Origin of the sequence: Pseudarthrobacter sp. ATCC 49987 (genome assembly GCF_009928425.1) — a bacterium.
GTDB lineage: Bacteria > Actinomycetota > Actinomycetes > Actinomycetales > Micrococcaceae > Arthrobacter.
The window spans coordinates 226901-339645 of record NZ_JAABNS010000001.1; the positions used below are offsets into that span (position 1 = coordinate 226901).

Annotated in this window: 110 protein-coding genes, 1 tRNA gene and 1 pseudogene (2 of these 112 running past the window's edge); 63 read left to right on the forward strand and 49 right to left on the reverse strand. The window is 68.4% G+C overall.

What is annotated here, in order from left to right; all coding sequences use genetic code 11:
- Positions 1–1596, forward strand: partial view of a hypothetical protein gene (locus GXK59_RS01050; protein WP_160663657.1) — the 3' portion only. The gene continues 267 nt to the left of window position 1, outside the view; the window shows 1596 of its 1863 coding nt (coding positions 268–1863); the start codon falls outside the window, past its left edge; its stop codon occupies positions 1594–1596.
- A 29-nt stretch (positions 1597–1625) separates the two neighbouring features.
- Here the strand turns inward: GXK59_RS01050 and GXK59_RS01055 are convergent, their stop codons facing one another.
- The 6 genes from GXK59_RS01055 to GXK59_RS01080 form a co-directional block, all read right to left on the reverse strand.
- Complete coding sequence (locus tag GXK59_RS01055; protein ID WP_160663659.1) at positions 1626–3077, reverse strand: lipopolysaccharide biosynthesis protein; 1452 nt, start codon at positions 3075–3077, stop codon at positions 1626–1628.
- Entirely contained in the window at positions 3074–4240 is a 1167-nt protein-coding gene (locus GXK59_RS01060; protein ID WP_160663660.1) for a glycosyltransferase, read from the reverse strand. Before GXK59_RS01060 ends, GXK59_RS01055 begins: the two co-directional genes overlap by 4 nt.
- An 85-nt stretch (positions 4241–4325) precedes the next feature.
- A complete protein-coding gene (locus GXK59_RS01065) occupies positions 4326–6200 on the reverse strand; it encodes a Na+/H+ antiporter (protein ID WP_160663662.1) in 1875 nt (624 codons plus the stop codon).
- A gap of 73 nt (positions 6201–6273) precedes the next feature.
- Complete coding sequence (locus tag GXK59_RS01070) at positions 6274–7722, reverse strand: S8 family peptidase (protein ID WP_160663664.1); 1449 nt, start codon at positions 7720–7722, stop codon at positions 6274–6276.
- 118 nt (positions 7723–7840) lie between these two features.
- The gene (locus GXK59_RS01075; protein ID WP_160663666.1) at positions 7841–8158 is read right to left on the reverse strand and encodes a DUF6221 family protein; all 318 of its coding nucleotides are present in this window, start codon (positions 8156–8158) and stop codon (positions 7841–7843) included.
- A 55-nt stretch (positions 8159–8213) separates the two neighbouring features.
- Positions 8214–8438 (reverse strand): hypothetical protein, encoded by a 225-nt coding sequence (locus tag GXK59_RS01080; protein WP_160663668.1) that lies wholly within the window; start codon positions 8436–8438, stop codon positions 8214–8216.
- Positions 8439–8641: 203 nt separating this feature from the next.
- Here GXK59_RS01080 and GXK59_RS01085 point away from each other — a divergent pair, with 203 nt between their 5' ends.
- The gene (locus GXK59_RS01085; protein ID WP_237393730.1) at positions 8642–9391 is read left to right on the forward strand and encodes a GAF and ANTAR domain-containing protein; all 750 of its coding nucleotides are present in this window, start codon (positions 8642–8644) and stop codon (positions 9389–9391) included.
- A gap of 35 nt (positions 9392–9426) precedes the next feature.
- Here GXK59_RS01085 and GXK59_RS01090 read toward each other — a convergent pair whose 3' ends face one another.
- Positions 9427–10161 (reverse strand): GAF and ANTAR domain-containing protein, encoded by a 735-nt coding sequence (locus GXK59_RS01090; protein ID WP_237393731.1) that lies wholly within the window; start codon positions 10159–10161, stop codon positions 9427–9429.
- Positions 10162–10372: 211 nt separating this feature from the next.
- On the opposite strand from GXK59_RS01090, the gene GXK59_RS01095 reads away from it, so the two are divergent.
- Complete coding sequence (locus GXK59_RS01095) at positions 10373–11500, forward strand: LLM class flavin-dependent oxidoreductase (RefSeq protein ID WP_160663672.1); 1128 nt, start codon at positions 10373–10375, stop codon at positions 11498–11500.
- On the opposite strand, the gene GXK59_RS01100 is transcribed toward GXK59_RS01095, so the two are convergent.
- From GXK59_RS01100 to GXK59_RS01120, 5 genes are all read right to left on the reverse strand, one after another.
- Positions 11420–12397 (reverse strand): CapA family protein, encoded by a 978-nt coding sequence (locus GXK59_RS01100; RefSeq protein ID WP_160663674.1) that lies wholly within the window; start codon positions 12395–12397, stop codon positions 11420–11422. The genes GXK59_RS01095 and GXK59_RS01100 overlap by 81 nt on opposite strands.
- Positions 12398–12429: 32 nt before the next feature.
- Positions 12430–13392: an IS481 family transposase gene (locus GXK59_RS01105; protein ID WP_160663676.1), complete on the reverse strand. Its 963-nt coding sequence runs from the start codon at positions 13390–13392 to the stop codon at positions 12430–12432.
- Positions 13393–13486: 94 nt separating this feature from the next.
- The gene (locus tag GXK59_RS01110) at positions 13487–13738 is read right to left on the reverse strand and encodes a DUF2630 family protein (RefSeq protein WP_024367866.1); all 252 of its coding nucleotides are present in this window, start codon (positions 13736–13738) and stop codon (positions 13487–13489) included.
- Positions 13739–13830: 92 nt separating this feature from the next.
- On the reverse strand, positions 13831–14349 hold the full coding sequence (locus tag GXK59_RS01115; protein ID WP_237393732.1) for a PilZ domain-containing protein: 519 nt from the start codon (positions 14347–14349) through the stop codon (positions 13831–13833).
- A gap of 8 nt (positions 14350–14357) precedes the next feature.
- Positions 14358–15692, reverse strand: a complete 1335-nt coding sequence (locus tag GXK59_RS01120; RefSeq protein WP_160663680.1) for a glycosyltransferase family 2 protein — start codon at positions 15690–15692, stop codon at positions 14358–14360.
- 430 nt (positions 15693–16122) lie between these two features.
- Here GXK59_RS01120 and GXK59_RS01125 point away from each other — a divergent pair, with 430 nt between their 5' ends.
- The 6 genes from GXK59_RS01125 to GXK59_RS01150 all read left to right on the forward strand — a co-directional run bounded on the left by GXK59_RS01125 (position 16123) and on the right by GXK59_RS01150 (position 19631).
- Positions 16123–16689: a type 1 glutamine amidotransferase domain-containing protein gene (locus tag GXK59_RS01125; protein ID WP_160663682.1), complete on the forward strand. Its 567-nt coding sequence runs from the start codon at positions 16123–16125 to the stop codon at positions 16687–16689.
- Between the two features lie 179 nt (positions 16690–16868).
- Positions 16869–17300, forward strand: coding sequence for a VOC family protein (locus GXK59_RS01130; RefSeq protein ID WP_160663684.1), 432 nt, complete (start codon positions 16869–16871; stop codon positions 17298–17300).
- A gap of 64 nt (positions 17301–17364) precedes the next feature.
- Positions 17365–17721, forward strand: a complete 357-nt coding sequence (locus tag GXK59_RS01135) for a cytoplasmic protein (protein ID WP_160663686.1) — start codon at positions 17365–17367, stop codon at positions 17719–17721.
- Between the two features lie 123 nt (positions 17722–17844).
- Positions 17845–18054: a hypothetical protein gene (locus GXK59_RS01140; protein ID WP_024367861.1), complete on the forward strand. Its 210-nt coding sequence runs from the start codon at positions 17845–17847 to the stop codon at positions 18052–18054.
- 81 nt (positions 18055–18135) lie between these two features.
- The gene (locus GXK59_RS01145) at positions 18136–18936 is read left to right on the forward strand and encodes an alpha/beta fold hydrolase (protein ID WP_160663688.1); all 801 of its coding nucleotides are present in this window, start codon (positions 18136–18138) and stop codon (positions 18934–18936) included.
- On the forward strand, positions 18933–19631 hold the full coding sequence (locus tag GXK59_RS01150; protein WP_160663690.1) for an esterase/lipase family protein: 699 nt from the start codon (positions 18933–18935) through the stop codon (positions 19629–19631). The genes GXK59_RS01145 and GXK59_RS01150 overlap by 4 nt, the downstream gene beginning before the upstream one ends.
- Here GXK59_RS01150 and GXK59_RS01155 read toward each other — a convergent pair.
- A complete protein-coding gene (locus GXK59_RS01155) occupies positions 19628–20377 on the reverse strand; it encodes a GAF and ANTAR domain-containing protein (protein WP_160663692.1) in 750 nt (249 codons plus the stop codon). The genes GXK59_RS01150 and GXK59_RS01155 overlap by 4 nt on opposite strands.
- A 253-nt stretch (positions 20378–20630) precedes the next feature.
- Between GXK59_RS01155 and mgtA the strand changes: the two genes are divergently transcribed.
- The 3 genes from mgtA (at position 20631) to GXK59_RS01170 (ending at position 25228) form a co-directional block, all read left to right on the forward strand.
- Complete coding sequence (gene mgtA, locus GXK59_RS01160; RefSeq protein ID WP_160663694.1) at positions 20631–23357, forward strand: magnesium-translocating P-type ATPase; 2727 nt, start codon at positions 20631–20633, stop codon at positions 23355–23357.
- A 100-nt stretch (positions 23358–23457) separates the two neighbouring features.
- Positions 23458–24810 carry a phosphoribosyltransferase gene (locus GXK59_RS01165; RefSeq protein ID WP_160663696.1) on the forward strand — a complete coding sequence of 451 codons (1353 nt, stop codon included), beginning with the start codon at positions 23458–23460 and terminating at the stop codon, positions 24808–24810.
- 4 nt (positions 24811–24814) lie between these two features.
- Complete coding sequence (locus GXK59_RS01170; RefSeq protein ID WP_160663698.1) at positions 24815–25228, forward strand: DUF302 domain-containing protein; 414 nt, start codon at positions 24815–24817, stop codon at positions 25226–25228.
- Positions 25229–25232: 4 nt separating this feature from the next.
- Here GXK59_RS01170 and GXK59_RS01175 read toward each other — a convergent pair whose 3' ends face one another.
- The 5 genes from GXK59_RS01175 to GXK59_RS01195 form a co-directional block, all read right to left on the reverse strand.
- Positions 25233–25964, reverse strand: a complete 732-nt coding sequence (locus tag GXK59_RS01175) for a hypothetical protein (RefSeq protein WP_160663700.1) — start codon at positions 25962–25964, stop codon at positions 25233–25235.
- 91 nt (positions 25965–26055) lie between these two features.
- On the reverse strand, positions 26056–26778 hold the full coding sequence (locus tag GXK59_RS01180) for a hypothetical protein (RefSeq protein ID WP_160663702.1): 723 nt from the start codon (positions 26776–26778) through the stop codon (positions 26056–26058).
- Positions 26775–27215 (reverse strand): hypothetical protein, encoded by a 441-nt coding sequence (locus GXK59_RS01185; RefSeq protein ID WP_202129038.1) that lies wholly within the window; start codon positions 27213–27215, stop codon positions 26775–26777. Before GXK59_RS01185 ends, GXK59_RS01180 begins: the two co-directional genes overlap by 4 nt.
- Positions 27216–27220: 5 nt before the next feature.
- Positions 27221–28099 carry a hypothetical protein gene (locus tag GXK59_RS01190; RefSeq protein WP_202129039.1) on the reverse strand — a complete coding sequence of 293 codons (879 nt, stop codon included), beginning with the start codon at positions 28097–28099 and terminating at the stop codon, positions 27221–27223.
- Positions 28096–28560 carry a universal stress protein gene (locus GXK59_RS01195; protein ID WP_160663704.1) on the reverse strand — a complete coding sequence of 155 codons (465 nt, stop codon included), beginning with the start codon at positions 28558–28560 and terminating at the stop codon, positions 28096–28098. The genes GXK59_RS01190 and GXK59_RS01195 overlap by 4 nt, the downstream gene beginning before the upstream one ends.
- A 125-nt stretch (positions 28561–28685) precedes the next feature.
- Between GXK59_RS01195 and GXK59_RS01200 the strand changes: the two genes are divergently transcribed.
- Positions 28686–29558, forward strand: a complete 873-nt coding sequence (locus GXK59_RS01200) for an NAD-dependent epimerase/dehydratase family protein (RefSeq protein ID WP_160663706.1) — start codon at positions 28686–28688, stop codon at positions 29556–29558.
- A 10-nt stretch (positions 29559–29568) separates the two neighbouring features.
- A complete protein-coding gene (locus GXK59_RS01205; protein ID WP_160663708.1) occupies positions 29569–30600 on the forward strand; it encodes an aldo/keto reductase in 1032 nt (343 codons plus the stop codon).
- 29 nt (positions 30601–30629) lie between these two features.
- Here GXK59_RS01205 and GXK59_RS01210 read toward each other — a convergent pair whose 3' ends face one another.
- Positions 30630–31424 (reverse strand): FadR/GntR family transcriptional regulator, encoded by a 795-nt coding sequence (locus GXK59_RS01210; RefSeq protein ID WP_237393733.1) that lies wholly within the window; start codon positions 31422–31424, stop codon positions 30630–30632.
- Positions 31425–31564: 140 nt separating this feature from the next.
- Here GXK59_RS01210 and GXK59_RS01215 point away from each other — a divergent pair, with 140 nt between their 5' ends.
- From GXK59_RS01215 to manD, 7 genes are all read left to right on the forward strand, one after another.
- Positions 31565–32860, forward strand: coding sequence for an ABC transporter substrate-binding protein (locus GXK59_RS01215; RefSeq protein WP_160663710.1), 1296 nt, complete (start codon positions 31565–31567; stop codon positions 32858–32860).
- Between the two features lie 111 nt (positions 32861–32971).
- A complete protein-coding gene (locus tag GXK59_RS01220) occupies positions 32972–33940 on the forward strand; it encodes a carbohydrate ABC transporter permease (protein ID WP_237393734.1) in 969 nt (322 codons plus the stop codon).
- Positions 33937–34842, forward strand: coding sequence for a carbohydrate ABC transporter permease (locus GXK59_RS01225; protein ID WP_160663712.1), 906 nt, complete (start codon positions 33937–33939; stop codon positions 34840–34842). The genes GXK59_RS01220 and GXK59_RS01225 overlap by 4 nt, the downstream gene beginning before the upstream one ends.
- Positions 34843–34849: 7 nt before the next feature.
- A complete protein-coding gene (dgoD, locus tag GXK59_RS01230; RefSeq protein ID WP_160663714.1) occupies positions 34850–35998 on the forward strand; it encodes a galactonate dehydratase in 1149 nt (382 codons plus the stop codon).
- Between the two features lie 5 nt (positions 35999–36003).
- Positions 36004–36690 carry a bifunctional 4-hydroxy-2-oxoglutarate aldolase/2-dehydro-3-deoxy-phosphogluconate aldolase gene (locus GXK59_RS01235; RefSeq protein WP_237393735.1) on the forward strand — a complete coding sequence of 229 codons (687 nt, stop codon included), beginning with the start codon at positions 36004–36006 and terminating at the stop codon, positions 36688–36690.
- Positions 36687–37685 (forward strand): sugar kinase, encoded by a 999-nt coding sequence (locus GXK59_RS01240; RefSeq protein WP_237393736.1) that lies wholly within the window; start codon positions 36687–36689, stop codon positions 37683–37685. Before GXK59_RS01235 ends, GXK59_RS01240 begins: the two co-directional genes overlap by 4 nt.
- A 70-nt stretch (positions 37686–37755) precedes the next feature.
- Positions 37756–38985 (forward strand): D-mannonate dehydratase ManD, encoded by a 1230-nt coding sequence (gene manD / locus GXK59_RS01245; protein WP_160663718.1) that lies wholly within the window; start codon positions 37756–37758, stop codon positions 38983–38985.
- Between the two features lie 174 nt (positions 38986–39159).
- Here manD and GXK59_RS01250 read toward each other — a convergent pair whose 3' ends face one another.
- Together GXK59_RS01250 and GXK59_RS01255 are read right to left on the reverse strand one after the other, a co-directional pair.
- Positions 39160–39369 (reverse strand): hypothetical protein, encoded by a 210-nt coding sequence (locus GXK59_RS01250; protein ID WP_160663720.1) that lies wholly within the window; start codon positions 39367–39369, stop codon positions 39160–39162.
- 191 nt (positions 39370–39560) lie between these two features.
- Positions 39561–40661, reverse strand: coding sequence for a DNA alkylation repair protein (locus GXK59_RS01255; protein ID WP_160663722.1), 1101 nt, complete (start codon positions 40659–40661; stop codon positions 39561–39563).
- 123 nt (positions 40662–40784) lie between these two features.
- Between GXK59_RS01255 and GXK59_RS01260 the strand changes: the two genes are divergently transcribed.
- Positions 40785–41567 (forward strand): phosphatase PAP2 family protein, encoded by a 783-nt coding sequence (locus tag GXK59_RS01260; RefSeq protein ID WP_160663724.1) that lies wholly within the window; start codon positions 40785–40787, stop codon positions 41565–41567.
- A 65-nt stretch (positions 41568–41632) separates the two neighbouring features.
- On the opposite strand, the gene GXK59_RS01265 is transcribed toward GXK59_RS01260, so the two are convergent.
- Complete coding sequence (locus tag GXK59_RS01265) at positions 41633–41926, reverse strand: MerR family transcriptional regulator (protein WP_160663726.1); 294 nt, start codon at positions 41924–41926, stop codon at positions 41633–41635.
- A gap of 165 nt (positions 41927–42091) precedes the next feature.
- Here GXK59_RS01265 and GXK59_RS01270 point away from each other — a divergent pair, with 165 nt between their 5' ends.
- The 4 genes from GXK59_RS01270 (at position 42092) to GXK59_RS01285 (ending at position 45060) form a co-directional block, all read left to right on the forward strand.
- On the forward strand, positions 42092–42517 hold the full coding sequence (locus GXK59_RS01270; RefSeq protein ID WP_160668918.1) for an Hsp20/alpha crystallin family protein: 426 nt from the start codon (positions 42092–42094) through the stop codon (positions 42515–42517).
- 105 nt (positions 42518–42622) lie between these two features.
- The gene (locus GXK59_RS01275) at positions 42623–42991 is read left to right on the forward strand and encodes a DnaJ domain-containing protein (RefSeq protein ID WP_160663728.1); all 369 of its coding nucleotides are present in this window, start codon (positions 42623–42625) and stop codon (positions 42989–42991) included.
- Between the two features lie 64 nt (positions 42992–43055).
- Positions 43056–43445, forward strand: coding sequence for a hypothetical protein (locus tag GXK59_RS01280; RefSeq protein WP_160663730.1), 390 nt, complete (start codon positions 43056–43058; stop codon positions 43443–43445).
- 115 nt (positions 43446–43560) lie between these two features.
- Positions 43561–45060, forward strand: a complete 1500-nt coding sequence (locus tag GXK59_RS01285) for a glycoside hydrolase family 1 protein (RefSeq protein WP_160663732.1) — start codon at positions 43561–43563, stop codon at positions 45058–45060.
- Here GXK59_RS01285 and GXK59_RS01290 read toward each other — a convergent pair.
- On the reverse strand, positions 45057–46127 hold the full coding sequence (locus GXK59_RS01290) for an App1 family protein (RefSeq protein ID WP_160663734.1): 1071 nt from the start codon (positions 46125–46127) through the stop codon (positions 45057–45059). The two genes, GXK59_RS01285 and GXK59_RS01290, sit on opposite strands and share 4 nt — an antisense overlap.
- 59 nt (positions 46128–46186) lie before the next feature.
- Positions 46187–46942, reverse strand: a complete 756-nt coding sequence (locus GXK59_RS01295) for a DUF72 domain-containing protein (protein ID WP_160663736.1) — start codon at positions 46940–46942, stop codon at positions 46187–46189.
- Between the two features lie 105 nt (positions 46943–47047).
- On the opposite strand from GXK59_RS01295, the gene GXK59_RS01300 reads away from it, so the two are divergent.
- The 5 genes from GXK59_RS01300 (at position 47048) to GXK59_RS01320 (ending at position 51218) form a co-directional block, all read left to right on the forward strand.
- Entirely contained in the window at positions 47048–48841 is a 1794-nt protein-coding gene (locus GXK59_RS01300; RefSeq protein ID WP_160663738.1) for a glycoside hydrolase family 15 protein, read from the forward strand.
- 121 nt (positions 48842–48962) lie between these two features.
- The gene (locus GXK59_RS01305) at positions 48963–49283 is read left to right on the forward strand and encodes a YegP family protein (RefSeq protein ID WP_160663740.1); all 321 of its coding nucleotides are present in this window, start codon (positions 48963–48965) and stop codon (positions 49281–49283) included.
- A gap of 43 nt (positions 49284–49326) precedes the next feature.
- Positions 49327–50037, forward strand: coding sequence for an HAD family hydrolase (locus tag GXK59_RS01310; protein WP_160663742.1), 711 nt, complete (start codon positions 49327–49329; stop codon positions 50035–50037).
- A 28-nt stretch (positions 50038–50065) separates the two neighbouring features.
- The gene (locus tag GXK59_RS01315; protein ID WP_160663744.1) at positions 50066–50392 is read left to right on the forward strand and encodes a hypothetical protein; all 327 of its coding nucleotides are present in this window, start codon (positions 50066–50068) and stop codon (positions 50390–50392) included.
- A 64-nt stretch (positions 50393–50456) separates the two neighbouring features.
- Positions 50457–51218: an SDR family oxidoreductase gene (locus tag GXK59_RS01320; protein ID WP_160663746.1), complete on the forward strand. Its 762-nt coding sequence runs from the start codon at positions 50457–50459 to the stop codon at positions 51216–51218.
- A 24-nt stretch (positions 51219–51242) separates the two neighbouring features.
- Here the strand turns inward: GXK59_RS01320 and GXK59_RS01325 are convergent, their stop codons facing one another.
- From GXK59_RS01325 to GXK59_RS01335, 3 genes are read right to left on the reverse strand one after another with little or no spacing between them, the layout of a single operon-like run.
- Positions 51243–51650 (reverse strand): sterol carrier family protein, encoded by a 408-nt coding sequence (locus tag GXK59_RS01325; RefSeq protein ID WP_160663748.1) that lies wholly within the window; start codon positions 51648–51650, stop codon positions 51243–51245.
- A 2-nt stretch (positions 51651–51652) separates the two neighbouring features.
- Complete coding sequence (locus GXK59_RS01330; protein WP_160663750.1) at positions 51653–52669, reverse strand: asparaginase; 1017 nt, start codon at positions 52667–52669, stop codon at positions 51653–51655.
- A gap of 36 nt (positions 52670–52705) precedes the next feature.
- Positions 52706–54358, reverse strand: coding sequence for a molybdopterin-dependent oxidoreductase (locus GXK59_RS01335; RefSeq protein WP_160663751.1), 1653 nt, complete (start codon positions 54356–54358; stop codon positions 52706–52708).
- Between the two features lie 310 nt (positions 54359–54668).
- Here GXK59_RS01335 and purD point away from each other — a divergent pair, with 310 nt between their 5' ends.
- A complete protein-coding gene (purD, locus tag GXK59_RS01340; protein WP_160663753.1) occupies positions 54669–55979 on the forward strand; it encodes a phosphoribosylamine--glycine ligase in 1311 nt (436 codons plus the stop codon).
- A 2-nt stretch (positions 55980–55981) separates the two neighbouring features.
- The gene (locus GXK59_RS01345) at positions 55982–56959 is read left to right on the forward strand and encodes a phosphoribosylaminoimidazolesuccinocarboxamide synthase (RefSeq protein ID WP_160663755.1); all 978 of its coding nucleotides are present in this window, start codon (positions 55982–55984) and stop codon (positions 56957–56959) included.
- Positions 56960–56971: 12 nt separating this feature from the next.
- On the opposite strand, the gene GXK59_RS01350 is transcribed toward GXK59_RS01345, so the two are convergent.
- Positions 56972–58234 carry a helix-turn-helix domain-containing protein gene (locus tag GXK59_RS01350; RefSeq protein WP_160663757.1) on the reverse strand — a complete coding sequence of 421 codons (1263 nt, stop codon included), beginning with the start codon at positions 58232–58234 and terminating at the stop codon, positions 56972–56974.
- Positions 58235–58378: 144 nt separating this feature from the next.
- On the opposite strand from GXK59_RS01350, the gene GXK59_RS01355 reads away from it, so the two are divergent.
- Entirely contained in the window at positions 58379–58621 is a 243-nt protein-coding gene (locus GXK59_RS01355) for a hypothetical protein (RefSeq protein WP_160663759.1), read from the forward strand.
- A gap of 228 nt (positions 58622–58849) precedes the next feature.
- On the opposite strand, the gene GXK59_RS01360 is transcribed toward GXK59_RS01355, so the two are convergent.
- The 5 genes from GXK59_RS01360 to GXK59_RS01380 all read right to left on the reverse strand — a co-directional run bounded on the left by GXK59_RS01360 (position 58850) and on the right by GXK59_RS01380 (position 66164).
- Positions 58850–58926, reverse strand: a tRNA-Pro gene (locus GXK59_RS01360).
- 76 nt (positions 58927–59002) lie between these two features.
- Positions 59003–60832, reverse strand: coding sequence for an ABC transporter ATP-binding protein (locus tag GXK59_RS01365; protein ID WP_160663761.1), 1830 nt, complete (start codon positions 60830–60832; stop codon positions 59003–59005).
- The gene (locus GXK59_RS01370) at positions 60829–62661 is read right to left on the reverse strand and encodes an ABC transporter ATP-binding protein (protein ID WP_160663763.1); all 1833 of its coding nucleotides are present in this window, start codon (positions 62659–62661) and stop codon (positions 60829–60831) included. The genes GXK59_RS01365 and GXK59_RS01370 overlap by 4 nt, the downstream gene beginning before the upstream one ends.
- A gap of 272 nt (positions 62662–62933) precedes the next feature.
- Complete coding sequence (locus GXK59_RS01375; RefSeq protein ID WP_160663765.1) at positions 62934–63881, reverse strand: metallophosphoesterase; 948 nt, start codon at positions 63879–63881, stop codon at positions 62934–62936.
- Positions 63882–63884: 3 nt separating this feature from the next.
- Positions 63885–66164 carry a transglycosylase domain-containing protein gene (locus tag GXK59_RS01380; protein ID WP_160663767.1) on the reverse strand — a complete coding sequence of 760 codons (2280 nt, stop codon included), beginning with the start codon at positions 66162–66164 and terminating at the stop codon, positions 63885–63887.
- Positions 66165–66201: 37 nt separating this feature from the next.
- Between GXK59_RS01380 and GXK59_RS01385 the strand changes: the two genes are divergently transcribed.
- From GXK59_RS01385 to GXK59_RS01395, 3 genes are read left to right on the forward strand one after another with little or no spacing between them, the layout of a single operon-like run.
- Complete coding sequence (locus GXK59_RS01385) at positions 66202–66357, forward strand: DUF4177 domain-containing protein (RefSeq protein WP_144671455.1); 156 nt, start codon at positions 66202–66204, stop codon at positions 66355–66357.
- Positions 66358–66359: 2 nt separating this feature from the next.
- Positions 66360–66929 (forward strand): RidA family protein, encoded by a 570-nt coding sequence (locus GXK59_RS01390; protein ID WP_160663768.1) that lies wholly within the window; start codon positions 66360–66362, stop codon positions 66927–66929.
- Positions 66930–66941: 12 nt separating this feature from the next.
- A complete protein-coding gene (locus tag GXK59_RS01395) occupies positions 66942–67853 on the forward strand; it encodes an NUDIX hydrolase (RefSeq protein ID WP_160663770.1) in 912 nt (303 codons plus the stop codon).
- Between the two features lie 403 nt (positions 67854–68256).
- On the opposite strand, the gene GXK59_RS01400 is transcribed toward GXK59_RS01395, so the two are convergent.
- Entirely contained in the window at positions 68257–68934 is a 678-nt protein-coding gene (locus GXK59_RS01400) for a Crp/Fnr family transcriptional regulator (protein WP_011693220.1), read from the reverse strand.
- A 204-nt stretch (positions 68935–69138) separates the two neighbouring features.
- Here GXK59_RS01400 and GXK59_RS01405 point away from each other — a divergent pair, with 204 nt between their 5' ends.
- The gene (locus GXK59_RS01405) at positions 69139–70323 is read left to right on the forward strand and encodes a MarP family serine protease (RefSeq protein WP_160663772.1); all 1185 of its coding nucleotides are present in this window, start codon (positions 69139–69141) and stop codon (positions 70321–70323) included.
- A gap of 3 nt (positions 70324–70326) precedes the next feature.
- Here GXK59_RS01405 and GXK59_RS01410 read toward each other — a convergent pair whose 3' ends face one another.
- Together GXK59_RS01410 and aroQ are read right to left on the reverse strand one after the other, a co-directional pair.
- Entirely contained in the window at positions 70327–71424 is a 1098-nt protein-coding gene (locus GXK59_RS01410; protein ID WP_160663774.1) for a DUF2332 domain-containing protein, read from the reverse strand.
- 2 nt (positions 71425–71426) lie between these two features.
- A complete protein-coding gene (gene aroQ, locus GXK59_RS01415; RefSeq protein ID WP_160663776.1) occupies positions 71427–71900 on the reverse strand; it encodes a type II 3-dehydroquinate dehydratase in 474 nt (157 codons plus the stop codon).
- Between the two features lie 200 nt (positions 71901–72100).
- On the opposite strand from aroQ, the gene GXK59_RS01420 reads away from it, so the two are divergent.
- Positions 72101–73078: an SMP-30/gluconolactonase/LRE family protein gene (locus tag GXK59_RS01420; RefSeq protein ID WP_160663778.1), complete on the forward strand. Its 978-nt coding sequence runs from the start codon at positions 72101–72103 to the stop codon at positions 73076–73078.
- A gap of 76 nt (positions 73079–73154) precedes the next feature.
- Here GXK59_RS01420 and acs read toward each other — a convergent pair whose 3' ends face one another.
- Entirely contained in the window at positions 73155–75173 is a 2019-nt protein-coding gene (gene acs / locus GXK59_RS01425; protein ID WP_160668919.1) for an acetate--CoA ligase, read from the reverse strand.
- Positions 75174–75615: 442 nt separating this feature from the next.
- On the opposite strand from acs, the gene GXK59_RS01430 reads away from it, so the two are divergent.
- The 3 genes from GXK59_RS01430 (at position 75616) to GXK59_RS01440 (ending at position 78599) form a co-directional block, all read left to right on the forward strand.
- The gene (locus tag GXK59_RS01430) at positions 75616–76995 is read left to right on the forward strand and encodes a hypothetical protein (RefSeq protein WP_160663780.1); all 1380 of its coding nucleotides are present in this window, start codon (positions 75616–75618) and stop codon (positions 76993–76995) included.
- 138 nt (positions 76996–77133) lie between these two features.
- A complete protein-coding gene (gene nth, locus GXK59_RS01435; protein WP_160668920.1) occupies positions 77134–77904 on the forward strand; it encodes an endonuclease III in 771 nt (256 codons plus the stop codon).
- Positions 77901–78599 (forward strand): NUDIX hydrolase, encoded by a 699-nt coding sequence (locus GXK59_RS01440; RefSeq protein WP_160663782.1) that lies wholly within the window; start codon positions 77901–77903, stop codon positions 78597–78599. The genes nth and GXK59_RS01440 overlap by 4 nt, the downstream gene beginning before the upstream one ends.
- A gap of 44 nt (positions 78600–78643) precedes the next feature.
- On the opposite strand, the gene GXK59_RS01445 is transcribed toward GXK59_RS01440, so the two are convergent.
- On the reverse strand, positions 78644–78889 hold the full coding sequence (locus tag GXK59_RS01445; protein WP_202129040.1) for a YegP family protein: 246 nt from the start codon (positions 78887–78889) through the stop codon (positions 78644–78646).
- A 139-nt stretch (positions 78890–79028) separates the two neighbouring features.
- Entirely contained in the window at positions 79029–80750 is a 1722-nt protein-coding gene (locus GXK59_RS01450; RefSeq protein ID WP_160668921.1) for a bifunctional 3'-5' exonuclease/DNA polymerase, read from the reverse strand.
- Between the two features lie 118 nt (positions 80751–80868).
- On the opposite strand from GXK59_RS01450, the gene ssd reads away from it, so the two are divergent.
- The 7 genes from ssd (at position 80869) to GXK59_RS01485 (ending at position 86110) form a co-directional block, all read left to right on the forward strand.
- On the forward strand, positions 80869–82014 hold the full coding sequence (ssd, locus tag GXK59_RS01455) for a septum site-determining protein Ssd (protein ID WP_160663786.1): 1146 nt from the start codon (positions 80869–80871) through the stop codon (positions 82012–82014).
- Positions 82011–83339, forward strand: a complete 1329-nt coding sequence (locus tag GXK59_RS01460; RefSeq protein ID WP_202129041.1) for a TadA family conjugal transfer-associated ATPase — start codon at positions 82011–82013, stop codon at positions 83337–83339. Before ssd ends, GXK59_RS01460 begins: the two co-directional genes overlap by 4 nt.
- Positions 83340–83512: 173 nt before the next feature.
- Entirely contained in the window at positions 83513–84157 is a 645-nt protein-coding gene (locus GXK59_RS01465) for a hypothetical protein (RefSeq protein ID WP_337248051.1), read from the forward strand.
- The gene (locus GXK59_RS01470) at positions 84154–84765 is read left to right on the forward strand and encodes a type II secretion system F family protein (RefSeq protein ID WP_237393737.1); all 612 of its coding nucleotides are present in this window, start codon (positions 84154–84156) and stop codon (positions 84763–84765) included. Before GXK59_RS01465 ends, GXK59_RS01470 begins: the two co-directional genes overlap by 4 nt.
- A 159-nt stretch (positions 84766–84924) precedes the next feature.
- A complete protein-coding gene (locus GXK59_RS01475) occupies positions 84925–85224 on the forward strand; it encodes a DUF4244 domain-containing protein (protein WP_160663790.1) in 300 nt (99 codons plus the stop codon).
- Positions 85225–85343: 119 nt separating this feature from the next.
- Positions 85344–85727, forward strand: coding sequence for a TadE family type IV pilus minor pilin (locus GXK59_RS01480; protein ID WP_237393738.1), 384 nt, complete (start codon positions 85344–85346; stop codon positions 85725–85727).
- Positions 85724–86110 carry an Rv3654c family TadE-like protein gene (locus GXK59_RS01485; protein ID WP_160663794.1) on the forward strand — a complete coding sequence of 129 codons (387 nt, stop codon included), beginning with the start codon at positions 85724–85726 and terminating at the stop codon, positions 86108–86110. Before GXK59_RS01480 ends, GXK59_RS01485 begins: the two co-directional genes overlap by 4 nt.
- A 19-nt stretch (positions 86111–86129) precedes the next feature.
- Here the strand turns inward: GXK59_RS01485 and GXK59_RS01490 are convergent, their stop codons facing one another.
- The gene (locus tag GXK59_RS01490; protein WP_160663796.1) at positions 86130–88517 is read right to left on the reverse strand and encodes a DEAD/DEAH box helicase; all 2388 of its coding nucleotides are present in this window, start codon (positions 88515–88517) and stop codon (positions 86130–86132) included.
- Positions 88518–88605: 88 nt separating this feature from the next.
- Positions 88606–89298 (reverse strand): GNAT family N-acetyltransferase, encoded by a 693-nt coding sequence (locus tag GXK59_RS01495; RefSeq protein WP_160663798.1) that lies wholly within the window; start codon positions 89296–89298, stop codon positions 88606–88608.
- 197 nt (positions 89299–89495) lie between these two features.
- Here GXK59_RS01495 and trhO point away from each other — a divergent pair, with 197 nt between their 5' ends.
- The gene (gene trhO / locus GXK59_RS01500; protein WP_160663800.1) at positions 89496–90389 is read left to right on the forward strand and encodes an oxygen-dependent tRNA uridine(34) hydroxylase TrhO; all 894 of its coding nucleotides are present in this window, start codon (positions 89496–89498) and stop codon (positions 90387–90389) included.
- A 48-nt stretch (positions 90390–90437) separates the two neighbouring features.
- Here trhO and GXK59_RS01505 read toward each other — a convergent pair whose 3' ends face one another.
- From GXK59_RS01505 to srmL, 3 genes are all read right to left on the reverse strand, one after another.
- A complete protein-coding gene (locus GXK59_RS01505; RefSeq protein WP_237393739.1) occupies positions 90438–90977 on the reverse strand; it encodes a DUF6023 family protein in 540 nt (179 codons plus the stop codon).
- A gap of 122 nt (positions 90978–91099) precedes the next feature.
- Positions 91100–91582, reverse strand: a complete 483-nt coding sequence (locus GXK59_RS01510) for a hypothetical protein (RefSeq protein WP_237393740.1) — start codon at positions 91580–91582, stop codon at positions 91100–91102.
- Positions 91583–91675: 93 nt separating this feature from the next.
- Positions 91676–92833: a PheS-related mystery ligase SrmL gene (gene srmL, locus GXK59_RS01515; RefSeq protein WP_160663802.1), complete on the reverse strand. Its 1158-nt coding sequence runs from the start codon at positions 92831–92833 to the stop codon at positions 91676–91678.
- A 285-nt stretch (positions 92834–93118) separates the two neighbouring features.
- On the opposite strand from srmL, the gene GXK59_RS01520 reads away from it, so the two are divergent.
- Together GXK59_RS01520 and GXK59_RS20545 are read left to right on the forward strand one after the other, a co-directional pair.
- Positions 93119–93889, forward strand: coding sequence for a MerR family transcriptional regulator (locus tag GXK59_RS01520; protein WP_160663804.1), 771 nt, complete (start codon positions 93119–93121; stop codon positions 93887–93889).
- A gap of 36 nt (positions 93890–93925) precedes the next feature.
- Entirely contained in the window at positions 93926–95599 is a 1674-nt protein-coding gene (locus tag GXK59_RS20545) for a DUF7059 domain-containing protein (RefSeq protein WP_160663806.1), read from the forward strand.
- Between the two features lie 69 nt (positions 95600–95668).
- On the opposite strand, the pseudogene GXK59_RS01530 reads toward GXK59_RS20545, so the two are convergent.
- Positions 95669–96904: pseudogene (locus tag GXK59_RS01530) on the reverse strand (MFS transporter); the annotation flags it as partial.
- Between the two features lie 78 nt (positions 96905–96982).
- Here GXK59_RS01530 and GXK59_RS01535 point away from each other — a divergent pair.
- From GXK59_RS01535 to GXK59_RS01565, 7 genes are all read left to right on the forward strand, one after another.
- Entirely contained in the window at positions 96983–97663 is a 681-nt protein-coding gene (locus GXK59_RS01535; protein WP_237393741.1) for an ArsR/SmtB family transcription factor, read from the forward strand.
- 181 nt (positions 97664–97844) lie between these two features.
- Positions 97845–100583: a type I DNA topoisomerase gene (topA, locus tag GXK59_RS01540; RefSeq protein ID WP_160663809.1), complete on the forward strand. Its 2739-nt coding sequence runs from the start codon at positions 97845–97847 to the stop codon at positions 100581–100583.
- Positions 100584–100642: 59 nt separating this feature from the next.
- Positions 100643–101092 (forward strand): SseB family protein, encoded by a 450-nt coding sequence (locus GXK59_RS01545; protein ID WP_160663811.1) that lies wholly within the window; start codon positions 100643–100645, stop codon positions 101090–101092.
- 63 nt (positions 101093–101155) lie between these two features.
- A complete protein-coding gene (locus GXK59_RS01550) occupies positions 101156–102199 on the forward strand; it encodes a Ppx/GppA phosphatase family protein (RefSeq protein ID WP_160663813.1) in 1044 nt (347 codons plus the stop codon).
- A 115-nt stretch (positions 102200–102314) separates the two neighbouring features.
- Positions 102315–102656 (forward strand): YciI family protein, encoded by a 342-nt coding sequence (locus tag GXK59_RS01555; RefSeq protein WP_160663815.1) that lies wholly within the window; start codon positions 102315–102317, stop codon positions 102654–102656.
- 232 nt (positions 102657–102888) lie between these two features.
- Entirely contained in the window at positions 102889–103722 is an 834-nt protein-coding gene (gene proC / locus GXK59_RS01560; RefSeq protein ID WP_160663817.1) for a pyrroline-5-carboxylate reductase, read from the forward strand.
- 50 nt (positions 103723–103772) lie between these two features.
- Positions 103773–104357 (forward strand): HhH-GPD-type base excision DNA repair protein, encoded by a 585-nt coding sequence (locus GXK59_RS01565; protein WP_202129042.1) that lies wholly within the window; start codon positions 103773–103775, stop codon positions 104355–104357.
- Positions 104358–104390: 33 nt separating this feature from the next.
- Here GXK59_RS01565 and GXK59_RS01570 read toward each other — a convergent pair whose 3' ends face one another.
- Both GXK59_RS01570 and GXK59_RS01575 read right to left on the reverse strand, forming a co-directional pair.
- Entirely contained in the window at positions 104391–105029 is a 639-nt protein-coding gene (locus GXK59_RS01570; protein WP_024365693.1) for a potassium channel family protein, read from the reverse strand.
- Between the two features lie 40 nt (positions 105030–105069).
- A complete protein-coding gene (locus GXK59_RS01575) occupies positions 105070–106500 on the reverse strand; it encodes a TrkH family potassium uptake protein (RefSeq protein ID WP_160663819.1) in 1431 nt (476 codons plus the stop codon).
- Positions 106501–106603: 103 nt separating this feature from the next.
- On the opposite strand from GXK59_RS01575, the gene GXK59_RS01580 reads away from it, so the two are divergent.
- On the forward strand, positions 106604–107827 hold the full coding sequence (locus GXK59_RS01580; RefSeq protein WP_160663821.1) for an acetoin utilization protein AcuC: 1224 nt from the start codon (positions 106604–106606) through the stop codon (positions 107825–107827).
- Positions 107828–107844: 17 nt separating this feature from the next.
- Here GXK59_RS01580 and GXK59_RS01585 read toward each other — a convergent pair whose 3' ends face one another.
- The gene (locus GXK59_RS01585) at positions 107845–108354 is read right to left on the reverse strand and encodes a hypothetical protein (protein WP_160663823.1); all 510 of its coding nucleotides are present in this window, start codon (positions 108352–108354) and stop codon (positions 107845–107847) included.
- Positions 108355–108515: 161 nt separating this feature from the next.
- Between GXK59_RS01585 and GXK59_RS01590 the strand changes: the two genes are divergently transcribed.
- Positions 108516–109088: an ArsR/SmtB family transcription factor gene (locus tag GXK59_RS01590; RefSeq protein WP_160663825.1), complete on the forward strand. Its 573-nt coding sequence runs from the start codon at positions 108516–108518 to the stop codon at positions 109086–109088.
- 141 nt (positions 109089–109229) lie between these two features.
- On the forward strand, positions 109230–110567 hold the full coding sequence (gdhA, locus tag GXK59_RS01595; RefSeq protein WP_160663827.1) for an NADP-specific glutamate dehydrogenase: 1338 nt from the start codon (positions 109230–109232) through the stop codon (positions 110565–110567).
- Positions 110568–110664: 97 nt separating this feature from the next.
- Here gdhA and GXK59_RS01600 read toward each other — a convergent pair whose 3' ends face one another.
- Complete coding sequence (locus tag GXK59_RS01600; protein WP_272927699.1) at positions 110665–111993, reverse strand: alpha-hydroxy acid oxidase; 1329 nt, start codon at positions 111991–111993, stop codon at positions 110665–110667.
- 137 nt (positions 111994–112130) lie between these two features.
- On the opposite strand from GXK59_RS01600, the gene GXK59_RS01605 reads away from it, so the two are divergent.
- Positions 112131–112745, forward strand: partial view of a FadR/GntR family transcriptional regulator gene (locus GXK59_RS01605; protein WP_160663829.1) — the 5' portion only. The gene runs 75 nt beyond the window's last position; the window shows 615 of its 690 coding nt (coding positions 1–615); it begins with the start codon at positions 112131–112133; its stop codon lies beyond the right edge, outside the window.

The following is a 112745-nucleotide window of genomic DNA, read 5'->3' on the forward strand; positions in this document are numbered from 1 at the left end:
CTGTGGCTGAAACTGGACATTGTCACGGAAATCTCCTTCGGGCCGTTCCAGCAGTGGCGGACGCCCTTGGCGCAGGGCTGCCTCGAACGGCGCGTCCGCACGGGTGAGCTGTGGATGCCCGCCCCGGCGGACCAGGCCTGGCTGCAGCTCCTCCATCTCACGCTGGACAAAGGGGAGATCCAGCCGCAACGCCAGGAGGCCGCCCGGGCCGCCGCAGCCGTCGCGTCGCCCGCGGACCGAATCGCCCGATACCTGGATCAGCGCAGCGGAGCGGGCACCGCGGCGGAACTGCTGGACTTGGTCCGCGCCGGCAGGTTTGACGAGGCCCCCGCCCTGGCCGCCGGCCTGCGGTCCGGCTGGACTTCCGCTGCACCGCTGCGGACACGCACACTGGCACTGACGAACCGTGCGCTGCGCCAGCTCAGCCCCAGGCTTCGGGGCCGGGGCCTGGTGGTGGGCGTGATGGCACCCGACGGTGCCGGCAAGACCACACTGCTCCACGGCCTGCGTGCCGATTTCCCCATCCCCACCGCCTATGTCTACATGGGATTGTGGGGCGCCGGGCCGTGGGATAGCTGGCTGCACCGGGTCCCCGGCGGGCGAACCGGGAAGAAGATGTACCGGGCCCTCAAAGGCGGGATGGCCGCCCGGTACCACCGCGTCCGCGGGCGCGTGGTGCTCATGGACAGGGTCGCCTACGATGCCCTGCTGCCAGGAGCTGCGGACAGCAAACCTAAAACCGGAGTATCAAACTCACTCGCCGTGCGGCTCGCCGCTGCTCCGGACCTCCTGCTGGTCCTCGATGTTCCCGGTGAGGTGATGTTCTCCAGGAAGGGCGAGCACACGGCGGAAATTCTGGAGACATGGCGGCAGTCCTACCTGCAGTTGGCCGATCGGTTGCCCGGTTCCAGCATTCTCGACGCCGCCCAGCCCCTGGACCTGGTCCAGCGGCTGGCAACGAAGACGGTGTGGGGCCGTATGTGCCCCGGCACGCCGGACGCCTCCGAGGCAGTTCCTGCGGGGGAGGCGGCCGCCCTCTCGCTGCACTTGTGGAGGCTGCTCGACTGGCGCTTCCTGGTACCGGTGTTGCAGCCCCGCAGTGTGGGGTACGGCGGCTCGGTGGGCCCGGATCTGATGGCGGCGCTGCATTTGCTGGACCCCGACGCCGCCCGCATCCCGTCCCGGCGCAATGGCACCACGGATGGTTCTTTTGAAGTTGTGCTGCTCCGGGAGCCTGACCTGCAGCTTTTCGAGCAGGCCGCGGCGGCGGTGCAGCCCGGCGGGTGGATGTGCGCCCAGGTGAAACGTTCGTTCCTTCGGCGCACGGGTCCGCGCACGCTGGCGGGTTGGAAACGGACGTTCAAGCGGCGTGGTTTCGATGACATCAGCGTCCACTGGCACGCGACCACCCTGGACAGCCCGGGCCGCCTGGTGCCAACGGCATCGGCCACTGCGGTCTTGGACACGCTGTCGCTGCACAAGGGGGTCCGCTTCGGATTGGCCAAGGCCGTCATGGCCCGGTTTGCCCTGGTGCTTCGCTTGTTCGATGTGGCAGTCCCGGAGGGAACCGTGACGGGCCGCCGCCCGGAGAGCTGAAAACCCGCAGGGCCCCGCCACTCCGGGGGTCAGCGGCGCCGGACCAGCTGCACCAGCTCATCATGCAGGGGCTTGAAACCGAAGCGCAGAATCGCATAGACCACGGCAACGGCCGTGGGGACAACCAGGACCAGGGTGGCTACTCCGCCCAGGACCGGCGCCGCGAGGATGCCGAGTCCCGCTACTGCCACGGCCGCGCCGCAGACCAGACCGGGCGCTACAGCACGGAGCAGTTCCCGGGCCCGCAGCTCGATCACCCGGGCGGCCACGAGCTGCATGCCGCAGGCGAACACCACCGCGACGACGAATTGTGCACAGGCGACGCCCACGATGCCCCACTGGGTGGCATACAGCAGGACCGGCAGCAGGATAACGAGCCGTACCAGCGAAACCCAGATCGAGAGGCCGGGACGGCCGATGGCCTTGTACACGTCGTTGGCGCCGGCGCCCAGGGAGCGGGCCGCGGCGTAGAGGGCAAGGAAAACGAGCGGCAGTACGGCGTCCAACCACTTCTCGCCGAAGACCAGCGGTACCAGAACCGGCGCCACGACTGCCAGCCCCACACCCGTGGTGACCCCGTACAGGGACTGGATCCGCACACTGGTCAGGTAGCCGGAGCGGAGCCGTTCCGGCTCGCCGCGTACCTGGGCGTACAAGGGGAACAGGACGGTCGACAGCACAAAGAAGACGTTGAGGATCAGCACCTCGGGCAGGCGGAAGGCCAGCGTGTAGTAGCCCAGCGCGTGCGCCCCGAGGAGGAGGCCAATGATGAGGTAGTCGATGTCGAAGATCAGCCGGGCCAGCATGCTGCTGCCGGCGACCGGTGCGCCGTATTTCAAGTTGGCTTGGAGGGCATCTTTGCGCACGCGCCAGATTTGCCAGGGTGCACTCCTGCCCACGAGGAACCAGCACGTCGCTGCGTAGGCCACGGACCCCGCCGCGGTTCCCACGGCCAGCGACCAGGCCCCGTGGCCGGTAAATGCCAGGCTCAGTGTCACTGTGCCCATCGTGGCGGCACGTATGACCGGAGCCGCCGTGAGCTTCTTGAATTGCAGGTCGCGCCGCAGCAGGGCCTCGGGAACGGCGCCGAGTGAGGTGGCCAGCACCGAGATCCCCAGGACCTGGACCAGGGGTTCGACATCGGGGAGGTTGAAGATCTCCGCAATCAGGGGCGCGGCCAGGAAGGCGCCCAGACCCAGGAGGGTGCCCAGCACTGCGGAGATCAGCAGCGCGGACCTCGCAATGACGCCGGTGCGTGGCAGGTAGACCAGCGCCTGGGCCACGCCGGCGTCGGCAATAGTCTCCGCGTAGCCCATGAGGACCAGAGCCAGGGCCACCAGGCCGTACTCTTCGGGAGACAGCAGCCGCGCCAGCACGATGGTGGTCACAAGGACGATGATTCTTCCGCTGGCGAAGGCCAGCCCCTGCCACATGGCGCCCCGGACACCGGTCCGGGCCAGTTCCCCGGGTGCGTACGTCATGCCGGCGAGCTTCCAAGCGCAAGGCCGGCGCTGCCGGGATGGATCGCGCTGCGCAGCTCGTCCAAGTACTCCTGCGTGACCGTCTGCCAGGTCCTGACGGGACCGGCGTCACGCTCCGCGTGCTCCGGCCGTGGCCCCGTCAGCCGGTTGACGACGTGTTCAGCAAAGTTGCCCGAGTCCGGCTCAATGGTCAGCAAAGGATGAGGGTCCTGCTCCCGGGCTGCGACCGGCGTGGCAACCACGGGAAGTCCCGCAGCCAGCGCTTCGCGGACCGAGTTCCGGATGCCGACCCCATGTTCGTCGGGGAACGCTGCCACATCGGCGGACTGGAAGACGTCGAGGACGGACGGCACATTCGCCAGGACCTCCACCCGGGGCCCGGCCAGCGCGAGGACTTCAGGCTCGGGGCGGCGGCCGGCGAGGACAAACCTTGCATCCGGGACCTTTTCCCATACCAGGGGGGCGATCTTGCCGATCAGGACCTTCACGCTATCGATATTAGGTCCGTAGTTCAGGCTGCCGACAAAGCAGACCACTGGGCCGGACTGTCGGGCGGCGGGACGGCGGGCCTGCTCGGCTCCGTTCGGGATGCTCCGCACCGGCCGTGCCAGGCGTTGAGACCATTCAATGGCGTCCTGTGAGCCCACCGTGAGAAGGCGCGCCCGTGCGGGCAGGCGCCGCTCGGCCCGCAGCGCCTGACGCTCCCGTGCCCGGTACGCCGGCCGCAGGCGCCCCGCGATGGCGGTGTCCATCCCGGCCCGGATCGACCAGGGGTCCACTGTCTGCAGGACAACCGGTCCCTGCACGTGGCGGGCGAGAAAAAGGGCGTGTGGACCGTGGATCAGGGTGGCATCGCTCCGGGCTGACAGCCTGACAGCGGTCGAAACGGCCTCCGCAGTGGAACGTTGGTGCTTTCCGACGCCGTTCAGGCCAGCAAATGACCGCATCAGCGCAGCAGCGCGGCTCCGGGGAGTCAGGACGTGCACTGCGGCGCAGCGGCTGCGTACCTCGTCCGGAAGGCCGACCGGGCCCGAAAACGTCAGCAGGGTCACGTCCACGTCGGCTGGAAGATTCCGCAGAATCTCATAAGGAATCATCGAGCTGCCGTCACCGAAGACGGGGTCCCGGTTGGGCACACTTTCTGTGATGTACAGAAGCCTCATTGCACGAGTGTACTGGACCCTGCGGGCGTGCGGCCGGGGGTCCGGCGGCCCTGTTTGGGACCGCGGATATTTCGTGCGACGGCTGTCAGCCCAGAAGATCGTCCTCGTAGCACCAACGCCAGTCCTCCCCAGGTTCGATACTCCGCATGACGGGATGGCCGGTGGCGTCGAAATGCCTGGAGGCATGGGTTCCGGGCGACGAATCACAGCACCCCACGGTGCCGCAGGCCAGGCACATTCTGAGGTGGACCGGCGTCGTGCCTTCCCGGGCGCAGTCCGCACAGTACGGGTGGGCGGGGACCCCGGGATCCGGTGCGGATTCCAGATGCGCGCACACTCCGCCCGGCTGGGCAACGCCCTCGCCGCCGCCGCCGCTGGGCATGTCGAGGTCCTCCACCGCCGCGTCCAGCATCGATTCCTCAACGTCCAGCCGGTCCAGGACCGAGCTGAGGACCTCATGCGGAAACCCGCCGCCGCGCCGCAGCTCCAGCACCTTCGTCCGCTCAGCATCCAGCATCGCCAGCCGCAGGTGGGCGTAGCGCTGGCTCGGCGTCGCCGCCTCCGCCGAGGGCCGACCAAGACGTTCCCAGGCCGCCAGCCCCCGTTCCTGGGTCCGCCGCTTGAGCATCGCCATGACTTCGGGCGGGTCGGCGTCGGTCCGGAGCTCCTGCAGCCGTTCCACCCCGGCCGCCGTGGCCAGCTGCATCAGGGACGCCTGATTCAGGGCATCTTCACGCTGGTCCGGCCCCTGGACCCGCAGCAGCCGGACCAGCGAGGGCAGGGTGAAGCCTTGCAATGTCAGGGTTCCGCCGACCACCACCATTGCCGCCAGCACCAACACGGAACGGTGCTCCAGGTCCGCGGGCAGCACCAGCACCGCCGCGAGGGTGACGACACCGCGCATGCCGGCCCACGAGACGATGGCGGCGTATTGCCACGGCGGGGCCGGGTCCTTCCGCCGTATCGCCGGAACCAGCCGGGGCAGGTAGGTCGCGGGGAACACCCAGACCGGCCGGAGCAGCAGCACCGCCAGCAGAATCACGGCGCAGCCGGCCCAGATCCGGGCGGCCCCCAGCGAGTCGCCCTGGACGCCTTCAATAATGGTCCGGACCTGCAGGCCGATCAGCAGGAAGACCGAATTCTCCAGCAGGAACTGCACCGTGTCCCAGTTGCTGCGCTGGCTCAGCCGGGCCGCGCCATTGGGCATGGACGGCGCCTTAGTGCCCATCACCAGCCCCGCTACGACGACGGCGAGGACACCGGAGGCATGGATCGCCTCCGCCGGGAGGTACGCGACGAAGGGTGCCATCAGGGACAGGGTGGTGTTGATCGCGACGTTCCGGATCCGCTTGCGCAGCTGGGTCAGCACGTAAGCCGCAGCCAGTCCCACCACCAGCCCGCCGCCGGCCGCGAGCAGGAATCCGCCAGCCAACCCGGCCGCCGAGACGGTTCCTGCGATGGCGGCGATGGCCGCCCGGAGACAGACCAGGGCCGTCGCGTCGTTGACCAGCGACTCGCCTTCGAGGATGGTGACGATCCTGCGGGGCATGCCCACCTTGCGGGCGATGGCAGTCGCCGCGACGGCGTCCGGCGGTGCGACGACGGCGCCAAGGGCAATCGCTGCGGCGAGCGGAATCTCGGGGAACAGCCACCAGACGACGAAGCCCACGGCGAACGTGCCAAAGATGACGTAGCCGACCGACAGCAGGCCGATGGCGCGCCGGTTGGAGCCGAAATCGAACAGTGAGGTCTGCAGCACCGCGGCGTAGAGCAGGGGCGGCAGCAACCCCACCAGGACGAGTTCGGGGTTCAACTCGATGTCGGGAACAAACGGCAGGAAGGATCCGACGACGCCTGCCAGCACCAGCAACAGGGGGACGGAAACATTGATCTTCCGGCCCAAAGCGCTGCCCGCGCAAACCACCGACGCGAGTGCAAGCAATCCAAGCGCAACTTCCATGGGGCTATTCTCTCAGGCGTGGTTCTGCTGGCCGCGACCGGCGGCCGTCAGCCGTCCCCGGGTCAGGCCCCCGTCAGTACCCCGCGATCTGGGCCAGATATCCGTAGTACTGCCCCTTGATCGGGCGGAGTGGGTCGCCTTCGAAACCGAAGCCGCGGTGCTCCTTGTTGTATGCGGCGGTCAGATCCAGGAACTGTGACATCAGGGCCTTGCCCGAGCCCTCACACTCCCCTTCACTGATGCACAGCGCCAGCGAGCCGGCGACGGCGGGGCTGGCGAAACTGGTTCCATGGGCCACCGCATAGCCTGCCGGCTCCGGGGACGTGGAGGAGACGCAGACCCCGGGGGCTGCGACAGTATGGGCTTTGTCCTTGGGTTCGCTGGCGTAGTTGGAGAAGAAGGCCGGCCGGTCATCCAACTGGCCGATCTTGGACCAGTCCTCGGCCCCGCAGACCGGGGACGCGAGTCCGTCCGGCTTGCCGTCGAAGTCCGCCATCGCCGTGGCGGTGAGCACCTCGTCGTAGGTGGCAGGAACAAAGTTGGCGATGTCTTCACCGGAGTTTCCGGCCGCCACGGCGTAGGCGACCCCGGCCTTGACCGAGCGGCAGATGGCGTAGTGCATCGGGTCCGTGCCCTTGCCGCAATTGGAGGTGTCGGCGCCCGGGCCGCCGATGCTGATGTTGGCCACCTCAATGTCGTTGTTTGGGTCCTTGTCCTTGCGCGTCGCCGTCACCCAGTCGATGGCGCAGATGAGCATTTCTTCCGTGATCACATCTGCGTCATTCACCACGCGTACGGACCACAGCGGGGTTCCCGGGGCAGCCCCGATCACGCCCTGTTTGTTTTCTTTGGCGCCGATCACACCGGCCACGAAGGTCCCGTGCCCAACTTTGTCCGTGGGGGTCACCGTGACCGGGGTGCCGGTGGAGCAGTCGATGCCGCCGCGCACATTGAGGTCCGGGTGGGTGCCGTCGATGCCGCTGTCGATCACGGCCACGTTGACGTCCACTGGGTCCCGGGGTCCGTGGTGTTTGCGTTCGCCAGGGGGAGTGCCGCCAATCCTCTTCCACCACTTCGGCGCGACCTGGGTGCTGGGAGACGGGTCCTTGGGCTTCTGGAATTCCCTGGCTACGGTGACGAAGTCAACGCCCGGGTCGGCAGCTAGGCGGGCCGCCTCAGAGGGCGTCATCGTGGCGGCGTACCCGTTCACGGCGTCGCGGTAGACCGTGGAAACGGTTAGGCCGTAGCTGCCCTGCTGGGCTGCGGCCGCGGCGCCGGGGTCAACGACGTCGTCCTTCAGCACCACAATGTAGCTTTGTTCCTGCTCGGCCGCGGTTGCGGGGACGGCTGCGACGAGGACTCCGGCCACGGCCAGGCTCAGCGCTGCGAGGCCGCCGACGAAGGACCGAACCCGTGTCCCGATTTTGGGCGGTGGAGCGGCGTTGCCGGGATCTTGGCGTGGCCCTGCGGCTGCAAGCGCTGGATGTCGTGATGATCCCGGATGGCGGACGTGGCTGAACATAGTGGCCTCCCTTAAGCGTCTTCGCTATTGAGCGCCCCCCGGTCCTAGCTTAGGCCCGGGATCGTGTATTGCACACGGACCTTAGGAATTACTTGGCACAGAACAGCTAACGGATTTCCTAGGCCCGGAGCCAGTCCTGCTCGAAGTCGGGGTGGTCGAAGTAGGGCAGAGCCAGGGCGTTGAGCGAGCGCTCCATCCATTCAAGGGACTGCGGGATCCAGCCGGAGTCGTGGCCAGGATCGCTGACCATCGCGGCAAGGGCAGCCTGCCGGGCGGATTCCACGATGCTGATCAGGCGCCGCTTCGCCTCGCACTCGAGCAAAAGGCGCTGCTCGTACCAGGCGCCGGATTTCGAGACAGTCCGGTCGCCGAGGAGGGTCCGGGCCACGGCCTCGTCCTCGCTGATTCGCTCGGACAGGAATTCGACAATGTCCACACCGCGAGCGTACGCGCCGTTCTTGGCCGTCAACCAGTCCCGGCTGCCGCTGCGCTCAATGCGCCGCGAGGTTCTCCGCGTCCTCGGGACCGATGAAGTGGCAGGATCCGTCGTGCCGCTCGGGCATGTCGCAGGTCCGGCCGGTGGGCAGATGGACATTGCCGCAGAGCCCGGTGATGGCGACGTCCTCGCGGACGTGCAGGCTGCTGAGGTCGGGCCGGGCCTCGCTGCCCTCGTGAATCCGGGGGCTGGCGGGGGCGTTGTGGTCTTGGCTGTTCATGTCTGCGTGGCTCCTTGGAGGGTGTGCGGTGCAGCAGGTTGCCCGTCTCGATTGAGTCCGAGGCCCCAGTTTCACACGACAACGTTAATGCGGGGTTACCACACCGTAAGTTCCTCGTCTCGGGCCGTGCCGGGAGGTGTTCACTGGGGGTATATTTCGAGGGAGAGCAGCATCGGGATTCAACGAGGCAAAAGAGGTGCGCCATGATGGTGCCAAGTTCAGCGGAAACCGGTGCCGGGGCGCCGCCTGTGCCCGGCGAGCCGATGAGCGCAGACGCCCTCGCCATCCGGCTGGGTGACATCGCCCGGGAGCTGCAGCACGAGGACGACGTCGACTCGATGCTGGCCGGGATCGTGCACGCTGCCCTTGAGCTCGTGCCGCACGTGGCCGAGGCCTCGGTCAGCCTGGTCACTGGCCGCCGGACGATTGACTCGCGTGCCGCTTCCAGTGATCTTCCGGGCCGGGTGGACGCCCTGCAAAGCGAAACCGGGCAGGGGCCGTGCATGGATGCGTCCTATGAAGAGCGGGTCGTCAGCGTTCCCGACCTCAGCACGGACCAACGCTGGCCGGAATTCTCGCGGGCGGCCGTCAAGCTGGGGGCGCGGAGCATGCTCTCCTTCCAGCTCTTTGTGGATGGTGACCACCTCGGAGCCTTGAACCTCTTCGGGGAGGACGTGGGCGCCTTCGATGCCGAATCCGAGCGTATCGGGGCACTGGTGGCCGCCCACGCCGCCGTCGCCGTCGCCGGGAGCAAGCAGGTCAGCCAGCTCACCCTGGCCCTGGACACGCGGGACCTGATCGGTCAGGCCAAAGGAATCCTGATGGAGCGCTACAAGATCACCGCCCAGCAGGCGTTCCTGCTGCTGTCGCGGGCCAGCTCAGAGCTGAACGTTAAGCTGCGCGACGTCGCGGAAAGGCTCACCGTCAGCGGGGAAATGGCCAAGAAGCCCTGACGCCGGCCGGGCCGGGGCCGCCAAGTTCCAGGTTCTCAGCTGCCGGCAGCCATCGATGAGCCATCGATGAGCCCCGAGCACACCCGGGACAGCGGCTCACCCTCTGTCCGGGCGCGGCGCAGCAACTCCTGGAGTGCCTGCTCTGCCGACAGCCCGTGGCGCTCCACCAGGACCCCGCACGCGCGGTTGGTGTTGTCCCGGCCGGCGAGTGCACCTTTCAGTGGCGCGCTCAGGTGCCGGGGCGTTGCCGGGCCCTGGATATGGGCCAGCAGGGTAGCAGCGGGAACGGCGAATTTCTCAAGGAGGTGCCCGGTCGCGGCGGTATAGGCAGCCGGCAGGACAGCATAGAGCTTCAGGGTTCCGATGGGGCCGCCCGCGGCGGCCAGCGGCGTGCTGAGGGCGGAGCGGACGGGCAAGCCAGCGACAGCCTCGCTCCAGAGCGGCCACCGGGTATCCGCGGCGGCGTCGTGGACCAGGACCGTTTTTCCGGCCGTCCAGGCGTCGATGCACGGGCCCTGGCCCAAGCCGTGCTGGGCCATGTCCGCCTGCCCCACGAGCCCTGAAGTCGCCGCGGTGCTGCTTCCGCGGCCTTGTGTATCAAACACCGAGATTCCCGCCCCGGCCGATCCCGGAATGGCGTCGCGGACGGCCTGGAGGAGCAACTGGAGGGCACGATCGACCTTGTCCTCGGTTAGGAGCAGGTCTTTGATGCGCGCGAAAACGGCGGTCAGTTCATCGAGGGGGAGGGGATTGAATGGTTTGTTCAGCACTTGCGGCCTCATGGCGTGCGGGCACGGTCACCCTGCGTATGCCCCCTGCTGAGCCGGGACGCCTCAATCGGCCGTCCGGTTAAAGCATAGCCCGCTGCGGCCGCGCAGCGGTAACAGCCCGGCGGCGGCGGGACGTCCCGCCGCCGTCGGCCGCTTTGGGGGCGCCAAGGCCGCCCGGAACAAAACCCAACGCTTGAATGTTCAATCAAATATGGATTTCGGTATCTTCACCTTCGGCGAACTTTCCCGCAACTTCAGCACCGGCAGGGCTTTGTCCCCGCAGCAGCGGCTGAAGGAGATCATTGAGCTTGCCAAACTGGCGGACCAGGCAGGCCTGGGATTCCTGGGCCTGGGCGAGCATCACCGGCGCGACTTCGCCCTGTCCGCCCCCGAAATCGTGCTGGCCGCCATCGCCCGGGAAACCACGACGCTGCGGCTCAGCACGGCCGTCACGGTGCTCTCCACGCAGGACCCCGTGCGGCTCTTTGAGCAGTTCGCCACCCTGGACCTGATCTCCGACGGGCGCGCGGAGATCATCGCCGGACGCGGCGCATTCATCGAGTCCTACCCGCTGTTCGGCCACGAACTGGAGGACTATGACGCCCTCTTCGACGAGAAGCTGCAGCTGCTGCTGGAGCTGCGGGACAACGCAGCCGTGACCTGGCAGGGGACGCTGACCCAGAGCATTCCCGGAATGGACATCGCGCCGCGCCCGGTCCAGGACAGGCTCCCCGTCTGGGTCGGCGTCGGCGGAACCCCGGCCAGTTTCGCGCGGGCCGGACGGCTGGGGCTGCCCCTGTTTGTTGCCCTATTGTCCGGACCCGCCCGGTTCCGCCGTCTGGTGGAGCTGTACCACCAGTCGGCCGCCGACGCCGGGCACGACCCCGGAACCCTGCAGGTGGGTGCCGGTGGCCACTTCTACGCGGCCCCCACCTCGCAGCAGGCACGCGACACTTTCTACCCTTACTACCGGGCCTATTTCGAGCAGAACATGCCGCGCCCGGTGGACCATTTTCCGCGATCCACCTTCGATGACTGGGCCGCACCCGGCGGCGGCCTCCTGGTGGGCAGCCCGCAGCAAGTCATCGAGAAGCTGCTGGAAATCCATGACACGCTCGGCACCAACCGCTACATGGCCCAGATCGGCCTCGGCGGCCTGCCGTTTGCCGAGACGGCCCGGTCCGTCGAGCTGCTGGCCACGGAGATCATGCCGGCCGTGAACCGGGAAATCGGGGCAGTTCAGCCGGTGCGGAGCACCTCAGTCGGCGGCGGCCAGCGGGATCTCCAGGAAACCGCCGGCGGCGTCCCAGCTGCTCGCGGTCCCGAGGTGCCGGCTTAGCCGCTGCATCCGTTCCGCGATGCGCAGCGAACCCGCACCCGCCAACCGGGCCTGGAAATCGGTGATCAGCGTCGGATACAGCCGCAGGCCCAGCGGCGTGCCACCGTCCGTGTCGAGCAGGAAGATGAACGACTGGTCGTTGCGCTCCAGCGGGTCCACCGCGTAGTCGTCCACGAAGTCCCCGGCGCTGTAGATGATCGGCCGGCCCCGGTAGAGCTCGACGCCGCGGAAGATGTGCGGCGAGTGCCCGTAGACGACGTCGGCCCCCGCCCCGATCAGTGCCCGGGCCAGCTCGCGGTGCTCGGACGGGGCGCCGGAGCCCCAGTTGGGCCCCCAATGCGTGGAGACGATCAGGAGTTGGACACGGGCCGTCGTCCGCCGGACCAGCGCCAGCAGGTCCGCCACCCGCCGGTCGCTGTCCACGACCGGAACGTAGAAGACGCCGGGCCCGCGGCCGGCTTCCCAATCAGGCTGGTTGTCGGTAAAGGCAATGAGGCCGACGGCGGTCCCTGACACGCGGCGCACCGCAGGCCGGCGCGCGGCCTCCCGGTCCAGCCCGGCGCCGGCATGCAGGATGCCGGCCGCGTCGAGCGCCGGCAGCATTTCCCGGAAGGCGCCTGCCCCGTAGTCCAGCACATGATTGTTGGCCAGCGAGACCATCCCGATCCCCGCGGAGCGGAGGCTTGCCACGTTCTTCGGGTCGGAGCGGAAATGGAACACTTTTCCGGCTTCCGGGTCCCCGCCGGCGGCCAGGACGCATTCGAGGTTGGCGATCGTGAGGTCCGCCTGGCGCAGCACGGAGCCGGTGTCTCCCCATGGGTAATCTGCGCTGACCCGTCGCAGCCGCTCGTTGACCAGCCGGCCCAGCATGACGTCGCCCAACAACCCGATCAACATGGCACACCCGCGAGTCCGGGAGCTAGGTGTACTCAGCCAGCAGGTTGGTTACATCTGCTGATGGGTGGTCGTCCTCCGAGGGCGCTGTGGTTGCGGCGGTGGTTGTAGAAGTCTAGCCAGCCCGTGAGGGCCTGTGTGCGGTCGTCGCTGGAGTCATAGGCGTTCTTATAGGCCCAGCCTTCCTGGAGAGTGCGGTTGAACCGCTCGGCCTTGCCGTTCTGCCACGGGCTGCGCGGTTTGGTGCGCCGGTGTTTGGCGCCGAGATCCGCGATGGCCGTAGCGAAGTCCGCGGACCGGATGTAGGCCAGGGCGTTGTCGGTCATGACTTCGCGCACCGGTGCCCCGTTCGCGGCCATGAACGCCGCGGCGTTGGTCAGGAACCGGGCGCAGGTCGGCCCTTTCTCGTCGGGCAGGACCTCAACGTAGGCCAGGCGGGAGTGGTCATCCACGGCGACGTGGACGTAGTCGTACCCGATGCCGCGGCCTCTGACGGCTTCGCTGCGGCCATGGACCCGCCAGCCGCCGCCGTTCGCTATGCCGCCGAGTTTCTTGACGTCGATATGCAGCAACTCTCCGGCGGTGTCGCGTTCGTAACGGTGGTCGGTGGCCCGGCCGGCCCGGATGCGTTCGCCGCTGATCGGGTCCAGTTCCCACAACCGGGGCAGCCCGGCCCTGGCGATGATCCTAGAGACCGTGCGGGCCGGGACCTTGCAGCGTTCGGCCAGCTCGACCGGGCCTTCGCGGTGCTTCTCCCGAGCCGCGAGCACGTCCTCGATCTTCGCCTCGGGGGTGGCGTGCGGGCACGAATGCGGGCGTGAGGACCGGTCCTCCATCCCGTCCCAGCCGTGTTCGACATAGCGCTTGAGCCACCGGTGGGCGCATGCGCGGGAAACACCCATTTCCTTCGCCACATGCGCCACGGGACGGCCGCCCAGAAGACGCTGGACAAGGATGCTTCTACCGGCAGGAGTCAGACGGGCATTACGGTGGACCATGAAGACCTCTTAGTCGTTAGGTGTGTGTGGTAACCACCAACCTAAGAGGTCTTCACCCTTTTCAACATGTAACCAACGTCCTGGCCGAGTACAGCTAGGACTCGTAGTTTTCCACTTGCTTGACCGGGCGGGGCTGCGCCTCATCCGGGTTTTCACCGTACTGCCGCTTGGCCCGGCGCTGCCGCAGGAGGTCCCAGCACTGGTCCAGGTCCTCTTCGATGCGCTGCAACCGGGCATGCTCCGGGCCGTGTTCATAATCCGGCACAGAGGAGGGGGCCTTCTCGCGGAGCGCCTGCTCTTCTTCCACCAGCGCTGAGATTTGCTGCAGGATGTGTTGTTCGTCCATGACGGCCTTCTTTCGGGTAGCGGTCCTCCCGCCAGAGTAGCGAGGCCGCGATGAGCTGGCCAGAGGACCGTCCACCGGAGGCGGCTGCGGGTTCAGCCGATGCGCAGGGAGGCGGCAGCCGGAACGCCGGGCGGGAATCCCGGGATGGCGTTACCGGGGGTGTGGAATATCCACAGTGACAGGGCGCGGTACGTGGCCCAGTCGCCATCCGCCGCCCGCAGTGACGATGTTTCCGAGCCGTCGGCGCCGTCCCACACCCGCACGACCTCCAGGGCGACGGGCTTCGCGCCGGGAAGAGCCAGGTGGACGCGCTGTCCTTCCTGCAGCACTCCCTGAGCGAAGCTCACCGCCGCCCCTCCCATGGAGATGTCCAGCAGTTGCCCCTGGACTCCGCCAATGGTTACGGGAGCTTTGATGGCTATCCGGTGGCCGTTCCGCCGCGAGGTCGCGAATTCGGATGCCCGGATCCGCCGGGTTCCCAGCACCAGTACGACGCCGGCCAGCAGCAGCCAGGCGCCGGCGGCCACGGTGGACCCCGGGCTGGTCGCCCACGGCACCCACCCGGCAACGCCGGCCGCGGCGTACAGGATGACTGCGGCCACAACGATCACCAGGACATTCAGCACCTGTGGGGTGCGGCCGCGGAGCCGTGCGTCGGTTGCGCCCTTGGGGTGACCTGGAACTCCAGCGATTGGCGGGACACCAGCCACCAGAGGCATGCGAGTCCCACCGGAACACGGAAGATCCGCAGCGCGAACGCCGTCGGCCAGTGGATCTGGTGCCGCATCAGCCGTTTTGAGCCCCACAGGCGGGTGCAGAACATGGCGACGAAGGCAATCAGGAATTCCACAGGCCCGGCCGTGGAGGTCTGTGCCCCTGAGACCAAGACGAGCATCGGGATCAGGAAAGCCACCAGAGTGGCGATGCCTTCGAGCCACCACAGTGTCCCGTTCAGGTATTCATGGAAGTTCCGCCAGGACATCCAGCTCTTGGCTGCCCAGAGCCGCTCGTAGGTCAGGATCTGCATGGCACCCATGCCCCAGCGCCGGCGCTGCAGCAGGTACTGGTCCGCCGTTGCCGGCGCCAGGCCCACCGCGAGCGTCTGGTGATGGTAGACGGTCTTCCAGCCGACCCGGATGAGTTTGAGCGTGGTGTGCATGTCCTCCGTGATGGTCTCCGTGGCCACACCCCCCACCTCGCGCAGGGCCTTCACACGCGGCAGGGAGGTGGAACCGCACCAGAACGGACCGGCCCCGGCAGAGTTGCGGGCCGGCATCAGCACATTGAAGAACATGCCCTGTTCCCCGGAAATACCGTCGTCGTCGAAGGCCCCGGAATTGTAGAACGCCTGCGGTCCCTGGACCAGGGCGATCTCCTCATCGGCGAACCAGCCCAGGGTGGCGGTCAGGAACCCCGGGAGCGGAACATGGTCGCAGTCCAGTACCGCGATGATGTCGATCCGCTCCTGGCCCGCTTCCTCCTCGGCAGCCATGAGGTCCAGGGCGTGATTCATGTTGCCGGCTTTGGCATGGTCGTGCTGCGGGCGGCTGACGTACCGGGCTCCGAAGGCGGCGCACATGTCCGCCACCCACTCCCGGTCGCCGTCGTCGAGCACCCACGTCTGGTGGGCGGGTTCGAGCGCACACGCCGCGGCGATGGTCGGGGCGAGGACTTCGACGGGCTCGTTGTAGGTCGGGATGAGCACGGCGACCTTCTGGCCCACGGGCGCCTCGTTCACGGGCGGCGGCGCGTGGCTGTCGATGTTCCACAGGGTGATCGCCTTCAGTATCAGGCCGCCCAGCGGGAGCGCCTCAAAGACCACCAGCACCAGGGCAACGGTCAGGTTCCACCCGCCTGCCGGGAGGGTAAACGCCAGGCGCCAGGTCAGGTAGATGACCAGCGAGCCGATCGCGGCGATGCCGCCGATGTGGGCCATCCGAGCTGCGCCGCCCACGATGCGATCCCCGCGCGCGAGAGCAATGTGGCCGCACGTCGAAGATCATGGCCTACCAACAGATCCGTCGGCCCGGAAGCCGGGCCGGAAGAATACTTCTGGAGCGTGGGCATGCCATCCAATCAGCGGGGCAGACTCTGGGGCCCGTCGCGAAACGATCTTCGCACCGTCAGGAGTGCTGGTGGCGCAGCCTGAGCGCATATTAACCCAAGGATTTGCCCGACAAGCCGCAGGGCGTTGCCCGGGCGGAGGGGGCCGGGGTATGCCGTCCGTCGACGCCGGTCGCGGGGACCCCGTCAGGCAATATAATCAGCTTGCTTATTAGTCTGTTGCTTCCTAGAGTGGATCCCGTAAGGCAGCAATCTCTCCGAGTGGAGGATCCGGCCGGTTCACCGGCTTCCGGACCTCCCCGGGCACCCGAGGAGGACCCATGTCAAAGCACGACATTTCCGGAAAGAAAGTCGCCTTCCTGCTGACGGACGGCGTGGAGCAGGTGGAACTGACCAGTCCCTGGAACGCTGTGAAGGAGGCCGGCGGCGAGCCGACGCTGGTGGCGCCCAAGGGAGGGAAGCTCCAGGGCTATGACGGCACCGAGAAGGGGGAGAAGTTCGACGTCGACCTCACCGTCGCCGAGGCGAATGCCGCCGATTTCCACGCCCTGGTGATCCCCGGCGGCGTCGTGAACGCGGACCATCTCAGGGTCGACAGGGACGCCCAGGCGTTCACGCGTGCCTTCTTCGAGCAGCACAAGCCGGTGGCCTCGATTTGCCACGGCCCCTGGCTGCTGATCGACGCCGGCGTTATCAGCGGCCGGAACGTCACCTCGTACCACACGCTCCAGACCGACCTGAAGAACGCCGGTGCCAACTGGAGCGACCAGGAAGTAGTGGTGGACCAGGGCCTCGTGACCAGCCGGAACCCGCACGACCTTCCGGCATTCAACGACAAGCTGCTGGAAGAGATCGAAGAGGGCGAGCACGCCGGACAAACGGCCTAGCAGGCAGCAGGGACCGGTTTCCCGGACCAGCAGGCATTCGGGAGGGTAACAACTGGGCAGGAGTGCGCGATACCTACCCGGAAGGGCCGATTTGGGGCAGGATATGCCCTGTAGAGCGCCCCGGCCGCGCCGCATCACGGAACCCCGGCCAGCGCCCCCGCTGCAAAGGAGTCCCGGACATGACCACGCTTAACCCCTACCTGAGTTTCCGCGACAACGCGAAAGACGCCATGACCTTCTACCAGTCGGTATTTGGCGGCGAACTGACCATGAGCACCTTCGGCGAATACCACGCCAGCGAAGACGTCAACGAGCAGGACAAGATCATGCACGGCATGCTGACCACGGACAAGGGCATGGTGCTGATGGGCGCGGACACGCCCAACGGCATGGACTACACGCCCGGCAGCAGCATCTCCGTGTCCCTGAGCGGCTCCGACGAGGCCGAGCTGCGCGGCTACTTCGACAAGCTCGCCGACGGAGGAAAAGTGACCGTGCCCATGGAGAAGGCCCCGTGGGGAGACGTCTTCGGCATGTGCACGGACAAGTTCGGGACCGACTGGCTGGTCAACGTCGGATCCGAGCCGGGCCAGGCGCCGGCTGCGGGCTGAGTTCCCGGCATTTCCCCGGGCCGCGCCTCTGGCTGCCGCCGGGGGAGGGGCGTATGCTCGCGCCATGGGCCAGGATCCGGTGGTGTCGAACCCCGCGTTGTACCGGGTAGTTTTCGAGAATGAGCGTGTGCGCGTGCTCGAATACCGCGACGGGCCTGGGGACAAGACCGTGGAGCATGGCCATCCGGACAGTGTCATGATCACCCTGAGCTCCTTCCGCCGCCGGCTGTCGGGCCATGGGGACGACATCGACGTCGATATCCCCGCCGGGACGGCCCGATGGCTCCCGGCCCAGGAGCATTCCGGCGAGAACATCGGCGACACCGAAACGCACACCTTATTCGTCGAACTCAAGGAACCCGCGCCCGGGACGACCGTCGGCGATGGGGCCCGGGTCCCCCTTGGCCCGGCGGTCAGCTAGCTCACGCCCCCGCCAACGCCGGCACGCCCGTCGGCTGTGTTCCCCTCACCCGTGGCCGCGGCTATCCTAAAGACGGCCGGGACACAGTAAACTTCGAGTCCACCCGGTCCAGAGAGGCATGCCATGACTGAGAAACTTCACCTCACGCCGGAGGATGAATTCCCGGAGGACCTCAGCAAGGTGGAGGACAAGGAGCTGCAGGTCCTCGACAGCCAGGTCCAGCGTCAGTTGGATTACGAGTACGTGGCTGACGGCGAGCCGAATCCGGAAACTGAATTCAGGCACTTCGACCTCGATGAGGAGTTCAGCGAGCGGGACAAGCGGCAAGACTGAACGATTTATTGTCAGTATGCTTACTAGACGCTGACAAGGTGGCGCAGAGCAAAACCTGCGCCGAAAAGAAAAGAGCCCACCATGAGCAGGCCCGACCGCTTTGAGATCGAGGCCGCCGGCCATCTGGGCCATGTGTTTGTCTCCAGGGGAGCGGCCGGCGCCGAGGCGCCGCGCCAGGCCGTCGTCCTGATCCACGGGATCGGCGTCTCGCACCGGTACTACACCAGACTGCACCGGCAGCTGGCGGAATCGGTGGACATCTATTCGATCGACCTGCCGGGATTCGGCGCCACACCGCGTCCGGAACACACACTCTCCGTCTCGGACCACGCCACCTACATCCTCGGCGCCCTGGAACAGCTCGGCGTCCTGGAATTCGTGCTCGTCGGACACTCGATGGGCACCCAGTTCGCGACCGAGGCCGCGCTTCAGCAGCCAGACCGGATTTCCCGCCTGGTACTGATGGGGCCGGTGGTCGATTCCAAACGCCGCACCGTGCTGCGGCAGGCCCTGGCGCTGGGCCGGGACAGCCTGTTCTTCGAAAGCCCGTCCTCGAACGCCCTTGTCCTCACGGACTACCTCCGGTGCGGGCCCACCTGGTACCTAAAAACCCTGCGGGTCATGATGGACTACCCCACAGACGAACGGATCGCCGGAGTCACGGCGCCGGTCCTGGTGGTGCGCGGCGCCAACGACCCCGTGGCCTCCGTGGACTGGTGCCGGCGGCTGGCCGGACGCACGGACCGGGGGCAACTGCTGGAAATCGAAGGCACCGGGCACGTGGTGCAGCACAACCGCTCCGGGGAAGTGGCAGGAGCCATCCTGGACTTCGCCGGAATCCGCCAAACGGCCGGGGGGATCCAGCAGGGACGCCCGGCATGAGCGGGATCCTGCAGGCCGGCCGCTGGTGGGTCCAGGACTACCTCTACGCCGCAGGGCGGCAGCTCCTCAGTGCCATTTCCCGGACGAGGCCGGACGAGTTCCTCAGCGGGACAGGCCGGCCCGTCGTCGTGATTCCGGGAGTCTACGAGGACTGGCGCTTTATGCTGCCGCTGGTTCGGCGGCTCCACGAGGCAGGCCATCCCGTGCATGTGCTGACCTTGCTGCACCGCAACCGGCTCGCCGTGCCCAGGGCCGCGGACCTGATCGCCGGTTACATCCGGGACCGTGACCTGTCGGACGCGATGATCGTCGCCCACAGCAAGGGCGGACAGATCGGCAAATTCGTGATGATGCAGCTGGATCCGGAGCGCCGTATCGCCGGCATGGTGGCAGTCTGCTCGCCGTTCTCCGGATCGCGCTACGCCTCGTTTATGCTGCTGCCGAGCCTGCGCGCCTTCTCGCCCCGGAATGCCGTGACCATGCAGCTCTCCCGGGAGGAACGCGTCAACGAGCGCATCACCTCGGTCTACGGGCTCTTTGACCCGCACATCCCCGAGGGCAGCGTGCTGCCCGGCGCCCGGAATATACGGCTGGACACCGCCGGCCACTTCCGGATCCTGGCCCACGAGGACACAATCCGCACCATCCTGGACATCGCGGCCGCGCCTAGCCCGGGCCGACCTGCGCCGGGCTAGACGTCGAAGTGCGTCCTGGCCGGCCCCTTGCCGAGCGATTCGACAACCCCGGCCGCCACCGCATGCAGCTTGATGTTGCGCGCGCTGGAAGCAGCCTTGAGGAGTTCGAAGGCCTCGGTCTGGCTGCAGCGGTTCTGCGCCATGATGATTCCGACCGCGACGTCGATGCCGGTCCGGGTCTCCAGGGTCGCCTTGAGATTCGCCGCCGTGTCGCTGTAGTGCGCAAAACGCACCGCCAGCCGCAGCGCCAGCGACGTCTGGCTTACAAAGTCCCGGGCCAGATCCATGGCCCTGCCATCGAACCGGCCGGACCGGTGCGAGTAGAGGTTGAGGGCAGCACGGGTGTCGCCGTCCAGCAGGAAGGGCAGTGCCAGGATCGAGCGGACGCCGTGGCCGCGGACGGTGGCGGCGTACTGGGGCCAGCGCCCGCACGTATCGAGGTCCCGGATATGAACGGTTTCCTGTTCCCGGGATGCCGTCACGCACGGTCCGTCTCCGAAGGCGTACTGGATTTCGTCCATGGCCTGGGCGGTGTCGCTGCTGCTGGCCACCGTCGCGGCCTTCCGGTGCCGGAAGAGCGTGATCCCGCAGAGGATCTCGTCGCCGGGCTCCGAGAGGCTGCGTGCGGAAACCCGCGCCAGTTCGCGCAGGAACTCCTCTACGTCGGAGCTGTTGAGCACCAGTTCGTGCAGGTGCTGGTTGGTTGAAGTTGCTTCTACTGAAGCTGCGGTTGAGTCGCTAACCACTGTCTCGTCGTGCCGTTTCACTCAGGTCAACACGACCCGGACGGTGGCGCCCACGTGCAGGAAAGCGGCAGTGGCGGACGACTTGCGGCCGGATCGAAGAACAATCCAACGGCTTGCTGCAAAACCGTACCGGGAAATTATATACAGCCGGTCCCCGCGTTCCTGACCCGACCGGCCACGGCCCGGAACCGCCGTGCGCGGCCAGCTTGCGGACGTACCCTAGGACATATCTCGACGTTCGAACGGAATCCCCATGCCTGAGCTCGACATCCGCGAACCGCGCTCCCTGCCCCTTGCGATCGCCGACGCCGCCCACCAGCCGGTGGAAGAGGTCGTCGAGCGGCTGGGCTCAAGCACCGACGGACTCGGCAGCAGCGAGGCGGCCCGGCGCCTTGCGGAGCTGGGACCGAACGCGGTACGCACCCACCAGGCCAGCGGGTGGGCCGTCCTGGGCCGGCAACTGCGCAGCCCCATCCTGATCCTGCTGCTCATCACGGCCGGGCTCTCGCTCTTCCTCGGCGACGCCACGAACTCGATCGTGATCGGCGTCATCCTGCTGGTCAGCGTCGGCCTCGGGTTCAGCAACGAGTTCCGCGCTGAACGTGCCGCGGAGGCGCTGCACTCCCGTGTCACCCACCGCGCAGTCGTGGTCCGCGACGCCACCCCGCAGGAGGTGGACGTCACCGCCCTGGTGCCCGGCGACGTCGTGCATCTGGCCATCGGCGCGATCATCCCCGCCGACATGCGGCTGCTGAGTGCGAAGGACCTGCTCTGCGATGAAAGCATCCTGACCGGGGAATCCATGCCGGTCAGCAAGGACCCCGCGCCCGTCCCCGGCGCGGCGGCGCTGGGGGACCTGACGTCGTGCCTGTTCATGGGCACGGTGATCCAGGCCGGCAACTGCACCGGTCTGGTGGTCGCCACCGGCGGCCGGGCCGAATTCGGCCGGATCGCCCTGGGACTCGGGGAGCGCCAGCCCCAGACCGAATTCCAGCTGGGCCTCCAGCGCTTCTCCTTCCTGCTGCTCCAGGTGGCGATCGGCCTCACCTCCCTGATCTTTATCGCCAACCTGCTGCTGCAGCGGCCCGTCATTGAGTCGCTGCTGTTCTCGCTCGCGATCGCCGTCGGGATCACACCGCAGCTGCTGCCCGCCATCGTCAGCACAAGCCTGGCCACGGGAACCCGGCAGCTGGCTAAGCGCAAGGTCCTGGTCAAACGGCTGGTCTGCATTGAGGACCTCGGCGACATGGATGTTCTGGTGACGGACAAGACCGGGACGCTGACGGAGGGCCGGATCAGCTTCACGTCAGCCCTGCCTGCCGGGCCCGGCATCTCCGCCGGCGAACTGCTGACCCTGGGGCTCCTTGCCACCGAAGCCGACTACGTGGAATCCCAGGCATCCCCGGTGGGCCTGAACCCTCTGGACGCCGCGCTGTGGGCATCCGCCGCCGCGGCCGCCTTCGCGCCCGCCCGGTATGAGCGCCTCGACGTCATCGACTTCGACCATCTGCGGCGGCGGACCAGCGTGCTGGTCAGCGAGGCGGGCGCCGCGGCCCGCATGGTCACCAAGGGGTCACCTGAAGATGTCCTGGCGCTCTGCGGAGCCACACCGGCCAGCGTCCAGGCGATGCTGGACGAACAATTCGACGCCGGATCCCGGGTGGTTGCCGTCGCGACCCGGGCGGCCGATGGCCTGACGGCGATCGGGCCCGCCGACGAAAAAGACCTGGTCCTCGCAGGGTTCCTGATCTTCCTGGACCGGCCCAAGGCCACCGCACGCGCCTCCCTGGACCGGCTCGAGGAGCTCGGCATCACGGTCAAGATTGCCACGGGGGACAACGCGAAAGTGGCCGAAAAGGTCTGTGACGAACTCGGGGTGCTCTCCGGCGGAACACTGACCGGCGCCACGGTCGAGGCCATGTCCGATGCGGAACTGGCCGCCGCGGCGCGTGAGGCCAGCATCTTCGCCCGCGTCTCGCCCGAACAGAAGGCCCGGATCATCAGGCTGCTGCGGCAGAGCGGCGGGTCCGTCGGGTTCATGGGCGACGGCGTCAACGACGCACTGGCGCTGCACGCCGCGGACATCGGCATCTCGGTCGACAGCGCCACCGACGTCGCCAAGGATGCCGCCGACGTCGTGCTGCTGGACAAGGACCTGGGCGTCCTGGCCGAAGGCGTGATGGAGGGCCGGCGGATCTTCGCCAACACCATCAAATACGTCCTGATGGGCACGTCCAGCAACTTCGGCAACATGTTCAGCGCCGCCACGGCCTCCGTGGTCCTGAGCTTCCTGCCGATGCTGCCGGGACAGATCCTGCTGAACAACCTGCTCTATGACGCCGGCCAGCTCGCCATCCCGGGGGACCGGGTGGACAAGGAACAGCTCCTGGCGCCATCTCACTGGGACATCGGTTTCATCCGGCGCTTTATGTTCCTTTTCGGCCCGATCAGCTCACTGTTCGATTTCGCCACGTTCGCCCTGATGCTGTTCGCCTTCGATGCTGTTCCGGGCGAATTCCGGGCCGGCTGGTTCATCGAGTCGATCGTCACGCAGACGCTGATCATCTTCGTCATCCGGACCCGGCGGGTGCCCTTCTTCCGCAGCCGGCCGTCGCTGGGCCTGGTCGGCGCGTCCCTGGGCGTAGTGGCCCTCGGCGTCTACCTGCCGCTCTCGCCGCTGGCCGGTGTGCTTGGCTTCGATCCGCTGCCGGTCCCGTTCTTCCTCGCCCTGCTGGGGATGGGCGCGGTGTACCTGGTGCTGGTTGAACTGGCCAAGCTCTGGTTCTACGCCCGCGCCGCGCAGCAGCCTGTCCCGCTGCGGCCCCGGGCGGTCCCGCGGCGCGGCACGACGCACCACATCGCGCGCCGTGCCGCGCGGTTCAGCACGGCGAAGGCCGGCCCGTTGCTCCACAACCGGGGACCGGGGCGGCGGCGCGGCCGAATCCGGGCACAAAGGCCCTCACATCCCGGGGGCTCCTGACCGATAGTGGGAGGGAGCGGCCAACTGGTCAATTTCCCAGCCTGCGGAGCGCACGCCTGGATGAGACCCCGGCCGACGTCCCGATTGGAAAGCCATACTGATGAGCATCTTCGAAGACAGGGTCGACGCCGGCCGGCAACTGGGAAGGCGGCTCGCGGACCTGCGGGGCCAGGACATCGTGGTCCTCGGTCTGCCCCGCGGCGGAGTCCCTGTCGCCTTCGAAGTCGCCGCCGCCCTCGACGCGCCGCTGGACGTGATCGTGGTGCGGAAGCTGGGTCTTCCGTACCAGCCGGAGCTCGCCATGGGCGCCATCGGCGAGGGTGGCGCCCGGGTGCTCGAAGAACACGTGCTGGCCCAGGCCCGGGTCAGTGACGCTGAGCTGCAGGCCGTCGAAGACCACGAACGCGCCGTGCTGGAGAACAGGGTGGCCCGTTTCCGGAAGGGCCGGACCCGGCAGGATCTCACCGGGCGCATCGCGGTGATCGTCGACGACGGGATCGCCACCGGATCCACCGCCAGGGTCGCCTGCCGGATCGCCCGGAAGCTCGGCGCCGCCAGGGTCATCCTGGCCGTTCCGGTCGCCCCTGCCGACACTCTCAGGAGCCTGACCGAGCCCGACGAAGTCGTCTGCCTCGCCACGCCGCACCAGTTCTCCGCGGTTGGCTACCACTACCGCGATTTCTCCCCCACCGAAGACGACGAGGTGGTCCAACTCCTCGACGCCGCGGCCAAGCGCCTGCAGAACTCGCCGCAGACGTCCCGGAAGCCGGCCGCGGCCAGCGCGCAGGACGCCGCCGAGTTCGATGAGGAGGTCGAAATCCCGTCACGCGGGGTGCGCCTCCAGGGCCAACTGCACCTGCCGGTCCCTGCCCGGGCCGTGGTTCTGTTCGCGCACGGCAGCGGCAGCAGCAGGCACAGCCCGCGGAACAGGTACGTGGCGGGGGTCCTGCAGCAGGCGGGGCTCGGAACCCTGCTGCTGGACCTGCTGACACCGGCGGAGGAACGGAACCGCGCCAACGTCTTCGACATCGAACTTTTGGCACGCCGGCTGTCCTCGGCCACGGACTGGCTCGCCACCCGGCAGGACACGTCCTCCTGCGCCATTGGCTATTTCGGAGCCAGCACGGGTGCCGGGGCCGCGCTCTGGGCCGCCTCCGAGCCAACCGCCCGGATCGACGCCGTCGTCTCCCGCGGCGGCCGCCCCGACCTGGCCGGACCCCGGCTCTCCGCCGTCCGGGCGCCCACGCTCCTCATTGTCGGCAGCTACGACTACGAGGTGCTGGAACTCAACCGCAAGGCGAAGTCCATGATGCGCTGCCCCAACCAGCTGGCCGTCGTCCAGGGCGCCACCCATCTCTTTGAAGAACCCGGTACGCTGGCGGCGGCTGCCATCCTCGCCCGGGACTGGTTCGTCGACTACCTGCTGCAGGCCGAAACCAATCCCCAGGAGTAACAGCATGAGCTACACCTACACCGCCGTCGTCCCGCTGAACTGGGAGGACGCCGTCGCGAAGACGCGCGCGGCGCTCGCCGCCCAGGGCTTCGGGATACTCTCGGAAATTGATGTGCGTGCCACCTTTGCCGCCAAACTCGGCGAGGACGCCGCGGAAGCCCTGGGAGACTACGTCATCCTCGGTGCCTGCAATCCGATGCTCGCCAGCAGGGCATTGGCCGCCGAGCCGGAAATGGGGGCGCTCCTGCCCTGCAACGTGGTGGTGCGCCGCGGGACCGGGGCCACCGCGACGACGGTCCATGCCATCGACCCGCAAACCATGGTCCAGCTCAGCGGCGCCCCTGCGGTCCGCGAGGTGGCGGAGGACGCCGGCACCCGCCTGCGCGCTGCCATGGCCGAACTGGCCGCGGCGGACTGATCGGTCAGGCCCCGTGCACCTTGTGGGGGCCGCCGGCCCGGTGGCGGTAGGCGTAGACCAGCAGCGCCACACCGGCGATCACCAGGAGCACCGGGACGAAGAACTCGCTTGCGGTGAGCAGCGCTGTGGCCTGCACCGCGAAGATGAGCCCCAGCACGGCCAGGACCGCAGCCGGAATCAGCGGCCACTTCATCCGTGATGGCTCCGCAGCCCCGGGCTGGCCGGACAGGGCTGCCGGCTGGCCCGGACCGGGAGCGGTGCGGATGGGAACGAGGGAAAGCGCCGCGAACGTGGCGGCCAGGCCCAGGAACAGGACGGCGGCAACCGGCATGCCTTCCCAGTTCTCCGGGAGGGCCACCACGAGGGCAAGCGTCAGCATCACGCCGCAGGGGATCAGCGCCCACCAGTTGGAGCGTTCGCGCACGTACACCGCGCCGAAGCCCGCGCCCATAAACAGGAACAGGAAGGAGCCGGCCCAGTACGCCGCGGGGCCCGGCCAGAGCTGGGTGATCACGATGACCGCCGCCAGGCCCAGGAACACGGAACCTGGAATAGCGGCCCACCAGTTGTCCCGGCTGCGGAAAAACACGGTGATGAAGCCGGTCCCGGCCGCTGCGAAAATCAACGGCCACACGAGGACCGCGCTGTTGAGGATCCCGAGCAGGTCCAGCAGCAGGAGGACACCGGCCGCCATCAATGCGATGCCGGCGATGATGCTTGTTTTTGCCGATTTCACCGTTTGCCTCCCCGGAACCCGGCGGGCGGCTGCGGACCGCCCCTGAACTTCGAGGCTATTCCGGCGGGGGCCGCGAGGGTAGGGCACAAGGTCATGGACGCCGCCTGCGGCCCGGCTGGCGGCCGCGATCCTCGGCACGGGACTTGATGCCCAGGAGCATCCGCCGCTCCATGACGAACTGCAGGGGTTCCAGCAGCGGCCTGAGGATCAGCCCCACGGCCAGCGGTGAATAGTCGTACCGCGTCCGGGACAGGAGCCGCGTGGTGCCGCCGTCGACGGGCTGCAGCACAAACGTCCAGCCGAGCTCCAGCCGGGGGCCAGCGGCTGCACTGCCGGCCGGGGTGATATTGCCGGTGCGCGGATCCATGGTGCCGCCGAGACCCAGCACGGATCCGGCCTCCATGCGCCGGACCGGGATCCCCATGTCGGGACCCTTCTTGAAAACCAATGGGATGACATCGCCGACGTCGAGCCGCTGATACTCGGGAAGGATCCGGTCCGCGCTGTGCATGCCGAGGCCCGCGGCGTTCTCCAGCAGGTCGTAGCTGTACATGCCGCCGCGTCCGGCGCCCAGCTGCACGAGCCACGGCCAGACGCTCGCGGCCGGCGCGTTGACGGTGACGGCCCGCGTGCTCTGCATCCGGGGCGTCCGGACCAGCTCGTCACCGGGCAGCGGGGCTGAGGACTCCTGGGCAGTCGCACCCCAGCGCAGCATCCGGGGCCGGACAGCGAGGACATAGCCGGCGGCGGCCGCCGCAGCGGCCAAAGCCGCCAGCGGTCCGCGGAGCCGGGAGGAGGCAGCGGACCGGCTCACCGAACACCGCGTTCCACCGGCTGGTGCTGCCGTCGCCAATGCGCGACTGCCGACGGGACCAGGAACGCCAGGGCCGGCACGCTCCACAGCCAGAACCCCCAGCCGAAAAGCATCAGTCCCAGGTGGAATGCGGTCACTCCGGCCCAGCCGACGGTGGCCCACGGCCCGCCCCTGAGCAGCAGGAGGCCGAGGGCAACCTCGCCCAGGGACAGGGCCAGGCCCCACGCGGCAGGATTTGCCATGAAGACGTCGCGCCAGGCAGCGGTGATGAACGGCAGCAGGGCCCCGTCTGCGAAGTGTCGGTAGAACTCCGGGCCGGCGGCCACGATCCCGAGGTGGATGCCGCCGGTGAAGAGGAAGAAGCCGCCCACGACCCTTCCCGGCCGTCCGGTGCGCTCCGCGGCCCGGATCCGCTCCGGGGCCTGCAGCTGAGCCACGGCCCCTACCTTTCCGTGCCGGCGCCAGCGCCGGTTTCCGTGGCGGCTTCCGCGGTGAGGGGCCGGCCGGTCCCGTTGCGCCCGGCCACGCTGCCGGGATTCAGCTCAAGTTTCCACAGGTGCAGCCCTCCCAGCACCAGGAAGAAGGCAGACAGCAGGACCGAGGACCAGAGGGACAACGCGGACCCGGGGACGTCGAACAGCGGCTTGAACAGCTCCCCCAGCGCCAGGGAGAAGATCAGCGTGAAGCCGAGCAGGTACAGCGCGGGCATCAACACCAGCCCCGGCCAGCGGCTGCGGAATGTCAGGACGGCGAGGATGAGGAACGCCGGCATGATGAAGCACAAGTCAAGGATGAAAACGGAGTAGAGCGAATCGATTTGGTCGCCGTTCCGCATCAGCGGCAGCAGCATGGCAATCCACAGCGGATAGAAGATGAGCGGCTGGAGGAGCGCGCCTGAGGCGGACAGCACCCGGATGCCTTTTGGCAGCCGTGCCCGCATCGGCCCCTCCGCCCGGAGCTCCACCGCCGTGTAGACCGTCCCCCAGAAGGACAAGGCGAAGACGGCAAGGTACACGAGGTAGAAGCCGTTGTAGGTCCGCTCAATGGAGTAGATTCCATAGGCGTAGAACAGGTAGCCCAGGATTCCCAGCGCCACGAGCTGTACCTTGGGTTGGCCCCGGCGCACGGTTACTGCCAGGACCAGCAGGGCAATGCCGGCCACGGCGGACATCAGGTCCTGGGACACTGCGCCGGGAAGCAGGTCCGCTGCCACGACGCCCCGGTAGATGTCCGGGAACAGCAGCCCCGTCAGTGCGGCGGGGAGGGTCAGCGCACCGGTGAGCAGCCAGAGGGCCCGCACCGGCCACGGGCTGCGGTTCATTCCCTCGCCTGGTGTTTGTCCGGGTTATCGCCGACCACCAGCACCGGGCAGTGTGCATGGGCCACGCAGGCACCGCTGACCGATCCCATGACCTGGGCGAGGAAGCCGCCGCGGCCGCGCCGGCCGACCACCAGAAGCTGGGCGTCCCGGCTCTCCTGCACGAGGACTTTGGCCGGAGGGCCGAACTTCACGGTCCGGGTCAGGCCTTCCGGGATGTCACCGCCGAAGGCACGTTCGAGGGATTCGTCGACGAGCCGTTTGGCCGTCTCTTCCAGCTGGGTGGTGGTGGGGGAGCTCTCTTCGGGCAGGTGGGAGGCCAGGAAAAGATCCGACGTGCCCAGGCATGTGACGACCTCCAGGGGCGCGTCAAGGCTCCTGGCCATGCGTCCGGCGAGCCGGAGCGCCGTCGTCGAGAAATCCGAACCGTCCACGCCCACGACTATCCGCTGATCAGCGTTCATTGCCCCAGCCTGCCCGGCCCGCCCCGGCGCGCCTAGGGCCAAAAGTCACGCGGGGGTGTGCACGGTCCCCGGGCACCTCTAGGGTGGAACAAATCCCACATCGCCCCACAATGCGAGGAGTACTGATGAGAGTTGCTGTTACCGGAGGAAGCGGAAAGCTCGGCCGTAGCGTCGTGCGGCGGTTGGGCGAGGACGGCCACGAGGTCACCAACCTCGACCGCACCGGCACGCGGGGGCGCGGGTTCACCGAGGTGGACCTGCGCAACTACGGCCAGGTGGTGGACGTGCTCCTGGGGCTTGAGGACCGGCACGCAGGGTTCGATGCGGTGGTGCACCTGGCCGCGATCCCGGCCCCCGGCCACGCCCCGGACGCCGCGACTTTCGAGAACAACATGCTGGCCACGTACAACGTGTTCCAGGCGGCCCGCCGGGCCGGGATCAAGAAGATTGTCTACGCCTCCAGCGAGACGGTGCTGGGACTGCCGTTCGACGTCGACCCTCCCTATATCCCGGTGGACGAGAAATACCCCGCCAGGCCGGAAAGCACGTACTCTCTGGTCAAGCACCTCGAGGAGCAGATGGCGATCGAGCTCACCCGCTGGGACCCGGAGCTCAGCATCACCGGGCTGCGCTTCTCCAACGTGATGGATCCGGAGGACTACGAGGAGTTCCCCGGTTTCGATGCCGACGCAAAGCTGCGCAAGTGGAATCTCTGGGGCTACATCGACGGCAGGGACGGGGCACAGGCTGTGGCCCGCGCCCTTGAGCACGGCACGCCGGGGTTCGAGGCGTTCATCATCGCCAACCCGGACACCGTGATGAGCCGTTCCAGCGCCAGCCTGGCTGCGGAAGTTTTCCCGGACGTGCCCGTCGTCAAAGAGCTCGGTGAGCACGAAACGCTGCTCTCGATTGACAAGGCCATACGCCTCCTGGGCTACGCGCCGGAGCACAGCTGGCGGAACTACCACCCGCTGCGCACCACTCCCACCGAAGACTGAGAAGAGTCCCATGAAATACCGCACCCTGGGCACCAGCGGCGCCGTCGTCTCCACGTACGCGATGGGCACCATGACCTTCGGCGCCGAAGCCACCGAGGAACAGTCCCACGCGATCCTGGATGACTACCTCGCGGCGGGCGGCAACTTCATCGACACCGCCGATGTCTACGCCTCGGGGGCCTCCGAGGAGATCATCGGCCGCTGGCTCGCCGCGCGCCCGGAGGCCCGGGACCGCGTGGTGCTCGCCACCAAGGGCCGCTTCCCGACGGGAAAGGCCCCGAACGACGTCGGCACCTCCCGCCGGCACCTGAACCGCGCGCTGGATGAGTCGCTGCGCCGCCTCGGTGTGGAGCAGATCGACCTGTACCAGCTGCATGCCTGGGATCCCATCACACCCCTGGAGGAATCCCTGCGCTTCCTGCACGACGCCGTCTGCAGCGGGAAGATCGCCTACTACGGCTTCTCGAATTTCCTGGGCTGGCAGCTGACGAAGGCCGTCCACGTGGCCCGGGCCCACGGCTGGAACGGACCCGTGACGCTGCAGCCGCAGTACAGCCTGCTGGTCCGCGACATCGAGTCCGAGATCGTTCCGGCCTCGCTCGACGCCGGCATCGGCCTGCTGCCCTGGTCGCCGCTGGGCGGGGGCTGGCTCTCCGGGAAATACAAGCGGGACCAGCCGCCGGCAGGTGCCACCCGGCTGGGCGAAAATCCGGAACGCGGCATGGAGGCCTGGAAGGCCAGGAACGCGGACCCGCGCACGTGGCAGATCGTGGACGCGGTGCACGAGATCGCCGGACGGCACGAGGCCAGCGCCGCCCAGGTGGCCCTGGCCTGGCTGGCGGAGCAGCCGGCCGTGACCTCGGTGATCCTGGGCGCGCGCAGCACGGAACAGCTCGCCGACAACCTTGGAGCTGCGGACCTGCTGCTGACCGAGGGGGAGCTGATGCGGCTGAGCGAGGTGAGCCGGCCGCGCGTCGGGGTCTACCCGTACGGGCCGATGGCCCAGGAGCAGCGGAGCCGGAAGATCGCCGGCGGCCGCTAGGGAAGCAACGCGGGGTCAGCCCGCGCCTATCAGATCGCCGCCTCGGATGGGCGCGAAGTGGCCCCGCGTTGTGGTTTTGGGGGCGGGTCCGGGGCGGCGGGCTGCTGGTGCCTGGACCAGATGTCGCCCATCTCCTCCGAGGACTGCTCCACGATCCGGCTCATCGCGGCGTGTGCCGCGTTCGCCTCGCCGCGCTGGATGGCGCTCGCGACGTCGACGTGCAGCTGCAGCGCCTCGTGCTGCGGCAGGTGCGGCATCAGGCCGTGCTCGGTGCGCCCGGTCAGGACCTCGGTGACCAGGTTGTGCAGCTGGGAAAACATCGGATTTCCGGAGGCCCTGAGCACCGCGGCGTGAAATTCGATATCCAGCCGGAGGAATTCGTCGTGGTCCCCGCGCTGGCCCGAAGCCCAGAGCCGGGCGGCCTGGGAGACAAGGTCGCTGCCGGCATCCCAGGAGGCGCGCTCGGCGGCGAGGCGGGCAGCCTGTGGTTCGATCGCGCCGCGGAGTTCGTTCAGCGCCTGCAGCTGCTCCAGGCGTTTGGAGGAGGCGAGCCGCCAGCGGATGACCTGGGGATCGTAGGCATTCCAGGAGTCTTCCGGCTGTACCACCGTGCCCAGCCGGCGCCGCGATTCCAGCATCCCCTTGGAGGAGAGCACCCGGGTGGCTTCCCGGACCACCGAACGCGACACACCGTGCACTGTTTCGAGCTCGTCCAGGCGCAGGATCGAATGCGGCGCCAGCGACCCCTCGGCAATGGCAAGTCCCAGCTTGTGGACCAGCACGGAGTGCAGGTCAGCTGAGGACTCCGCCTTTGGGGTTTTCATAAATAAATCATACGGCTCGGGCACAAGGGGTTGTTTAAGTCTGCTTTATTTCTCTAAGATCGCTTCCAGAGCAGATGTAACGATGCATCTGCGGCCGGCTGGACAGTGACGCCCGGCCCATAAGAAACCAAGGAGTCGTAATGAAGCGACGTTCGATCATGCAGTACGCGGCTGTCGCCGCGGCCCTGTCTCTGGGCCTCACCGCCTGCGGCGGAGCCAGCGGCAGCTCCGATGCCAAGACAGCCGGCACGGTCCGGGTCACCCTCGCGAACCACGTCTGGACCGAAGGCATCAAGGCAGCCATTCCGGAATTCGAGAAGTCCAGCGGCCTCAAGGTTGAACTGACCCAGCTCGGCGAGGACCAGCTCTCGGACCAGTACAACGTCAAGCTCAACGCCGGCAGCGACGAGATCGACGTCATGATGTACCGCCCCCTGCAGGAGGGCAAGGCGTTCGCGAAGAACGGTTACCTCGCCGACCTGACGTCCAAGGTCTCCTCGGACTCCAGCTGGGACTGGAAGGACTACCAGGACGGCCCGGTCAAGGCCACTACGGCCGACGGCAAGGTGGTCGGCGTCCCGATCATCACCGAACGCGAAGTGCTCTACTACCGCAAGGACCTGCTGAAGGCCGCCGGCCTTGAGGTTCCGAAGACCATGGAAGAGCTCGAAGCAGCCGCCAAGGCCATCAAGGCTTCCTCGCCGGACACTGCAGGCTTCGTGGCCCGCACCGGCAAGTCGGCCGCCGTCACCCAGTTCTCCAGCTTCCTGTACAGCTTCGGCGGAGACTTCACGGATGCCACCGGCAAGTCCGCCGTCAATACCGACGCCGCCAAGAAGGCCTACGCGTACTATGGCGGCCTGATCAAGAACTACGGCCCGGCCAACGTCAGCACCGACATGAGCTGGCCCGAGGCGATGGCAATCTTCACCCAGGGCAAGGCCGCCTTCTACACCGAGGCCGACTCGCTCTACAAGAACGCCACCGACCCGGCCAAGTCCAAGGTCGCCGACACGGTCGGCTTCGCCGCCCTGCCCGCCGGCCCGGCCGGTTCCAAGCCGTACAATATCCCGTCGTGGGGCCTCGCCGTCAACCAGGCCTCGGGCAACCAGGACAACGCCTGGAAGTTCATCCAGTGGGCCACCAGCAAGGAACGCACCCTCGCAGCCCAGAAGGCCGGTGTCCCCGGACCCCGCGCCTCCGTCTGGTCCGATCCCGCCGGCACCTCCACCTACCCGAAGGACCTGGCCGAGGCCATCGCAGCCAGCGCCAAGAACGGCGTCGGCCACGACCGCCCCGAGGTTGTCACGGTCGGCAAGGCCCGCGAAATCGTCGGCGGCCCGATCGTAGCCACCATCACCGGCGCTGACGCTTCCGCCGCCGCTGACACGGCCCACGAGGCCTTCCAGAAGTTCCTGGACAGCGAAAAGAAGTAGCGCACCCGGCACACCACGCGCCGCCTACCAAACCGCCCGGCGGGGCGGCGGCCCAGCCGCCGCCCCGCCGCGGCCAGCTCTTCACTTCACCCCCGACTCCTTAGGTGAACCATGTCTGTATTGACCCCTCCCCGCAGTGCGCAGTCCGGGCCGCCGTCCGGCCGCGGCGCCCGCCGCGCCCCCGGCGCCCGTGAGAACTTCTCCGCCTGGGCCAACCGGCACCGCAAGTGGCTGTTCGCGGCCCCGGCGATGATCTTCGTCGGTGTCCTCATCGTCTTTCCGCTGGCCTGGACCCTGTACCTGAGCCTGACCGATTCGCAGGGCTCCGTCCGGGCCGCCTCAGAGTTCGTCGGTCTGCAGAACTACCTGACGGTCCTTTCCGACGCCGAGCGCTTCTGGCCCGCGGTCGGACGCACCCTGTCCTTCACCGGCGTCGCCCTGGTGTGCGAAGTGGTGCTGGGCATGTGCATCGCGCTGTTGCTGTGGCGCCCGTTCCGCGGCGAAAAGTGGGTCCGCGTGGCCATTCTCCTCCCGCTCGTCGCCACCCCGGTGGCCGTCGGCATGATGTGGCGGCTGATCTTCGACCCCAACATCGGCTTCGTCAACCAACTGCTCGGCATGGTCGGCATCCCGCCGCAGCCATGGCTCTCCGGCCAGGACACGGCGCTGGGCACCACCATCTTCATGGACGTGTGGCAGTGGACCCCCATGGTCGTGCTGATCCTGCTCGCCGGCCTGACCTCGCTGTCCGAGGAGCCCGACGAGGCTGCCCGGATGGACGGCGCCAACGCCTTCCAGCGCTTCTTCTTCATCACGCTGCCGCTCATGATGCCGACAGTCATTGTCGCCATCCTGCTCCGGGGCATCGATGCCCTGAAAACGTTCGACATCCTCTATGCCACCAAGGGCAAGGGCGGCGGATCCTTCCACGAGGTGGAGACGCTCAACGTCTACGCCTACGGCCTGAGCTTCGACTACAACCAGTACGGGCTGTCCTCCGCGGTGCTGATCCTGTTCTTCATGATCATCATCGGCTCCATGTGGCTGCTGACCATGCGCAAGAAAGCGGTAAGCAAATGACCGTACTGACCGGAAACACAGAAAACACAGAAGACACAGAAACCGCCAGCACAGCCCGGCTTGCACCGGCTCCGCGCCCCCGGAAGCCCCTGGGCACCCGCGCCTACAAGGTGTTCCGCGTCGCCGCACTTGTGGCCGTCGTGCTCTTCCTGGTCGCCCCGCTGTTCTGGATGCTGCTGGCCTCCCTCAAGACCAACGTGGACATCTACGACACGGGCAAGTCGCTCCTCTTCACCCCCACGTTCGAGAACTACGCCAATGTGCTGCAGCGGAACAACTACTTCGTCTTCATCTTCAACAGCTTCTGGGTGGCTTTCGTCTCCACGGCCCTGTCGCTGGTCCTGGGCGTGCCCGCCGCCTACGCCATGAGCCGCTTCACGATGCACCGCTCGGCGCTCGTGGTCCTGATGGCCCGCGTCATCCCCGGCGTCTCCCTGCTGGTGCCCTGGTACTACGTCTTCTCCAACCTGAAGATGGTGGGCGGCTTCGAGGTACTGATCCTCAGCCACATGTTCGTCTCGCTGCCGCTGATCGTGTACATCATGATGAGCTACTTCGATTCCCTGCCGCTGGAGCTGGAGGAATCGGCCCAGGTGGACGGACTCACCCCGATCGGCGCCTTCCGCCGCATCACCCTGCCGCTCTCCGTCGCCGGCATGGCCACCGCCGGCATCCTGTCCTTCATCTTCTCGTGGAACAACTTCATGTTCGCCCTGGTGCTCTCCGGCTCCAAGACCAAGACCCTGCCGGTCGCGATCTTCGACTTCGTCTCCTACGCCAGCATCGACTGGGGCGGACTCATGGCGGCCGCCACCGTGGTCACCATCCCGATCATGATCATTGCGCTCTTCACGCAGAAGTACATCGTCTCCGGCATGACCGCCGGCGCGACCAAGGGCTAGGCAACAGATGACACTCATCAGCAGGATTGAGACGTTCCTCGTCGCGCCGCGCTGGCTCTTCGTCCGGATCGAGACGGACAGCGGGATCGTCGGCTGGGGCGAGGCGAGCTGCGAAGGCCGCAGCGAAACCGTGCGCACCGCCGTCGACCAGCTCTCCGAGCTGCTCATCGGCAACGATGCGCTCCGGATCGAGGACCACTGGCAGGTGATGACCAAAGGCTCGTTCTACCGCGGCGGGCCCATCCTGGCCAGCGCCGTGTCCGGGCTGGACCAGGCCCTCTGGGACATCGCCGGCAAGCACTTCAACACCCCCGTGCACCAGCTCCTGGGCGGCCACGTCCGCGACCGGATCCGGATGTACGGCTGGGTGGGCGGGGACGAGCCCAACGAGGTGGCCGACCAGATCAGCGCCCAGCTGGAAGTCGGGCTCACCGCGGTGAAGATGAACGCCAGCGGCCGCATGAGCCCCATCGCCTCGGTGGCGGAGCTCGACGGCGTCGTCCGCCGCGTCGCCGCCGCCCGCGAGGTCCTCGGGGACCACCGCGACGTCGCGGTCGACTTCCACGGCCGCTTCAGCCTCGCCAATGCCCGCCGGGTGGCGCCGCTGCTCGAACCGTACCGGCCCTTCTTCCTCGAAGAGCCGGTGGTCCCGGAAAACACGCACATGCTCCGGGAGTTCACCTCCTCGACCACGACGCCGGTCTCCACCGGCGAGCGGCTCTACAGCCGGCAGGAATTCCTGCCCGCGCTGCAGGCCGGCATCGCCGTGGCCCAGCCGGACCTCTCACACGCCGGCGGCATCACCGAGGTCCGCAAGATCGCCTCGCTCGCCGAAATCTACGAGGTCCAGCTGGCCCCGCACTGCCCACTCGGACCGCTCGCCCTGGCAGCGTGCCTGCAGGTGGGTTTCGCCACGCCCAACTTCCTGATCCAGGAACAAAGCATCGGCATCCACTACAACCAGGGCGCCGAAGTCCTGGACTACGTGGTGGACAAATCCCCGCTGAAGTTCGTGGACGGGCACATCGAACGACTGACCGGCCCGGGTCTCGGGATCGAAATCGACGAGGCCGTGGTCCGCGCCGCGGACAAGCGCGGCCACGCCTGGCGCGGACCCGTCTGGCGGCACCCCGACGGAGCCTACGCAGAATGGTGAATCACATGACCGACAACCCGAGCATGGACCTGACGCCGGAGGCCCTGCTGGCCGGAATCCGGGAGACCCGGCTGGTCGCCATTGTGCGCGGCACCGACGGCGGCGCCGCCGCGAAGGCGGCCCTCGCTGTGATGGATGAGGGCTTCCGCTACGTCGAAATCGCCCTGACCACCCCGGGGGCGCTGGAGGCCATCCGCGCCGTCCGCGCCGCCGCCCCGGACGGCTGCTTCGTCGGCGCCGGCACCGTGCTGACCGAGCAGGACGTGGAACGCGTGGCCGCGGCGGGCGGCCAGTTCATGGTTACCCCGGCGCTGGCAACCTCCATCCAGGAATCCGCCCGCCTCGGGATCCCGGTCCTGGCCGGGGCACTGACGCCCACCGAGGCCTACGAGGCCATGACCCGGGGTGCCACCGCGGTGAAGCTCTTCCCCGCCTCCATCGGCGGACCGGGCTACCTCAAGGCCCTGCGCGACCCCTTCCCGGGGATCCCCTTCATCGCCGTCGGCGGCGTGGGACTCGAGGAGGCGTCGGGCTACTGGCAGGCGGGCGCCGTCGCCATCGGCCTGGGCGGACCGCTCTTCGGGGATGCCGGCTCCGGCGGCGACCTCGCCCCGGTGCGGGACCGCGCCCGCGGCTTCGTGGCGCTCGCCGCCGAATTCGACCGCCGGACCGCCGCGGAGAGCCGGCCGTGATTCCCGGACCTGTGCTTCCCGTCCCGGGGATTCCTGACCTGCTGACCTTCGGGGAATCGATGGTGTCGCTGCGCTCCGCCGGTCCGCTCTCCGCCGGCGGCTCCCTGGGCATGCACGTGGCCGGGGCGGAATCCAACGTGGCCGTCGGCGTCGCCCGCCTCGGCCACCGGGTGGGCTGGGCCGGAGTCCTCGGCGCCGACCCGCACGGTGAATTCATCCTGCGGCAGCTGCGCAGCGAGGGCATCGCGGTGCACCACCGCGAGGACGCCGGCCGCGGCACCGGGGTGATGTTCCTCGAACAGCGCACCGCCGACGTCACCCGGGCCTTCTACTACCGCGCCGGGTCCGCCGGATCCACGCTCAGCCGGGACGACGTCGACGCGGCCTTCCGGGACGGCGCCCGGGTCCTGCACCTCACCGGGATTACCGCCGCCCTCAGCCAGGAGGCGCGGCGGGCCGTCGAGTACGCGGCCGCCCGTGCTGCCGGCGAAGGCCTGGAAGTGTCCCTCGACGTCAACTACCGCGGCAAGCTCTGGTCCCGGGACGAGGCACGCGCCGTCCTCACCCCGCTGGCCCGGTACGCCAGCATCCTGATCGCCTCCGACGACGAACTCGGCCTGGTCGCCTCCGGTGGTGGCTGCGCCGCAACGGCCGACGACGCCGACACGGCCATGGCGGCCGAACTCCTGGACCGCGGGGTGCGGGAGGTCGTGGTCAAGCGCGGCGCGGCCGGCGCCGGCGTCCACACCGCCGCCGGCCGGTGGGAAACGCCCGCCGTGCCGGTCACCAGCATCGACACCGTGGGCGCCGGCGACGCCTTCACCGCCGGCTACCTCTCAGCCCTGCTCGACGGCGAGGACGTGGCCGGCCGCCTGCAGCGCGGCGCCCTCGCCGGAGCCTTTGCCGTCAGCACCGCCGGTGACTGGGAAGGCCTGCCCCGCCGGAGCGAGCTCGCGCTGCTGGGGGCCACGCCCAGCGGAACCACCCAACGCTAAGGCCCGGCCCGCTGGCCGGCCGCCTCCAGCACCATCTACAACACACCGACACGGAAAGCCTGGACCCACTGTGAAAATCATTGCCGCGGAAGTCTTCGTGACCAGCCCCTCCCGTAACTTCGTGACCCTGCGGATTACCACGGACGACGGCGTGACCGGGATCGGCGATGCGACCCTGAACGGGCGTGAGCTCGCGGTGGCCGCGTACTTGAAGGAGCATGTGGCGCAGCTGCTGATCGGCAAGGACCCGCACCGGATCGAGGACACCTGGCAGTTCCTGTACCGGTCCTCGTATTGGCGCCGCGGCCCGGTGACGATGGCCGCGATCGCCGCGGTGGACATGGCCCTGTGGGATATCAAGGGCAAGGTGGCCGGGATGCCGGTCTACCAGCTGCTGGGCGGGGCGTCCCGGAATGGGCTGCGCGCCTATGGGCACGCCTCGGGTGCGGACCTGGAGTCGTTGTTTGATTCGGTCCGGGAGCACCTGGAGCTGGGCTACAAGTCGGTGCGGATCCAGACGGCCGTGCCGGGGATCAAAGCCGTGTACGGGGTCGCGGCGCAGGCGCAGGCCTCGGGGGAGCGGTACGACTACGAGCCCGCCGGGCGCGGGGCGTTCCCGGTGGAGGAGGACTGGGATACCCGGGCGTACCTGCGGCACCTGCCGACCGTGTTCGAGGCGGTCCGGAACGAGTTCGGCCCGGAGCTGCCGCTCCTGCATGACGGGCACCACCGGATGACGCCGATCCAGGCCGCGAAGCTGGGCAAGGCGCTGGAGCCGTATGACCTGTTCTGGCTGGAGGACTGCACCCCGGCGGAAAACCAGGAGGCGCTGCGCCTGGTCCGGCAGCACACCACGACGCCGCTGGCGATCGGGGAAATCTTCAACACCGTTTTCGATTACCAGACGCTGATCAAGGAACAGCTGATCGACTATGTCCGGGCCGCCTCCACGCACTTCGGCGGGATCTCGCCGCTGAAGAAGGTCATGGACTTCGCCGCGCAGTACCAGATCAAGTCCGGGTTCCACGGGCCCACGGACATTTCCCCGGTCGGGTTCGCCGCGCAGCTGCACGTGGGCCTGGCGATCCACAACTACGGCATCCAGGAATATATGCAGCACTCGGATAAGACCAACGAGGTCTTCGAGCAGTCCATGACGTTCGTGGACGGGTACCTGCACCCGGGGGACAAGCCCGGCATCGGCGTGGAATTCAACGAGGAAGCCGCTGCGGCCTTCCCCTACCAGCAGGCCTACCTGCCCTACAACCGCCTCGTCGACGGAACTGTCCACGACTGGTGATCGGCCACGACTGGTGATCGTCCACGCCTGGTGACGGTTCCGGGCCGGAACGTCCGGGCACGAGACCTGCGACAAAAAAAGGTCCCGGGCGGGATTCGATGCTCATCCGCCCGGGACCTGGCTCTTTGCGCGTCAGGCGAGTGCTGCTGACAGCCGCTCAAGGCTGTGCCGGGATCAGTGAATGAGTTCCCGGGTCACGCCGAAGGGGACCTGCTCGGACAGCGCTGCCGTGTAGTGGCCGGGCTTGTGCCGCGTGATCAGGATTCCGTGCGTCCCGGTGGCCATAGCGATCCGCTGGAGTCCGCGTACGGCGTCGTCGAGCCGTTCGTCGAGGACCTGGCGGCTGTCGACCTGGATCTCAATGCACTCAGCTACTGCGGTCATGGTTCTGTTCCTTCTTGGGTTTCACGTCTCGGCCCCAATGATTGAAGCGACAATAACGTCATATTTATGGGGCCGTCAAATCTCTGCGCCGGGTTCAACCGGGCCGGTCCGGACCGGTAGTTCGGCGGGCGCGTCCCGCGCGCCGCTGACCTGCGCTTCCTTCGCCGCCGGTGTCGCTGCCGTGAGTGTGGTCACCCGGTCACAACCGTGAATCCAGTTTCCGGATAGCGGACGCCGTTGACCTGGAGCTGCAGGGCGTGGTCGCCGGAGTGGTGGACCCGGGTGGTCATCTGACGGAACGCATGACGCTTCGAAAATGTCCGGGCTTCGCCCGGCCCGAGGACGGCCGTTCCGAGCTTGAACACCTTCTCTGCCCGGGAACCGTTGGCCTTGGCATAGTGCACGACATAGTCCACGGCAAGGCGTGCCTCCGCCGGCCCGGTATTGGAGACCTCGAAATCGAAGGAGAGCACCCCGGGCAGCTGGACGACGGCGCGGTCCAGCCTGGGCGGCGTCACGGCGAGCGACGCCGGCGGGAACCCCAGCAGCTCCAGAGCGCCGGGGTGGGCCTTCTTGATGAGGGTCCGCAGGCCGTGGCGGACCACCTTGGGCGTGTTCGCGTCCGGCGCGGCCATCCATCTGGCGGCGGCAGCAACCACTTCGTCGGGGGCGTGGCGGGCCAGGTCGTTCAGATGGTTGGCCACCGACCGTCGGACGTCCTCGACCGGGTCACGGTACAGGGCGTCGAGGATCGGCAGGGTAGCGGCGGGCCGGGCCGTGATCTCCGGAACGCGGATCGCCCATGGCAGGTATGCCCGGGTGCCCTCGCTGGCAAGCCGGCGGACATGCCAGTCCGGGTGGGAGGTCCAGCCCTGGATGACGGCCAATGCCCGGTTCAGATCGGCGGCGAGCATCCGCCGGATCGCGAATTCACCGGTGAGCCGCGGCGTCAGCTCAGCGAGGAGCCACAGGCAGTCCTCGAAATCGCCGGGCCCCGTCCCGGCCAAGGCCAGGGTGGCCGCTGTCTCGCTCACGGGCCAGATCATCCAGCCGGTGAAGCCCGGGTCCTCCAGCGCCAGGCGGAAGAGGGCCGCCGCGCCGGCGTAGTCCCCGGACAGGTCAGTGAGCATGGCACTGCTCAGGAGGTCGGTGCGTTCCCGCAGGCTCAGTCGGTCGAGCTGTCCGGCCTTTTCGGCAAGGTGGGGGAAGCGGAGGCCGGGTGAAGCCTCGGCGAGGATCCGCTCCAGCGAGCCGACCACGCGCGGGTTGATCAGTTCATTCATGACGCCCATCGCTTCAGGCTACCGGCGTAAGGTCCGCGGGACCTGCCGGGCAGCCCCAGGCGCCCGCGCGCCGGAACCGCGATATTCTTCACGAGGAAAATGTCCACACACGGTGCAGAGGCGGATACGGGAATGGCAGAAGGAAGAACCGGGAAGTCGCCCGGCCGGTGGCGGGTCTTCCACGACAAGTTCGTGGTGGAGGAACGCTACATGAGCGTGCAGGACCGCAAGAACCTGTACAGGATCGCCGTCGGGCTCATGATCGTTGGCGCCGTGCTGTTCTTTATGATCCTTGCCGGGGTCCTGCAGCACGGCGGGCTCACTGCAGGCGACGAACCTGTCCGTACCTGGCTCCTGACCCTCCGCTCCGAACCGCTCACCACGTTCATGATCATCCTCGCGATCATCTTCGGCCCCGTGGCCCTGCCGATCATCATCCTTGTGGTGACCGTGGCCTGGGGCCTGCTGGCCAAGCATGCCTGGCGGCCGATGCTCCTCGCCGGCGCCATGCTCACCGGCGTCATCCTTGCCCAGATCATCGGGCGCACCATCGGGCGCCAGCGCCCGCCCGTGGACCTGATGCTCTTCGGCGCCGACTTCACCTTCTCCTTCCCGTCGGGGCATGTCCTGGGTGCCTGTGACTTCCTGCTGGTCACCGCATTCCTGATCGCCTCGCGCCGGCAGAGCCGCGTCGCCGCCGTGGTGGCCTTCGTCCTGGCCGGCGTCGGGATCTTCTTCGCCGCCGTGAGCCGGCTGTACCTGGGCTATCACTGGCTGACCGACGCCATGGCCTCGCTGTCCATCTCGTTTGTGATCCTGGGTGGGGTGATCGCCCTGGACACCTGGCGCACCGCCCGCATCCGTGGTGAACAAATCACCGGAACGCTCTCGAAGGCCGACACCACCCAGCCATAGCCCCCGCGCCCGCCCGGGGCGGCGCCGGGATGCCGGGGCCCTTCACGTCAATGGGGGCCCAGTGTTCAGCTCCGGCCTGAGCGGAGGCGGTCCACCTCGGTCCGCAGCCGGGCATTGACCGCCTCCAGCTCCAGCACTTTGGCCACCCCTGCCAGGTTGAGCCCCTCCTCCAGCAGTTCGCTGATCCGCCGCAGCACCGCCAAATCCGCATTGCTGTACTGCCGCGTTCCTCCGGCGGTGCGGTCCGGCGTCACCAGGCCCTTCCGCTCGTAAAGCCTGATGTTCTGCTGCCCGGTCCCGACCAATTGGGCCACCACGGAAATCGCGTAGACGCCGAGCTCCTGACCCCGTTCCGTCACGGTTCTCCTTTGCAGTCTCCAGGCACTGGTTCCGGTGTGCCAACACTTTCCTCTTGCATCAGTTTGGCACTGGTGCTATAAAAAATCTATATCCACCACCACAGATAATCTCTCTGGTTGGATACATCCAAAGGATAGAACTCTCGCATGAAGGAGTGGGAAATGATGTTGATGCGTACGGACCCGTTCCGTGACCTGGACCGGCTGACCCAGCAGGTCTTCGGGACGGCGGCACGGCCGGCTGCCATGCCGATGGACGCATGGCAGGAAGACGGCGAATTCGTCGTCGCGTTCGATCTTCCCGGCGTCAACGTTGACTCGGTGGACCTCGACATTGAGCGCAACGTGCTCACCGTCCGGGCCGAACGGCGCGACCCGACCCAGCCCAACGTTGAGCTGATTGCCTCGGAGCGGCCACGCGGCGTTTTCAGCCGCCAGCTCATCCTCGGCGACACCTTGGACACCGAGAAGGTCAAGGCGCACTACGCCGACGGCGTCCTGACGCTCCGCATTCCGGTGCAGGAACAGGCCAAGCCGCGGAAGATTGAAATCACTCACACGCAGGACAACTTGCAGGAGATCGGGAAGTAGCTGGGGCGGGCGGATTGCGTCCGGCCGTCGACGAATGCCGGGGACCAGACCGTGCCCGCCGGGCCGTCTGGTCCCCGCCTGGTCCATCCGAGGGGGAGTGCACCGATGAATCGTGACCCGAGCGGCTTCTACGCCGCGTTGCACGTAACGCCGGATGCGACGCCGGCCCAGATCCAGCGGGCTTTCCGGGCGCTGATGCGCCTCCGCCATCCCGACGTCGAAGCGTCCTCCGGCGCTCTGCCCGAGGCGTCCTCCGGTGCCCTGCCCGACGGCGGGGAGGACGCGCGGCGCATCCTGGAGTCATTCGCGGTCCTGCGGAATCCGAAATCACGGGCAGAGTACGACCCCGCTTCCCAGCCCGCACATCCCGGTGGCACCATCGCGGGAAGCCGGGAAATTCCGGTGCGCCACCACCGGGACAGGCAGCCCGTGCTGCGGGTCACCCCGGTGCGGTGGGAACGGGGCCCGCAGTGACGACGGTGCCGGCACCCGGCCACGACACACCGGGTCCCGAAACACCAAAAGAAGGAGGGCAGCCATGAGCGCACGGCGACGCTACGATTCGCTGCTGTTGCCGGTCTTCCACGAGCGGTTCGTGGCCCGGTGGGGCGAGGGGACCGCCCCGTTTCTTGACCCGGAGGCCCACGAGGCACCGTTGCCGCGGGCCCAGTGGATCAACGTCGACACCGGGGCCGCGCTTGCCGTGGTTCCCATCTGGACCGCCGATGACAGCCAGCACCGGTCTTTCGGCGTCTTCTACCTGCCGCCGGCCGGCGACATCTGGGTGCTTCGGCCGGGGTACACGAGCTACCTGGAGCCCACGGTGGATGAGCTTGAGAAACTTCAGGCCCTGCGGAACGACGCGTTCAAGAAGGCCGTGGCGCACGCCAAGGAGTTCCTGTTCGGGCCTGTTGCCCCAGTGTATTGAGTCTCCGCAGGAGCCTTTCCGCAGAAGCTCCGGCACGCTGGCGCCGGTCGTGGCGCGCGGGTGCGCCGCGGCCTAAAATCAGTCAACTGCCCGAAACTACATAGGGGATCCACTGATGAGAGCATCCGCCAAAGACCTGGCCGCCCTGCTGCCGCCGCGCTTCACTCTGGGCGTGGCGACCGCAGCCTTCCAGATCGAAGGTGCCCTGGACGAGGACGGACGCGGTCCCTCGGGTTGGGACCATTTCGCCGCCAAGCCCGGTGCGATCGTGGCGGACCACAGCCCCGCGGTTGCCTGCGACCATTACCACCGGATGCCCGAAGACGTGGCCCTGATGAAGGAACTCGGGGTCGATTCCTACCGTTTTTCTTTCTCCTGGTCGCGCATCCAGCCCGGCGGCAGCGGTCCGGTCAACCCCGCGGGCCTCGACTTCTATGACCGGCTGATTGACCTGCTGCTGGCCAACGGCATCGCACCCATGGCCACGCTGTACCACTGGGATACGCCGCTGGAGCTGGACCAGGCCGGCGGCTGGATGAACCGGGACACGGCCTACCGGCTGGGCGAGTTCGCCGCGATCGCCGCGGCCGCGTATGGCGACCGGGTGACCCGCTGGGTGACGGTCAACGAGCCCGCCACGGTCAGCACCAACGGCTACATGCTGGGGATGCACGCGCCGGGCGAGGCGCTTATGCTGAAGGCGCTCCCGAGCGTCCACCACCAGCTGCTGGGCCACGGCTTGTCGCTGCAGGCGCTCCGGGCCGCCAACGTGCCGGGCGAAATCGGGATCACGAATGTCTATTCGCCCATGGTGCCTGCCTCGATCAACCCGCTGGACAAGCTCAGTGCCGGTCTGATGGACATGGCCCAGAACCGGCTTTACGCGGACCCTGTCCTGCTCGGCGAGTACCCCGACACCGTCCGTGCCGCCACCTTCTTCTCCTCCTTCAGCCCGTCCAGTGAGGACATGAAGCTGATCTCCCAGCCCCTGGACTTCTACGGGCTCAACTACTACATGCCGACCCGGGTGGCGTCCGGTCCGGGCGAGGGCGCCGTGCCCAAGGGGATGGCCGAGGCCATGGGCGACGACCTGAGCGGCACCGCGCCCGGCGCCCCGTTCCACATTGCGTCATTCCCGGACACCGAGACCACCGCGTACGGCTGGCCCATCAAACCGGAGTACATGGCCGTCGCGCTTGCGGAAATGGCCGAACGCTACCCCGGCCTTCCGCCGGTCTACATCACCGAGGGCGGGGCGAGCTTCGAAGACCTCGAGATCCGGGACCCGCAAGGCCGGCTCATCATCCCGGACGAACGCCGGGTGAGCTACCTGGCCGACCATATCGCCACCGCCGTTGAAGCAACGGCGCCCGGCGGCGCGGCAGAGTCCATTGACCTGCGGGGATACTACGTGTGGTCGCTGATGGACAACTTCGAATGGTCGGGGGGCTACAAACAGCAGTTCGGGCTGCTGCACGTGGACCGCGGGACCCAGGAGCGCACCAGGAAGGCATCGTTTTACTGGCTCCAGGAGGTTCTCGCGGCACGGCACCGGGACCCCGTCCCGGAGATTCCTGCCGCCGCGGCGGCGGCCAGCCGGCGGGCCGGCGCCTAAAGAACGCCGAGCTCCTGCAGGCCCTTGGCCATGCCTGCACCGTCCGGGGAGTAGATCCACGGGACCTTGGAGCCGGTGTGGTCCCCGGTGTCCGAGTGGCCGCCGGCCAGCACGGCTTCGCTCGCGGAGAGCTGGCGGATGCCGATGGCGGCCACCCGGTCGCCGTGCTGCTGGGCGAAATGCGAGTAGATCGATTCGTCGTGCTGGCCGTTGTCTCCGAAGAGCAGCCAGCGCATCTTCGGGAATTCCTCGGCCAGCAGTTCCAGGTTGCGGCGTTTGTGCTCCTGGCCGCTGCGGAACCACCGGTCGTGGGTGAGGCCCCAGTCGGTGAGCAGCAGGGCACCGGAGGGGTACATGTTCCGGGTGATAAAACGTGCCAGGGTGGGGGCCGCGTTCCACGGTCCGGTGGACAGGTAGATCACCGGCGCCTCCGGGTGTTCGACCATCAGTCGATCCATCAGCACGGCCATGCCCGGCGTCGCCATCCGGGCGCGTTCGTTGAGCACAAAGGTGTTCCAGAGCGCCAGGAAGGGCCGGGGGAGCGCGGTGACCATGATCGTGTCATCGATGTCGGACACGATGCCCAGCTTGGTCTCGGGGGAAATGACGAAGATCTTCGCGGTGACGGGCTCGGTCCCCTCGGCGCGCAGCACCGCGGTGTGCCAGCCCGGAGTGAGCTCCACCTGCACGACAGTGTCCACAAGTCCACCGCGGTCCGCCTGCACCCGGGCGGTCACCCCGCCGATCTCGATCTCCACTTTGGAGTACTGCACCGGCACGGAGGTGAACGCCCGCCAGCCGCGGATGTTCTGGTTGCCGTTCTGGGCCGCCTGCTCCGCCCGGCTCCCGGGGTTGGGCCTGCTGGTGAGCACCACCCGGCCGAGCACCCGGACCCAGGTGGTTGACCCGTAGCCCTGGTAGGCGACGGTCTGCGGGATGAAGTCCCAGCGCCGGGCAGTCTTCAGACGGACGCTGTTGACGGTGTCCGAGACCACATGCGCAAGGCGGAAGACCCGGTTGCCGGTGACTGCTTGCTGCCCGGGTGTGTGCTGTGAGGCCAATTCCATGCCTCCACTCTCCCACAGGGCCCCGGCGCCCCGTTGACTGTGTCCGGAATCGCCGCGGATCAGGCGTCGCCCAGCAAATGGCGCAGCATCCAGGCGTTCCGCACGGCGTTGCCACCGCCGTCGTTGTTGAAATAGGCAAAGACGTCCTTGCCGGCCGTCTGCCATTCGCGGATCCGCTCCGCCCACCAGCGCAGCTCGTCGTCCGAGTAGGAGCCGCCGTAGAGATGCTCCCGGTCCGGGCCATGCAGCCGGAGGTAGACGAAGGCCGCGGTGGCGCGGAGGACGCACGGGAGTCCCGCGCCGCTCATGACGCAGTAGGCAGTGCCGTGCAGTGCCAGCAACGAGTAGACCCCGGGATCGTCCCAGCTGGGGTGGCGGAATTCCACGCTGACCCGGATCCAGTCGGGCACCGCCGCCAGGAAATACGCCAGCCGCGCGTCGTCCCGGGCGAAATCCGGCGGGAGCTGGACCAGCAGCACCGCGCGTTTGTCGCCGAGTTCGTGCCAGCACCGGGCGATCCGCTCGATCCAGGCTTCCGGGGCATAGAGCCTCTTCCCGTGCGTCAATCCGCGCGGGGCCTTGACGGACAGCAGGAACCCGGGCGGCAGCCGTTGGCGCCAGCTGGCGAAGGAGCTGTCACGGGGCCAGCGGTAGAAGCTGGCGTTGAGCTCCACGGTGGTGAAGCGGGCCGCGTAGTGCGCCAGCCGGTCCCTCGCCGGCAGTCCCGGCGGATAGAGCACGTTCTCCCAGTGCTCATAGCTCCAGCCGCTGGTGCCGATGTGCACCGTCCCGGTCCGGGGTGTGCCCTGGTCCATCCCGCCCGTTCCTTCCCGGCCCGCTGTGCCCGCCTGGTCCGAAGTTCCGTGTCAGCTTCTCTGGATCCTAGTCCTCAGGGAAACGGGTGTGGCACTGTAAGTCCCATGGCTCGCATTGAGGATTACGCACTGGTCGGCGATCTGCACACAGCTGCGCTGATCAGCACCGAAGGTTCGATTGACTGGCTGTGCCTGCCGCGCTTTGACTCGCCGGCCTGCTTCAACGCCCTGCTGGACACGCCCCGGGCCGGGCGCTGGCTGCTGGCGCCGGAGGGCGGCGGTGAATGCACTCGGCGGCACTACCGCAAGGGCACCCTCATCCTGGAAACGGAGTGGGAGACGCCCACGGGAAAGGTCAAGGTCATCGACTTCATGCCGCCCCGGGACTCGGTGGCGGACATCGTGCGCATTGTGGTGGGCATCCGCGGCACGGTGCGGATGCGCGGTGAGCTGGTCCTGCGCTTCGACTACGGCCACATCGTCCCGTGGGTCCGCCACAACGATCGCGGGATCCACGCCATTGCCGGCCCCGACGCCGCGTACCTCGTGACCAAGGCCCCGCTGCGGGGCGAGCGACTGCAGACCATCAGCGACTTCACCGTCAAGGCCGGCGACCGGGTCCCGTTCGTCCTGACCTGGACCCCGAGCCACCTTGGCCGTCCCCGCGCAGTGGACCCGGAACAGGTCCTGGCATCGACGGAGGACTTCTGGCAGCGCTGGTCTGCCAAGTGCGTAGTGACCGGACCCTACCGTGCGGTGGTGCAGCGCTCGCTGATCACACTGAAGGCGCTGACGTTCGCCCCCACCGGAGGAATCGTGGCGGCCGTGACGACCTCGCTGCCGGAGGAGCTGGGCGGCGAACGGAACTGGGACTACCGCTTCTGCTGGCTCCGGGATGCCACCCTGACGCTCCAGGCGCTGCTCGCGGCGGGCTACACGGAGGAGGCCGCCGCCTGGCGCGACTGGCTGCTTCGGGCCGTGGCGGGAGACCCCAAGGACCTGCAGATCATGTACGGCATCCACGGCGAGCGCCGCCTGCCCGAGGTGGAACTGCCCTGGCTGCGGGGGTACGAGGACTCGGCCCCGGTCCGGACCGGCAACGGCGCCGCCGGACAGCTGCAGCTCGATGTCTGGGGCGAGGTGCTGGACTGCCTGTCCCTGACCCGGAATTCGCTGCTGAAAAGCACCGACGAATCCTGGGACGTGCAGCTGGCCCTGATGGACCACCTGGAGACTGTCTGGCAGGAGCCCGACAACGGGCTCTGGGAGATGCGCGGACCGCGGCGGCACTTCACCCACTCGAAGGTGATGGCGTGGGTGGCGGCCGACCGCATGGTCAAGGGGGTCCGGGACTTCGGACTGCCCGGACCCGCAGACCGCTGGGAGGAACTCCGGGACACCATTCATGCGGACGTTATGGCCAAGGGCTTCGATGCCGCGCGGAACACCTTCGTACAGTCCTACGGGCGGCCCGAGCTCGACGCGAGCCTACTGCTTATCCCGCGCGTCGGGTTCCTGCCCCCGGATGACCCGCGCGTGGCCGGGACGATTGATGCCATCCAGCAGGAACTGACCCACGACGGGTTCCTGCGGCGGTACAAGCCGGCCGAATCCGACGACGGACTACCCGGCGGGGAGGGAGTGTTCCTCGCCTGTTCGTTCTGGCTGGTCGAGGCGCTCCTGGGGGCGGGCCGGCACCACGAGGCACAGGAGCTGTTCGAGCGGCTGCTGGCGCTGCGCAACGACGTCGGACTCCTGAGCGAGGAATGGAGCATCGAGGACGGAAGGCAGCTGGGAAATACGCCGCAGGCATTCAGCCATTTTGCCCTCGTGATGAGCGCTTTGGAACTGCATGAGGACGGTGTGCGCCGCAGTGATGCGCCGCACCCGGCCCGTTGACGAAGTCCCTGACGCCGGGGAAAGGCGGACCTCCGGATTCCCGGCAAACGGTTTTCTTCCATCCCTTAGATAAGTATACTTACTAATATCCCAACGTGGGGTAGAGGATTAGGAGAGTGCGATGGCTGGATATTTCGAGGTCGTGGACGCGCCCGACGGCGGCTACCGGATCCGGATGCTTGACGGCGCAGGAAGCCTGATGGCTGTCTCGGTCACGTTCCCCACCAAGAGGGCCGCTGTGGCCGGCATCGCCCAGGCCCGCGAAATCGCCGGCACCGGCCTCATCCGCGACCGCAGCGCCGGCAGGCAAGCCGTCGCGCCGGCGGCGTCAGCTGCGTCCCTGGCCAGGGTGCCCAGAAGGACCGCAGGAGGGACCAGCCGCGGCACCACGCTCTCCGTCGGGTCGCTGGCAGCCGGAAAGCGGGCGCGGGCTCATCGCTGACTCGAATCCTGACGGCCGCCCTGGCCAGGGCCCCGCAGACCCCATGACCGGCCCAACGCCCGGAGCCGGCCGCAAAGCTGCCGTGCTGTTCGACGTCGACGGCACCCTGGTCGACTCGACGTATCTTCACAGCTTGGCCTGGTGGCAGGCCTTCCGACAGGCCGGCCACGACGTGCCGATGGCGAGCATCCACCGCTCGGTCGGGATGGGCGGGGACAAAATCCTCGCCAAACTGCTGCCCGCTGACCGGGACACGGGCGAAGACAGCACCATCATGACCTCGCACGCCGCCGTGTTCTCCACCTTCTGGCCCGCGCTGCGCCCGCTCGAAGGCGCCCGCGAGCTGCTGGCGGGCTGCCACGACGGCGGTCTCGCCGTGGCACTGGCATCCTCCGCCCGGGAACGCGACCTTGACGTGCTGCGGGCCACGATCGGAGCCGACGCCTACATCGACGCCGCCACCAGCTCGGCAGACGCGAAGGAGAGCAAACCCGCCCCGGACATCCTCGTGGCCGCCCTCAACGCCGTGGGTGTGCCGGCAACGGACGCCGTCTACGTGGGCGACGCCGTATGGGACATCTACGCCGCCGGGAAGCTCGGCATCCCGGCCATCGGTCTGACCTGCGGTGGCACCAGCGAAGCGGAACTCCGGGACGCCGGCGCCGTCGAAATCTACCCGGGCCCCCGGGCGCTGCTGGACAACCTCCGGGACAGCGCGATCGGACAGCTCGCCGCCCGCGTCCGCCGGAGCTAGCGGGACCGCCGGCGGCTACAGTGTTTCCATGAATCCACTGGGGGATAGGGAATCCGGACCGCCGCGCCGCCCGCGGCCGGCACAGTTGGTTGTGCCGCTTGCGGCCGTGGCCCTGCTGGCTGTGGGGGCGGTCCTTCTGTCGATGCCGGTGCGGCAGGAGAGTTTCGGCTGGTTTGCCTACGCGCCGCTCTCCCAACAGACCTTCGCCGCCCAGGGCCTGCTGATCATGGATGCGGAGAAATGGGCGGGCGTTGTGTTGGCCGGTCTTGGCCTGGTGACGCTCGCGTTCTGGTCCGGCTACCGTGCCGGCCGGCGCCGCGACCGCCGCGGGGACGGCCAGGCCTCCGCGGGATGACATTTCGCGGCAATGTTGGCGCGCAACACTGCCGTGAACAGCGAACTCGGCATACGCTAGCCGGATGACACGTCATCACCTGCCCGGCCGGGTGGCCGTAGTTACCGGCGCTGGCTCGGGGATCGGCAGGGCCGTCGCCCGGCTCATGCTCGCTGACGGGTACCGGGTGGTGCTGGCCGGCCGGCGCGAGGCCCAGCTGCTGGAAACCGGGGCCGGACATGCCCAGGCACTCGCCGTCCCGTGCGATGTCACCGTGCCCGACGACGTCGAGCGGCTTTTCGCCGCCGCCCTCCAGCGCTGGGGACGCGTGGACGTGCTGTTCAACAACGCCGGAGTGTTTGGGCCTGCCGCCTCCGTGGACGAGATCAGCCTCGCGGACTGGGACGCCACCGTGGCCGTGAACCTGACCGGCGCCATGCTCTGCGCCGCTGCCGCCGTGCGGGCCATGAAGGCGCAGTCACCGCAGGGCGGCCGGATCATCAACAACGGCTCGATTGCCGCCCACTCGCCCCGGCCCCGGACGGTGGCCTACACAGTCACCAAGCACGCCATGACCGGGCTGACCAAGAGCATCGAACTGGACGGGCGCGGGTTTGGCATCACCTGCGGGCAGATCGACATCGGCAACACCGCCACGGAGCTGATGGACACGATCGGCGTCGACTCCGGGGCTGTCCAGGCCGACGGCAGCAGCCGCGTCGAGCCGACCTTCCCGGTCGACGACGCCGCGCGTGCGGTGCTGCTGATGGCCGGGATGCCGCCCTCCGCCAGCGTCGGATCCCTCGTGATCACCGCCGCCGGGATGCCGTTCATCGGGCGCGGGTAGCCGTAGTCGGGGGAGGCCGGCCCGTTAGAGCGGCAGCAGGCCGGAGAGGTCTGCGCGCAGCCCGGAGGCGGCCACCCGGCCGGCGTCGACGGCTTCTGCCCAGCGCAGCTGTCCGCTGACCATCGCAAGCCAGGTGGCGGCGTCGCACTCGATGACGTTCGGCGGAGTGCCGCGGGTATGCCGCGGGCCCTCCACACACTGCGTGACGCCGAACGGAGGGACCCGCACCTCCACCGAATTCCCCGGCGCCCGCGCGGTGACCTCCTCCAGGGTGTAGCGCACCGCCGTCGCCAGCATGCTGCGGGGGACGGCGACGCCGGCGTCCGGGCCGGTGCCTCCGGCGGACCCAGACGCCGGAGTGTTGGCGGCCTGCCACGCGGCGAGGGCCGCGCGGCCCTCATCGATGGCGATTCTGCGTCGGGCGACGGCCATGGCTAGTCGAGCAGGGCCGAGACGGCGTGGCCGAGACGGATCTTGCCCACCGGCCGGCCGCCGCCGAGCACAGGGGAGACCACCTTGTCCAGGACGCTGGCCACTTCCGGGACGTCGACGGCGCCGGCGGCGGCGAGCAGGGTCAGCCCGACGAGCGTGGTGGCCCGGATGTTGCCGTCGAGGATCTTGATGGCGACGGAGGCGCCCGCGGGCGTGGCCATCACCAGCACGCCCTCGGCGCCGATCTTGGCGAGGATGCCGAGGTCGTCCATGACGATCGTGTTGCACTCGCCCTTGCCCTGCACCGCCCACGGGTAGTCCAGCATCGACGTGGCGATCGTGGCGGCGCGGGCATTGGAGTTCTTGTCCCCGGGGGCCTTGGCCAGCTTGGAGAAGGCCCGGGCCAGTCCGGTCAGGGACACGGCTGCGACGGGGGCGCCGCAGCCGTCGATGCCGAGGTGGGCGATGCTTTCGCCGCAGTATTCCTCGATCACGGAGCGGATGCGCTGCTGCAGCGGGTGGTTGGGCTCGAGGTAGCTGCGTGTGTCCCAGCCGTTCTCGGTGCAGGCCCAGAGGAACGCGGCGTGCTTTCCGGAGCAGTTGAAAGCCAGCTTGGACTTGCCCCGCTCGGAGCGGACCAGCCAGTTCCGGGCGGTCTCATCCTCGGGCCAGGCGGCCGGGCACTGGAGCTGCTCTTCCTTGACGCCTGCGGCCTTGAGCATGCCCTCGACGACGTCCATGTGGTCCAGCGAGCCGACGTGGCTGCCGCAGGCGATCGCTGCCTGCGCGCCGCGCAGGGGAACACCGGCCTGCATGGAAGCGAGGGCCTGCAGCGGCTTGAGCGTGGACCGGGCGTAGACCGGGGTGGTGATGTCGCCCAGTTCGGTGACGACGGTGCCGTCCCCGGCGATGAGGACGGCGGAGCCGATGTGGCGGGACTCCACAAAGCCGCTGCGTTCAACGACGGCCAGTTCGACGGCGGACTCGACGGTGAAGGTGGCATGCGAATTCAAGGGCATGCCGTAAGTCTATGGTGCCCGGGCGGGGATACCCGGTTATTCCACGGTCACCATCAGTGACTGCCAGCCCGACGCGCCGTCGGGCACCGGATCGGCCCGCTTGTCCGTCTGGACCTCGCCGGTGCCGTCGGTGGCGCGGGCCTTGATGTAGTGCGGGCCCGGGGTCGCTTCCCAGTCGAAGGACCACTGCCGCCAAGTGACGAGGGAAGCCTCCGTGGAGAGGGTGGCCTCGGTCCAGGGCCCGTTGTCGATCTGCACCTCAACCTTGGTGATACCGCGCGTCTGGGCCCAGGCGGTGCCGCCGATCGCGACGCGTCCGGCCGGAACCTTGGCGAAGGACTTCGGGACTTCCACCCGGGCCATGGTCTTGATGGGGCCGCGCTCGGACCAGCCGCGCTGCGTCCAGTACGCCTTGCTGTCCGCGAAACGGGTGACTTCCAGGTCCACCACCCATTTGGTGGCGGAGACGAAGCCGTACAGGCCGGGGACGACCATGCGCACGGGGTAGCCGTGTTCCAGGGGCAGTGCTTCACCGTTCATGCCGATCGCCAGCATGGCGTCGCGGTCGTCCTGCAGGACCTCCAGCGGGGTTGAGGCGCTGAAGCCGTCGATCGAGGTGGAGAGCACCATGTCCGCGCCGTCCTTGGGACCGGCCATCTTGAGCACCTCACGGATGGGCATGCCCAGCCATTTGGCGTTGCCGGCCAGGTTTCCGCCCACCGGGTTGGAGACGCAGGTCAGGGAGACGTGGGATTCGATCAGGTCCGCGTCGAGCAGGTCCTGGAAGCTGAGACGGATTTCCCGGTCCACCAGGCCGTGGACGCGCAGTTCCCAGTCCTGGACGTTGATCTCGGGCACGCTCAGCGCCGTATCGATGCGGTAGAAGTCGTTGTTGGGCGTCAGCCACGGCGTGACCCCGGGTGCCTTGGACTGCACGCCGGCGGGGACGGCAGGGGCCGGCTTCGCCGGGGCGGGGAGCTGAAGGGATTCGCGGGCCTGGGCCACGTTGCTGCGGGCCGCGCTGAGAAGCCGGCCGCCGGTCGCGGCTATGGCGGAGGCCGCGGCGGTGACCCCGGTTGCGGCGAAGAAGGCGCGCCGGCTGGTGGCGGGACGTTCGGAATCCTTGGCGGCGAGGTCGGAGGCCATGTCCGGCCACTGCTGCATCCGCCACAGCCGCGTGACCAGGATGCGGAGCACGATCAGGCCGGCCACGGTCCCGATCAGCGAGGGAATCGCGTCCAGGGGCTTCACTCCCGCCCGGGTCACGACGCTGGCGACGATCACCGCGCCCATGAGCAGCACACCGGCGACGCCGAGGGCCCACTTGCGGTACGCCACGATGCCGAGGATGCAGGCGAGGATCAGGATGGAAACCGCCATGCCGACGAACAGGGCGAGCTTGTCATTGGTGCCGAAGGTGGCGATCGCGAAATCCTTCATCCACGACGGTGTGAAGTCGATGAAGGTCGAGCCGAGGGCGAGCACCGGTGTTGCCCGCGCCGTGAAGAACGCACCGATCAGTTCCGCCACGGACAGGACGACGGCGGCCGCGGCCACCCCCGCCAGCGCGGCCAGGGCGGTGGGTCCGGACAGCTGTTTCGCGGGTGTCCGTTTGCCGGGCCCGGTCCGCACGGGCTTCTCTGTGCTGAGTCTGTCCGCGCGGGGCGTCTGCGTGCTGGGCTTGTCCATACATGGTCTTCGGAGCCGGGCGGCCCGCGGATTGCCCGCCGCGCGGGGGACATGCCCTCCCCTGAGTTGCAGGGATGAGCATGTTGGCATTATGTCCAGTGGGCGCTGCCGGGGCTGGGCATGTCTCGTGGGTGCGGGAGGCGGGTTTGCGGGGCATGCCCTCCTGTGGGCTGCAGGGATGAGCATGTTGGCATTATGTCCAGTGGGCGCTGCCGGGGCTGGGCATGTCCTGAGGGTGCGGGAGGCGGGCATGTCCGGCGGTGGTCACAGCTTAGGAGCCTGCCCGGTCCACAAAGTACTCTTGGGAACTGTGAAGGTACTTGTCATCGGCCCCGGCGGCCGCGAACACGCCATTGTCCGATCCTTGCTTGCCGACCCGAACGTGTCCGAGGTCCACGCGGCCCCGGGCAACGCCGGCATCAGCAAACTGGTCCCCACACACGCCATCGAAGCGAATGATCCCGACGCCGTCGCTGCCCTGGCCACCAAGCTCACCGTTGACCTCGTCGTCGTTGGCCCCGAGGCACCCCTTGCCGCCGGAGTGTCGGACGCCGTCCGCGCCGCGGGCATCCCCGTCTTCGGCCCCAGCATGGCCGCGGCCCAGCTCGAAGCCTCCAAGGCCTTCGCCAAGGAGGTCATGGCCGAGGCCGGAGTCCCCACGGCGATGGCCCGGGTGGCGTCCAACGCCGAGGAAGCCGCCGACGCGCTCGACACCTTCGGCGCCCCTTACGTGGTCAAGGACGACGGACTCGCCGCGGGCAAGGGCGTTGTTGTCACCAACAACCGGGACGAGGCCCTCGCGCACGCGCAGAGCTGCTTCGATGCCGGCGGCACGGTGGTGATCGAGGAATTCCTCGACGGCCCCGAGGTCTCCGTCTTCGTTCTCTGCGACGGCCGCAACACCGTGGCGCTCTCCCCGGCGCAGGACTTCAAACGGATCTTCGACAACGACGAAGGCCCCAACACCGGCGGCATGGGCGCCTACACCCCGCTGGAATGGGCCCCGGAAGGCCTGGTCCAGGAAGTCCTCGACCGTGTCGCCCAGCCCACGGTCAACCAGATGGCGCACCGCGGCACCCCGTTCGTCGGCGTGCTCTTCGTCGGACTGGCCCTGACCTCCCGCGGCACCCGCGTGATCGAATTCAACGTCCGCTTCGGCGACCCGGAAACCCAGGCCGTCCTCGCCCGCCTCAAGACCCCGCTCGGGGGGCTGCTGATGGCGGCCGCCAAGGGCGAACTGGACAAGGTCCAGCCGCTGCGCTGGTCGAAGGAAACGGCCATCGCCGTCGTCGTCGCCGCCGAAAACTACCCGGACGCCCCGCGGACCGGGGACCGCATCCGCGGGCTCAAGAAAGTCGAGTCGATCGAGGGCGTCCACGTGATCCACGCCGGCACCAGGCTCGACGACGAAGGCAAGGTCGTGTCCGCCGGCGGACGGGTCCTCGCCGTGGTGGCCCTCGGAACGGACCTGGTGGAGGCCCGGGAACGGGCGTACGACGGCGTCGAACTGGTCCAGCTGGAGGGCAGCCAGTTCCGCACCGACATCGGCGGCAAAGCGGCCCGCGGCGAGATCAAAGTCCAGACCCCCGGTACCACCGCTGCCACGAAAGCGAAGGCCTGAGCATGACCACCTCCGAACCCGCCGTGCCGGACGCCACCGACCCCGCCTCGCCGGCCCCGAGGGGCGGCCTGGACACCGCCACCCCCGACCTGCCCGGCTGGACGCACATCTACTCCGGCAAGGTCCGCGACCTCTACGTTCCCGCGGACGGGTCCATCACGGAGCGCATCGGCCAGGAGTGTGTCCTGGTCGTGGCCAGCGACCGCATCAGCGCCTACGACCACGTCCTCGCCAGTGAGATCCCGGACAAGGGCCGCATCCTGACCCAGCTGAGCCTGTGGTGGTTCGAGCAGCTCGGTGTGGCGCACCACGTGCTTGCGTCCACGGTCGAGGCCGGTGTGCCCGCCGCCGTGGAAGGGCGCGCGATGATCTGCAAGAAGCTGGACATGTTCCCGGTCGAGTGCATCGCCCGTGGCTACCTCACCGGCTCGGGGCTCGAGGAGTACCGGCAGTCCCGCACCGTGTGCAGCCTCCCCCTGCCCGACGGACTGGTGGACGGGTCACGGCTCGACGACGCCATCTTCACCCCCTCCGCGAAAGCCGAAGTGGGCGAGCACGACGAGAACATCACCTACGCCGCCGTCGTCGAAACGGTGGGCGAGGACGTCGCCGCGCGGCTGCGCGAACTCACGCTGGAGATCTACACCAAGGCCGAGGCGATCGCCCGCGGCCGCGGCATCATCCTCGCCGACACCAAGGTGGAATTCGGCTTCGACGCCGCCACCGGGGTCATCACGCTCGGCGATGAGGTGCTCACCCCGGATTCCTCACGGTTCTGGGACGCCGCCACGTACGAGCCGGGCAAGGCCCAGCCGTCCTATGACAAGCAGTACGTCCGCGACTGGCTGACCTCCGCCAAATCCGGCTGGGACCGTTCCTCGGACGTGCCCCCGCCGGCGTTGCCGGCCGACGTCGTCGCCCGCACACGCAGCCGCTACGTCGAGGCCTACGAAAAGCTCACCGGCCGGACGTTCGCCTAGGACCCGGGGCGGCTAGGTACCGGCCGCCGCCTGCGCGCGGCGCTGGGCCAGCCGGATTTCCAGGACGGCGTCCATCGCCTGCTGGACCCGGTCCGAGGCGCCGGCTGCACTGAATTCCTTCTGGGCTTCCTCGAGGTAGACGAGGGCCTCGTCGGATTCGCCGGCGGCCTTGAGTGCCTTGCCGAGCAGCAGGGCCACCTCGCCGGCGACGTGCTTGGCCAATGCGTCCTTCTCGGCGTGGATCTCCCGCAATTTCTGGACGGCCGCCACAATATCGCCGGTCAGGTAGAGCCAGCGGGCTCGGATGAACGCGACCTCCAGCTGGTCCGTCTTGTTGCCGCCTACGATCGAGAGCGCCAGCTCGGCGCGTTCGATCGACGTCAGCGTTTCGGGCTCGACGATCCCGGAGGACAGGCGCACGGCGGCGGAGGCCTTGTTGAACCGCGCCCAGAGGTCGATGTCGTTGGCGGGGGAGAGCAGCTGTGCCGCCCGCTCGTGGTACTTGATGCCCTCGGTGTAGTCATGGCGCATGAAGGCCACGTTGCCGATCACCCAGGCGACTTCGCCGGCGAGCTGGGTCATGGAATGGTCGTCCATTTGCTCGTTCATGGCCTGGCAGTATTCCCAGGCCTCATCCAGCCGGCCGCTTTCGGCCAGGGCCCCGATGAGGGCCCGCAGCGCGCCGATGATCAGGGTGGAGCCCTTAGGCAGTTCGGCGCAGAGCCGCACCGCTTCCTGCGCGTGTTCGACGGCGACTGCCAGTTGGCCCTGGCCGTGGCACACGGCCGCGAGCATCTGCCGTGCCCGAACGCCCAGGCCCGCCGACTCGGCGGCCATCGGATGGTCCAGCAGCCGCTGGACAAGGTCTTGGCATTCCTTGAGCTGGCCCTGCTTCATGAGGCACTCGGCCTGCATGTAGCTCATGTTCCACCAGGCGCTGGTGTTCCGGGCGTCGAGGGCGATCTGGGCTGCCGCAGCGGCGTGGGTCTCCGCCAGCGGGTAGTCCCGCAGGTCCCACGCCTGGCGTGCATAGAGGCCCGCCAGGACGTATTCGGCGTCGCCGACCGACACCGGCTGGCTCCAGGCTTCCAGCGCTTTGGGGGCGAGTTCGAGCCGACGGGCGAGCTCCTCGATCACATCCGCGGTAGGTTCGCGCCGCCCGGTCTCCAGCAGGGAGATGTAGCTGGGCGAGTACAGATCGCGGCCCAGTTCCGCCTGCGTCAGGCCTCGCTCGAGCCGTTCCGCTCGGAGTTTCTCCCCGAATCCGTTCCCCACGGGTTCCTCCTAATTCCGGACAGTCTTTGTACTAAATGCTTGACAGTCTCTGTGCAAGCCATTTTACAATGTATGTCAACAAGGGCTCGTGCTGGCTTTGTAATGTGTCCGACTCGCGTTTCCGACTCGTATTGAGGAACCCACATGATCAAGAAGATTGCAGCTTCCGTTGCCTTGGCGGGGGCGCTGGCTCTCTCCGCAGCGGCTCCGGCAGTCCTGTCGATAAGTGCTATCGGCAACTGGCCGGATCCGATGGGCATCACCCTGTCGATCGGCAACTGGCCCGATCCCATGAGCTCCAACCGGGGAAGCCTCTCGGCTATTGGCAACTGGCCGGACCCGATGACCTTCGCCACCAACATCGGCAACTGGCCGGATCCGATGTAAGCAGTCGCTCCTTGATGGCTCCGGGACACCTGCGCAGGTGTCCCGGAGCTCTTTTTGCCCTGGCACCCTCATCGGCTGCTCCATAACGGCCCTTCTGAGGGGTCAAAACGGCAGTTGTGGAGCAGGCGATGGGGGTTTCGACGGCGGCGCCGGGCAGCCGCCGCCCGGCGGGCACACAGCGCGCACACAAAGAAGAGGGCCTTCCAGCTGGAAGGCCCTCTTCTTGATTGGTCGGGATGACAGGATTTGAACCTGCGACCTCGTCGTCCCGAACGACGCGCGCTACCAAGCTGCGCCACATCCCGATCCGTTACTTCAAAAGCAACTTCACAAGAGTATCCGATGGGGGCCCCGGATGCGAAATCGTGCCGCCCGGACGGTTCAGACCAGCGAATCCTTCCAGGCCCCGTGCAGCTGCGCGAAGCGGCCGCCGCCGCCGATCAGCTCCGCCGGGGTGCCGTCCTCGACCACCCGCCCGTCGTGCACGACGAGGACCCGGTCGGCCGTCTCCACCGTCGACAGGCGGTGCGCGATGATGAGGGCGGTCCGGCCGGTGCCGGCGCCGATCCCCTGCAGCAGCCCCGCGAGGCCGGCCTGCACGAGCCGCTCGGACGGGATGTCCAGCGAGGACGTGGCCTCGTCGAGGATCAGGACGGCGGGCCGGGCCAGGAAAGCCCGGGCGAAGCTGATCAGTTGGCGCTGCCCGGCCGAAACCCGGCCGCCGCGCTTGTTGACGTCCGTGTCGTAGCCTTCCGGGAGCTCCTGGATGAACTCGTGGGCGCCCACCGCCCTGGCGGCAGCCTCGATCTCCTCACGGGAGGCGCCGGGCCGGCCCAGGGCGATGTTGTCCGCCACGGATCCGCTGAACAGGAAGGCCTCCTGGGTGACCATCACGACATTCCGCCGCAGATCCGCCGTCGCAAGCTCCCGCAGGTCCACGCCGTCGAGCGTGAGGGAACCTGCCGAGACGTCGTAGAAGCGGGCGATCAGCTTGGCGAAAGTGGATTTGCCGGCGCCGGTCTGGCCGACCAGCGCCACGGTCTGGCCGGCGGGGATGTGCAGGTCCATGGTGGGGATGATGACCGGGCCGTCGCCGTAGCGGAATTCGACGCCTTTGAAGTCGATGGTTCCCTTGGCGTCGTGCAGTGCCACCGGGTTCCTGGGCGGCCGGACGGTGGGGACTTCCTCGAGGAGGCCGGAGACTTTCTCCAGCGCCGCCTGGGCGCTCTGGAAGGAGTTGTAGAACATGGCCATCTGGTCCACCGGCTGGAAGAAGCGTTTGGTGGACAGGATCAGGGCCAGCAGCACACCGACGGCGAGGTCGCCGCTGAGCACCCGGAAGCCGCCGAACAGCAGGACGACGGCGACGCAGACATTGCCGATCAGCACCAGGCCGGGCTGGAGGATGCCGTTTAGGTTGATGGAGCGGACCGTGACTTTGCGGTAGTCCTCGGAGAGCCCGGCGTACTGTGCGGCGTTTTCGCGTTCCTTCCGGAAGGCCTTAACCGCGCGGATGCCGGTCATGGTTTCGACGAAGTGCACGATGAGCCGGGCCGAGACGACGCGGGATTCGCGGAACGCGATCTCGGAGTGCTTCTGGTACCAGCGGGCCAGGAAGTACATCGGCACGCCGGCGGCCAGGACCAGGAGCCCGCTGCGCCAGTCGAGGGCGAACACGGTCACGGCGGTGAAGACCATAAACAGCATCCCCGACGCCAGCGAGCTGATCCCGGAGTCCAGAAGTTCGCGCAGGGCCTCCAGGTCCGAGGTCTGCCGGGCAATGATCCGGCCAGAGGTGTACTTTTCGTGGAATTCCAGGCTGAGCCGCTGGGTGTGCCGGAAGACCCGGACGCGCAGGTCCAGCAGCATCGCCTGGCTGAGTCTTGCCGTCGAGGTCACGTACAGGGCCGTGAGGCACGCCGTCGCGACGGCGGCGGCGAGGTAGGCAGCCCCGGTGAGCAGCAGCGGGAGGTTGTCGCCGGCGCGCAGGGCCGGCAGGGCCCGGTCGATGCCGAACGCTATCAGCGCAGGCCCGGCAACCCGCGCCGCCTGGGACAGCACGACGGCGGCAATTGTCAGCCAGAACCGCCGGCGGACCGGGCGGATGAGCGAGCCCAGCAGGGCAAGGGAGCGGCGCCGGACGGTCTTGCTCTCGCTCTTGGACAGGTGCGCGTTGTCCTCGTTCGCGGTGCCGAAGGTGGCGCTGCTCATCGGGAAACCTCCTCGGCGTTGAGCCCTGACAGATCGGAGTCCAGCAGATCGGAGTCCAGGTCCCGCGGTTCCGGGTCGAGGCTGGCGATCACGTAGCGGTAGTGGCGGTTCTCGGCGAGCAGTTCGGTGTGGGTTCCGACGGCGGTGATCCGGCCGTCCTCCAGCAGCGCCACCCGGTCCGCCAGCGCCACGGTGGACGGCCGGTGGGCCACGATCAGCGTCGTGGTGTCGGAGAGCACCTCCCGCAGCCGGGTCTCGACGAGTTCCTCGGTGTGGACGTCCAGGGCGGAGAGCGGATCGTCCAGGACCAGGACCCTGGGCCGGGCGGCGATGGCGCGGGCCAGGGCGATGCGCTGGCGCTGGCCGCCGGAAAGGCTGAGCCCCTCCTCGCCGATCAGGGTGTCCAGGCCGTTCGGGAGCGAGTAGGCAAAGTGGGCCTGGGCGACGTCGAGCGCCTCCTCCAGGGCCTCCTCGCGGCGCTCGGCCGGGAGTCCGGCGGGGGCGCCGAGCATCACGTTGTCGCGGACCGAACTGGAGAACAGGGTGGTGTCCTCAAACGCGACGGCGACAACCGTGCGGAGCTCCTCGACGCTGAACTCCCGCAGGTCCACCCCGTCGATCGTGATGGAACCGTCGGTGACCTCGTAGAGCCGGGGAACCAGCTGGAGCAGGGCGCTCTTTCCGCTGCCCGTGATGCCCACCAGGGCCATGGTTTCGCCCGGCCTGATGTCCAGGTTGATGTCTTTGAGGATCCGTTTGTCCGGGGCGTCCTCATACGCGAAGGTCGCTGCGTTGAAGCTGAGGGCGCCCTTCAGCTCGGCGGGGCGGCGGGCCTGTCCGGGGCTGGTGATGGTGTTCACCGAGTCCATCACCTCGAAGTGCCGGTCCACGGCAGTCTTGGCGGTGAGGGCCATCGCCAGCAGCATGCCGCAGAACTCCACCGGCGTGGCGATGACGGCGGCGGTGGCGAAGAACGCCACGAGGGCGCCGATGCTCAGCTCACCGGTGGAGGCCAACATGACGCCGACGACGAGACCGGCGCCGAGAGCCAGCTCGGGCAGGAGGGTAACGACCAGGCTGAAGGTGGCGAGGTGCTTGGCCTTGGCAATCTCCGTCTGGCGGAGCTCCTCGGCCTGCTCGTTGAAGTGTTCCAGCGCCTCGCGGCTGCGGCCGAACGCCTTGAGCACGCGGATTCCGTGGACCGATTCCTCGACCGTGGTGGCGAGGTCGCCGGCCTGGTCCTGGCTCCGGCGCGCCACCTTGCTGAAGCGGGTGCGGAACCGGAAGCCATAAATCATGATCGGCACCGCCGCGGCCAGGAAAATCAGCGCCAGCTGCCAGCTCATCGTGAACATCACGACGACGCCGATCACCACGGTCAGGGTGGTCACCACGAGCATGATCGCGCCGAAGGCCATCCAGCGGCGCAGGAAGTTCAGGTCCGTCATGGCGCGGGAGAGCAGCTGCCCGGAGCCCCAACGGTCATGGAAGGAGACCGTCAGGTCCTGCAGATGGCCGTAAAGGGACACCCGCATCCGGGTCTCGACCGTGGTGGCGGGATTGATCACGAACTGCCGGCGCAGCGCCACGAGGCCGGCTTCGGCAATGCCGAGGCCGAGGATGATGAGGGAGGCGATCCAGACCGCGTCCGCGCTGCCGCCGGGCTGGAGGGACTGGTTGATCAGCACCCGCAGCACCTGGGGGGTGGTCAGGGCCACCACGCTCGCGAGCAAGGCGCACAGCAGCCCCATGACCAGCCGCGGAATGATCGGCCTGACGTGGGGATAAAGACGGCTGATGGAGGAGAAAAATGAGGTCTGCTTGGCCATGCCTGCTTCTTAAAACGCGACTGCGAATAACTAACGCAACTGGATGTAGTTTCCTGTAGCAACTACCCTAGGCCATCGGGTGACCGGGTTCACAGGTATCTCGACAGCATCAGCATCTCGCCCAGTAATTACATTCCGCAATGGCCGCCGGGTGTGCCGCTGCACCGCGGGACATGTCCAGTCCTGGGTGCGAGGAGTGGGCATAAGTCCACTACGCCCAACCGTGGAGCACAGGGGAGGGCATGTCCCCCGGGGTAGGGGAGCGTGCGCGTTCAGGAACGCGGAGTGAGCGTGAGCAGCACGGCCTCGGGCTTGCAGGCGATCCGGACCGGGGCGAAGCGCGAGGTGCCGATGCCGCCGGAGACGTTTACCGGCGTCGTGCGTCCCTTGCTTTCCCAGTCGTGCAATCCCTTGGCGCGCCAGGTCGGGAGGTCGCAGTTGGCGACGAGGGCCCCGAAGCCGGGGACGCAGATCTGGCCGCCATGGGTGTGGCCGGCCAGCAGGAGGTCGGCGCCGTCCTCGGTGAAGTGGTCCAGGACGCGCTGGTACGGGGCGTGGATGACGGCGATTCGGAGGTGCGGTCTGGCATCCTGCCGCCTGGTTCCGCGGGGCCAGCCGGCGTACTGCTCGAGTCCCAGGTGCGGGTCGTCGACGCCGGAGAAGTCCAAGCGCAGGCCCCTGATCACGAGCGACTGGCAGCGGTTGGTCAGGTCCACCCAGCCGCCCATGCCAAAGCCGGCACGCAGCCGCGGCCAGTCCAGCGGGGCAGGGTCCTTGGGCTTGACGGACGGGCCCAGGAAGTACGAGGCGGGGTTCTTCAGCCGCGGGGCGAAGTAGTCGTTGGAGCCGGGAACGAAGACGCCGGGGAACTTCATCAGCGGACGCAGCGACTCCAGCACGGGTTCCACTGCCTTGGCGTGGCTGAGGTTGTCGCCCGTGTTCACCACCAGGTCCGGTTCCAGTTCCGCCAGCGAGGACAGCCAGGCGGCCTTGCGGTGCTGGCCGGGCACGAAGTGGATGTCGCTGAGGTGCAGCACCCGGATCGGGCCGAAACCGGGAGGAAGGATCGGCAGGGTCTCTTTGCGCAGGACGAACTGGTTCTTCTCCCACAGCCCGTACCCGGTGGCGGCGGCACCCGCCATGGCGCCGGCGCCGGCGGTTACGGCAAAGCCGCGCCCGATGCTTCGGACGCGGCTTGCCAGGGTGTTGGTGGCGGCCATCGCTTAGGGACTCTTGCCGGGCGTGGTGTCCGACGGCGCCGGGCTCGCCTCGGGCGCCGGGCTGGACGGGGCCGGCGTCGCCTGCGTCGACGGCTTGGGGGCCGGCACCGGGGCCGGCACCGGGGCCGGGCCGGTCACCAGGTTCGACGGCGGTGCCGTGAACGGGTTGGTGCCGTAGGCCGGTGCCACCTGGGACATGAAGTTCGAGAACTGCGGGCCCGCGATCATGTAGCCGTCGATGGCCTTGTAGAACTTGCCGTTCAAGGTCAGGTTGCGTCCGGGCCGGTCCTGGCCGCCCAGGGCGTCGCCGAACCAGGACGCCGTCGCCAGGCCGCTGGTGAAGCCGACCACCCAGGTGGAGTTGTTGGGGTCGTTGGTGCCGGTCTTGGCGGCGACCGGGAAGCTGGTCTTCGTGGAGATCCGCGGCTGGATCAGCGAGCCGGAGCCGCGGTTGAGGACTTCCTGCAGCGCGAAGGTCACGCCGCGGGCAACTTCCGGCTTGATCGCGTCGCGGCAGCTGGTGGCCTGGGCCGGCAGCTGGGCGCCGGCCGCGTCCGTCACCGATTCAATGGCGATCGGCTCGCAGTACTTGCCGTCGTTCGCGAAGGTGGCGAACGCGCTGGCCATGGTCAGCGGCGAGGTCTGGGTGGCACCGATCAGGTTGGACAGCCGCGTCATGGGAACGGGCTCGTTGGTCTGGCCCGCATGGATTCCCACGGCGTCGACGATCTTCTGGATGCCGCAGAGGTCCACCTGGGCCGCCGTGGCGAACGTCATGGTGTTGATCGAGTTCGCCAGGCCGTCAACGACGGTCATGTTCTTGTAGTAGCCCTCTTCGGCGTTCTGCAGGTCCTCGGCGGCGCCGAGGCCCTTCTCCGCCGTGTTGTAGGCGCCGTCCACGGGGGTGGGGCAGGTGTTCTTCCACCTGTAGTTCAGCGGGTACCTGCGCACGGAACCGTTGAGGACCGTGTTCATGGACTTGCCCTCGTTGAGCCACTCGGCGAAGGTGAACGGCTTCATCGTGGAGCCGGGCTGGAAACCGCCCAGGCCGCCGAGGTCGTTGCCCTTGGCGTCCTTCATGTCAACGTTGAAGTTGATGACGTTGTTGAACTTTCCCTCGGCTTCCAGGAACTGGGTGTTCTGCGCCATCGAGATGATCTTGCCCGAGCCCGGCTGCACGGACACCAGCGAGGCGCCCCACTTGTCCGGGTTCGCCCCGGCGGAGCCGTCCACCTGGGCCTGGGCCACTGCCTGGGCGTTGGGGTCCAGCGTGGTCTTGATGGTCAGGCCGCCGCGGAACACCTTCCGCACCCGGGCGTCGGCGTCAGCGCCGTAGGCCGGGTTATTGAGCAGCAGGTGCAGCACATAGTCGCAGAAGTAAGGTGCCGAGGCCGAGTACGCGCAGCCCTGGCGTGCCGGCGTGACTTTCGTTTCCACCGGGGTGGCCACGGCGGCGTCGTAATCTGCCTTCTGGATCTTTTTCTGCGTCAGCATGGACTGGAGCACCAGGTCGCGGCGGACCTTGGCGTTCTCCGGGTTGGTGATCGGATCGTAGAAGGACGGGCTGTTGACCAGGCCGGCGAGGAGCGCCGCCTGCGGCAGGGTAAGGTCCTTGGCGGTGGTGCTGAAGAAGAACTTGGAGGCGGCCTCGATGCCGTAGGCGTCACGGTTGAAGAACACGATGTTGAGGTAGCCCTCGAGGATTTCTTCCTTCGTGAACTTCTTCTCCAGGGCGATCGCGAGCTTCATTTCCCGGAGTTTGTCGCCGACGCCCTTGTTCACGCCGTTCAGGAGGACCTGGTCGCCCTTGCCCTCGGCCTCGAGGGAGGAGTTGATGACGTTGTTGACGTACTGCTGGGTGATGGTGGACGCGCCCTGCTTGTTGCCGCGGGCGGTGCTGACCAGCGCGCGCATGATGCCGGTGGTGTCCACGCCGCCGTGCTCGTAGAAGCGGCTGTCCTCGATGGCGATGACCGCGTCCTTGATGTACGGCGACATCTTGTCAAGGGAAACTTTGGTGCGGTTTTCCGCGTAAAGGCTGGCGATCACACTGCCGTCTGAGGCCAGGATCGTCGTCGACTGGCTGGGCGGGTCCACTTTCAGTTCGGCCGGCAGGGTCTCGAAGAACTTGATCGAGCCGCTGGCCGAGCTGCCGGTAACGGCGGCCGCGGGGACCAGTAGTCCCGCCACCAGGACGCCGCAAATGGCGCTCACGCCCAGGAAAAGAAGGATCTTTCCGAGGGTGGTGGCCGTGTCAAATAAAGGGTTCTTACCAGTCGCCATGTTTTCCACTTTACCGGCAAGTACTAGGCTTTAGATCATGACCAAATGGGAGTACGCCACGATTCCGCTCATCATCCACGCCACAAAGCAGATTTTGGACCAGTGGGGTGACGACGGCTGGGAGCTTGTCCAGGTTGTCCCGGGCCCCGAAGGAAACGGCCTGGTTGCCTACCTGAAGCGGGAGAAGCAGTAGCCATGAGCAGTCCCGCATCTGCCGCTCCGGGCACGTCCGGTGTCGCCGGAACCCCGGCCCACAGCACCGCCGGATCGGGCGCGTCGTCCGCCGTCGAGCAGCGACTTGCCGAGCTCGGCCTGACCCTGCCGGAGGTGGCCGCCCCGGTGGCCGCCTATGTCCCCGCCGTGATTTCCGGCAACCACGTCTACACCTCGGGCCAGCTGCCGTTCATTAACGGCAAGCTGGAGGCGACCGGCAAGGTGTCCTCCGGCACCGAGGGCGCCACGGACGAGGCCACGGTCTCGCCCGAAGCGGCCAAACAGTACGCCGCCGTGTGCGCCGTCAACGCCCTGGCCGCCGTCAAGAGCGTCATCGGGGACCTTGACCGCATCACCCGGATCGTCAAGGTCGTCGGGTTCGTCGCCTCCGACCCGTCCTTCACCGGCCAGCCCGGTGTTATCAATGGCGCGTCCGAACTCCTCGGCAAGGTCCTCGGCGACGCCGGCCAGCACGCAAGGTCCGCCGTCGGCGTGGCTGTACTCCCGCTCGACTCCCCGGTAGAAGTCGAACTGATCGCCGAATTCGCGTAGAGGTCAGTTCCTGTGCCTCAGTTAGCCCGTCGACTGTTTGCCCTCCCCCCGGATCTTGAGGGGGCGGCCCGCAGCTGGCTTGAACACGGCGAACGGACCCCCCGCGCGGCCCGGTTCGCGTCCTCGGTGGTGCTGCTCCGTGATTCGCCCACCGGGCTGGAGACCTGGCTGGGATACCGGCCCGGCTCGTCCCCGCTGGGTGTTCTCGCCTTCCCGGGCGGGTCGCTGGAGGCGTCCGACGACGACGCCGTCGGCTGGCTGGGCCCCTCGCCGCAGCATTGGGCCGAGCAGATGGGTACCGCCGACGTCGGACTGGCGCGCCGCCATGTGGTCGGTGCCGTCCGCGAACTGTTCGAGGAAACCGGCATTCTCCTGGCCGGACCGGACCTGTCCACCACGGTCGAGGCGACGTCCACGGCCGAGTGGATGCGGGCCCGGGTGGCGGTGGCGGAGCAGGAGAAGTCCTTCACCGAGGTGCTCGCCAAGCGCGGGCTTTCAGTGCGGTCGGACCTGCTGAAGCCGCTGGTCAACTGGCTCAGCCCGGACTTCGCGCATCGCCGGTTCAACACCCGCTATTTCGCGGCCACTGTCCCGATGAACCAGCAGCCCTCGTTGCTGGCCAGCAAGGGTGTGTGGGGCCGGTGGGTCTGTGTCCGCAAGGTCGTCGACGGCCGGAACACCTCCACGCTGGGCGATGAGGTCGGCCAGGAGAACACGGTCGGACGCACGCTCGGCCAGCTCCTGGTGCCCGGCTCGGAGATCATGCTCGAGAAGATGGCTTCCGCGAACGGCTGCATCGCGTACCTGAGTTACAAGCGCAAGGCCCACGTCTACCAGCCGAAGCTGGTCGAGGAAGACGGACAGCTCATGCTCGAGGTCGAGGCGGCCAAGACCGTCGCCGGAGAACCCCAGCGAGAACGCTGACGGCCCGGTTCAGGGGTCCCGGACCATCCGCTACCCACCACCACTGGACATGCCCTCCGGTGGCCTGGGCTGTTGGACAGGATGGCATTGTGCTCACTCGTTGCGGCGAGGAATGGGCATGTCCCCTGGGCACCCGACAAGGATTGGAATGTTCCGCGGTCATGGCCCCCAAGATTGGGCATGCCCTCCGTTTTGCCAGCACGCCACTGGACATGTTCCTCGCCAGGCCGTGCCAGTGGACAGGATGGCATTATGTCCACTCGTCGCCGCCAGGAATGAGCATGTCCCGCGGGCCGGGAGGCAAAGAATGGGCATGTCCCGCGCCGGGGAGTCCTGCAGGCTTAACCACCGAAGGCCGGCTCCGTTTTCACGGGCCGGCCTTCGGTGTGCTGCCCAAAAAGGCTTAGCGGGAACGCTGGCGGAGGCGCTGCATGTCGAGGATGACGACGGCGCGGGCCTCCAGCCGCAGCCAGCCGCGCTGCACGAATTCCGCGAGGGCCTTGTTGACCGTTTCGCGGGAAGCACCGACCAGCTGGGCGAGTTCTTCCTGGGTGAGCTCGTGCGCCACCAGGACGCCGTCGGTCGCCGGACGGCCGAAGCGGTCCGCCAGGTCCAGCAGGGCCTTGGCCACGCGGCCCGGAACGTCGGAGAAGACGAGGTCGGACAGGGAATCGTTGGTGCGGCGCAGGCGGCGGGCCAGGGCCTGCAGCAGCTGCGCCGAGACCTCCGGGCGGGTGCGCAGCAGGGCGTTGAGGCTCTCATTCTTCAGCCCGGCCAGACGCGTTTCCGAGACAGCCGTGGCCGTGGCGGTGCGCGGGCTCGGATCGAACAGTGCCATTTCGCCGAAGAGCTCGCCCGGGCCCAGGATGGCGAGCAGTGACTCCCGGCCGTCCGGGGACGTGCGTCCGAGCTTGACCTTGCCGGAGACGATGAAATAGAGCTGGTCGCCCTGGTCACCTTCCCGGAATACCGAGGCTCCGCGTGAGAGGTCCACCTCGGTGAGTTCGTCCGTCAGCAGACGGAACGCCTCGTCGTCGAGCGTGGCGAAAAGGGGTGCGCGGCGCAATACCTCGATATCCATGAAATCTCCTGACTAACTGTGTCGGCTGGGGCGCTTCAGCCATTGTTTCAGAATTTTTGCGCTTCTGTGACGTACTTGGCACCCAGGCGCGCCAAACGTCATGCCAAAGGAAGCCGGGGGCACTGTCCCGGCCACCGCCCGCGCGCGGCAAACTGTCAGCCCGCGCCGGTAGAATTGGGGCTTACCTGCCTGTAAGGAGCATCGGTGTTCGGCTTGACCATCTTGGACCTCGTGTTGATTGTGACGCTGTTGTCCTACCTGTTCCACGGCCTGCGCAACGGCTTCCTCGTCACGGTCGGCGGCATCGCCGGGTTCGCCGCGGGTGCCGTGGCGGCGTTTGTGTCCGTCCCCATCGTCAGCGGCCTCGTGCCGGACAGCGGCTGGCGCCTCACGGCGATCATTGCCACCGCTGTGCTGCTGATGGTCCTGGGCCACGGTCTGGGGACCGCCATCGGTCGCAGGGTCCGCAGTGTCGTCCGGATCAGGCCGCTGCGGTCCGTGGACCGCCTGGCCGGAGGCGGCGTCAACGTTGTGGTCTCCGCCCTGGTCATGTCGATGCTCGCTTTCAGCATCGGAGCGCTCGGCGTTCCGTTTGTCTCCCAGCCGCTCGCCGAGTCCAGGGTGATCGGCTTCATCGACGGCGTGACCCCCGTCCCGGTGAAGACCTCCATGGCCCAGTTGCGGTCCGCCGTGATCGGCGGGGGCATTCCGACGCTGTTTGAGGGCATCGGACAAGGCCAGCCGGTGGCTGTCCCGGACACCAGCACCGACACGCCGGCGCTGAACAACGCCGCGGCTTCGGTCCTGAAGATCGCGGGAACTGCTTACCAGTGCGGACAGAACCAGACCGGAACCGGTTTTGTAGTTTCGCCCGGCCGGGTGGTCACGAACGCCCATGTGGTGGCCGGGGTGCCGGAACCTGTCGTGGAGATCCCGGGCGGCGGTGCCCTGCCCGGGCGGGTGGTGTACTTCGACGCCCAGCATGACCTCGCTGTGGTGGCCGTGGACGGCCTGCGCTCGGCACCGCTGCCGCTGAGCTCCGACCTGCCCCCCGGCAGCCCGGCCGCGTTTGCCGGCTACCCCCATGGCGGTCCGTTCCAGTCCAAACCGGCCACGGTGCAGGACATTACGACGGTGCTGGTCCCGGACATCTACGGCAACAACCCCGCACCGGAGGATGTCTACCGGCTCGCCGGGGACGTCCAGCCGGGCAACTCGGGTGGCCCGCTGCTGACCATGGACGGCCAGGTGGCTGGCGTGGTCTTCGCCAAGGCGACGGCGGAGTCTTCGCTCGGTTACGCCATCACCATGGCGGATCTGGGGCCGGTGGCCGCGCGGGCGCCGGGTCTGGGCAGCGCCGTTTCCCCGGGCCAGTGCATCCAGAAGTAGCTGCTAGAGCCACTCCAGGCTTTGGCCGTGCGGTCCGGCGATCGCCATCGGGTTCCCGTTGTGCAGCAGCAGGAACCGGCCGCGGAGACGGGACTCGTCCATTTCGGGGACCACGCTGGAGCCATCCGCCTGGATGATCACCGTGTGACCCTCGTTGGAGAGCCAATGGCAGCCGCGTTCGACGGCGAGCCGGGACATGGTGCCGCGGAACCGGTCCCTGGCGGCCGCATCGAGATAGGCCATGACAGCGCTGTGGAACACCACCAGCGTGGCGTCCGACGGCGCCTGCGCGGCGAGGACGAGGAGCTGGTCGTTGAGGTCCCCGGCCACGAGGAGGGGCGGGTCGGCCTGCGCGATGGCGATCGCCCGGCGCAGCCGCTCGCGCCGGAAATCCTGCTCTGGCCAGATCAGTGCCTCCAGCCATGCGACGTCGTCGGGGTCCCGGACGTCGAGGGGGTTGAGGTCGATCCCCGCACGCCACACCACCTGCGGGAGTGCTGCCGGCAGCGGGACAGGGCCGGAGACGGCGCAGCCCAGGACCGGGTAACTGCCGGGGGCGGCGCCGGCGGGGGCCAGCCGCGTGACCGCTGCGCCGGCGTCGTACTCATAGCCGTAGCGGTCCGGAAACAGGACGAGCCCGGCCGAGGCCCCGACCTCGATGAGTGCCAGTGGGCGCCCGCCGGCGGCGGCGATCTGCGCCAGGGACGGCAGCAGGGTGGCGCAGCGCCCGGCCTCGTTGGTCTGGGTGGCGCGGCTGAGCACGATCCGTGAAACGTCCTCCCAGCGGTGGTCCAGGAACGCCCGGAAGCCCGGGTACGGGCTGATCTGCGCGCCGAGGAACCGGGCTGCGGCGAGCATCAGCAGGGGCTGGCGCTTGTTGTGCGGCCACTCGTCGATCCGCTGGATCAGCTCCGGGTCCTCCGCGATGCCCGCCGACCACGCGGCGTAGCACTCGGAGTTGCCGGGCGCGTCAACCGTGCCGAAGTGCCGATACCACTCCGCAGTGGCCGACTCCCGTGCGCCCGACCCGGCAGGGCCGGACTCCGCAGTAGCGGACTCCGCTGGACCCGGTTCGCCGCTGGCGGGACCACGGGAGGGCATGCTCAGTCCCGGCCGGCCTGCAGACCGGCGAGGTACTCGACGGCGAACCGGTAGCCCAGGATCCCGGCGCCGGCAATCACGGCCTTGCTGATGTCCGAGAGGTAGGAATGGTGCCGGAACTCCTCACGGGCATGGACATTCGTGATGTGGACCTCGACGGCGGGCAGTTGCACCGCGGAGATGGCGTCCCGGATGGCCACTGAGGTGTGGGTGTAGGCGCCGGCGTTGATCACGATGCCGATGGCCGTGCCGCGGGCGGCGTGGATGGCGTCCACGAGGGCACCCTCATGGTTCGACTGGAAGCACTCGACAGCGAGGCCGTGCGCCGCGCCGGCGTCCTTGGCGAGTTGTTCGACGTCGGCCAGAGTGGCGGTGCCGTATTTTTCGGGTTCGCGGGTGCCGAGCAGGTTCAGGTTGGGCCCGTTGAGGACCAGGATGGTGCCGCGGCCGGCGCCGTCGGGGGTGGCTTCACTCATGTCTGCCAATGTATCGCGTTGTGTTGCGGGCCGCCGCACCCAACGGCGGAAAGGGCACCGGATGACAGCCCGGGAAGCCACCGGCCGGCGCTGCACCGGCCTCTGGCAAGTACCGGACGGCCTGCCTAGACTTTAAGGGACCATCGTGCGGACCTCCCGTACTGGTAAGCCCGCGCGGAAGCCCGATCTCGGAGCACATCATGCGCAACATCCATGCAGGAAAATCAATCCGCCGGGCCGCCGGGGGCCTCCTTGCCCTCGCGGCATTTTTCGTGCCGGCGCCCCTGGCCACCGCCTCCGGAACGCACCGGGACGACCGGTCCCCGGTGATCAGGCTGCCCGGCGCCACCGGTGCCGAAGGCATCGCCGCAGGCGAGGGCAGCACGTTCTTCGCCGGCGACCGGCTCAACGGCAACATCTTCCGGGGGGACATCACAACAGGCAGTGCAAGACTGTTCATCAAGGCGCCGGAAGGCCGGGCAGCCCTCGGCATGAAGGTCGACCGGGACCACGACCTACTTTTCGTGGCGGGCGGTGCCACCGGCCAGGCCTATGTGTACGACCTGGAGACGAAGACGACCGTAAAGGTCTACGAGCTGGCGCCGGCTGGCACCAGCTTCATCAACGATGTCACCCTGACCCGCGACGGCGCGTGGTTCACCAACTCCCGCGCCGGCGAGCTTTACCGGATCCCGCTCAGCCGCGACGGGAAACCGGGCGAGGTCCGGACCCTGGCGCTTGGGGCGCCCGCCGGCACCGTCGATGACGGGTTCAACCTCAACGGAATCGCCGCCGCCGACGAAGGACAGAAGCTGATCGTCGCCCATACCGGCCGCGGCGCACTGTACGCCGTGGACCCGGAGGACGGCTCGAACAAGAAGATCGACGTCACGGACGCCTCCGGTGCCCCGGTCACGCTGGCGAACGTCGACGGCATCGTCGTCCGCGGCAGCACGCTCTGGGCCGTGCAGAACCTCTCCAACCAGGTCAGCAGGATCGAACTGAACGGCTCACTGGGCAGGGGCCACGTGGAGGAAGCCATCACCAGCAAGAACTTCGACGTCCCGACGACGGCGGCGCTGTTCGGCGATACCCTCGCCCTGGTCAACGCGAAATTCACGACGCCCGCGGCGACGAGCTTCGAGGCAGTCCTCGTCAAGGCCTGCTCCGGCGGCTGAGCACGGGTTAACCGGCGACGGCGCCACCCACCAGAGGTGGGCAGCGCCGCCGTCGAACCGTACCCGGCCGGACCGGCTATTTCCGGAGCGAGTGCGCGATCTGGGCCATCACGGTGTTGTCGGCCAGTGTGGTGGCGTCGCCGACCTCGCGTCCTTCCGCGACGTCCTTGAGCAGGCGGCGCATGATCTTGCCGGAGCGGGTCTTGGGCAGTTCGGGCACCACGAGGATGGTCTTGGGCTTGGCGATCGGCCCGATCTCCTTGCTGACGTGGTTCCGGAGTTCCTGCACGATCGTGTCCCCGGTGTCCACGGCGTCCCCGCGCAGGATCACGAACGCGACGACCGACTGCCCGGTGGTTTCGTCGGCAGCGCCCACGACGGCGGCCTCGGCCACCGCGGGGTGGGACACCAGCGCCGACTCGATTTCTGCGGTGGAGAGCCGGTGGCCGGAAATGTTCATCACGTCATCGACCCGGCCGAGCAGCCAGATGTCGCCGTCCTCGTCCTTCTTGGCGCCGTCGCCGGCGAAGTACATGGTCTCGAAGCGGGACCAGTAGGTTTCCTTGAAACGCTCCGGGTCGCCCCAGATGCCGCGCAGCATGGCCGGCCACGGCTCGCGGATCACGAGGTAGCCGCCGGAGCCGTTGGGCACGGACTCGCCGGCCTCGTCCACGACGTCCACGGCGATGCCGGGCAGCGGCACCTGGGCGGAGCCGGGCTTGGTGGCCGTGACACCCGGCAGCGGGGCGATCATCTGCGCGCCGGTCTCGGTCTGCCACCAGGTGTCCACGATCGGCGCCGGGTGTTCCTTCCGTTCGCCGTTCTTGCCGGCGTTGCCGCCGATGACCTCGCGGTACCACATCCACGCTTCGGGGTTGATGGGTTCGCCGACGGAGCCCAGGACCCGGATCGAGGAGAGGTCCGACTTCGCGGGGATCTCCTTGCCCCACTTCATGAACGTCCGGATGGCGGTGGGGGCGGTGTAGAGGATGGAGACCTTGTACTTCTCCACGATCTCCCACCAGCGGCCCTGGTGCGGGGAATCCGGGGTGCCCTCATACATCACCTGGGTGGCGCCGTTGAGGAGCGGGGCGTAGGCGACGTACGAGTGCCCGGTGATCCAGCCGACGTCGGCCGTGCACCAGTAGACGTCGGTCTCCGGGTGCAGGTCGAAGACGGCCTTGTGGGTGTAGGCGCCCTGGGTGAGGTACCCGCCGGTGGTGTGCAGGATGCCCTTGGGCTTTCCGGTGGTGCCGGAGGTGTAGAGGATGAAGAGCGGATGCTCGGAGTCGTGCCCGACGGCGGTGTGCTCGGCGGAGGCGGTCCCGACCGTGTCCGCCCACCAGTGGTCACGGCCGTCGTGCCAGTCGACGTCCTGGCCGTTGCGCTTGACCACGACAACGTTCTGCACGGTGTGGCCATCATGGGCGAGCGCCTCGTCGACGGCCGGCTTGAGCGCGCTGGGCTTGCCGCGGCGGTAGGTGCCGTCCGCGGTGACGACGAGCTTGGCTTCGGCGTCGTCGATCCGGGAGCGGAGCGCCTCGGCGGAGAAGCCGCCGAAGACCACCGAGTGGATGGCGCCGATCCGGGCGCAGGCCAGCAGCGTGATGACGGCCTCGGGAATCATCGGCAGGTACACGGCCACGCGGTCGCCCTTGGCGACGCCGAGGGACTCGAAGGCGTTGGCGGCCTTCTTGACCTCCTCGGTGAGCTGGGCGTACGTGTAGGTGCGGGTATCGCCGGGTTCGCCCTCGAAGTAGATCGCGACCCGGTCCCCGTGGCCGGCCTCGACGTGGCGGTCCAGCGCGTTGTAGGCCGCGTTGACCTCGCCCCCGACAAACCACTTCGCAAACGGAGGGTTGGACCAATCCAGGGCCTGGCTGAAGTCCTTGCTCCAGGTCAGCAGCTCGCGGGCCTGCTTCGCCCAGAACGCTGGCCGGTCGGCGTCTGCCTCGGCGTAGTCCGCGGCACTGACCACCGCGTTGGCGGCGAATTCGGGGGAGGGGGCGAACTTACGGTTCTCCTGCGACAGGTTTTCGAAGGCATCGCCTTGCGGGGCCTGCGTCGTCGTGGAGCCGGGGGTCTGCTGGGACATGGTGAACCTCATCATTCATCGATCCTTGCTGCGCGGGACCCCCGTTCCGCCGCACGGCCGGGCCGATTGCGCGGCGCCGGGCATGGGCTGGTCACGGACGTACCGCAAAGAGCTGTTCCGAAATACACACTAATGCCTGAGCCGTCTGCAACGTGTGCCGCGTCACACAGCGAACCGTGAGCGGTGTTTGTTAAGCGCCGAATGGCGGCCGCTGGCCCTGTGCGCGCATCACGCGCACAATGTGACGCTGGACCAGCACAGCCCGCCGGGGCCCGATTCTGAACCCTCATCCCCGGCTTGTCAGCTAGTGATCGGCCAGCCACTTGACTAGGCTGAGATGAAGTTGTGACATCCGATGGAGGCGACGGGACCGCTCGCGGTCCCCGCTTGGCCTGCCGTTAGACGGTGCTGTCCAGAGTGCCGCCATGCTAAGGAGAACCGAATGAACGAGCAAACAAACGGCCAGCTTAAGCCGCCTGCCGAAAGCCAGGGCAACGGTGGCGCGGACCGGTCCGGCGGTTATGGGGAGGCACCCCGTTTCACGGTGGACAAGGCCAACGGGAAGACGGCCGGCAAGAAGAACGAGGCGGTCCTCGGACCGTTCACCATCCGCGATCTCACTGTTTTCGGCTCGACGCTGATCCTCTTTGTCGCCTCCCTGCTCCCGATGTTTGCGGTCCGCTACAACCTGTGGAACCTGGGAAGCCTGTTCTTCCTTGGCCTCGGAATTCTGCTGCCCGTGATTGTGGCCGCCCTGTTCGTGGCGCGCCGCCTCAGCCCGGAAACGAAGATCCGGATCGGCTCCCTGTCGGTGGACCAGTTCGGTTCCGTGGTGGCCTCCTTCGCTGTCGCGTTCTTCTTCCTCGCCGTCGCAGGGGCCTACGACCCCCGAATGTTGCTCGCGCTCGTCGGCGCCCTCGGGCTTTTTGCGGCCACCGTGCTGGGCCGCCTGATCCCCTTCTTCGCCGGGGACTTCCTGGGCCGCGCAGAAGTGCCGGCCCACGTCGTGGCCCGCGAGTCAGCGGTCCCTGTCCGCAAACCCCGCGCCCCCAAGGCGCCAAAGGAAGCCAGCGACGAGACGGCGCCCAAAGCCGCCGGAACCAGCGCCGTCGCGGGCTGGGCCAAGCGGATGACCTCGGGCGGTCAGTCCGACGCCGGGCACGCGGCAGGCGCCGCGGGTGCCGCCGGCGCAGTTGCAGCAAGCGGTGCCGCGGCAACTCCGGGTGCCGCGCCGGCCGCGGCCGGTGCCCCGGCCGGTACTGCAGTCCCGACGCCGGCCCCCGCCCACGGATCACCGGCCGAGGGTCCCGCACCCACTCCGGTCGTCAGCTCCCCGGAGACCCAGGTCTCGGGAATCGTGCCCGCCGCCGCACCGGAGGCGCCGGCAGCCGCCGGGCAGACCCAGGCAGCCGCCGTCGTGCCCGCCGCCAAAGCCCCGGCCGGGGAGCAGGCCCAGGAGGCACAGGCCCGTGCCGCCGCAGCCGCCGAGGAAACCCGCGCCGCGGAGGTTCCCGCAACGTCCAGCAGCAGCGCCCCCACCACGGTGAATCCGCGGGTCCGCCAGCCGGAGCCGATCGGTGCCACCGTCGACCCGGCAAGCCGCCCCGAGGACCACGGCGAACAGCCCGTCCATGAGGCATTCTGGTTCGCCGTCGCCCAGCCCCGCACCGCAGTGGATGAACACAGCGGCGCACCGGCTTTCGTGATTGAACCGGGCGGCTGGGTGCTTGCCCTTGAGGACCGTGGCCACGAATTCCTGGTCCAGCACACCGACGGCCGGGTCGGCGTGCTCCGCGACCTCAGCAACATCGAGCGCGGTTAGCCCGCCCCAGTGGCCATCGAGTCCAGCAACCCGGCCCCCGCCACCGCCACACCCGGCACCAAGGGCGCCGGCACCAGGAGGACCGGCGCCAACGGCGCTGGCGCCACAAGTGCCGTCCCGCGGGCCGCGGGGGAGTCCCTGCTGGCGCTGAAACGGCGCGCCCGACGGATCAACAAGGCGCTCGCGGAGCAGTATCCGTACGCCCATGCGGAACTTGATTTCCGCAGCCCGTTTGAGCTGGTCGTGGCCACGGTGCTATCGGCGCAGACCACGGATGTGACGGTCAACCAGATCACGCCCCTGCTGTTTGCCCGTTATCCTGACGCGCGGAGCATGGCGGAGGCGGACCCCGCCGAGCTGGAGGCCATCATCAAACCCACCGGGTTCTTCCGGGCCAAGTCCCGGAACCTGATGGCGCTGTGCAACCGGCTCATGGATGAGTACGACGGCGAGGTACCCGGCAGGCTGGAGGATCTGGTGACGCTTCCCGGCGTCGGGCGGAAAACCGCGAACGTGGTGCTCGGCAACGCGTTCGGTGTCCCGGGGATCACGGTGGATACCCACTTCGGCCGGCTTGCCAGGCGTTTCGGGTGGACCGGGTCCGACGACCCGGTCCGCATCGAGGCGGACGTCGCGGAACTGTTCGAGCCCCGCGACTGGACCATGCTCTCGCACCGGGTGGTGTTCCACGGCCGGCGTGTGTGCCATTCCCGCAAGCCTGCCTGCGGGGCCTGCGCCGTCGCGAACTGGTGCCCGAGTTATGGGATGGGGGAGACGGATCCGGAGAAGGCCAGGGAGCTGCTGAAGTACGAACTGGCGCCGGGGCAGGAGGAGTTGCTGTCGAAGCTCCTCGCCGAGACGCACCGTGCAGCAGAAATCCGGATGGAATCCCAGAGGAAGCCGCTGTGACCGCCCGGCAGGACCTCATTGATCTGGTGGCCGCGGTGGAAGCCGGAACGGCGCCGTCCCCCGATCCGCGCTGGCAGGAACTCGGGGTCGAGCCCGGCGACCGGATCCGCCGCGCGGCCGTGCTGATGCTCTTCGGCTCACTCGATGATGTCCCGGCGACCTCGGTCAAACTGCTCGCCCCCGCGGACCTGGATGTCCTCCTGCTGCAGCGGGCCCAGACCCTGGATGACCATCCGGGGCAGGTCGCTTTCCCCGGCGGCGGCATCGACCCGGGCGAATCCGTCATCGAGGCCGCCCTGCGGGAAGCGGAAGAGGAAACCGGGCTGGATCCCGCCGGCGTCGAGGTCCTCGGTGTGATGCCGGAATTGGCCCTTCCCCGCGGAAACTTCCTGGTGACGCCGGTCCTGGGCTGGTGGGCGTCCCAGTCGCCCGTGCGGGTGGTGGACTATGGCGAGTCCGCGCAGGTCTTCCGCGTCCCGGTCCGGGACCTGCTGGATCCGGACAACCGCGTGATGGCCACCGTGACCCGTGCGGGGCAGACCTTCCAGAGCCCCGCTTTTACCGTCAATGACGTGGTGGTCTGGGGCTTTACCGGGATGATCCTCAACCAGCTTTTCGACCAGCTGGGGTGGGCAGCCCCGTGGAACCGCGGGAGTTTGCTCAGCGTGGATGCCTGGAGCAGGCTGCACGGCTGAGGCAGGTCCTCCGCGCAGTCCCTACCTGGAGGCCAGCGCAGTCCCTATCTGGATGCCAGGGTGACGCCGGGCCGTGCAGCGGCCTTCCGCTGGGCTGGCTGGCCGTGGGCCCGGGACTTATCGACGATCAGCCCGGTCGCGGCGTTCTCCCGTACGGCGTTGATGCCCGCGGCAGCGCCCTTGATCGTGTTGAACAGCGGTGAAACGGCGACCACCGTTCCATCGGGTGCCGTCAGCTTGAAGAAGTACTTCTTCCCGCCGGCCTCGGCGATCTCAAAAATTCCAGCCAATGTGTTGCCTCCCCAAACTATGCGTCCTTGCATGGCCGGCGCACCTCGGATCAATGACCGGCCCTTCCGAGGGTAATCGCCGTCACAGGGGGTGCACAACGCTACTGACGGGTACGTTACGACAGGCGGCTCCGGCCTACTATTTGGCGTTGTCGTAGGAGTCCACAACGGCGACGCTCACCGGGAATTCCACGGGGATCCGGCCAAACAGCAGTTCCTTCGCGGCGCTCGCCGCTTCCTCGATGGCCCGGGTGCAGTCGGCCACCGCGGCCTCGGGGCAGTGGACCATGACTTCGTCATGCAGGAAGAAAACCAGTTCCCCGGCGGGGCCGCCGTCCGCACGCATGGCGCGGAGCCGGCGTCGCAGTTCTGCCAGCCAGCAGGCCGCCCAATCGGCAGCGGAACCCTGGACCACAAAGTTGCGGGTGAACCGGCCGCGCGAGCGGGCGATCGAATCGGCCCGGCGCTGTTCCTCGGCGCTGGTGGACTGCTGGCTTTGCAGCCAGCGGTCGGACGGCGGCGGGCTGCTGCGGCCCAGTCGCGAGGTCACCGTCCTGCCGGCCTCCCCCTCGCGGGCTGCCTGCTCCACGAAACCGACGGCACGCGGGTAGGTGCGGGTCAGTTGCGGCATCAGGCGTCCGGATTCGCCGGTTGTTGCCCCGTAGATGGCACCGAGCAGCGCCACCTTCGCCTTGGCGCGGTCGCCGCCGAAGCCCTGTGCGGCGATGCCGGCATACAGGTCCTTGTCGCGGGCCGCTTCAGCCATTTTGGCGTCCTGCGCCAGCGCCACGAGCACCCGGGGCTCGAGCTGGGAGGCGTCGGCGACGATCAGCTTGTGGCCCGGATCGGCATGCACCGCGCCACGGATCTGGCGCGGGATCTGCAGCGCCCCGCCGCCGCGGGAAGCCCAGCGTCCGGAGACCACCCCGCCCACCACATACTCCGGCTGGAACCGGCCGTTTTTTACCCAGGCATCCAGCCAGGCCCAGCCGTTGGCGGCGTGCAGGCGTGAAAGCTTCTTGAACGCCAGCAGCGGCTCGATCGCCGGGTGGCTGGATTCCTTCAGTTCCCACTGCCGGGTGGTCTTCACTTCGATGCCGTTCCGGTGCAGGGCCCGCATGAGCTCCTGCGGGGAGTCCGGGTTCAGCGAGGGGGAATTCAGCAGCTGCCGCAGCTGTGCGGTGAGCGCCTCCAGCTTGGCCGGACGGTGCCCCAGCGGAGGCCGTGGGCCGAGGTAGTCCGCGAGGATCTGCTCATGCAGTTCCTCGCGCCACGGCACTCCGGTGTGCTGCATCTCCGCCGCGATCATGGCACCGGCCGACTCGGCCGCGAGCAACAGCTGGAGACGCTGCCTGCGGTTGTCGCCGGGACGTTCGACGCCGGCCCCGCCCACCTGGGCGAGGGCCTCCTGCTGGGCGGCGTATTCGGCGCGGAGGTCCTCGGGGCTGCGGCTGGGCGTCCGGCGCAGGCCGGGATCCTCGAACAGGGCACCCTGGTCGGCCGGCGGCGGTGGCGGCTGAAGTGACCGCGGCGGCGGCAGCTCATCATCCTGGGTCAGTTTCTCGGCGTGCTGCGCATACGCGGTGTGGGCGGTGAACTCCGAGTGCGCCAGGATCGCGCCGCACAATGTGAGGTCGTAACAGCGTTCCAGTTCGACCCCGGCAGCCAGCAGGGCAGGGTACCAGTCCTGGGTGCGGTGCCAGATCCAGCGCGGCCGCCGCTGTTCGAGTTCACGCACGACGCCGGCCAGCCCGGCGGCGCTTACGACGCGCGGTTCCGGGGTGGCCGGGTGCGGGGCGCCGTCCGCCGTGAGTTCCTGGAGGGCTGCGCCGTCAGCGTGGGCGGCGAGCAGCAGGTACATAGGGACAATTCTGCCCTGCCGGACGGAGTCCCCCGTGCACGTGGTTCCAGGAGTCTGCTTGTCCACATAGCGGCGGGCGCGGGTTACGGCGGCTCCGGACGACCGGAAGAGTAACAGCATGAGCAGGCACCAGCGATCACGTTCCGGGCCCAATCCCGGGCCTGACATTGGGTCGTTGGCCGGGCCAAATCCCGGGTCGGGCCCCGCGCCGTGGCTGCCGGAGGAGTCGCCGGAGACGCTGCTGGTCACAGGACTCGAAGTGCTGCGCGGTGAAGTCGAACGCGTCGCGGCGGCGTCCGGCGGCCAGCTGCGCACGGTGGCGGACATCAGGGAGGCGGCGCCCTTCTGGGACGCGGCGGCGGTGGTGCTCCTCGGCAGCGACATCAGTGAGCTGCCGCCGCGGGGACGTTCGCCGGCCGTGCTCGTTGGCCTCAGCGGGGACGGCGACGGCTTGTGGCATCTGGCCGCCGCCGTCGGCGCCGAACGGGTCGCCGTGCTGCCCGATGCCGCATCCTGGCTCGCCGAGTACCTCAGCCGCTCCCGCACTCCCGAGCCCGGCGGACTCGTCCTCGGAGTAGTCGGCGGCTGCGGAGGCGCAGGGACCAGCACAGCAGCCGTGTGGCTCGCCCACGCTGCGGCCCGGCAGGGTGTCCGGGCCCTGCTTGTGGACGGCGACCCGTGGGGCGGAGGCCTGGAGCTGGCGCTCGCCGCCGAGGAAACACCCGGCCTCCGCTGGCCGGATCTGGCCGACGCCAGGGGCACGATCGATCCCCGCCAGCTCGCCGATTCGCTGCCCCTGGCCGGCGGATTCCCCTTCCTGTCCTGGCCCGGGACCAAGGAGCGCCACGCCGGAGTGGACAACGGAGTTGTGGCCGGCGTGCTGGACGCCGCCCGGCGCGGTTACGAACTCGTCATTGTGGACATTGGCCGGGGACGGGAAGCCCTGCGGACCTTCGCCTGGGACTGCGACCGGTTGATCGTTGTCGCGCCCGCGCTGCTGCGGGCTGCCGTGGCAACGGCCCGGCTCCTGCAGGACCTCCCCGCGGTCGAGACCGTGCTGGTGGTGCGGGGCAAATCCGGGGCCTGCCTGGAGGCAGAGCTGATTGCCGAGTCCGTGGGGCTGCCCCTGGCCGGGATCATGCCGGACGTCAGGCGCGCCGCGGCCGCCACGGAGCTCGGGCGTCTGCTGGACACCGGACGGCAGCGCAAGGTGCAGCGGTTTGCCGGCATGGTCCTTGGCTTCGGCGCCGGAGCGCCCGGGTGAGCGCCCATTCGGCACCGGGGCCCCCGGACGCCGGTGCCAGCCCGGGCGCCCCGCGCTACCGGCCGCCCGCGCGCGCCTCCCTTGACGCGCGGCTGCTGGAGTCCGTCCGCGCATCCGTCATGTCCGACGCCGGGCCGGTGACACCCTCGCGCGTGGCTGCCGCCGTGCAGGCGAGCGGACGCCTGCTGGGCACGGCCGGAGCCCTGGCCGCGGTCGAGGGGATCAGCGCGGAACTCAACGGCCTCGGCCCCCTGCAGGCGCTGGTCCGGGACCCGGCTGTGACAGACATTTTCGTCAACGGCCCTGGTTCGGTCTGGCTGGACCGCGGTCACGGACTCGAACGGGCGCCGGTCGGGTTCTCCGGTGAGCCGCAGGTCCGGGCACTGGCGGCCCGGCTGGTGTCGGCGGGCGGGCGGCGCCTGGACGATGGTTCCCCCTGCGTCGACGTCCGGCTCGACGGCGGCTTCCGGGTCCATGCTGTCCTGCCGCCGGTCTCCACGGCGGGGACACTCCTGAGCATCAGGATCAGGCGTGACCGGGTCTTCTCGATGGATGAGCTGCGGCGGAACGGCATGTTCGGGCCATTGCTGCAGACCGTGCTGGAACGCATGATGGCACACCGGTTGAGCTTCCTGATCAGCGGCGCCACCGGGTCGGGGAAGACAACCCTGCTCGCCACGCTCCTGGGCCTGTGTCCGCCGGGCGAACGGCTGGTCCTGCTTGAGGACGCCGCGGAACTCAATCCGGTCCACCCGCACGTTGTGTCGCTGGAGGCGCGGCACGGCAACTTGGAAGGTGGCGGCGTCGTCGATCTGGGCGAGCTCGTGCGGCAGTCCCTCCGGATGCGGCCGGACCGGCTGGTGGTGGGCGAGTGCCGCGGGGCCGAGGTGCGGGAGCTGCTGGCGGCCATGAATACCGGCCATAGCGGAGGCGGTGGAACCATTCACGCGAACACCGCGGCTGACGTGCCAGCGAGGTTGGCTGCTTTGGGTGCGTTGGCCGGGATGTCCCAGGACGCGGTGCGCCTGCAGGCGGCCAGCGCCCTCGACGCCGTGGTCCACGTGGCACGGATGAACAATGAGCGGACCGTGGCCTGCATCGGGGTGCTCGAAGACGGCCCGGGCGGCTTGGTGGTCAGCTCCGCGCTGGACGTTTCCGCCGCAGCGGTCCGTTGCGGGCCCGCCTGGCCGCGGTTGGCGCGCCGCCTCGGAATGGACCCCTGGGACACGGACCCCGCCGGCCCCGGGGGAGTGGAGTCCGGGTCAGCCCGGCCACAGGACAGGGCGCTGCGCAAGGACCCGGGCAGGGGCCCTGAATGGCCGTGATAGTTGTAGCCGTCCTGGCTCTCGCCGTGTTCCTGGCGCTCTCGGCTCCGGGAGCCCCGCGCCGCCGGATCCGTGCGGCGTTGGCTGGGGTACGGAGTGGCCCCGCCAGCGGCTCCCCAACGGCTCTCCGCGGACTTCGCCGTTGGCGGCGCCGGGACGCACCGCCGGTCCCGATGACATTACTCGTGCAGCAGATGTCGGCTTTGCTGAAAGGCGGCCGGACCCCCTCGCGGTTATGGGACGAGCTGTGGCTCCTGCATATGGGGGAATCCTCTGCGCCCTTGCCCGGGGAGGGAGCTTCCGGCCGGACGTCGGCGCTGGCCCCCGGATCCGTGCGGATGCTGGCTGCCGCCCGCGCGGCAGCCATGCGCGGGTCTCCCGTGGGGTCGGCCATCCGCTCCGCCGGGGCGGCCGCGTCCGGTGGGACAGGCGCCGGGAAGATCCGGCGAAGCCGTGCAGGCGCGGGAGTGCGTGAGCGCCGCGTCTGGTTCCAGCTCGCCGCGTGCTTTGACATAGCAGAGGCCGCGGGCTCCCCGCTGGCGGACGTGTTGACGCGATTTGCGGCCCAGTTGGAGGCCGAGGACGACGCCGAGGCCGCCCGCCAGACGGCGCTGGCGGGGCCCCGTGCGACGGTTCGGCTGCTGACGTGGCTTCCGTTCCTCGGGCTGGGCTTGGGTGTGCTGCTGGGAGTGGATCCTGTCGAGGTGCTGGGAACCCCTTGGGGAGCCGCGGCGCTCACGGCGGGACTCGCCCTCACCATGGCTGGCCGGATCTGGTCGGCCCGGCTTGTCCGGGTGGCTGAAGGAACTCGGCCGTGACGGCAGACGTCGCGGGCCTTGCGGTGCTGGCAGTCCTGGTGGCCGCGGCCGCCACCGCGTATTCCGACCGTGGCATGGCCAGGCGGCGACTCCGGCGCCAGACGCAGCGTGCCCCCGGCGCCGGAAGCCGGGGCCGCATAAACGACGGGGTCGAGCTGCCCGGGGCATCCGGAGGGCACGGGCTCGATGATGCCGCCATGATGCTCGAGCTGGTCGGCGCGATGCTCGATGCGGGAGCCGGACTCTGCCGGGCCCTGGCGCTGCTGGCCGCACTGGCAACACCCGACATCCGTGGTCCACTGCGCCCGGTCGTGGCGGCGCTCACGATCGGCGCCGATTGGGACACGGCCTGGCGCGGCGCCGATGTCCGGTCGCCAGGACTTCTCGCCGTGCGCGATGCGCTGGGATTTGCCGCGCTCACCGGAGCCCCGTCCTCCGCCATTCTCTACGCCCAGGCGGCGCGCATGAGGCGCGGACAGTTCCGGAGCGCGGAGAAACAAGCCGCCGCCCTCGGAGTGAAGCTCGTGGTTCCCCTCGGATTGTGCTCGCTGCCGGCCTTCGTATGCCTGGGCGTCATACCGGTCCTGCTGGCGATGCTCCCGGGCTGACCCCAGCGGTGGACATCTGCGGTGGGAAGCCTTCCTCCACAGTGCGTGTCCGGAAGGGGTTTTCCACTTGCAGGGACGAGCCACTTACGCGTCACCGGCCGGGCCGGAAGAGTCTAGGAACAGCCGGCGCCCGCCGGAAGCGAAGGAAAGGAAAAGTCCATGTCAATCCATCACACTGAGCCCGCCGGTACACGCAGGGCCCAGCAGATCCATGCCGGGACCGGGACCGGGAACGCCGGGATCCGGGAAATCTATCCCGGGGCCAGCATTCCTGCCCGGCGCCGGGCACGAAGGCTCAGCCGGCTCTTTGGCTCCGAGGAAGGAATGGCGACGGCCGAGTACGCCATTGCCACGCTCGCCGCTGTGGGGTTTGCCGGCATCCTGGTGTTCATCATGCGCAGTGACGAGGTCCGGGGTTTTCTGTTGAACCTGATCCGCACGGCGCTCGCCTTGCCATGAGCTGCCGATGGCCGGCCGGGCGGGTAAACCGGGCAGCGGTGTCCACACGCCAACCCGCTACCGCACGGTGGCGGCCGGTTTCCGGCGAGAGGAGCTCCGGCGACACGTGCCGAGGCGTCGTGACGGCCGAATTCGCGGTGGCGCTGCCCTCCGTCGTGCTCCTGCTTGCCCTGCTGCTGGCCGGTTCAGCGGCGGGAGTGACCCAGTTGCGGCTGGAGGAAGCAGCCAGGGCCGGCGCCCGCGCCCTGGCCCGGGGCGAGGATGCCGCCGCCGTGGACGTGATCGTCCGCCGGCTCGCCGGTCCCTCGGCCGCCTCGGCCGTGGCGTCCGATGGCGAATGGCTCAGCGTCACGGTCTCCGGCAAGGTTCCGGGCGCCGTCGGGTCGCTGCTTCCCTGGACCCTTACGGCCCGTGCCTGGACCCGGGGCGAATCGTCCGGGCCGTCAGCCGTGGTCCGGGTTCCCCGGACGTGGCGCCTTCAGCTGCAGGGTCTGGCCGCATGAGCCGGCCGGATATCCGCAGGACGAGCATTGGCGGGTACACGACGGACCCGGAGCGCGGCGCGGGCACCGTCCTGGCGCTCGGGCTGGGACTGCTGGTCGTCCTCGCCGCTGTCCTGGTCGCACTGCTGTCGCAGTCGGCTGCAATGGCATCCCGGGCGGCTGCGGCCGCAGACCTGGCCGCTCTGGGAGCCGCGGATGCCGCCCGGGGAATCGCTCCGGGAGAACCGTGCGCCGTCGCCGCGGAGGTCGCCCACCGGAACGGCGCGAGGGTCCTCAGCTGCGTGGAAGGCCCCGGGAGCACGGTCCAGGTCCGCACCGAGCTCGAGGTCCGCACCCCTCTGGGCGGGGCCACCGGGCTGGCCAGAGCCGGACCGCCCCCGTAGCCGGTGCCTGCGGCCGCGGCTACGCCTGCAACTGTGTAGCGGCGTGGGCAGTCTCCCCGGTGTGCATCTGGTCCGTCGCGTCCTTGAGCAGTACGTCGATCAGGGTAACGGCGGCGTCCTTGTCGAGGGGATTGTTCTTGTTGCCGCACTTGGGCGACTGCACACACGACGGGCAGCCGGACTCGCATTCGCAGGCTTGGATCGCGTCGCGGGTGGCGGCGAGCCAGACCCGGGCCTTGTCATAGCCGCGCTCGGCGAAGCCTGCCCCGCCGGGGTGGCCGTCGTACACAAAGATGGTCGGCACTCCGGTGTCGGCGTGAATGGCGGTGGACACCCCGCCGATGTCCCAGCGGTCGCTGGAGGCAACCAGGGGAAGGAGCCCGATCGCGGCGTGTTCCGCAGCGTGCAGGGCACCCGGGAACTGCGCCTCGATCAGCCCCGCACCGGTCAGGGAGCGGTTGTCCATGACAAACCAGACCGCCTTGGTGAACAGGTCCCGGGCGCCCAGCTCCAGCGGTTCTTCACCGAGGATCTCGTTGGAGATCAGCGCCTTGCGCTGGAAGGAGACCACCTGCGTTGTTACTTTCACATCCCCGAAATGGACGGCGACGTCGCCCCACTGGGTGGTGCGCTGCGTTTCGAGCACCTCGATCTGGGTCACGTCACGGGCGGTGGTGTAGTAGTCCGGGTTCGCCCGCCGCACCACGACGCAGTGGTCGTCCTCGTTCAGGTCCTCCACCACGTAGCTCTCGCCCTGGTGGACGTAGATGGCTCCCGTGTGGGCCTGGTAATGCGTCTGCGGGGAATCCATGGTCCCGAGCAGGGACCCGGTGTCGGCGTCCACGATGCTCACCGGGCCGCCGCCGTCGGCCCTCAGGTTCACCATGGCCGCGGCGCTTTGCGGGTGGGTCCAGAACCACCCCGCGGGGCGCCGGCGCAGATATCCCTGGGCCACCAGCTGGTCCAGCAGCTTCTCGGATGTGGCCCCGAACAGGTCCAGTTCGGCGAACCCCAGCGGCAGCTCGGCGGCGGCGGCACACAGGTGCGGACCCAGCACATAAGGATTGGAGGGATCAAAGACCGTGGCCTCGACCGAGACGTCGAAGATCGCCTCGGGGTGGTTCACCAGGTAGGTGTCCAGCGGGTCATCGCTTGCGACGAAGGCGGCGATGGCGTCCTGCCCTGCCCGGCCGGCCCGGCCGATCTGCTGGAACAACGAGGCCCGGGTTCCTGGCCAGCCCGCGACGAGCACGGCGTCGAGCCCGGAGATGTCGATGCCGAGTTCCAGGGCCGACGTGCTGGAGACGCCCAGCAGCTCGCCGGAGCGCAGCGCTTTCTCCAGGGCCCGCCGCTCCTCCGGCAGGTAGCCCGAGCGGTAGGCCGCGACCCGTTGCGGCAGGCTCGGATCCACCTCGTCGAGAAGGCGCTTGGTGATGGTGGCAATGGTTTCGGCGCCGCGCCGGGACTTGATGAACGCAATGGTCCGCACCCGCGAGGACACCAGATTCGCCAGCAGGTCTGCGGTTTCCGCCACAGCCGTGCGGCGCTCCTTGGCGCCGTTCTCGCCCCGGAGCTCGGTCAGGGCAGGCTCCCAGAATGCGACGGTGGTGGAGCCATGGGGCGAGGAGTCCTCGGACACGGCACGGACCGGAGCGCCGATGAGCCGGCCGAAGGACGTCCCGGGCTCGGACGCCGTGGCGGAGGCGGCGATGAACACCGGCCCGGAGCCGTCCGGGCTGTAGTAGGCGCAGATGCGGCGCAGCCGGCGCATCAGATTGGCCACGTGGGATCCGAAGACGCCGCGGTAGCTGTGGGCTTCGTCCACGATCACGTAGCGCAGCCGGCGGAAGAACCGTGCCCACCAGGCGTGGTTGGGGAGGATCCCGAAGTGCAGCATGTCCGGGTTGGCCAGGATGAAGTTCGCGTGGTCGCGGATCCAGCGGCGGGACGCCGGGTCGGTGTCGCCGTCGTAGGTCTCTGCCCGGACGGTGGGGAGTTTCAGTGCCCGGATGGCAGCCAGCTGGTCGGCAGCCAGGGCCTTGGTGGGGGAGAGATACAGGGTGACGGCACCGTCGTCGTGGATCTTGCCGGGATCGGCGAGGACCCGCAGTTCGGACCGGTGGATCGCGTCCAGCGCCGGAAGCTGGTAGGCCAGCGACTTTCCGGAGGCGGTGCCGGTGGCGATCACCACATGCTCGCCGGCGTGGGCGAGGTCGGCGGCCTGGATCTGGTGGCGGTAGGGCTCGTGGATGCCGAGCGATCCGTAGGCGTTCACCAGATCGGGATGGGCCCACCCGGGCCACGGCGCGTGCACGGCCTGGCGGGCAGCGATGGTGCGCACATGACGGAGCTGTTCCGGGTCTGGGCCGCGGCCCAGCAACGGAATCAGGGACTCATGTGGGTTCACTCGTACATTCTTTCACCCGGCCTCAAATCGTCCGGGGCACGGGGCACGGGGCACGGGGCACGGGGCACGGGACCCGGCAGCCAGGGCCTCAGCCCACCGAGAGGTCCGAGCCCTCGCCCGAGGCGGAAAGCATCAGCACGTGGCAGACCGTGGTCCAGCCGAGGTGCGAGTACAACTTCTGCCCGTCCAGCGAGGCGAGCAACAGCCCGGATTCGACGTCGTGTTCGAACGCCTGGGCGGCGAGGGCCCGCATGATGAAGCTGCCCAGGCCCCGGCGCTGGTATCCGGGCTCCGTAACGATCTTGTCGAAGATTGCCGTGTGGCCCACCACGAACACGCGCCCGCTCGCCGCCACCTCGTCCCCGGCGTAGACCACGGCATGGTGGATGCCGTCGGTCCGCGACGGCACCCACCGCAGGTCATCATCCGGAAGCCAGGGATCCTCGGAGTCCTGGGTCTCCATATCCACGATCATCATGGTCTGCGAGGCGGAGGTGACGTTGAGCCCGTGCTGCTGGGCGAGGAAGGTGTACCTGGCGGCGTCGTTCGTGAGGATGGTAAGGATCCGGGCAGGTACCTCAAGGGTGGCGGCGGCCAGCGCCGCGAACTCCGCGTCGGAGGGATCATGGGCGAAAAATTCCCATTCGTGGGTGGTGTCGGCCCTGAAGGCCGCAGGGAACCGACCCTCCCTGCGTGTCTCATATCCCCGGCAGCCGGCCCAACCGGTGACCCAGGTTTCGAGCAGATGGGTGGTGTCTTCAACCATGGCCTCAAGACTCATGTGATGAGCGTATTCCAGCCCCGCCACAAGCAACAGGGGCCGGGTCCGGGAACAGTACTTGCTTACGTAATTGTGACCAGTCCGCCCGCCGGAAGCCGTTGCGCCGGGGCCCGGACCGCGGCCCTGGCCCGTGCGGTTGGCTTTCTGCAGCTAGTCTCGCGGCGCCCGGCGTTCGGCCCAGCCAGTACCCTTAAAACGTGGCTTTGAACAGAATTGTGCTCTTTTACGGCTTTACCCCTCTCGCGGACCCCGATGCCGTCCGGCTCTGGCAGCGCGCCCTGTGCGAGAAGCTCGGGCTGACCGGCCGCATCATCATCTCCAAGGACGGCATCAACGCGGCCGTCGGCGGCGAGCTGAACGCGGTCAAGCAGTATGTGAAGACCACCCGCGAATACAAGGGCTTCCACGGTATCGACGTGAAATGGTCCGACGGCGGCGCCGCGGACTTCCCCCGGCTCAGCGTCAAGGTCCGCGACGAGATTGTGTCCTTCGGTGCCCCCGGGGAACTCAAGGTTGATGCCAACGGCGTCGTCGGAGGCGGCACGCGTCTCTTGCCCGAGGAACTTCACAGCCTCGTGGAGGCTAAGAAAGAGGCCGGCGAGGAGGTGGTCTTCTTCGATGGCCGCAACGGGTTCGAGGCCCAGATCGGCAAATTCAAGGACGCTGTCGTCCCGGACGTCGCCACCACCCACGACTTCATCAAGGAACTCGACTCCGGCAAGTACGACGCGCTCAAGGACAAGCCGGTGGTCACCTACTGCACCGGCGGGATCCGCTGCGAAGTGCTCTCCAGCCTCATGGTGAACCGCGGCTTCACGGAGGTCTACCAGCTCGACGGCGGGATCGTCCGCTATGGCGAAACCTTCAAGGACCAGGGCCTCTGGGAGGGCTCCCTCTACGTCTTCGACAAACGCATGCACCTTGAATTCAGCGAGGACGCAAAGACCATCGGCGAATGCGTCCGCTGCTCGGCGCCGACGAGCAAATTTGAGAACTGCTCCAATCCGTCCTGCCGCACCCTCACCCTTTACTGTTCGGCCTGCGCCGCCAGCCCGGAGACGCTCCGCTGCCCGGGCGGCTGCGCGGCCTGACACTCCGCCGTCCCATCCCGTAGCGGTCCGTATGACGGGCCCTGGGACTCAGATCCGGCTCACGCGGTAGGCGAAATTGGCGCCCTCCTTCGCCTCCACCTTGATATGGAGCACGACGTCGGCGGGCAGATAGACCACGTTTACCCGGGAGGACCCGCACCGCAGGTTCAGGTCCACCAGTTCAATGTCGTCATGGCTGATACTGAACGACACCCGCCGCGGGCTCCGGCAGGCCAGCGTTAAGGCGTAGCTGCCCTCAGGCAGGTTCGCTGTGTTTTCCTCCCGTTCCTCGGCTGCCGCCAGGGTTCCGTAGTTGCTGTGGAACACCTGTCCCTCGGTTCCGGGCAGCACCTGGGCCACCCATGAGTCCAGTTCGGCTCCGGTGACGGGCTGGTTAAACGTAGGATCGCGCGGCAGGGCCGCATCGGATGAGCCCGGGACGGAGGCGGTCGGCGTCACGCTGGCAAACCCGTCGTCGTATTCGTAGGCGCAGCCGGTCAAGGCAGTTCCCAGCAGCAGCGCGAGCAGGAGCCCCACGGCAGATGCCGTGCGGGTCCGGGACACGCTCGACACCGGGACAGTGGGCATGTCCCGACTTTAACCCCGTGGTGGGCGGCGCGCCAGAGGCCAACGGACCGCGCGGAAGCGCTGTTCCGGGCCTACTGCCCAAGCCCGCTGAAACCGATCCGGACCCCGGCGGCGTCCGGCTGCTACTCCGCGGGCGTCAGCTGGTAGGCGTAGATGAGCGGTGCGTCAACGCTTGAGGTGCTGATCTGCAGCGTGCCGGCGGCGGGGACTTTGACGCGGGCCGTCTCGCGGCTGCCGTTGCAGGCCGCCCCGGCCTCGTTCAGCCTGGCGCCGTCGAGCGAGGCCTCGAAGAAGGCCTTGCCGCCGCCGTCGCAGCTCATGGTCAGCAGGTAGGTGCCCGCTCCGATCCCGGGGGCGGTTTTGACGATCGGATCCCGGTTGAGGATCTTTCCCGAGTCCTCGAGCACGATCCCCTCGGCAGAGGGAAGAGCCGTGGCCTTCCATGCCGGCACATCGGCCGACTCGACGGAGCCGACCGGGGAGCACGCTGCTGTGGCCAGGACGACGGCGGCGCCGGCCGCAACGCCGAAGGCGGCGCGCCTGATAGGACGGGCACGCTGCCGGAGCATCCGGGCACGCTGGGGGCCGGGGATAAGGAAGAGCATGCCTCCAACTTACCGTCGTTGGGGGCCGCGGCTGATCCATCGGCGGCCCGGTGCCACCGGCCCGCGTCCCGGGCCTGGCCCCGGCCCGGGCCCCTACCCCGAGATCAGCTCCAGCACCCGGCCCCGGTGCAGGGCAAGGTACACGCGGTCCCGCAGGAGGTTGGCCTCGCCGTCCGTGAGTGTCCGGTCCAGCGGCTGCAGCACCAGCCGCAGCAGCACATTCACCTGGTCCGGAGTGAGGCGGAGCCGTTCGACGGCGGCGGTCGGCAGACCCGATGCCGGGGTCACCGCCCTGATCTCCAGCGCGGCCAGCATCTCGGCTTCCGCCCCGAGGGCCGTCCGCGCACGGTCACCCAGCAGCTCGACGTCGGCCTCCGCCGCGGAGCCCAGCACGAGCGACAGATCGCGCCTGACCTCGGGCATGACCGACACCGGCCGGTAGGGATTCAAGTCCAGCAGCTGGGCCCGGACTTCGGGGTTTTCCGAGCGCAGGAGCCGGATGTCCCGGATGCCCTTGCGCAGCATCAGGGCACGGTCCAGCCCCAAGCCGAGGGCGAGGCCGGCCCAGCGCCGCGGATCGAGCCCGGAGCCGCGGAGGACCTGCGCGGCGACAAGGCCGCATTCGGCCAGTTCCAGCCATTCCCGGCTGCCGTCCGGCTGGGTGACGAGCACGTCGAGCTGCCTGCCCGTATCCGTGTAGTGGTGGGTTGCCGGGGTCGAGCGCCACTGCACATCCGGGCAGACGGAGGCCGGAAGGACCGCGTCCACGACGGCCGCCATCATCTGGTCCAGCTCGGCGGAACCCAGCAGCCCGCGCGCTTTGAGCCTCCAGAGATCCACCTGGTGCGGGGCGCCCACGTGGGTGCGGTCGATCGTGTCCCTCCGGTACACCGGGCCTGGCACCGCGTGCAGCCGGTCGTAGTGGCCCATTTCCCCGTGCAGCGAGTCGAGCAGGGCCGGGACCCCCGCCGACGTGTGGCTCCGCAGCATCACCGTCGGGCTGACATGGCGGGAGTGGCGCGAATCGCGGGTGACGTCGTCGGGGGAGTAGCCCAGCCGGTCGTAGTTGTCGGCAGTTGCGACGAGGGGGCTGAGCCGGTGCGTCTCAACCGCGATGCTCCAGAGGCGTTCCAGCGCCGTCGTGATTTCCGCCAGCAGCAGGGACATGGCGTGGGGGCCCTGCGCGGGATCGGACAAGTCGCGGAGCGACAGGGCGGCCTGCAGCTCGGAGGGGGTCAAATAGTTTTTCATGAGGGGTCCTTGGCTGTGGGTGCGGGAGGGGAGCTTCACCCTCAGCCGCTGCACCGGACGGACCCCGGCGGCTGCAGTTATGCGCGCGACAAGAAGCCCGTGCGGCCGGAAAGCGGCCGAGGGCTGATAAATCGCTGCTGCGTGTGCATGCCTCCCATGCTACGCCAGGCCGCCGGCGTCCCCGCGGGCCGTCATACGCAGGCCTTGACCTTGACGCAGCGTCAACCCCTAGCATCGGGTTACCGGCACCAAGCGGCCGGCGCCGGACCGGAAGGAGGCAGCCACATGGAATGGTCGGTGCAACAGATCGCCAGGACCGCCGGGACCACGAGCCGGACGCTGCGGCACTACGACGACATCGGACTGCTCAAACCCAGCCGGACCGGCGGGAACGGCTACCGGTTCTACGACCAGGCATCCCTCGTGCGGCTGCAGCGGATCCTGCTCCTGCGGGACCTGGGGCTCGGCCTCCCGGCCATCGCCGAGGTTCTCGGCCACGAGCCCGACGCCGAACAGGCGCTCGGCCGGCACCTCGACTGGCTGCGGCAGGAACAGGCCCGGCTGGCCCGCCAGATCGCCTCGGTCCGGCAGACGATTGACACATTGAAAGCAGGAGGAGAGATCATGGCGGAGAAAATGTTCGACGGCTTCGACCACACCCAGTACAGGGACGAGGTGGAGGAGCGCTGGGGCAGGGACTCGTACGCGGCGGGCGACGCCTGGTGGCGCCGGATGAGCCCGGCCGGGAAGGACGCCTGGAAGCTGCGTTCCCGGCAGCTGGGCAGCGACTGGACCGCAGCCGCGGAGTCGGGGATCCCGGCGGACAGCGCCGAGGCCCAGGAGCTGGCCCGGCGGCACGGGGAATGGCTTGCCGGCATCCCCGGCACGCCCGCCTCAGCGTCCGCCACCGGCGGCAACGGCGACGTGAAAGGCTACGTCACCGGCCTCGGCGAGATGTACGTTACCGATCCGCGCTTCGCCGCGAACTACGGCGGCGCAGCCGGTGCATCCTTCGTCCGCGACGCCCTCCGGATCTACGCCGGCAGGCACCTCTAGGACCGGCGGCGCCGGGACCGGGACTAAACTTGACCGGTGACTCTTTCAACGCATTTCACGGCCGGCAACACCACCGACGCGCCGCGCAGCGACCTCCCCGGCCTGCTCGAAGCCCTGGCGGCGGACCTGCGCCGCATCGGCTACACCGTTGACGGCGTCGCCGGACTCCTGGGCCCGGCCGCGCACAGCGCCCTCAGCCGCGACCAGCTCGTTCCCGCGCTGATCGTCACCGAGGCCGCCCGCCACGGGGAGCCGACGACGACGGCGGCGCTCGCCGCCGTCGTCCGGTTCTGGCTGCTGGCCGAACCGCAGTCCGCCGCAACGCTCGACGCCTCCCTTCCCGGCATCCGCACGGCGGGCCTGCTGGAACTGGGCCTCGTGGAGCCGTCCGCGGATGGCCTGGTTCAGGCGAAGGTGGATCTGCGGCCGTACGGCTGGGACGGAACCCCCGGGGACGGCACCCAAGGGGACGGCACCCAGGGGGAAAACGAAAACACTGCCGGCAGCGGCGGCGCGGAGCTTTGGGTGGCCAGCGACCTGGCCGCCCACCAGCGCCCCGGCGTTCTGCGCCACGACCACGTGCTCGGGATCGGGCAGGCATCCACCACGCTGGTACAGGTCACCGCCCGCCGGCATGTGGCCCGCGCCCTGGACCTTGGCACCGGCTGTGGCATCCAGACCTTCCACCTGCTGCACCACGCCGAGCATGTGACCGCCACCGACATCTCCGGGCGTGCGCTGGCATTTACACGCTTCAACCTTTTGTTAAACGCCGGCCAGCTGCACCTGGACCCCGCCGATCTGGAGGCCCGGGTGAGCCTGCGCCAGGGCTCCCTGCTGGATCCGGTGGCGGGCGAGGAGTTCGACCTGGTGGTCTCCAACCCGCCGTTCGTGATCACGCCGCGCAGCCTGGGGGAGGCCGCCGCGGACCAGTTCACCTACCGCGACGGCGGCCTGCCGGGCGATGACATCGTCGCCGCCCTGGTCCGGGACCTTCCCTCGGCCCTCACGCCTGGCGGAACAGCCCAGTTATTGGGCAACTGGGAGATCCCGGCGGGCGCCGACTGGGCCGAACGGCCGCAAAACTGGGCCAGTCCGGACGCGGACGCCTGGTTCATCCAGCGCGAGCAGGTCAGCCCGGAACAGTACGCCGAGACCTGGCTGCAGGACGCCTCCGAGGCCCGCGACCGGCGCCTTTACCAGGACTCGTACGCCGCGTACCTGGACGACTTCGCCGCCCGCAGCGTCCAGGCCATCGGTTTCGGGATGATCTGGCTGCGCCGGCCCGCCCAGGGCCCCCCGGTGCTGAGGCGCTTCGAGGAGATCACCTATCCGATCGAGCAGCCCGTCGGCCCGCACCTCGGTGCCGCCGTGGAACGCGCCGACTGGCTGGCCGGCCACGACCTGGCGGCCGCTCACCTGCTAGTGGCCGAGGACGTCACCGAGGAACGGCACCAGCGCCCCGGTGCTGAGCACCCCGGCGTCATCCTGCTGCGTCAGGGTGCCGGCCTGCGCCGCACCAACCTGCTGAGCACCGAACTGGCCGGCTTTGTCTCAGCGTGCGACGGCGACTTGTCCGTTGGGCAGATCATCGGCGCCCTCGAGGCGCTGCTGGGTGGAGGCGAGGACTGGGACAGCGGGACCTTCCGCAGCGGGCTCCTCACGGAGGTGGGGAACCTGGTCCGCGACGGCTTCCTGCTCCCTGCCTAAGACGGCCGGCGCGAGGGCGCCCGGCACCGCCGGGCCGGTCGCGCCCTCGCCGCCGAAACGCGGCAGGACATACGCGGTGACGGCCAGGGCCACCAGGACCCCGCCCACCCCGGTGATAAGGAAGCTCAGCCGAATCGGGAGCAGGGCGCCAAGCAGCCCGCCCAGCGCCAAGGCTCCAATGGAGACGGCCCGGGTGAGGCCCCCGAGGATAGCCATCGCCTGGCCGCGGCCGCCCTCCGGGATCCGCAGGATGGCAATCGCCCCGAAACACGCGTTCAGCACCCCGCAGGCCGCCCCCATCGCGGTGTAGGCCACGAACAACAGTTCCACACCCGGCACCAGGGCCATGATCCCCAGGAAGGCCGAGGCCAGGGCCATCGAAACGAGCAGGATGCGCAGGCGGGCTGCCGGGGTCCTGATCCGCCCGGCCAGTGCCGCCCCGGACGCCATGCCGAGACCAAACGACGCAGCCAGCAGCCCGTACTGCGTTTCGGTGGCGCCGAGTTCGTCGCGGGCCAGGAACACTTCCAGGACGTTGGTCGCCTCGCCGACCGTGATGAAGAAGAGCGCGCCGAGGACCAGGGACCAGACCAGGCCGTCCGCCCGGATCAGGCGCAGCCCGTCCAGCAGGGCAGGCTTCTCCTTGCCCGCCCGTTCGGTGGCCGTGCCCCGGCGGGTCCGGATCAGCAGGGCGCCCGCAGCCATCGCCAGATAGCAGCCGCTGGCCACGGCAAACACCAGGCCGGATCCGCCCCAGCCGCTCAGCAGCCCGCCTGCCGCCGGGCCGACCATGCCGGCAATCATGATGGTTGCCTGCATGGTGCCCAGCGCCCGTGGCGTCCGCTCCTCGCCCACGATCCGGGGCAGCAGGGCCTGCCAGGTGGGCCCCGCCACCGCCTGGGCGGAGTCAAGGAGGAAGGTCATGGCGAACAGCGCCGGAAGGTAGTTGTCCAGATACTGCATTCCCAGCCCCATGCCGGCCACTGCCGCGGCACTGACCACGGAGGACGCCGTCGCCAGCGTCCTGGAATCCCGCGTGTCGGCCAGACGGCCGGCCCACGGCGCCAGCAGCACCAGCGGGAGCGCCGAGCAGAGCAGATACGCCGCCACCAGCCAGGGCCCGGCAACCTGGGTCAGGCCGGCGGCGGCCAGGTTCTGCAGGTGCAGCATGACGCTGATAATGACGGCGCCCATGCCGGCCGTGGCAATGAAGCGGGCGCTGCTGGCGAGGAGGAAATCCCTGGTGCTCCAGAGGGGCTGCCCGGCCCCGGGGTCGCCCGGCAACTTATGAAGTATCTGTTTCATAGTCGCAAGCTACTCCAGCGCCGACCGCATTGTCAAGCATATCTTTCATAGTTTGGCGGCGCTCGGTAGACTGGTGGTGTGAATGCAGATACCCCAATGGCGGAGTCACCGGTCCCGCCGGCCGCGAAACGCCGGCAGCGTCCGGAGAAGAAAGTGGAAATCACTGACCCGAAGGCGATCCGCGCGCTCGCGCATGCCGCCCGGCTGGAAGTCATTTCCGAACTGTATTCGACCCAGGTGAGCCGGACGGCCACCGAGCTCGCCGCGCAGACCGGCCTCACGCCGAGCGCCATGAGCTACCACCTGCGCGCCCTGCAGAAGTGGGGCATCGTGGTGCCGGCAGCCACTGCCGGCGACGCGCGGGAGCGCCGCTGGAAGGCCGCGGGTACCGACTTCACCATCAACTCCGGCGGAGGCGTGGCGAGCCCAGAGTTTGCCGTGCTGGACCTTGAACTGGACGCCTACCGCCGGCGTGTCAACGCGTACGCCAGGACCCGCGACGAGCAGCGCCGGCGCGGCGACGCGGTGGACGGGCCTTCCTCCGTGGTGCTGGCCAGCAACCTGCTCTACCTGACGCCGGCCCAGCGGGCAGAGCTGAACAACCGGCTCTTCGACCTGCTGCGGGACTACGAACTGGACGATCCGGACCAGGTCCCCGAGGGGGCCGTGCGGATGGCGACCATGTGGTCGATGATCCCGGATGACCGCGGACAGCCCCCGGCGAACCCTTCTGACAGCCCTCCCGAAAGTCCCGCCTGACAGCATCCCGGGGCGCCTTTGCGGCGTCCTGCGAACGGACGCCGGGCGGAGGTTCATTACGTCCGGAAGTCGGGCCCGGGAGCCCGCCGTTTCAGGCTGGATGCGCGGGAATCCGCAAAATATGGTGAACTAGGCGGGTATGGGCGCATCTGCCCGAGCAACCTTTTTCTGTAGGAGCACCGTGCCAAGCAAGGCCAAAACCGGCAAGAAACTCGTGATTGTGGAGTCTCCCGCCAAGAGCAAGACCATCGCCAAGTACCTCGGCGAGGGCTTCATCGTGGAGGCCTCCATTGGTCACATCCGGGACCTCCCGCAGCCCTCGGAACTGCCGGCGGAACTGAAGAAGACCTCGGTGGGCAAGTTCGCCGTCGACATTGATAACGACTTCAAGCCGTACTACGTGGTGTCCCCGGACAAGAAGAAAAAGGTCGCCGAACTCAAGGCCCAGCTCAAAGATGCTGACGCTCTATATCTCGCAACCGATGGGGACCGCGAGGGCGAGGCCATCGCGTGGCACCTGCTGGAAGTGCTCAAGCCCAAGGTGCCGGTTTACCGCATGACCTTCGGTGAAATCACCAAGGAAGCCATCCACCGCGCCATGGACAACCTGCGCGACGTCGACCAGGACCTCGTGGACGCGCAGGAAACCCGCCGTGTGCTGGACCGGCTCTACGGCTACGAGATCTCCCCGGTGCTGTGGCGCAAGGTGGCCCGCGGCCTCTCCGCCGGCCGCGTGCAGTCCGTCGTGACCCGCATGGTGGTGGACCGCGAGCGTGAGCGGATGGCTTTCAAGGCGGCCTCCTACTGGGACCTGACCGGCCAGTTCGGCGCAGGGTCCGGTTCGTTCAAGGCCAAACTGGCCATGGTCGACGGCGCCAAGGTCGCCAGCGGCCGCGACTTCAACGACAGCGGCGAGCTCACCTCGCGCAACGCCGTGCACCTCAACGAGGAACTCGCCACCTCCCTCGCCGCAGGCCTGCAGGACGCCGATTTCCGCGTCCGCTCCGTCGACACCAAACCGTACACCCGCCGCCCGGCCGCGCCGTTCACCACCTCCACGCTGCAGCAGGAAGCCGGCCGCAAGCTGCGCTTCTCCTCCAAGAGCACCATGCAGGTGGCCCAGCGGCTGTACGAAAACGGCTACATCACCTATATGCGTACGGATTCGTCCGCGCTGAGCAACGAGGCCGTCACGGCCGCCAGGCGCCAGGCCTCCGAGCTGTACGGCCCCGAGTACGTCCCGGCGTCCCCGCGCGTCTACAGCGGCAAGGCAGCCAACGCGCAGGAGGCCCACGAGGCCATCCGTCCCGCCGGCGACTCCTTCCGCACCCCGGCCCAGGTGGCCAAGCAGCTCTCCGGCGACGAGTTCCGCCTTTATGAACTGATCTGGAAGCGCACCGTCGCCTCGCAGATGGCCGACGCCAAGGGCTCCACCGCCACGATCCGCCTCGGCGCGGTCACTGTCGGTGGCGCTGCCGAGCGCCGCGACGCCGAGTTCTCGGCCTCCGGCACCGTCATCACCTTCCCCGGCTTCCTCGCCGCCTACGAGGAAGGCAAGGATGAAAGCCGCGGCGACGAGGACTCCGAGGAAGCCCGCCGGCTGCCCAACGTGGCCAAGGACGACGCGCTCACCGCCTCGGAGATCGTCGCCGTCGGACACGAGACCTCCCCGCCGCCGCGCTTCACGGAAGCGTCGCTGACCGCCGAGCTGGAAAAGAAGGGCATCGGCCGCCCGTCCACCTACGCCTCCACCATTTCCACCATCCAGGACCGCGGCTACGTCCGGAAGCAGGGCTCTGCGCTGGTCCCGAGCTGGATTGCGTTCTCCGTGATCCGGCTGCTCGAACAGCACTTCCACGACTACGTCGACTACGAGTTCACCGCCGACATGGAAGCGGACCTCGACAAGATCGCCAACGGCCAGGCGCAGGGACCGGCCTGGCTCAAGCACTTCTACTTCGGCGAGGACTCCGAGCCCGGCCTGCTGAGCATCGTCAACAACCTCGGCGAGATCGACGCCCGCGAAATCAACTCCATTCCCATCACCGAGGGCATCACGCTGCGGGTCGGGAAATTCGGGCCGTACCTGGAAAGCTCCGTCCCGACGGTCGATCCGAAGACCGGTGAAGTGGTTGAGGCTGCCCGGGCCAACGTCCCGGAAGACCTGGCACCGGATGAGCTGACCGCGGCCAAGGCCGTGGAGCTCATGGAAACAGCCGCCCCCGAGGAGCGCGTGCTCGGTGCGGACCCGCACACCGGGCACACCGTCGTGGCCAAGAACGGCCGCTACGGCGCCTACGTCACCGAGGTCATCCCGGAAATGACCGAGGAACAGCTCGCCAACCAACCGGTGGAGTACTACAAGAACGGCAAGCCCAAACCGCCGAAGAAACCCGTGAAGGCCAAGCCCCGCACCGGCTCGCTGTTCGCCTCGATGAGCGTGGACACCATCACCCTGGACGAGGCCCTGCAGCTCATGAGCCTGCCCCGGGTGCTCGGCCAGGACGCCGACGGCAACCCGATTACGGTGCAAAACGGCCGCTTCGGCCCGTACCTGAAAAAGGGCACGGACTCCCGGTCCATCGGCTCGGAAGAGGAAATCTTCACGATCACGCTGGAGCAGGCCCTGGAAATCTACTCGCAGCCGAAGCAGCGCGGTGCCCGCGCCGCCGTCCCGCCGCTGGCAGAATTCGGCCCGGACCCGGTGTCGGAGAAAAACATCGTGGTGAAGGAAGGCCGCTTCGGCCCGTACATCACCGACGGCGTCACCAACATCACCGTGCCGCGCTCCACCTCCCTGGAGGAGCTCACCCGGGAACAGGCCGTGGAACTCCTCGCGGAGAAGCGCGCCAAGGGCCCGGTCAAGCGCACGACGACGGCGCGCAAGCCGCCGGCCCGCAAGGCCGCAGCCAAGAAGTAGGGGGTGCCGGGGACGAGTAAGGAATTGCGGACCCGGGCCCAACGTGATCGAGTAGGACCATGACTGAACAGCCCGATCACTTGGACCTCCAGCCGCTGAACGACCTCGAAGAGAAGCTTGCCCGGGGGGAGGAGCCGGACGCCAACCCCGTTGACGTCATCCTGGCCTTCCTCAACAACGAGGTGTACATCGTCAGCTCCGATGTGCTCGAAGGAGCCGATTCCCAGGTCGAGCCCCTGGTGCTGGCCAACTCCGCGGGGAAGCCCGTCCTCGCCGTGTTCTCCCACCCGAGCCGCGTCACCGAGCAGTACCTGGCCGCCGCCCCCAACGTGCTCGGCACCCAGGGTGCCGCGATCCTCGGAAACCTTGGCGACGATCTCGGCATGGTCATCAACCCCGGCGCAGCCTTCGGCTTCGAGATCGATCCGGAAGGCGTGGCGAACATCCGCCGCGACTTCAAGCCTTCCGACGAGCCGGATGAGGCCGCCAGCGAGGCAGGACAGCCCTAAATCGATGCTCGGGGCGCGGCCGGCCCGTTAGGCGGGCCGCGTTCCCGGGGGAATAATGGCCGTATGCGTCTTGGCGTCCTCGATATTGGCTCAAATACAGTCCACCTCCTGCTCGTGGACGCCCATCCTGGTGCGCGCCCTGTGCCATTCGCCTCGCACAAACGCCCGCTGTCCCTCGTGCAGTACCTCGAGAGCGACGGCAGTATCAACGACGCCGGCCAGCATGAGCTGATCGAGTTTGTCCTCGAAGCGTGGGAATTCGCGGCCAAGCACAAGGCCGAGGACCTGCTGGCGTTCTGTACCTCAGCCATCCGCGAGGCCACCAACGGGGCCGCCGTGCTGGCCCGCGTCAAGCATGAGACCACCGTGACGCTCCGGGAACTGACCGGCAGCGAAGAGGCCTCGATGACGTTCTTCGCCGTCCGCCGCTGGTACGGCTGGGGCGCGGGGCCCATGCTGAACCTGGACATCGGCGGAGGTTCCTTCGAAATGGCCTACGGGGAGGATGAACTCCCCGAACTCGCGACGTCGGTCCCGCTCGGGGCGAGCCGGCTCACCCGGGACTGGCTGCAGGAGGACCCGCCCTCGGCCAAGAGTGTCAAAGACCTTCGCCGCTACATCCGGACCACGCTCAAGCCGGTGGTGCGCGACTTCGCCAAGCTCGGCAAGGCCAACCACGTGGCAGGCACCTCCAAGACTTTCCGCTCACTGGCCCGCATCGCCGGGGCTGCACCCAGCGGCGCCGGGCCCTACGTCAAGCGGGAATTGTTTGCCACGGACCTGGGACTGTGGGCGCAGCGCATCTCTGCCATGGAGGTGGAGGACCGGCTGAACCTGCCCGGCGTTTCCGAAGCCCGCGCCCCCCAACTTCTGGCTGGCGCACTGGTGGCCGAAGCGGCGCTGGAAATGTTTGAGTTTCCGAGCATGGAGATCTGCCCCTGGGCCCTCCGCGAGGGTCTGATCCTCCGCCGGCTGGATCAGCTGGTCATCGAGGGTCCACTGGAGCCAGCCCCCCACGTCACCCAGTCCGACCACCCCGCCGAGCCGCAGACACCAGAGCCAGAGTCACCCGACGCCAAGAAACCCCAGTCAGCGGACGCCCGGTGAGCGATCCGCAGGGGCCTGATTCCCGGCGAGGGAGTGTCGATCCGGACGCAGGCCGTTCGTCTGGAAGGTGAGAGGCCGGTAAGGAACCGGCCGTGTCGTCAAGGAGGACAACACCATGGCACAGTACCTGCTCAGCGTTTACCAGCCCGTCGGCCCCGCCCCCGCCCCGGAAATCCTTGAGCCCATCATGCAGGACCTCGGGGCCTTGAACCGCGAAATGAAAGCCGCCGGGGCCTGGGTGTTCGCCGCCGGACTCCATCCCACCGAAACCGCCACGGTCGTGCGGCAGCAGGGCTCCGAGGTGCTCATCACGGACGGTCCCTTCGCTGAGGCCAAGGAGCATCTGGGCGGGTTCACCGTCATCGAGGCCGAGGATCTCGACGCCGCGCTCGGCTGGGCCGGCAAGCTGGCGCGCACCACGACCCTACCCATCGAAGTACGGCCGATCCAGCACTAGCCGCCGCATGCCGGAGGGGACCGCGCATTAACTGCGAAGGCACCGGCCGTCCGCTGCGGGAAAATGGGGGAAACCCGCTGCAGACGACCGGTGCCGGGCAGGCATCCGCATGCCTGCTGCATCACTCGCACCCTCAATGAGGTAACCACCACGCTAGTCACGGAGTTTGTGAGGACGCTGACCTGAGGATGTGAGCTGGCTGTGAATCAGGCCGGACTGCAATGATGGGGGCATGAGCAACCGAATCGCATTCCTGGGCTGTGGATCAATGAACGAGGCCATCCTTGGCGGACTGATCGCGGGCGGCGCTGACCCCGCGGACATCGTCGCCACGGTCCGGCGCGCCGAACGGGCCGATGAACTCGCTAAACGGCATCCGGGGATCACGGCCATCGCCGGCGCCGAAGAGCCGGAGAACAACAAGCAGGCCGCCACCGGCGCCGACGTCGTAATCCTGGGCGTCAAGCCCGTGGGCATCGCGGACCTGGCCCGCGAGATCGGCGATTCGCTGGCACCGGACACCATCGTCATCAGCGTCGCTGCCGCCGTGTCGCTGGCGCAGCTGGAAGCGGCCCTGCCGGCCGGGCAGCCCGTGATCAGGACCATGCCCAACACCCCGGCGAAGCTGGGCCGCGGCGTCGTGTCCGTGTCGCCGGGCACGCATTGCTCCCCGGCGCAGCTCCAGCTGGCCAAGGACATCCTGGCGGCCGCCGGCACCGTCGTCGAGATTCCCGAGCACCAGGTCGACGCGCTGTCCGCGATCAGCGGCTCAGGCCCGGCGTACGCGTTCTACCTGGCCGAGGCCATGGCGGACGCCGGCGTTGAACTGGGGCTTGACCGTGAGCTCTCGCAGCTGATTGCCCGGGAAACCGTCGCCGGGGCAGGCTTTATGCTCGCTGAGCCTGGCGTCGATCCGGCAGCGCTGCGCAAGGCCGTCACCAGCCCCAACGGCACCACCGAACGCGCCATCGCCACCTTTGACGCGCGCGGCCTGCCCGCGATCATCGCCGACGGCGCCCGCGCCGCCGCCGCACGGGCAGCGGAGATCACCACGCAGCTCGGCTAGACGAAGGCACACCCATGACGCAGACCGGACCCGGTGGCAGGATAGGACCCATGGAACTGCACATCACAGGGGATCCCGCGGCGGACAAACTACTCGGCGATGACGCGTTTGCCCTGCTCACCGGCATGCTGCTTGACCAGCAGGTGACCATGGAATCGGCCTTTGCCGGTCCCGAAAAGATCCGGACGCGCATCGGGTCCATGGACCCCGCCGCGATCGCCGGATACGATCCGCAAGCGTTCGTCGGGATGTTCAAAGAACGCCCGGCCGTCCACCGGTTCCCCGGGTCAATGGCCGGCCGCGTCCAAGCACTTGCCGAGACGGTGCACAGTGACTGGAACGGCGACGCTTCTGCCATCTGGACCCAGGGCGACCCGGACGGGCAGGAGGTGCTGCGCCGGCTCAAGGCGTTGCCGGGATTCGGCGAGCAAAAGGCGAAGATCTTCCTGGCGCTGCTGGGAAAGCAGTGTGGACTCCAGGCCGAGGGCTGGCGCGAGGCCGCCGGGCACTACGGCCAGGAGAACGCCTTCCTGTCCGTCGCTGACATTGTGGATCCGGAGTCGCTGAGCAAGGTGCGGGCCAGCAAGCAGGCAAGCAAGGCCGCCGCGAAGGCGGCGAAGACCGCCGGGTCCTGATCCGGGGGTAGCTGAGCCAGCGACCCGGGTGCGCTACGGCCGGGCGGCGAACCTCTCCAGCAGGTCCACATGGCCGGAAACAATGAGCATGTCCCGTGAGGAAACCTTCGTCTCCGGCCGGGCGTAGGTGAAGTCCTCGCCCGGGGACTTCACGCCCACAATCGTTACCCCGTACTTGGACCGGACCTTGGACTCGTCCAGGGTGAAGCCCACGGTTTCACGCGGCGGATACATTTTCACGATCGCGAAGTCGTCGTCGAACTCGATGAAGTCCAGCATGCGGCCGGAGACCAGGTGCGCGGCGCGGACACCGGCGTCGGCCTCCGGGTAGATCACGTGGTTGGCGCCGATCCGGGTCAGGATCTTGCCGTGCGAGGGGGTGATGGCCTTGACCCACAGGTGCTCGATGCCGAGGTCCACGAGGTTCACGGTGATCAGCACCGAGGATTCGATCGAGGTGCCCACGCCGACGACGGCGGAGCTGAACTCCTGCGCGCCGAGCTGGCGGAGCGCATCGATGTTGGTGGCGTCGGCCTCGACGACGTGCGTCAGGACTCCGGACCATTTTTGCACCAGGTTCCGGTCGCGTTCGATGGCCAGCACCTCGCGGCCCTGTTTGACCAGCTGTTCTGCGGTGGAGGCGCCGAAACGGCCCAGGCCGATCACCAGCACCGGGGCGTTGTGGGCGGGGCGGTTGACGGCGCCTGAGGAACTAGCCAATGATCGGTCTCTCTTCCGGGTAGTGGTACAGCTGGCGGCGCTGGCGCAGGGCCAGTGCAGCGGCAAGGGTGACGGTCCCGACGCGCCCTGCGAACATCAGGACGGTGAGGACGTAGACGCCCGACGGCGGGAGCTCGGCACTGAGGTTCGTGCTGAGGCCGACAGTGGCGAACGCTGAAATGGTTTCGAAGAGCACCCGGTCCAGGGACGCCCCGCTGATCTGGAGCAGGAGCATGGCCGACACGGCGACCAGTGTGGCACCGGCGACGATGACCGAGATGGCCACCCGCATGGTCCCCTCCGGGATGGTCCGGCCGTACACCTTGACATCGGAGTCACCCCGGGCCTCGGCCAGGATCGCCAGGAACATCACGGCGATGGTGGTCACCTTGATGCCGCCGGCGGTCGACGCCGAGCCGCCGCCGGCGAACATGAGGGCGTCGGTTAAGAGCATGGTCGTGGAATCCATCTGGTTCTGGTCCACCAGGTTGAAGCCGCCGGAACGGGTCATCACGGACGCGAACAGCGAATGGATGACCTTGTCCGCGACGTTCATGCCGCCGATGGTCCTCAGGTTCTCCCATTCCATGAGCCCCCACAGCAGCGTGCCGGCCGCCAGCAGGATCAGCGAGACCTGGATGGTCAGCTTGGTGTGCAGGTTCCATTTCTTCCAGTTCAGCCCGTTCTGCTGCAACACCATCACCACGGGGAAACCCAGGCTGCCGAGGAAGACGCCCACCATCAGCGGGACGAGGATCCACAAATCTGTCTCGTAGGGCACGATCCCGTCCGAGTGCGGGGTGAAGCCGGCGTTGTTGAAGGCCGAAATCGAATAGAACACCCCGTGCCAGACGGACTGGCCGAAGCTTTCGCCCAGGGTCAGGAACCGCGGGATCAGCGTCAGCGCGAGGGTGCCTTCGATCACCACCGAGGTGACGATGACGATCCGCAGCAGGGTGCCCACCTCGCCGAGGCGGCCGGCGTTCATGGCCTCCTGGGCGATCAGCTTGCCGCGGACACCCAGCTTCTTGCTCACCATGAGGGCGAGCAGCGAGGCAAGGGTCAGGGTGCCCAGGCCGCCGACGAAGATGCCAATCAGGATGACGAGCTGGCCGAAGAAAGACCAGTGCGCGGCCGTGGACACCACGGTCAGGCCGGTCACGCAGACGGCGGACACGGCAGTGAACAGCGCCTGGTGCAGCGGCGTGAAATCCCCGGTGGCCGAGGAGACCGGCAGGGACAGCAGGGCCGTAAAAACCAGGATCACCATGCCGAACGCGGAGAGCGCGAGCCGGGCCGGGGACGTGTTGGCGATGTTGTCGATGAAGTCGCGAAGGCGTGTGAAGATCCACAGGCCTTCCCGCTCCGGTGCGCCGGGGTGCCAGTTTGCCGGGCTCTTGGACCTCGACTGGCTCTGCGTCATGTGTGGCTTATCCTCGCTTGAAACTGCTTCCTTCAGTAGTAAACCACTAAACCCCGCGCAATGACGGGGGAAGGGCGCCCCGCGCTCGGGTAGCCTGTGATTGATGACATACCTGCCGGGGCTCGCAAAGACCGCACTGCCAACGACGGTGGTGTGGGATCCCGCCATGACGGCCTACAACTTCGGCCACAGCCACCCGATGGCCCCGGAGCGGATGGAACTCACCGCCAGGCTGGCCGGAAGCCTCGGTCTGCTGGATCTGGAGCACGTCACGGTTTCGGCCCCGGACGTCGCCAGCGACGCGGAGCTGAGCACCGTCCACAGCCCGGAGTTCGTCGCCGCCGTGCGGCGCGTGAGCGCGGATCCCGGGACCCCGGACCTGGAGCGCGGCCTCGGCACCGAGGATGACCCGGCATTCGCCGGCATGCACGAGGCCAGTGCCAGGCTGGCCGGCGGCTCGCTGCTGGCCGCCGCCGCCATCCTGGACGGCAGCGCCGTCCGGGCGGTGAACTTCGGCGGGGGCATGCACCATGCGGCCCGCGAACGCGCGAGCGGCTTCTGCATCTACAACGACGCCGCCCTCGCCATCCAGCGGCTGCTCGACGGCGGCATGCAGCGTGTCGTGTACATCGACATCGACGCCCACCACGGCGACGGAACGCAGAGCATTTTCTGGGACGATCCGCGGGTCCTGACGATTTCCCTGCACGAGACGGGGCTGACCCTGTTCCCGGGCACGGGCTACGCCAACGAGATCGGCGGCCCCAACGCCCAGGGCAGCGCCGTGAACGTGGCACTGCCGGCCGGCACCGGCGACGGCGGCTGGCTCCGCGCCTTCCATGCCGTCGTACCGCAGCTCGTGGGGGCCTTCGAACCCGAGGTCATCGTGAGCCAGCACGGCTGCGACTCCCACCGGCTGGACCCGCTCACCCACCTGAACATCAGCGTCGACGGCCAGCGGGAGGCCGCCACCGCCATCGGCAACCTCGCCGCCCGCTACTGCGACAACCGCTGGATCTCCACCGGCGGAGGGGGCTACAACGTCATCACCGTGGTGCCGAGGTCGTGGAGCCACCTGATCGCGATCGCTGCCGGGCGCCCCGTCCCGTTGCGCACCCCCGTGCCGGAGGACTGGCGCAGCTATGTGAAGGAAAAATACGGGGCCAAGTACGGCGTCGACGCACCGGAGATGATGGGCGACGACGTCGACCTCTGGTGGCGCTCGTGGGAAGTCGGCTTCGACCCGAACGATGAAGTGGACCGGACGGTCATGGCCACCCGCAAGGAAGTTTTCCCGCTCTACGGGCTGGACCCCTGGTTCGACTAGTTAGCCGGCCGTTGCGGCTAACCTGCGGACGGCTGGGGACCGGGCTTTTCGGTCTGGAACACGACCCCCGCCGCGCCGATGATCCAGCCCAGCAGCGAGAGCGAGAACGCCCCGATCAAGTCGGTGGACGCGGTGCCCTTAACGAGCCACACACCGAGTACCAGCATCCCGATCACGAGATACACCATCAAGGCCGTGATGACCCGGCCGGACAGTTTTGTGGTGATCCCGCCGGCGTCGAAGATGCCTTCGCTGGCCTGTCCGGCGGACCCCCCGCCGCCGGCCTGTTCCTCCCGGCGCACCTCGGCCATGGTGAAGCCGAGCGCGGAGGCCGTCAGCGAGCTCAGCGACGTGGACAGCGCCCCGGCGGCACAAACGACGGCGCCGTTCAGCTTGGGCGGCGTGCCCGGGATCTCCGGGATGAACACCCAGACCTGGATCAGCACGTTGCCCCAGACGATCACGAAGAGGGCCAGGAACACGGCAGCGATGATGTTGAACAGCTGTTTCCGGAAGATGTCGCCCATGGTTGTGCACTCCTCTGCGTCGGCAGGCTGCGGCCCCCCCGCCGGGCAGGCGGTGGGTCCCGTTCTAGCACCGCGCCGGGCACGGGGCAATGCCCGGCGCATACAGTCAGGGCCGCAATTAGTGGATGCCATCCGGCGTATATGTCGCTAGTGTGGAGGGCATGGTGACAGACGACGTATTTGCCGTCATTGCTGAGGCAACCCGGCGTGACATTCTGGTATCCCTCCGCAAGGGGGACAAAGCAGTGGGGGAGCTGGTCCAGGAGCTCGAGGCCAGCCAGCCCACCATTTCCAAGCATCTGAAAGTGCTCCGCGAAGCGGACCTGGTGAGCATGCGGGCCCAGGGCCAGAAGCGCTACTACACGCTCAACCCCAAGCCGCTGGCCGGGATCATCAACTGGCTGGAGACGTTCGACGTCGGCGGTGCCGCGACAGCCGAACCTTCACCGGCGCAGACGGCCGAACCCCGGCTCCAGCCCGTCCCGGACACGCTGGCCGCAGCGGCCACCGCGAACTCGTCGGATGCCACGGCGCCTGCGGTCCCGGCGTCGCAGCCTGCCGCGGTGCTCGCCGGCCGGCCTGCCGGCAGCCCGCTGAGCCCCGCCGTCGTCCTCCCGGTCGGCACGGCAGGCGAGGACAAGATGCCACAGCAGATCGGCCGTACCGTCGGCCGCGCCGCGACCCGGGCCGCTGATCTCCTGGCCAGCCTGCCGAAGTTCGGCCGCAAGAAGTAGCGACGCCCCGGCCCGAGCGCCTGTTCCCGTCATACGGTGGCGCCCACCGGCTCTCGAATAGAAATCCCGCCCCGCCCGGTGCAACCATGGAAAGGCTTGTTTGCTGCGCCCGATGAGTGGCGCCAAGGTTGAGGAGTTGCAATGGACGCACGGCTTGAAACGATCCGGGACACGGTACTGGCACGGAATCCCGGCGAAGGGGAGTTCCACCAGGCAGTCACCGAGGTCTTCGAAAGCCTCGGACCGGTGCACGACCGCCACCCGGAGTTCCTGGAAGGCGCCGTCCTCGAACGGCTCTGCGAGCCCGAACGGCAGATCATCTTCCGGGTCCCGTGGGTCGACGACGCCGGCCGCTTCCAGATCAACCGCGGCTTCCGGGTGGAGTTCAACTCGGCGCTGGGGCCTTTCAAGGGCGGCCTGCGTTTCCACCCTTCGGTGAACCTGGGCATCGTGAAGTTCCTCGGCTTCGAGCAGATCTTCAAGAATGCCCTCACCGGCATGCCGATCGGCGGCGGCAAGGGCGGCTCCGACTTCGACCCCCGCGGACGCTCGGACGGCGAGATCATGCGCTTCTGCCAGTCCTTCATGACGGAGCTGTACCGCCACATCGGCGAGTACACGGACGTCCCGGCCGGGGACATCGGGGTCGGCGGCCGCGAAATCGGCTACCTCTTCGGGCAGTACAAGCGGATCACCAACCGCTACGAATCCGGGGTCCTCACCGGCAAGGGCATCTCGTGGGGCGGCTCGCTGGTGCGGCCCGAAGCCACCGGCTACGGCACCGTGATCTTCACCCAGGAAATGCTCAAGACCCGCGGCCAGTCCTTCGAGGGTCAGCGCGTGGTGGTCTCCGGCTCCGGCAACGTCGCCATCAACGCCATCGCCAAGGCCCAGGGGCTCGGCGCCACGGTGGTGGCCTGCTCCGATTCCTCCGGCTACATCGTGGATGAGGCCGGAATCGACGTCGAGCTGCTGCGCCAGATCAAGGAGGTCGAGCGCGGACGGCTCAAGGACTACGAGGCCCGGCGTTCGAACGTCACGTACGTCGACGGCGGCTCCGTGTGGGACCTCGACGCGACCGTTGCGCTGCCGTGTGCCACGCAGAACGAGCTCGACGGCGACGCTGCCGCCAGGCTGGTCCGCAACGGACTGCTGGCGGTGGGGGAGGGAGCCAACATGCCCTCGACCCGGGACGCCGTCGCGGTGTTCCAGGACTCCGGCATCCTCTTCGGGCCGGGCAAGGCCGCAAACGCGGGCGGCGTGGCCACGTCGGCGCTGGAGATGCAGCAGAACGCCAGCCGCGATTCCTGGTCCTTCGCGCACACCGAGGAACGGCTCACCGAGATCATGGTCGGCATCCACGACCGCTGCGCCGCGACGGCGGCCGAGTACGGGGACCCGGGGAACTATGTGCTGGGCGCGAACATCGGCGGCTTCGTGAAGGTGGCCGACGCGATGCTCGCCCAGGGGCTCATCTAGGACTGGACTTCCGCGCCGCGCGCCGAGCCGAGTCGGCAGTTCGCGGCAAAGTTCCGGACGAACATTGCCCCGGACTGCCAACTCGCGGACCTGCGGGCTACTTCTTGAGCAGCCGCACGTGGTCCGGCGTCAGCTCCGAGATCCGGCTGACGCCCAGCAGGGCCATGGTGCGGAGCATGTCCTTTTCCAGGATCTCGATGGCCCGGTCCACGCCGGCCCGTCCGCCGGCCATCAGCCCGTAGAGGTAGGCGCGGCCGATCAGCGTGAAGTCGGCGCCCAGGGCCAGGGCCGCGATGATGTCCGCGCCGCCCATGATGCCGGTGTCCAGGATGATGGCCGCGTCGCTGTTGTCCGCCTTGAGCGCCGCCGAGACCTCCGGGAGCAGGTGGAACGGAATCGGGGCGCGGTCCAGCTGGCGTCCGCCGTGGTTGGACAGCACCACACCGTCGGCGCCGTGGTCGACCACTTTGCGGGCGTCCTCGACGGTCTGGATGCCCTTGACGACGAGCTTGCCTTTCCACGTGTCCCGCAGCCAGTCGAGGTCCTCGAACGTGAGCGTCGGGTCAAACATGGAGTTGATCAGGTCCGCCACGGTTCCGGTGTAGCGCGAGAGCGAGGCGAAGGTCAGTGGCTCGTGGGTGAGGAAGTTGAACCACCACGCCGGCCGGTAGGAGGCGTCCAGGACGGTCTTGAGCGTCAGGGCCGGCGGGATGGTCATGCCGTTGCGGACGTCGCGGAGCCTGGCCCCGGCGACGGCGGTGTCCACGGTGACCATGAGGGTGTCGTTGCCTGCCTTGGCCGCGCGCTCGATCAGCTCCAGCGAGCGGTCCCGGTCCGTCCACAGGTAGAGCTGGAACCAGTTCCGGCCGTCCGGGGCGGCAGCGGCCACGTCCTCGATGGAGGCCGTGCCCATCGTGGAAAGCGTGTACGGGATGCCGGCGGCCGCAGCGGCCTGGGAGCCGGCGTATTCGCCCTCGGACTGCATCATCCGGGTGAAGCCCGTGGGCGCGATGCCCACCGGCAGCCGGGAGGGCTTGCCCAGGATCTGCGTGCCGAGGTCCACCCGGGAGACATCGCGCAGGATGCCGGGGCGGAACTCGATGTCCAGGAAGGCCTGGCGGGCGCGTCGCAGCGTGATCTCGGCTTCGGCTGCGCCGTCGGTGTAGTCGAACGGTGCCTGCGGTGTGCGGCGCTTTGCCATGTCCCGGAGGTCCCAGATGGTGCTGGCCTGGCGCAGCCTGGCGGCCCGGCTGAATTCGGGCTTTTTGAACTGCATCAGCGGGGCGAGGTCCGAGTACTTGGGGACGCGGCGCTTGAGGGCTGCGGGAATGATCCCCGGGGTGGCCGCGGCGGGGCGGGTGCCCGCGCCGGTGTCTTCTGGCTGGGTGGGCGACTCGGGGTTGCCGGGCTCGATTGTCTGCGTCATTGCTGCCTCCGGGCAGGGTCTCGTGTTCCTGGATGTCGGGATCCCCGCCGGGCTGCAACCTAAAGCTCAGCCACCGGGGAGTGTGGTCCAACCACAGTGTAGGCGTGTGGTCCAACCACATCAAGTAGGATTGGACCATGCGTACCCACCAGCTTGTCCTGCAGTGGATCGAGGGCCAGCTCTCCAGCGGCCAGCTTGCCCTGGGTGGACGGCTCCCGGCCGAGCGGACTCTCGCCGAGCAGCTCCAGGTCTCCCGGACGTCCGTGCGCGAGGCCATTCGGGTCCTTGAGGCCATGGGAGTGCTCCGGGCGGGGGTGGGCTCGGGCCCGGAGGCGGGGACCGTCGTCATCGCCGACCCGACCGCGGCGCTGGGCTCAGCGCTTCGGCTGCACGTCGCCACCTCGCACCTGCCCGTCAAGGACATCGTGGAGACGCGCGTGCTGCTGGAATCCTGGGCCGCTTCCCGGGCAAGCCCGGAGTCGCCGGCGCTCGCCGAGGCGGCCCGGCTGCTGGAGCACATGGACACCTGCGCCGAGACGGAGAAGTTCCTGGCCCTGGATGTGCGGTTCCACCTGGCGCTGGCGGGTGCCGCGGGCAACGCCGTGGTCAGCGCCATGATGGGCTCACTGCGCGAAGCCATCCAGGACTATGCCGGCCGGCTGACCGGAAACCTCCCCGACTGGGACGCCACGGCGGCGCGGCTCCGTACCGAACACCGGGACATCCTGGCGGCCATCACCAGCGGCGACGGC

Coding starts and splice junctions, on each gene's coding strand:
- GXK59_RS01055 (WP_160663659.1), bottom strand. CDS start 3,077: ATGACGTACGCACCCGGGGAACTGGCCCGGACCGGTGTCCGGGGCGCC.
- GXK59_RS01060 (WP_160663660.1), bottom strand. CDS start 4,240: ATGAGGCTTCTGTACATCACAGAAAGTGTGCCCAACCGGGACCCCGTC.
- GXK59_RS01065 (WP_160663662.1), bottom strand. CDS start 6,200: ATGGAAGTTGCGCTTGGATTGCTTGCACTCGCGTCGGTGGTTTGCGCG.
- GXK59_RS01070 (WP_160663664.1), bottom strand. CDS start 7,722: ATGTTCAGCCACGTCCGCCATCCGGGATCATCACGACATCCAGCGCTT.
- GXK59_RS01080 (WP_160663668.1), bottom strand. CDS start 8,438: ATGAACAGCCAAGACCACAACGCCCCCGCCAGCCCCCGGATTCACGAG.
- GXK59_RS01085 (WP_237393730.1), top strand. CDS start 8,642: ATGATGGTGCCAAGTTCAGCGGAAACCGGTGCCGGGGCGCCGCCTGTG.
- GXK59_RS01095 (WP_160663672.1), top strand. CDS start 10,373: ATGGATTTCGGTATCTTCACCTTCGGCGAACTTTCCCGCAACTTCAGC.
- GXK59_RS01100 (WP_160663674.1), bottom strand. CDS start 12,397: ATGTTGATCGGGTTGTTGGGCGACGTCATGCTGGGCCGGCTGGTCAAC.
- GXK59_RS01105 (WP_160663676.1), bottom strand. CDS start 13,392: ATGGTCCACCGTAATGCCCGTCTGACTCCTGCCGGTAGAAGCATCCTT.
- GXK59_RS01110 (WP_024367866.1), bottom strand. CDS start 13,738: ATGGACGAACAACACATCCTGCAGCAAATCTCAGCGCTGGTGGAAGAA.
- GXK59_RS01125 (WP_160663682.1), top strand. CDS start 16,123: ATGTCAAAGCACGACATTTCCGGAAAGAAAGTCGCCTTCCTGCTGACG.
- GXK59_RS01130 (WP_160663684.1), top strand. CDS start 16,869: ATGACCACGCTTAACCCCTACCTGAGTTTCCGCGACAACGCGAAAGAC.
- GXK59_RS01135 (WP_160663686.1), top strand. CDS start 17,365: ATGGGCCAGGATCCGGTGGTGTCGAACCCCGCGTTGTACCGGGTAGTT.
- GXK59_RS01140 (WP_024367861.1), top strand. CDS start 17,845: ATGACTGAGAAACTTCACCTCACGCCGGAGGATGAATTCCCGGAGGAC.
- GXK59_RS01145 (WP_160663688.1), top strand. CDS start 18,136: ATGAGCAGGCCCGACCGCTTTGAGATCGAGGCCGCCGGCCATCTGGGC.
- GXK59_RS01150 (WP_160663690.1), top strand. CDS start 18,933: ATGAGCGGGATCCTGCAGGCCGGCCGCTGGTGGGTCCAGGACTACCTC.
- mgtA (WP_160663694.1), top strand. CDS start 20,631: ATGCCTGAGCTCGACATCCGCGAACCGCGCTCCCTGCCCCTTGCGATC.
- GXK59_RS01165 (WP_160663696.1), top strand. CDS start 23,458: ATGAGCATCTTCGAAGACAGGGTCGACGCCGGCCGGCAACTGGGAAGG.
- GXK59_RS01170 (WP_160663698.1), top strand. CDS start 24,815: ATGAGCTACACCTACACCGCCGTCGTCCCGCTGAACTGGGAGGACGCC.
- GXK59_RS01190 (WP_202129039.1), bottom strand. CDS start 28,099: ATGAACCGCAGCCCGTGGCCGGTGCGGGCCCTCTGGCTGCTCACCGGT.
- GXK59_RS01195 (WP_160663704.1), bottom strand. CDS start 28,560: ATGAACGCTGATCAGCGGATAGTCGTGGGCGTGGACGGTTCGGATTTC.
- GXK59_RS01200 (WP_160663706.1), top strand. CDS start 28,686: ATGAGAGTTGCTGTTACCGGAGGAAGCGGAAAGCTCGGCCGTAGCGTC.
- GXK59_RS01205 (WP_160663708.1), top strand. CDS start 29,569: ATGAAATACCGCACCCTGGGCACCAGCGGCGCCGTCGTCTCCACGTAC.
- GXK59_RS01210 (WP_237393733.1), bottom strand. CDS start 31,424: ATGAAAACCCCAAAGGCGGAGTCCTCAGCTGACCTGCACTCCGTGCTG.
- GXK59_RS01215 (WP_160663710.1), top strand. CDS start 31,565: ATGAAGCGACGTTCGATCATGCAGTACGCGGCTGTCGCCGCGGCCCTG.
- GXK59_RS01220 (WP_237393734.1), top strand. CDS start 32,972: ATGTCTGTATTGACCCCTCCCCGCAGTGCGCAGTCCGGGCCGCCGTCC.
- GXK59_RS01225 (WP_160663712.1), top strand. CDS start 33,937: ATGACCGTACTGACCGGAAACACAGAAAACACAGAAGACACAGAAACC.
- dgoD (WP_160663714.1), top strand. CDS start 34,850: ATGACACTCATCAGCAGGATTGAGACGTTCCTCGTCGCGCCGCGCTGG.
- GXK59_RS01235 (WP_237393735.1), top strand. CDS start 36,004: ATGACCGACAACCCGAGCATGGACCTGACGCCGGAGGCCCTGCTGGCC.
- GXK59_RS01250 (WP_160663720.1), bottom strand. CDS start 39,369: ATGACCGCAGTAGCTGAGTGCATTGAGATCCAGGTCGACAGCCGCCAG.
- GXK59_RS01255 (WP_160663722.1), bottom strand. CDS start 40,661: ATGGGCGTCATGAATGAACTGATCAACCCGCGCGTGGTCGGCTCGCTG.
- GXK59_RS01260 (WP_160663724.1), top strand. CDS start 40,785: ATGGCAGAAGGAAGAACCGGGAAGTCGCCCGGCCGGTGGCGGGTCTTC.
- GXK59_RS01270 (WP_160668918.1), top strand. CDS start 42,092: ATGTTGATGCGTACGGACCCGTTCCGTGACCTGGACCGGCTGACCCAG.
- GXK59_RS01275 (WP_160663728.1), top strand. CDS start 42,623: ATGAATCGTGACCCGAGCGGCTTCTACGCCGCGTTGCACGTAACGCCG.
- GXK59_RS01280 (WP_160663730.1), top strand. CDS start 43,056: ATGAGCGCACGGCGACGCTACGATTCGCTGCTGTTGCCGGTCTTCCAC.
- GXK59_RS01285 (WP_160663732.1), top strand. CDS start 43,561: ATGAGAGCATCCGCCAAAGACCTGGCCGCCCTGCTGCCGCCGCGCTTC.
- GXK59_RS01290 (WP_160663734.1), bottom strand. CDS start 46,127: ATGGAATTGGCCTCACAGCACACACCCGGGCAGCAAGCAGTCACCGGC.
- GXK59_RS01295 (WP_160663736.1), bottom strand. CDS start 46,942: ATGGACCAGGGCACACCCCGGACCGGGACGGTGCACATCGGCACCAGC.
- GXK59_RS01300 (WP_160663738.1), top strand. CDS start 47,048: ATGGCTCGCATTGAGGATTACGCACTGGTCGGCGATCTGCACACAGCT.
- GXK59_RS01305 (WP_160663740.1), top strand. CDS start 48,963: ATGGCTGGATATTTCGAGGTCGTGGACGCGCCCGACGGCGGCTACCGG.
- GXK59_RS01310 (WP_160663742.1), top strand. CDS start 49,327: ATGACCGGCCCAACGCCCGGAGCCGGCCGCAAAGCTGCCGTGCTGTTC.
- GXK59_RS01315 (WP_160663744.1), top strand. CDS start 50,066: ATGAATCCACTGGGGGATAGGGAATCCGGACCGCCGCGCCGCCCGCGG.
- GXK59_RS01320 (WP_160663746.1), top strand. CDS start 50,457: ATGACACGTCATCACCTGCCCGGCCGGGTGGCCGTAGTTACCGGCGCT.
- GXK59_RS01325 (WP_160663748.1), bottom strand. CDS start 51,650: ATGGCCGTCGCCCGACGCAGAATCGCCATCGATGAGGGCCGCGCGGCC.
- GXK59_RS01330 (WP_160663750.1), bottom strand. CDS start 52,669: ATGCCCTTGAATTCGCATGCCACCTTCACCGTCGAGTCCGCCGTCGAA.
- GXK59_RS01335 (WP_160663751.1), bottom strand. CDS start 54,358: ATGGACAAGCCCAGCACGCAGACGCCCCGCGCGGACAGACTCAGCACA.
- GXK59_RS01345 (WP_160663755.1), top strand. CDS start 55,982: ATGACCACCTCCGAACCCGCCGTGCCGGACGCCACCGACCCCGCCTCG.
- GXK59_RS01355 (WP_160663759.1), top strand. CDS start 58,379: ATGATCAAGAAGATTGCAGCTTCCGTTGCCTTGGCGGGGGCGCTGGCT.
- GXK59_RS01365 (WP_160663761.1), bottom strand. CDS start 60,832: ATGAGCAGCGCCACCTTCGGCACCGCGAACGAGGACAACGCGCACCTG.
- GXK59_RS01370 (WP_160663763.1), bottom strand. CDS start 62,661: ATGGCCAAGCAGACCTCATTTTTCTCCTCCATCAGCCGTCTTTATCCC.
- GXK59_RS01375 (WP_160663765.1), bottom strand. CDS start 63,881: ATGGCCGCCACCAACACCCTGGCAAGCCGCGTCCGAAGCATCGGGCGC.
- GXK59_RS01380 (WP_160663767.1), bottom strand. CDS start 66,164: ATGGCGACTGGTAAGAACCCTTTATTTGACACGGCCACCACCCTCGGA.
- GXK59_RS01385 (WP_144671455.1), top strand. CDS start 66,202: ATGACCAAATGGGAGTACGCCACGATTCCGCTCATCATCCACGCCACA.
- GXK59_RS01390 (WP_160663768.1), top strand. CDS start 66,360: ATGAGCAGTCCCGCATCTGCCGCTCCGGGCACGTCCGGTGTCGCCGGA.
- GXK59_RS01400 (WP_011693220.1), bottom strand. CDS start 68,934: ATGGATATCGAGGTATTGCGCCGCGCACCCCTTTTCGCCACGCTCGAC.
- GXK59_RS01410 (WP_160663774.1), bottom strand. CDS start 71,424: ATGCCCTCCCGTGGTCCCGCCAGCGGCGAACCGGGTCCAGCGGAGTCC.
- aroQ (WP_160663776.1), bottom strand. CDS start 71,900: ATGAGTGAAGCCACCCCCGACGGCGCCGGCCGCGGCACCATCCTGGTC.
- GXK59_RS01420 (WP_160663778.1), top strand. CDS start 72,101: ATGCGCAACATCCATGCAGGAAAATCAATCCGCCGGGCCGCCGGGGGC.
- acs (WP_160668919.1), bottom strand. CDS start 75,173: ATGTCCCAGCAGACCCCCGGCTCCACGACGACGCAGGCCCCGCAAGGC.
- GXK59_RS01430 (WP_160663780.1), top strand. CDS start 75,616: ATGAACGAGCAAACAAACGGCCAGCTTAAGCCGCCTGCCGAAAGCCAG.
- GXK59_RS01450 (WP_160668921.1), bottom strand. CDS start 80,750: ATGTACCTGCTGCTCGCCGCCCACGCTGACGGCGCAGCCCTCCAGGAA.
- ssd (WP_160663786.1), top strand. CDS start 80,869: ATGAGCAGGCACCAGCGATCACGTTCCGGGCCCAATCCCGGGCCTGAC.
- GXK59_RS01465 (WP_337248051.1), top strand. CDS start 83,513: ATGACATTACTCGTGCAGCAGATGTCGGCTTTGCTGAAAGGCGGCCGG.
- GXK59_RS01475 (WP_160663790.1), top strand. CDS start 84,925: ATGTCAATCCATCACACTGAGCCCGCCGGTACACGCAGGGCCCAGCAG.
- GXK59_RS01485 (WP_160663794.1), top strand. CDS start 85,724: ATGAGCCGGCCGGATATCCGCAGGACGAGCATTGGCGGGTACACGACG.
- GXK59_RS01495 (WP_160663798.1), bottom strand. CDS start 89,298: ATGAGTCTTGAGGCCATGGTTGAAGACACCACCCATCTGCTCGAAACC.
- GXK59_RS01505 (WP_237393739.1), bottom strand. CDS start 90,977: ATGCCCACTGTCCCGGTGTCGAGCGTGTCCCGGACCCGCACGGCATCT.
- GXK59_RS01510 (WP_237393740.1), bottom strand. CDS start 91,582: ATGCTCTTCCTTATCCCCGGCCCCCAGCGTGCCCGGATGCTCCGGCAG.
- srmL (WP_160663802.1), bottom strand. CDS start 92,833: ATGAAAAACTATTTGACCCCCTCCGAGCTGCAGGCCGCCCTGTCGCTC.
- GXK59_RS01520 (WP_160663804.1), top strand. CDS start 93,119: ATGGAATGGTCGGTGCAACAGATCGCCAGGACCGCCGGGACCACGAGC.
- GXK59_RS01545 (WP_160663811.1), top strand. CDS start 100,643: ATGACTGAACAGCCCGATCACTTGGACCTCCAGCCGCTGAACGACCTC.
- GXK59_RS01550 (WP_160663813.1), top strand. CDS start 101,156: ATGCGTCTTGGCGTCCTCGATATTGGCTCAAATACAGTCCACCTCCTG.
- GXK59_RS01555 (WP_160663815.1), top strand. CDS start 102,315: ATGGCACAGTACCTGCTCAGCGTTTACCAGCCCGTCGGCCCCGCCCCC.
- proC (WP_160663817.1), top strand. CDS start 102,889: ATGAGCAACCGAATCGCATTCCTGGGCTGTGGATCAATGAACGAGGCC.
- GXK59_RS01565 (WP_202129042.1), top strand. CDS start 103,773: ATGGAACTGCACATCACAGGGGATCCCGCGGCGGACAAACTACTCGGC.
- GXK59_RS01575 (WP_160663819.1), bottom strand. CDS start 106,500: ATGACGCAGAGCCAGTCGAGGTCCAAGAGCCCGGCAAACTGGCACCCC.
- GXK59_RS01580 (WP_160663821.1), top strand. CDS start 106,604: ATGACATACCTGCCGGGGCTCGCAAAGACCGCACTGCCAACGACGGTG.
- GXK59_RS01585 (WP_160663823.1), bottom strand. CDS start 108,354: ATGGGCGACATCTTCCGGAAACAGCTGTTCAACATCATCGCTGCCGTG.
- GXK59_RS01590 (WP_160663825.1), top strand. CDS start 108,516: ATGGTGACAGACGACGTATTTGCCGTCATTGCTGAGGCAACCCGGCGT.
- gdhA (WP_160663827.1), top strand. CDS start 109,230: ATGGACGCACGGCTTGAAACGATCCGGGACACGGTACTGGCACGGAAT.
- GXK59_RS01600 (WP_272927699.1), bottom strand. CDS start 111,993: ATGACGCAGACAATCGAGCCCGGCAACCCCGAGTCGCCCACCCAGCCA.